Below are 109,754 nucleotides of genomic sequence, written 5' to 3' on the forward strand. Positions count from 1 at the left end.
ATGCCGGGCGACAACGTGTCGATCGAAGTCAAGCTGATCGCCCCGATCGCCATGGAAGAAGGCCTGCGCTTCGCCATCCGTGAAGGCGGCCGCACCGTCGGCGCCGGCGTGGTTGCCAAGATCATCGCTTAATCTTGTGTGACGGGACGGCCGCGAGGCCGTCCTTTCCCTGACCGCGGCTGAACGCGCGGCGTCATGCCGCCAGCCGCATCGCTCTTTACGAAGGAAAAGTCATGCAGAAGCAAAAGATCCGCATCCGCCTGAAGGCATTCGATTACAAGCTGATCGACCAGTCGGCCCTGGAAATCGTCGACACCGCCAAGCGCACTGGCGCGATCGTCAAGGGCCCGGTGCCCCTGCCGACCCGCATGCAGCGTTTCGACATCCTGCGTTCGCCGCACGTCAACAAGACCTCGCGCGACCAGTTCGAGATCCGCACCCACCAGCGCCTGATGGACATCGTCGATCCGACCGACAAGACGGTCGACGCGCTGATGAAGCTCGACCTGCCCGCCGGCGTCGACGTCGAGATCAAGCTGCAGTGATCGGGCCGATCCCCGGATCGTCCGCGCCGCGGATGACCGGGTGATGACGAGCACGACCAGAAAGCGACCTCCGGGTCGCTTTTTTCATGCCTGATCGCCCTGCCCGCCGTCACCGTGGCCGACCGCCTCGACCAGCAGCGCGCGCAGCCAGCGCAGCGCCGGATCGGCATGCTGGCGCGGATGCCAGGCCGCGTGCAGCGTGAACAGCGGGGACGCGAACGGCAGTTCGAAGCGCTCCAGCGTCGCCGCATGACGCTCGGCCAGCCGGCTCGGCAGGGTCGCGACATGGTCGGTGGCGCGCACGATCTCCGGCAGCAGCGTGAAGTGCTGCACCGACAGCGCCACCTCGCGGCGCCGGCCCAGCCCGGCCAGATGCGCGTCGAGCAGGCCGCTGTGGCTGCCGCCGGTCGAACTGACGACCACATGCGTCAGCGCGCAGTAGGCATCGAGATCGAGCGCGCCGGTGCCGCGCGGATGGCCGTGCCGCTGCACCAGCACGAAGCGCTCGGTCAGCAGCCGGCGCGAGCGCATCGCCGGCGGCACGCGGTCGCCGATGCCGATCAGCAGGTCGACGTCGCCACGCTCGAGCTGCGCGATCGCCTCCGGCGCATCCGGCGCACGCAGCGCCAGGCGCACGCCAGGCCCGGCCTCGCGCGCCAGCGCCTCGATCAGCGGCAGGCCGACGATCACCGAGGCATTGTCGGTCTCGGCGACCTGGAAGACCCGCTCGTCATGGCGCGGATCGAACTCCGGACGCTGGCGAACCAGCCGCTCCAGCCCGCGCAGCACCTCGTCCAGCGGATCCGCCAGCGCCTGCGCCCGCGGCGTCGGCGTCATGCCGCGGCCGCCGGGCGCCGGCACCAGCAGCGGATCGTCGAAGAGTCGGCGCAGGCGCGCGAGCTGCGCCGACAGCGCCGGCTGCCCCACATGCAGCCGCTCTGCAGCGCGAGTGACGTTGCATTCGTCGAGCAGCACCGCCAGCGACACCAGCAGGTTCAGGTCGACGCCCTTCAGATCGATCACATCGATACCTCGTAGACGAACAAACGATTTCCACTATAGGTCAGCCCGGCCGAGACTTGCCGGGATCATGGATCGCTCTCGCCCCCTTTCCTGCCCGCGCCGGCTGCTGCCCACTCTCGGCGCCAGCTATTTCCTGTTCGGCACATCCTCTCTGGCTCTCATCGGCCTGCTCGACGCGATGGCCGCGGCCTGGCAGGTCACGCCGGCGCGCATCGCCGAGCTGGTCGCGGTGCATTCGCTGACCTTCGCGCTGGCCGCGCCGCTGCTGCAGATGCTGTGCGGCCACCGGCCGCGTCGCGAGCTGATCTGCGGCGGCCTGATGCTGCTCGGGCTCGGTGCGCTGGCCACCGTGCTGGCGCCGGACTGGAGCGCCGGCCTGGCGGCGAGGGTGCTGATGGCGCTGGGGGCCGCGGCGATCGGACCGGCCGCGTCCGCGGAAGGCGCCGCCCGGGTGGAGCCGCAGCGGCAGGCCCGCGCGCTGGCCACCGTCTTCGCCGGCATGACGCTGGCGATCGTGCTGGGCACGCCGCTGGCCGCCTGGCTGGGCCAGACGCTGTCCTGGCGCGCGATCTTCGTGCTGCTGGCGGTGGCCGCACCGCTGCTGGGCGGTCTGCTGTGGCGCTCGCTCGGCAGTGCCTCGTCGGGTCAGCGCATCACCCGCGAGGGCTTCGCGCGCACGCTCGAGCGCCCGGCGACCGCCTGGGCACTGCTGATGATGATGCTGCTGATGGCGGGGCAGTTCTGCGGCTACACGCTGCTGGTGCCGCTGATGACGCGACGCTTCGGCCTGGGTGAGGCCGACATGACCGGGGTGCTGATGCTGTTCGGCCTCGGGGGCGTGGTCGGCAACCTGCTGGCCGGCCGGCTGGGCAGCCGGCTCGGCCCGGTGCGGCTGATCGGGCTGTCGATCGCCGGGCTGGTGCTGGCCTTCGGCGGCCTGGCGCTGGCGCCGCGCCTGCCGGCGCTCGGTCTCGCGCTGATGCTGCTGTGGTCGGTCACCGGACTGCTGTTCGCCGCGCCACAGCAGCAGCGCCTGATCCAGCTCGCGCCGGCCTCGCTGCGCAGCCTGGCGCTGGCGGCCAACGCCTCGGCGATGTACCTGGGCATGTCGCTGGGCGCCTGGACCGGCGCGAGGCTCTGCGGCCTGGCCGGCGTCGAGGCGCTGATGCCCGCCTCGCTGCTGCTGACGCTGCTCGGCGCCCTGGCGCTGCAGCGCTCTCTGCAGGCTCAGCGCGACGAGGACTCCGCCGGCTGCACCCGCAGGCTCAACGCCGGTGCCGGCACCGCATCGGCCGCGCTGGGCGGCGCCACCACGCCGAAGGTCTGGGTCCAGTAATGCCCGTAGGGGCTGCCGGGCAGGCTCACATGGGCAATCCCGGTCCCCCGCCACTCCGGCCGCAGGATGTTGGCCCGGTGCGCCTCGCTGCGCATCCAGGCCTCCACCGCGGCAGCGGCCTCCGCATGCCCGGCCGTGATGTTCTCGGCGATGCGGGCCGGGCGAGGATAGCTGGCGTAGATGCGTTCCGACCAGGCGCCGCCGCCATTGCAGTCGTCATGCTGGAAGCAGCGCGACACCGCCATGTCCGACGAGTGCAGGCGCGCCGCCTGCTGCAGCCGCGGGTCGATCTCGACGGGCTGCAGCCCGTGGTCGGCGCGGATGCGGTTGATGCGCAGCAGGACCTCCTGCTCGAGCGAGCTGTCCGGCTGCGCTGCCGCCACGCTCCCCGTCGCCACCGTGCCGGCACGCGCCTCGCGCACAGGCGCCCAGCCGGCCACCAGAACCATGCCCATCACGCAGATCCATCGATCTGCCCAGCGCCTCGCCCGCATGACCACCCCACGACGATCGGATTGCCCTGTCGTCGTGCCGGCAGCGGCCGGCATCCGGCCCGCTGCACGGGCCTCCCCGCGACAGGTGGCGCGACCTTATCGGGGTACTTTCCGGTCACCGCTCCCGCATCCGCGGGGCTCCCCCTGCCAGGGGGTGAAGTTCATGCGAGCTCGGTCACGCCGGCGCGCGCCAGCAGGCCATCGCCCCATCGCGCCAGAACATCACCTCGCCGTAGTAGTAGAGCCAGACGCAGTTGCTGCAGCCGCGGCCGCAGCAGCTGATCGGTGCCTCCGGAGCATCCTCGAGCCGCTCCTGCACGCCATGGTCGGCGGCGCGGCGCCGCACTTCGGCGATCAGCGCCTCGGCCTCGACCTTCAGCGCCGGCTGCAGCGCAGCCAGCGCCGCATCGGCGAGATCACGGTAGTCGGGCGGCGTCATCACGGGCCAGATCATCGTCAGGTCCTCGCGTTCACGGCGCCCAGCGCAGCAGCGCCTCGTCGCGCCAGTAGCCCAGATCGCCGTAGTAGCCCTCCCAGACGCAGCCGATGCAGCCGTTGCCGCAGCAGTTGCCGGGCTCGGCCGGAGGATCGGACAGCGTGACGCCTTCGGCGCGGGCGCGCTCGCTGACGGCGCGCACCAGCGCACGCGCCTCGCCAGGTTCGGACGGATTCCAGGACTGCAGGACAGGATCGCTCAGCATGATGGGGCCGCGTTCTATCACAGACCCCGCGCGACTGGCCCCCGGGAAGGGTACTTTTCCGGAGCTCGACGGCAGGCACATCGGTTTCAATACATAAAGAGAGCGCTGCGCGACGCACAATTGCCATCCTTCCCCATCGCGCCTTCGACATGAGCACGCCCACCCCCGACACGCCTCCGGTCTTCCTGCAGACGATCCTGTTCACCGACAGCGACGGCCGGGCCCGCTTTCGCGAGGACCGCATCGCGCTCGACCAGGGCAAGCCGGCCGCACGGCTGTCCGCCCCTCTGCCGGCGCGCGAGCTGCAGCTGCGCCAGAGCCCGCCGGGCTTCCGCAGCGAGTTCCACTGCACCGGCGAGCCGCAATGGGTCTTCATCCTGAGCGGCCGCATGGAGATCGGCCTGCAGGACGGCAGCTCGCGCATCTTCTCGGCCGGAGAGCATTTCTACTCCGCCGACGTGCTGCCCGAGGGCGCCACCTTCGATCCGGCCGTGCATGGGCACTGGAGCCGCCAGGTCGGCGACGAGCCGCTGCGCACGCTGTTCGTGCGCGACTGATCCCCACGCCTTTCAGGACATCGCCGCCGCATGTCGCACCTTGTCGAGCACATGGCTCAGCTGGCCGGCCAGCGGGACCCCGCGGCGCTCGACAGCTGCTTCATCGACCTGTTCGCCGAGCTGCTGGGGCCGCGGCGGCTGCGGGTGCTGCGCAGCCATGCCGCCGAGCAGCGCAAGTGGTACGTGACCCGGCATCACGGCGTGTTCGACGACATCTCGCCGGACCTGCCGCCCAGCGCGCAGGACGAGCCGCTGCTGCAGCATTGCATCTCGCTCGGCCAGCCGCTTGCCCTGCCGGGCGAGCCGGTGCGCACGCTGGTGCCGCTGACCACCGACAGCGACGAGATCGCGGTCGTCGAGATCGTCACCGAGCAGCCGATCGGCACCGACCTGCTGCGCACCGTCAACGCGATCCAGCGCTTCAGCATGCACCTGCATGCGCTGCTCGACGAGAACGAACGGGACTCGCTGACGCGCCTGCTGAACCGCAAGTCCTTCGACGAGACCTTCGTGCGCGCCGCGCTGAACCTGGATCCGGCAGGCGCCCCCACCAGCGACGCCCAGGAGCGTCGTCGCCCGAACATCGAGGGCTCGCACTGGCTCGGCGTCATCGACATCGACCACTTCAAGCGGGTCAACGACGTGCACGGTCACCTGATCGGCGACGAGGTGCTGATCCTGGTGGCGCAGCTGATGAAGAACACCTTCCGCGCCAGCGACCGGCTCTACCGCTTCGGCGGAGAGGAGTTCGTCGTGCTGCTGCGCTGCAGCGACGCACTCGGGGCCGAGGCGGCCTTCGAGCGGTTCCGTCGCCATGTCGAGCAGACCGACTTCCCGCGCGTCGAGCACCTGACCGTCAGCATCGGCTTCACCGCGATCGACGCCGGCGACACGCCGGGCAGCGCCTTCGAGCGCGCCGACCAGGCCGTCTACCACGCCAAGGAGAACGGCCGCAACATGGCGGTCTCGCACGAGGCCCTGACGGCCTGCGGGCTGCTTCAGGCCAAGGATCAGGACGGCGGCGTCGAGTTCTTCTGAAGCATCGAACCGGGATTCCGATCCGGAAAAGGAAAAAGCCGGCGCAAGGCCGGCTTTTCTGATTTGGTTGCGGGGGCCGGATTTGAACCGACGACCTTTGGGTTATGAGCCCAACGAGCTACCAGACTGCTCCACCCCGCGACTGAAATCTTTTCAAGAAACCCGGAAAACCTTGTTTCCGTCTTCTCTCGTCATCAGGTTCTGGTGAATGCCCTGATCACGACTGAATCTGGTTGCGGGGGCCGGATTTGAACCGACGACCTTTGGGTTATGAGCCCAACGAGCTACCAGACTGCTCCACCCCGCGACTGAAGAATCAGATTCTATCCTTTTTCATGCCCCTGCGGCAAGAGATTTCGGGAGAAATCTCCTGGAAGGACATCAGCCGATCACTCGGCAGCCTGCTCGGCCGGAGCGGCAGCGGTCTCTTCGCCGCGGTCGACCAGTTCGACGAAAGCCATCGGAGCGTTGTCGCCGACGCGGAAGCCCATCTTCAGGATGCGGGTGTAGCCGCCCGGACGGGTCTGGAAGCGCGGGCCCAGCACGTTGAAGAGCTTGACGACGTTGTCGCGGTCGCGCAGGCGGTCGAAGGCCAGGCGCTTGTTGGCCAGGGTCGGCTCCTTGGCCAGCGTGATCAGCGGCTCGACGACGCGGCGCAGTTCCTTGGCCTTCGGCACGGTGGTCTTGATGGCCTCGTGCTGGATCAGCGAGTTGGCCATGTTGCGCAGCATCGCCTGGCGGTGGGCGGAGGTGCGGTTGAGCTTGCGCAGGCCGTTGCGGTGACGCATGGTGAAAGTCCTTTCGTTGGATTAATGCCGGTGGCCGGATCAGGTACCACCGGGGGACCGGGCGGCCGACAGGACGGCTCGCCCGAGATCAGGCCGGATCAGCGCTTGTCCAGGCCTTGCGGCGGCCAGTTCTCCAGGCGTGCGCCGAGGGTCAGACCACGGGAAGCCAGGACTTCCTTGATCTCGTTGAGCGACTTGCGACCCAGGTTCGGGGTCTTCAGCAGCTCGGTCTCGGTGCGCTGGATCAGGTCGCCGATGTAATAGATGTTCTCGGCCTTCAGGCAGTTGGCCGAACGCACGGTGAGCTCGAGCTCGTCGACCGGACGCAGCAGGATCGGGTCGAAGTGCTGGGCACGCGGCGCCGGCTCGACGATGCCGGCCAGATCGTTGCCTTCGAGCTGCGCGAACACCGCCAGCTGCTCGACGAGGATCTTGGCCGAGGCACGCACGGCCTCTTCCGGGGAGATCGCACCGTTGGTCTCGATCTCCATCACCAGCTTGTCCAGATCGGTGCGCTGCTCGACGCGGGCGCTCTCGACCGTGTAGCTGACGCGCTTGACCGGCGAGAACGAGGCGTCCAGCACGATGCGGCCGATCGACTTGGTCGGCTCGTCAGCGTAGCGGCGCATCGTGCCCGGCACGTAGCCGCGGCCCTTCTCGACCTTGATCTGCATGTCGAGCTTGCCACCCTGGGCCAGGTGAGCGATCACCAGATCCGGGTTGATGATCTCGACGTCATGCGGCGTCTGGATGTCGCGCGCGGTGACCGGGCCTTCGCCTTCCTTGCGCAGGACCAGCGTGACCTCGTCACGGTTGTGCAGACGGAACACCACGCCCTTCAGGTTGAGCATGATGTGGACCACGTCTTCCTGAACGCCATCCACCGTCGAGTACTCGTGCAGCACGCCGGCGATCGTCACTTCGGTGGGCGCATAGCCGACCATCGACGACAGCAGCACGCGGCGCAGCGCGTTGCCCAGGGTGTGACCATAGCCACGCTCGAACGGCTCCAGCGTCACCTTCGCGCGGTGACCGCCCAGCGGTTCGACGTTGATGGCCTTGGGCTTCAGCAGATTGGTTTGCATTCAAAGTTCCTGTCAATACCCTCGGCTCGTTACACCGATAAGGCTGATGGACCCACCGGGCATTGCAAGGCCTCCGTGCGCCCGGGACGCAGGGAGGCCCACGACGCGGAGGCTTCATTCCCCCGCGTCAGCTCGCACATCAGCGCGAGTACAGTTCGACGATCAGCGATTCGTTGATCTCGGCGCCGAATTCGTCGCGGTCCGGCGACTTCTTGAAGGTGCCTTCCATCTTCGTGACGTCGACGGCGACCCAGCCCGGCAGGCCGATCGATTCGGCCAGCTTCAGCGAGTCGGCGATGCGCAGCTGCTTCTTGGCCTTCTCGCGCACGGCGACGACGTCACCGGCCTTGACCATGAACGACGGGATGTTCACGACTTCGCCGTTCACCACGATCGACTTGTGCGACACCAGCTGGCGGGCTTCCGCGCGGGTCGAGCCGAAGCCCATGCGATAGACGACGTTGTCCAGGCGCGATTCCAGCAGCGACAGCAGCGTCGCGCCGGTGTTGCCCTTGCGGCGCTCGGCCTCGGCGAAGTAGCGGCGGAACTGCTTTTCCAGCACGCCGTACATGCGCTTGACCTTCTGCTTCTCGCGCAGCTGCAGACCGAAGTCGGAGGTGCGGCTGCCCGAAGTGCGGCCGTGCTGACCCGGCTTGGTGTCGAACTTGGCCTTGTCGCTGATCGAGCGGCGGGCGCTCTTCAGGAACAGGTCGGTGCCTTCGCGGCGGGAAAGTTTGGCCTTCGGGCCGAGGTAACGTGCCACGGACGGTGTCCTTGTGAGAATGTCTGACGCACGCGGATCGTGCGCGAGTCATGTGCGCCGGGCGCCATGACGGTGGTCTTCGAAGATGAGAGGAGCCGCGTCGGCGGCTCTTCAACGAGATTGCCGGCGAGCACGCGGTGGTGCTCGCCGGCGAACCTGAGATTATAGTGCAACGCGCCGCCGCAGCTGCAAGAGCCGCGTGCAGCGTCGTGCAGGCAACAGCCTCAGATGCGGCGACGCTTCTGCGGGCGGCAGCCGTTGTGCGGGACCGGCGTCACGTCGGAGATCGACGAGATGCGGATGCCCAGCGAGGCCAGCGCACGAACCGAGGACTCGCGACCCGGGCCCGGGCCCTTGATCTTGACGTCCAGGTTCTTGATGCCCTGTTCCTGGGCAGCACGACCGGCGACTTCGGCTGCGACCTGGGCTGCGAACGGGGTCGACTTGCGCGAACCCTTGAAGCCCTGGCCACCGCTCGACGCCCACGACAGGGCGTTGCCCTGGCGATCGGTGATCGTGATGATGGTGTTGTTGAACGAGGCGTGCACGTGAGCGATGCCGTCCGCGACGTTCTTGCGGACCTTCTTGCTCACGCGACGGGCAGCGTTGTTGACGGGTGCTTTTGCCATGACTCGAATCTCTCCAGCGCGACGACGAGGCGCTTACTTCTTCAGCGCAGCAGCGCCCTTCTTCGGACCCTTGCGGGTACGGGCGTTGGTGCGGGTGCGCTGACCGCGCATCGGCAGACCGCGGCGATGACGGAAGCCACGGTAGCAGCCCAGGTCCATCAGGCGCTTGATGTTGATCGAGATCTCGCGGCGCAGATCGCCCTCGATCGTCATGCGACCCACTTCTTCGCGGATCTTTTCAAGATCGCCGTCCGTCAGGTCCTTGACCTTCTTGTCGAACGGGATGCCGCAGGTCGTGCAGATCTTCTGCGCGGTCGTGCGACCGATGCCATAGATCGCGGTCAGACCGATCTCGGCGTGCTTGTGCGGCGGAATATTGATACCAGCAATACGTGCCATGTGCGTCCTCTAAACGGTTGCAGCGGTCGTTGAGCCGGGGCTCAGCCCTGGCGCTGCTTGTGGCGCGGATCGGTGCAGATCACGCGGACCACACCCTTGCGACGGATGATCTTGCAGTTGCGGCAGATCTTCTTGACGGATGCCGAGACTTTCATGGTCTTCTCCTTGATCGGCTTGCGCTTCTCTTCCGGACAGTGTTGGTTTGATCGCTCACTTCGCCCGGAAAACGATGCGAGCACGACTCAGGTCGTAGGGGGTCAGTTCAACGGTCACCTTGTCACCAGGCAAGATCCGGATGTAGTGCATGCGCATCTTCCCTGAGATGTGCCCGAGCACCACGTGTCCGTTTTCCAGCTTGACCCGGAAGGTGGCGTTGGGGAGGTTTTCGATGACCTCCCCCTGCATCTGAATAACGTCGTCTTTTGCCATCTCGGTCGGCTCGCTACGGTTACTCTGTCGTCAGTTCCTGTCTGTGTCAGCCCTTGAAGCTCGCCTTCTTGAGAAGAGCTTCGTATTGCTGAGACATCACGTACGACTGCACCTGCGCCCAGAAGTCCATCGTGACGACGACGATGATCAGCAGCGACGTTCCACCGAAATAGAACGGCACGTTGTACTTCAGGACCAGGAACTCCGGCAGCAGGCAGACCAGCGTGATGTACACCGCGCCCCCCAGCGTCAGACGCGCCAGGATCTTGTCGATGTACCGCGCGGTCTGGTCGCCCGGGCGGATGCCGGGGATGAACGCTCCGCTCTTCTTCAGGTTGTCGGCGGTCTCGCGGCTGTTGAACACGAGCGCCGTGTAGAAGAAGCAGAAGAAGACGATCATCGCCGCATAGAGCAGCACGTAGATCGGCTGACCCGGCGACAGTGCCGCCGAGATGTCCTTGAGCCAGCGCAGATTCTCGCTGGTGGCGAACCAGCCCACCACCGTCGCCGGCAGCAGGATGATCGACGAGGCGAAGATCGGCGGGATCACGCCCGCCATGTTGATCTTCAGCGGCAGGTGCGAGGACTGGCCACCATAGACCTTGTTGCCGACCTGGCGCTTGGCGTAGTTCACCAGGATCTTGCGCTGCGCCCGTTCGACGAAGACCACGGCATAGGTCACCGCGACCACGATCACCAGGATCAGCAGCGAGACGATGATGCTCATCGCGCCGGTGTTGACCAGGTTGACCAGGCCGCCGATGGCGCCAGGCAGGCCCGCGGCGATGCCGGAGAAGATCAGGATCGAGATGCCGTTGCCCAGACCCCGCTCGGTGATCTGCTCGCCGAGCCACATCAGGAACATCGTGCCGGCCGTCAGGCTGACCATCGCGGTGATCCGGAACATCGGACCCGGATCGATGACCAGGCCCGGCGATCCTTCCAGCGCCACCGCGATGCCCATCGACTGGAACAGGGCCAGACCGAGGGCGCCGTAGCGGGTGTACTGGGTGATCTTGCGACGACCCGCCTCGCCTTCCTTCTTCAGCGCCTCCAGCGACGGCACCACGTAGCCCATGAGCTGCATGATGATCGACGCCGAGATGTAGGGCATGATGCCCAGCGCGAAGACGGTGAAGCGCGACAGCGCACCGCCCGAGAACATGTTGAACAGGTTCAGGATCCCGCCCTGCTGGCCCTTGAACAGCTGCGCGAGCTGGTCAGGGTTGATGCCCGGGACGGGAATGTGGGCGCCGATGCGATAGACCACCAGTGCAAGCAGCAGGAAGGTCAGACGGCGACGCAGGTCGCCGAACTTTCCGCTCTTGGCCAGTTGTGTTGCGTTGGTTGCCACTTGGAACCTGCTGCTCGAGCCGAGATGTATCCGACGTCGTGACCGGTCAGGCCGCGATCGAGCCGCCAGCCGCCTCGATGGCCGCCTTGGCGCCGGCGGTCGCGCCGATGCCCTTCAGGACAACCTTCTTGGACAGCTCGCCCGACTTGACGACCTTGACGTTCAGCGCGCGCACGTTCACCAGACCGGCGTTCTTCAGGACGGCCAGGTCGATTTCCTCGACCGACAGGTCCTGCAGCTGGGCCAGCGTGACTTCGTCGTTGAACTTCAGCAGGTGCGACTTGAAGCCGCGCTTGGGCAGACGGCGCTGCAGCGGCATCTGGCCGCCTTCGAAGCCGACCTTGTGGTAGCCACCGGCACGCGACTTCTGACCCTTGTGACCACGACCGGCGGTCTTGCCCAGACCGGAACCGATGCCGCGACCGACGCGGCGCTTGGCGTGCTTCGCACCCTCGGCCGGCTTGATCGAATTGAGTTCCATGATTAGAGCACCTTCACCAGGTACGAAATCTTGTTGATCATGCCGCGCACCGCGGGGGTGTCTTCCAGCACGGATTCGCTGTTGAGCTTGCGCAGGCCCAGGCCACGCACCGTCGCACGGTGCGAAGCGCGGGTGCCGATCGGGCTCTTGACCAGCTTGACCTTGACGGTCTTCTTGTCGGTGTTCTCAGACATGATGTCCTTCCTTGCCGATCGACGCTTCAGTTGAAGATCTCTTCGATCGTCTTGCCACGCTTGGCGGCCACCTCGGAGGCGGTCGTCATGCGCGACAGGGCGTCGAAGGTCGCGCGAACCATGTTGTACGGGTTCGACGAGCCCAGGCTCTTCGCGACGACATCGGTGATGCCCATGACCTCGAAGACCGCGCGCATCGGGCCGCCGGCGATGATGCCGGTACCGGCCGGCGCGGGCGCCAGCAGGACCTTCGCCGCGCCGTGCTCGCCGGTCGCGTTGTGCGGGACCGTGCCGTTGCGCAGCGGGACCTTGACCATGTTGCGGCGGGCCGATTCCATCGCCTTCTGGACCGAGACCGGCACTTCGCGCGCCTTGCCCTTGCCCATGCCGACGCGACCGTCGCCATCGCCGACCACCGTCAGCGCAGCAAACGCCATGATCCGGCCGCCCTTGACCACCTTGGTCACGCGGTTCACCTGGATCATCTTCTCGCGCATGCCGTCGTCGCGACCTTCGTCCGCAACCTTCGGTTGAAACTTAGCCATTTCGTGTTCCTTCGTGTGCGAGCGGGGGCGTCAGAACTGCAGGCCGGCTTCGCGGGCGGCCTCGGCCAGCGCCTTGACGCGGCCGTGATAGGCGAAGCCAGCGCGATCGAACGCGACCTTCTCGATGCCGGCGGCCTTGGCCTTCTCGGCAATGCGCTTGCCGATCAGGGTGGCTGCGTCGACATTGCCACCCTTGCCGGCGGCGCCCAGCTGCTCGCGCACTTCCTTCTCGGCGGTCGAGGCGCTGGCGAGCACCTTCGAGCCATCCTCGGAGATGACGCTGGCGTAGATGTGCAGATTCGAGCGGAAGACGGTCAGACGAGCCACGCGCTGCAGGGCAATGCGGGCACGGGTCTGACGGGAGCGGCGCAGGCGCTGTTCTTTCTTGTTCAACATGGTGCGGCTCCTTACTTCTTCTTCGTCTCTTTCAGGGTGACCTTCTCATCCGAGTAGCGGATGCCCTTGCCCTTGTAGGGCTCGGGGGGACGGAAGGCACGCACTTCAGCGGCGAGCTGGCCGACGACCTGACGGTCCGCACCCTTGATCAGGATCTCGGTCGGCGTCGGGCACTCGACCTTGATGCCTTCCGGCATGTCCTTGACCACCGGATGCGAGAAACCGATCTGCAGGTTCAGCTTCTGGCCCTGGGCCTGGGCACGGAAGCCCACGCCGACCAGGTTCAGCTTGCGCTCGAAGCCCTTGCTGACGCCTTCGACCATGTTGTTCACCAGCGCACGGATGGTGCCCGACATGGCGTTGGCCTCGGCCGATTCATCGGCCGGAACGAAGGTCAGCTTGCCAGACTCGTTGCTCACCTTGACCAGGCGATGCACCGGACGCACCAGCGTGCCCTTGGCACCCTTGACGCTGATCTGGTCTTCGGTGACCGCCACATCCACGCCTTGCGGGATGGCGATCGGCATTTTTCCAACGCGGGACATTGTGTGTGTCTCCTGCGGTTAGGCGACGTAGCAGAGCACTTCGCCGCCGATGCCGGCAGCGCGCGCCTTGCGGTCGGTCATCACGCCCTTCGGCGTGGTGACGATGGCCACACCCAGACCGTTCTGGACCTGGGGAATGTCGTGACGGCCCTTGTAGATGCGCAGGCCCGGGCGGCTCACGCGCTCGATGCGCTCGATGACCGGACGACCAGCGTAGTACTTCAGCGAGATCTCGAGCTGCGACTTGCCGCTCTCGGTCTTCACCTGGAAGCCATCGATGTAACCCTCGTCCTTCAGGACCTGCGCGATCGCGGTCTTCAGCTTGGACGACGGCATCGCCACGCTGGCCTTCTCGACCATCTGCGCGTTGCGGATGCGGGTCAGCATGTCGGCGATGGGATCACTCATGCTCATGGAATAACTCCTGTTCGTGCCCTGGGGCCGGCTTACCAGCTCGCCTTGACGACACCGGGGATGTCGCCACGGAAGGCCAGTTCACGAATCTTGTTGCGCGCCAGACCGAACTTGCGGAAGGTGCCACGCGGACGACCGGTGATCTCGCAACGATTGCGCAGACGGGTCGGATTGGCATTGCGCGGCAGCTTCTGCAGCGCCAGACGGGCCAGATAGCGCTCGTCTTCCGACTTGCTCTGGTCGTCGATGATGGCCTTCAGCTCCGCGTACTTCTTGGCGTACTTGGCGACCAGCTTCTCGCGCTTCTCTTCGCGCTGGATGAGGGCAACTTTTGCCATGGTGAGCCTCGGCCTCAGTTCTTGAACGGGAAGCGGAAGGCAGCCAGCAGCGCCTTGCACTCGTCATCGGACTTCGCGGTCGTCGTGATGCTGATGTTCAGACCACGCAGAGCATCCACCTTGTCGTACTCGATTTCCGGGAAGATGATCTGTTCCTTGACGCCGATGTTGTAGTTGCCGCGACCGTCGAACGAACGGCCCGAGATACCACGGAAGTCGCGAACGCGCGGCAGCGCGATCGTGACGAAGCGGTCCAGGAATTCGTACATGCGCACGCCGCGCAGCGTCACCATGCAGCCGATGGGCACGTTCTCGCGGATCTTGAAACCGGCGATGGCCTTGCGGGACTTGGTGACGACCGGCTTCTGGCCGGCGATCTTGGTCAGGTCGCCGACGGCGTGATCCATGACCTTCTTGTCGGAGACCGCTTCCGAGACACCCATGTTCAGGGTGATCTTCGTCAGGCGCGGCACTTCCATGACCGACTCGTAGCCGAACTTGGCCATCAGGTCGGCGACGACCTTCTCGCGGTAGAAGGTCTGCAGACGAGCTTGTGCTTGAGCTTGTTGAGCCATTTGTCTCTACCCCGCCTCAGGCCTTGATCTCTTCGCCGCTGGACTTGAAGACGCGCACTTTCTTGCCGTCAGCCAGCAGCTTGATGCCCACGCGGTCGGCCTTGCCGGTCGCGGGGTTGAAGATCGCCACATTGGATTGGTGGATCGGCATGGTCTTGTCGACGATGCCACCGTTCGTGCCCTTCAGCGGGTTCGGGCGCACGTGCTTCTTGACGACGTTGATGCCGTCGACCACCAGGTGGTCGGCATCGACGCGCACAGAAACCGTACCGCGCTTGCCCTTGTCGCGACCGGTCAGCACGATGACCTCGTCGCCCTTGCGAATCTTGTTCATGGCCAGTCCTTCGCGATCGGCTTAGAGCACTTCGGGAGCGAGCGACACGATCTTCATGAAGCGCTCGGTACGCAGTTCACGCGTGACCGGGCCGAAGATGCGGGTGCCGATCGGCTCCAACTTGGCATTGAGCAGCACTGCTGCATTGCCATCGAACTTGACGAGCGAGCCGTCCTGACGACGCACGCCCTTGGCGGTGCGCACGACGACGGCGTTGTAGACCTCGCCCTTCTTGACGCGACCACGCGGCGCAGCTTCCTTGATGCTGACCTTGATCACGTCGCCGATGCCGGCGTAACGACGCTTCGAGCCGCCGAGCACCTTGATGCACATGACGGACTTCGCACCGGTGTTGTCCGCGACGTCGAGTCGCGATTGCATTTGGATCATGTGGAATCCCCAACTTATCCCGCGCTAACAGCCCCACTCGGCCACCGTCCGCGGTCAGTCTTGGGCCCGTCACAACAACCCGACTTTCTGCCGGATCACTGCGTTTGGGGCGAAACCAGAATGCGCCACGTACGGCTAGGCACGCGCGCAAGCCAGAAGAGCCTTCGATTATCTTGGAAGAAGGCTCCCAGGTCAAGCCCTGTTCTGCGAGAAAGCCAGAACAGGGCGACAGGCCGTTCAGGCCTCAGTCATAGACCTCCGCATCCGGGTCGGTCGCCTCCAGCTCGTAGCTGGCCGCCAGCATCGCCAGGCGGCCGATGACGCCATACATGTAGAAGCGGTTGGGCGCGCTGGCGCCCGGCTTGGCACCGGCGCGCGGCAGGTGGGTCGACTCGGCGAAGGCCAGCGGCACGAACTGCGCGCCCGGCGAGTTCAGGTTCTCGTCGATGCCGCGGTCGGCATGCACCCGGTAGAAGCCGCCGACCACGTAGCGGTCGAGCATGTAGACCACCGGCTCGGCCACCGCCTCGTTGATGCGCTCGCAGGTCGGCACGCCCTCCTGGATGATCACCTCGGTGACCTCCTGGCCGTCCTTGATGACGCTCATCTTGTTGCGCGTGCGGCGGTTGATCTCCTCGAGCTGCTTGGCGTCGCGCACCGTCATGATGCCCATGCCGTAGGTGCCGTTGTCCGCCTTGACGATGACGAAGGGCTTCTCGTTGATGCCGTATTCCTTGTATTTCCGGCGGATCTTGCCCAGCAGCGCATCGACGTTGGTCTGCACGCACTCGATGCCGCTGCCCTCGCCGAAGTTGACCTCGCCGCAGCGGGTGTACATCGGATTGATCAGCCACGGGTCCATGCCCATCAGCTTGGAGAACTTCTTGGCCACCTCTTCATAGGCCTGGAAGTGGTGCGTCTTGCGCCGCACCGCCCAGCCCGCGTGCAGCGGCGGCAGCAGGTACTGCTCGTGCAGGCCCTCGAGCACCGGCGGGATGCCCGCCGACAGGTCGTTGTTGAGCAGGATGGTGCAGGGGTCGAAGTTCTTCAGGCCCAGGCGACGCTGCGTGCGGATCAGCGGCTCGACCGTCAGCGAGTCGCCGCCGGGCAGCGCCAGCTCGGTCGGCGCGGTCACCTCCGGGTCGAGCGTGCCCAGGCGCACGTTCAGGCCGGCCTGCGTGAAGATCTGCACCAGCCGCGCGACGTTGGTCAGATAGAAGGTGTTGCGGGTGTGCTTCTCGGGGATCAGCAGCAGGTTCTTGGCCTCGGGACAGATCTTCTCGATCGCCGCCATCGCCGCCTGCACCGCCAGCGGCAGCATCTCGGGCGTCAGGTTGTTCCAGCCGCCGGGAAAGAGGTTGGTGTCGACCGGCGCGAGCTTGAAGCCGGCGTTGCGCACGTCGACCGAGGTGTAGAAAGGCGGCGTGTGCTCCATCCACTCGAGGCGGAACCAGCGCTCGATCGCCGGGACCGAGTCGAGGATGCGCGCCTCCAGTTCGTTGATCGGGCCGTTCAGGGCAGTGACGAGATGCGGGACCATGGTGGACGACCTGCTCAGAAGATGGGAATGGATGGAATGTCGGTGATTCTAGGAAGGTCTGCAGATGCAGGCGGTCGACCAAAGCAAAAGGGGCCGCCCTTCGGCGGCCCCTTGCGGGAGCGGTCAGCGGACCGGCATCACTTCGAGTAGGCGGTCTCGCCGTGCGAGGTGATGTCCAGGCCTTCGCGCTCGTCGTCTTCCGGCACGCGCAGGCCGATGACCAGGTCGACGATCTTGTAGGAGATCACCGAGACCACCGCCGACCAAACGATCGTCAGACCGACGGCCTTGGCCTGCACCAGCACCTGCGAGGCGATCGAGTAGGCGTCCGGAGCGATCATGCCCGCGGTGACCCAGTCGCCGACGGCGCTCGGGCCGCCCAGGTTCGGCGAGTTGAACACGCCGGTCAGCAGCGCGCCCAGGATGCCGCCGACGCCGTGCACGCCGAACACGTCGAGCGAGTCGTCCGCGCCCAGGATGCGCTTGAGGCCATGCACGCCCCACAGGCAGACGAAGCCGGCGATGACGCCGATGACGATCGCGCCGACGATGCCGACGTTGCCGGCAGCCGGGGTGATCGCGACCAGACCGGCGACGGCACCCGAGGCGGCGCCCAGCATCGAGGCCTTGCCCTTCATCATCGCTTCACCCAGCGACCAGGCCAGCACGGCGGCGGCGGTGGCAGCGAAGGTATTGATGAAGGCCAGCGCGGCGAAGTTGTTGGCTTCCAGCGCCGAGCCGGCGTTGAAGCCGAACCAGCCCACCCACAGCAGCGAGGCACCGACCATCGTCAGCGTCAGCGAGTGCGGCATGAAGGCTTCGCGACCGTAGCCGATGCGCTTGCCGACCATGTACGAACCCACCAGACCGGCGACGGCGGCGTTGATGTGCACCACGGTGCCGCCGGCGAAGTCCAGCGCGCCCCATTGCCAGATCAGGCCGGCCTTGCCGTTCATCGCGTCGACGACATCCTTCGAGGCATACGCATCCGGGCCCATCCAGAACCAGACCATGTGCGCCACCGGCGTGTAGCTGAAGGTGAACCACAGCACCATGAACATCAGCACCGCCGAGAACTTGATGCGCTCGGCGAAGGCACCGACGATCAGGCAGCAGGTGATGCCGGCGAAGGTCGCCTGGAAGGCCGCGAAGACGATCTCGGGAATGTAGACGCCCTTGCTGAAGGTCGCGGCCGGCGAGAAGGTGCCGGCGACGTTGTCCCAGATGCCCTTCATGAACAGGCGATCGAAGCCGCCGATGAAGGAGTTGCCTTCGGTGAAGGCCAGGCTGTAGCCGTAGATGAACCACAGCACGACGATCAGCGAGAACGTCACCATCACCTGCATCAGGATGGAGAGCATGTTCTTGGCGCGCACCAGGCCGCCGTAGAACAGTGCCAGACCCGGCACGGTCATCAGGATGACCAGCAGCGTCGACAGCATCATCCAGGCGGTGTCGCCCTTGTCGAAGACCGGAGCGGAGGCGGCGACGGCCGCCGATGCGGCCTCGGCCACCTGGGCCACGGCGGAGGCGGCCTCGGCGGCGGCCGGCGCCGAAGCGGCGGCGTCCTGCGCGAGAGCGAGGTCACTCAGACCCAGAGCGGCCAGCCCCAGGGGGATGCCGGCGAGCAGTTTCTTGTGGATGGACATGGTCGTCTTGTCTCTTCTCGATGATCAGAGCGCGTCCTTGCCGGTCTCGCCGGTGCGGATGCGCAGGACCTGCTCCAGGGGCGTCACGAAGATCTTGCCGTCACCGATCTTGCCGGTGCGGGCCGCGCCCTCGATCGCCTCGATGACCCGGTCGACGATCGCGTCGTCGATGGCGGCCTCGATCTTGACCTTCGGGAGAAAGTCGACGACGTACTCGGCGCCACGGTACAGCTCCGTGTGGCCCTTCTGGCGTCCGAAGCCTTTCACCTCGGTGACGGTGATGCCCTGCACGCCGATGTTGCCGAGGGCCTCGCGGACCTCGTCGAGCTTGAAGGGCTTGATGATGGCAGTGACCATCTTCATGGCAGCTCCTGGTTGATCTGACTGGTTTTGGAAGGTGTCGGCCGCCTGCTGCATCTTCCGTGCCACATCCGGTCACACCGCGCACAGACCGTGACACGCCGCGGGACCATGCCCCGAACTGGTCCGCGATGCCCGTGATTCCTGCCGTGATGACCCATTTCGGTGCCATGGACATGCACCACACTGGTTCGACACCCTCTTCCGGGTGAGATCACCAACGTGATGCGCTTCGCACAATCCCGACAGCACCGCAGCGGGCGCACCGTCCGCGCACAGATTCCCCGCTGCCGCGCACCACCATGTCGCTTGCCATCGTCCACAGCCGCGCCCTGCTCGGGCTGCAGGCCCCCGAGGTGACCGTCGAGGTCCATCTGGCCAACGGCCTGCCCTCCTTCACGCTGGTGGGCCTGGCCGACACCGAGGTCAAGGAAGCACGCGAGCGGGTGCGCGCGGCGCTGCAGCACAGCGGGCTCGACTTCCCGCACAACCGGCGCATCACCGTCAATCTCGCGCCGGCCGATCTGCCCAAGGAGGGCGGCCGCTTCGACCTGCCGATCGCGCTGGGCATCCTCGCCGCGGCCGGCCACATCGATGCCGCGGCGCTCGACGGGCTGGAATTCGCCGGCGAGCTTTCTCTGGCGGGCGACCTGCGCCCGGTGCGCGGCGCGCTGCCGATGGCGCTGGCGCTGCAGCGCAGCGGGCGCGGCCGCACCCTGGTGCTGCCGCGGCGCAGCGCCGAGGAGGCCGCGCTGGTCCCCGGCCTGGCGCTGCGCTGCGCCGACCACCTCGACGAGATCGTCGAGGCGCTGCAGCCGGTCGAGCCCGGCGATCCGCCCACCCCGGTGCTGCCGCGGCCGCGCCCGGTCGAGGTGCGCGAGGGCGCCGGCCTGCCCGACCTGCAGGACGTGCGCGGCCAGGCCGCGGCCAAGCGGGCACTCGAGATCGCCGCGGCCGGGCGGCATTCGCTGCTGCTGGTCGGTCCGCCCGGCACCGGCAAGTCGATGCTGGCGCAGCGCCTGGCCGGGCTGCTGCCGCCGCTGTCCGAGGAGGAGGCGCTGGAATCGGCTGCGGTGCTGAGCCTGGCCGGGCGCTTCGAGCCGGCGGACTGGGCGCGGCGGGTGCTGCGCTCGCCGCACCACAGCGCCTCGTCGGTCGCGCTGGTGGGGGGCGGTTCGCCGCCGCGACCCGGCGAGATTTCCCTGGCCCATCACGGCATCCTGTTCCTGGACGAGCTGCCCGAATTCCCGCGCGGCGCGCTCGAGGCGCTGCGCGAGCCGCTCGAGAACGGCCGCATCACCATCTCGCGTGCGGCGCAGCAGGCCGAGTTCCCGGCGCGCTGCCAGCTCGTCGCCGCGATGAACCCCTGTCCCTGCGGCATGCTCGGCTCGACCGCCAAGCCGTGCCGCTGCACGCCCGAGGCGGTGCAACGCTACCAGAACAAGCTGTCCGGACCGCTGCTCGACCGCATCGACCTGCGCGTCGAGGTGCTGGCCATTCCGCCCGAGGAGCTGACCGGCGCACCCGACGGCGAGCCCAGCCGGGCGGTGGCCGAGCGGGTGGCCGAGGCGCGCCGGCGCCAGCAGGCCCGCCAGGGCGGCAGCAATGCCGAGCTGGACGCAGGCCAGCTCAACGAGCAGGTGCGCGCCGAGCCGGAGGCGACGCGCTTTCTCAACACCGCCGCCAGCCGGCTGGGCTGGTCGGGCCGCAGCCTGCACCGGGTGCTGCGGGTGGCGCGCACCATCGCCGACCTGGCCGAGGCCGACACGCTCGGCGTGGTCCATGTCGCCGAGGCCATCCAGCTGCGGCGCGCGCTGCCGGGCCGCTGACCCGTGCGCACGCCGGGCGCCCGAGCGGCGACAATCGCGCCCCATGACGCCGCCCGCCTTTCTCGACAAGCTCTGCCTGCGCCGCGACCTGCCGGCGCGGCTGGCCGCCCTGCCCCGCCCGATGGTCTTCACCAACGGGGTCTTCGACATCCTGCACCGCGGTCATGTGACCTATCTTGCGCAGGCGCGCGCGATGGGCGCCAGCCTGGTGCTCGGGCTCAACAGCGACGCCTCGGCGCGCCAGCTCGGCAAGGGGCCGGATCGCCCGCTCAATGCCGAAGCCGACCGAGCCTGCGTGCTGGCCGCGCTCGAGAGCGTCTCGCTGGTGGTGCTGTTCGACGAGCAGACGCCATGCGAGCTGCTGACCGAGATCCGTCCTGATCTCTATGTGAAGGGCGGCGACTACGACATCGAGACGCTCGAGGAGACCCGGCTGGTGCGCAGCTGGGGCGGCGACGCGCGCGCGATCTCCTTCGTCGACGGCTACTCGACCACCGCGCTGGTGCGGCGCATCCGCGCCTGAGCGCGCACCGACTCGTTTCTCCTCCTTCTCTTCACGCTGCCCCATGCCCGCACGCCTGCACATCGAGACCGACACCGCGCTGAGCACCGGCGCCGAGATCGCGCTGCCGCCCGGCCCGGCCCGCCATGTCCAGGTGCTGCGCATGCAGCCCGGCGAGACGATCACGCTGTTCGACGGCCGCGGCGGAGAATGGTCGGCGGAGATCCTGGCGATGGGCCGGCAGTCGGTCGAGGTGCGCATCGGCGCGCATGACCCGGTCGACCGCGAGCTGCCGCTCGACATCGTGCTGATGGCGGGCATGCCGGCCAACGACCGATTCGACTGGCTGGTCGAGAAGGCCACCGAGCTGGGCGTGGCGGCGATCGAGCCGCTGGTGTGCGAGCGCTCGGTGCTGCGGCTGTCGGGCGAGCGCGCCGAGCGCCGGCGCGAGCACTGGCAGGGCGTGGCCCGCGCCGCGGCCGAGCAGTGCGGCCGCACCCGCGTGCCGCTCGTCGCGCCGGTGCGCACGCTGGCGCAGGCGCTGGGCGAAGCCCGCGCGAACACCGAAGCCGACGCGCCGCTGTGGCTGCTCAGCCTGGGCGAGGCCCGGCCGCTGGCCGAGCGGGCCGCCGCGCTGCGCACAGGCGGTCGGCTGCGGGTGATCAGCGGGCCGGAGGGCGGGCTGTCGCCGGCCGAGGAGGCGGCCGCGCGCGCGGCCGGTGCGGTGGCGGTCAGTCTCGGCGCCCGGGTGCTGCGCTCGGAGACCGCGCCGCTGGCGGTGCTGGCCGCGCTCGGTCTGCAGGAGCGCCTCGGGGCCTGAGCCGGATCAGGTCAGCCAGGTCGTCGCCGGCACGATCGGCGTGGCGGCATGGATCGGCGCGGACAGCGCCCCGGCAGGCGGCTCGCCAGGCAGCAGCGTGTCGCGCCCGGTGTCCTGGGCCTCGAGGCGCTCGAGAATCTCGCGCACGAAGGTCCAGATCACCGGATCGAGCTCGACATAGCCCGGCTCGCCCGGCGCGCGCAGCCAGTCGTCCAGCCGACGGCGCGACGCACCGAGACGACGCGCGAACTGGTCGGCGTCCATTCCCATGCGCTGCATGGCTTCCAGCAGGAACGCCTGCTGGGTCTTCGGTTTCCTGTGCAAGGACATCGGATCCACCCTGATCTGGCAATTCAGTCTAGCGTCACGCCCGCAGTCCGACCCCGTTTGTCGATTCCTGTTGCAACTGCAGGCAACAGTTGTTGACGACCTTCGCCTGGAAACCTGCAAGTTCCAGATTTTCGCGCCGGATTCATGCGGCCGGAAGGTGCTCGCCGCCGAGCGCCTCGACCAGATCGGGCAGCAGCCGGCGCAGCTCGGCGGTGGCGATCGCCGCATCGGCGTCGAAGCGCTCCTCCTTGGACACGCTGGCGTCGTCCTCGAACACGCCGTCGAGGAACTCGATGCGGCGGATCTGCAGCAGATCGGTCAGCGTGAAGGAGATGCGGGCGTTCCAGGTGACCGCCAGCCGGGTCGGCACCTTGCCCTGGCGGATGTGCTCGCGCACCTCCTCGATGTCGAGCGGATGGCGGGCATAGCGCACCACCGACTTCATCTCGTCGGGCGTCTTGAGCTCGCACTCGCGGTCGACCGTGAAGCCGGCCGCCGGCTCGCCGCTCAGCAGCCAGTCGGACATCACCGCCGCCGGCGCCTCGTTCGTGTGCAGCGCCTGCACCGACAGGCCCGGCAGCGCCTTGACCAGCAGCGTGACCACCTCGTCGGCGCGGGTGGCGCTGCCGGTGTCGACGATCAGCCAGCGGTCGGTCGGCGACAGCCAGACATCGATGCTTGCGCGCTTGGTGAAGGCCTGCGGCAGCAGCTCCAGCAGCGCCTGCTCCTTGAGCTCCTTGGTCTGCTTGCGGCCCGGGCGGCGGCCGGTGGACTGCTCGAGCTGGTCGGCGATCTCCTCGGTTCGGCGCTTGACCACCGCGCCGGGCACCACACGCTGCTCGACCATCAGCCGCATCAGCCACTGGCCGGCGATCGACTCCAGCAGCGGCGCCTCGGCCGGGCCGCGCGGCGCCACCCAGCCGGCCGACTGCTGCTGCGTCGCGCCGCACTCGACGAAGCGGTCCTTGTCCAGCGCCGCCTCGGCCTGCAGCAGATCGGCGGCCCAGTCCGGGCCGATGCGGAACACCGTCAGGTTCTTGAACACTCGCGTCTTCCTTCCATGCAAAAGCCCTGATTGTCCTGCCCCCGCGGCTGCGGGTCGAAATTCACAAAGAGGGGCGTTTCCCGGTCTTCTAGGCTTTGGACAGCACAAGGTCATGCAAAAAACGCATGTAACCCGGCTGTAATGGCGAGACCCCCACCCCTACACTGCCCCGCGGGAGGCATCCCGAAAACCACGTAGGCCCGCACGCGCCTCGACCGGTTTTCGAGATGCCTTTTTCAACCTAGGAGCCCTTCCGATGAACCAACCGCTGATGGCCGGCGTCACTGTGAACGCACCCGCCTACGTCAAGAACGCCAAGCTGATCGCCTGGGTCGCCGAGATCGCCGCGCTGACCCAGCCGGACGCCATCTACTGGTGCGACGGCTCCCAGGAAGAGTACGACCGCCTGTGCGAACAGCTGGTCGAGGCCGGTTCCTTCAAGAAACTGAACCCGGCCAAGCGCGCCAACAGCTACCTGGCCTGGACCGATCCGTCGGACGTGGCGCGCGTCGAGGACCGCACCTACATCTGCTCGGCCACCAAGGAAGAAGCCGGCCCGACCAACAACTGGATGGCCCCGGCCGAGATGCGCAGCCTGCTGCAGACCGGCGAGAACGCGCTGTTCAAGGGCTGCATGAAGGGCCGCACGATGTACGTCGTGCCGTTCTCGATGGGCCCGCTGGGCTCGCCGATCGCCCACATCGGCATCGAGCTGTCGGACAGCGCCTATGTCGCGGTCAACATGAAGCTGATGACCCGCATGGGCAAGGCCGTCTATGACGTGCTGGGCACCGACGGCGCGTTCGTGCCGTGCGTGCACACCGTCGGTGCCCCGCTGGCCGAAGGCCAGAAGGACACGACCACCTGGCCGTGCAACCCGAAGACCAAGTACATCGTCCACTACCCCGAGAGCCAGGAGATCTGGTCCTACGGCTCGGGCTACGGCGGCAACGCGCTGCTGGGCAAGAAGTGCTTCGCGCTGCGCATCGCCTCGACCATGGGCCGCGACCAGGGCTGGCTGGCCGAGCACATGCTGATCCTGGGCGTGACCTCGCCGGAAGGCAAGAAGAGCCACGTCGCCGCCGCCTTCCCGTCGGCCTGCGGCAAGACCAACTTCGCGATGCTGATCCCGCCGGCGGCGCTGGGCGACTGGAAGGTCACCACGATCGGCGACGACATCGCCTGGATCAAGCCGGTCGACGGCAAGCTGCGCGCGATCAACCCGGAAGCCGGCTACTTCGGCGTCGCCCCGGGCACGAACTTCAAGACCAACCCGAACTGCATGGCGTCGCTGGACAAGGACGTCATCTTCACGAACGTCGCGCTGACCGATGACGGCGACGTGTGGTGGGAAGGCATGACCGACGAGCTGCCCTCGCACCTGGTCGACTGGCAGGGCAAGGACTGGACGCCCGAGACCGCCCGCCTGCCCGACGGCAAGCTGCGCCCGGCCGCTCACCCGAACGCCCGCTTCACCATCGCCGCGACCAACAACCCGGCGCTGGATCCGGCCTGGGACGATCCGGCCGGCGTGGCGATCGACGCCTTCATCTTCGGCGGCCGCCGCTCGACCACCGTGCCGCTGGCCACCGAGGCCCGCAGCTGGACCGAAGGCGTCTACATGGCCGCGACGATGGGCTCGGAGACCACCGCCGCCGCCTTCGGCGCGCAGGGCGTGGTGCGCCGCGATCCGTTCGCGATGCTGCCCTTCGCCGGCTACAACATGAGCGACTACTTCCAGCACTGGCTCGACATGGGCAAGAAGCTGGAGGCGCAGGGCGCCAAGCTGCCGTCGATCTACTGCGTCAACTGGTTCCGCAAGGGCGCCGACGGCAAGTTCGTCTGGCCGGGCTACGGCGACAACGCCCGCGTGTTGCAGTGGATGCTGGGCCGCATCGACGGCACCGCCGGCGCCGGCAGCGAGCACATCTTCGGCGTCAGCCCGAACTACGGCGACCTGAACTGGTCGGGCCTGGACTTCAGCGAAGCCCAGTTCCAGAGCGTCATCAGCATCGACCGCGACGCCTGGGTGCAGGAAATGAAGCTGCACGGCGAGCTGTTCGAGCAGCTGGCCTACCACCTGCCGGTCGAGCTGAAGGCCACCCGCGAGAAGATCCTCGCCCAGCTCGAGGCCTGATCGCCGCCGCCGCCTCCGACACACAAGAGAGAGGCGGAGGAGACAGACCGCCAGGAAGGGCCTGCCAGCAATGGCAGGCCCTTCCTTCTTGGCGGGTCGATCGACCCGGCCTCAGGCCGACCTGGCCAGCAGCTCGAAGTGCTCGACCTGCGGCGGCTGCGCGAAGAACGGGCCGACGATGCCGCGCCATTCCAGGAAGGCCGGCGACTCGCGGAAGTCGACCGTGTGGTTCTCCAGCGTCTCCCACCAGATCATCAGCAGGTAGCGCTCGGGCGACTCGATGCCCTTGTTGACCTTGAAGCCGGCGAAGCCCTTGGCCTGGCTGATGACGGTGTTCACGCCATGCTGGATCGCGGCGTCGAATTCGGCCTGGCGGCCCGGCTGGATGCGGATGTCGGCAACTTCGAGAATCATCGGAAGGATCTCCATCGGTGGGGATCCCGCATCGTAGCGGGTGGCGCGCCGGCCTGACCGCTGTCCTGCAGACCTAGAATCGACCGATGGCCATCCGCTCCACCGTCCACAAAGCCGACCTGTCGATCGCCGACATGGATCGTCACCACTATGCCGACCACAGCCTGACGCTGGCGCGGCACCCCTCCGAGACCGAGGAGCGCCTGATGGTGCGCCTGGTCGCCTTCGCGATGCACGCCGACGAGCGCCTGACCCCGGCCGGCGGCATCTCCACCGAGGACGAGCCCGACTTCTGGCATCTCGACGACACCGGCTCGATCCGGCTGTGGCTGCAGGTCGGCCTGCCCGACGAGCGCCTGCTGCGCAAGGCCAGCGGCCGCTCCGACGAGGTGGTGCTGTATGCCTACGGCGGCCGCAAGGCCGAGGCCTGGCGCCAGGACAACGCCACGGCGCTGGCCAGGCTGTCGAAGCTCACCATCTGGTACCTGCCCGAGGACGAGTGCGAGGCGCTGCTGCCGCTGGTCGAGCGCACGATGCGCCTGGGCGCGACGATCCAGGACGGCCACCTGCTGCTCGCCGGCGACAAGGCCAGCGCCGAGCTCACGCCACAGCTCTGGCAGCGCGGGCAGGCGGGCTGAGGGCGGCACCGGCCGCGCGCGGTATCGCCACACGCGCCCCGCAGGCGCAGCCCGCGCGACCGGCCCTGGCGCCGCTGCCCGGCGCGGCGGTCTCCCGCAAGATGACCCCATCTTCACCGGAGACCCGCAATGACTGACACCGACAGCACACACGCCTTCCTGTCCTCGGGCCCTGTTTCTCCGCAGACGCGCAAGGCTGCGCGCATCCTGCTGGCGGCCCTGCTCGGCCTGATCGTCTCGCTGCTGCTGGGCGGCAGCGTCGACGCCCTGTTCTGCTGGCTCGGCCTGGCCTCCCTGATCTTCGGCAGCACGGCGTTCCGCCACATGCCGCACCTGAGCAAGCGCTGGAAGGCCGTGCTGGTGCTGCTCTACGGCCTGGCGGGCACGGCGGCGTGGTTGATGATGAGCATGGCGGTGCTGCTCAGGAACATCCACTGAGCGAGCGATGCGCCTTGCGGCCCCGCCGCGGGCGGCCACAGGCGACAATCGCGGGTTCGCGCTTGCAGCGCCCCCGAACCGCGCCGTTCTTCCTCACCGCCATGTCCGACCTCACCCCCGAGATCCGCCGCCGTCGCACCTTCGCGATCATTTCCCACCCCGACGCGGGCAAGACCACGCTGACCGAGAAGCTGCTGCTGTTCTCGGGCGCGATCCAGATCGCCGGCTCGGTCAAGGCACGCAAGGCCAGCCGCCACGCCACCTCCGACTGGATGGAGATCGAGAAGCAGCGCGGCATCTCGGTCGCGTCGTCGGTCATGCAGATGGAATATGGCGACTGCGTCATCAACCTGCTCGACACGCCCGGCCACCAGGACTTCTCGGAAGACACCTACCGCGTGCTGACCGCCGTCGACGCCGCGCTGATGGTGATCGACGCCGCCAACGGCGTGGAGCCGCAGACCCGGCGCCTGCTGCAGGTCTGCCGCGCCCGCAACACGCCCATCCTCACCTTCATCAACAAGATGGACCGCGAGGTGAAGGATCCGCTGGCGCTGATGGACGAGATCGAGCAGGAGCTGGGCATGACCGTCGTGCCCTTCACCTGGCCGGTCGGCATGGCCAAGTTCTTCCACGGCGTGATGGACCTGCGCGCCGACCAGATGCGCCTGTTCGCGCCCGGCGAGGACCGCGCCGGCGGCGACGAGGAGGTGCTGCACGGCCTGGAGAACCCGGCCCATGTCGAGCGCTTCGGCGGTCCGTTCGAGCAGGCGCTCGGCGAGGTCGAGCTGCTGCGCGAGGCCGCGCCCGAGTTCGACCACGCCGCCTTCCTGGCGGGCCAGCAGACGCCGATGTTCTTCGGCTCGGCGATCAACAACTTCGGCGTGCGCGAGATCCTGGACGCGCTGGTCGAGCTGGCCCCGCCGCCGGGCAGCCGCCAGGCGCTGGAGCGCACCGTGCAGCCCGACGAGCCGAAGTTCTCCGGCGTCGTCTTCAAGGTGCAGGCCAACATGGACCCGGCGCACCGCGACCGCATCGCCTTCGTGCGGGTGTCCTCGGGCAAGTTCACCCGCGGCATGCGTCTGAAGGTGGTGCGCAACGGCAAGGAAATGCGCCCGCAGACGGTGGTGAGCTTCCTGTCGCAGCGCCGCGAGCTGGTGGACGAGGCGGTGGCCGGCGACATCATCGGCATCCCGAACCACGGCGTGCTGCAGCTCGGCGACACGCTGACCGAGGGCGAGGCGTTGCACTACACCGGCCTGCCCTTCTTCGCGCCGGAGAGCTTCCGCACCGTGGAGATCAAGGACCCGCTGCGCTCCAAGCAGCTGCGCCAGGGCCTGCAGCAGCTCGGCGAAGAAGGCGCGATCCAGGTCTTCAACCCGGTCTCGGGCGGCTCGCTGATGCTGGGCGCGATCGGCCAGCTGCAGTTCGAGGTGGTGCTGCACCGGCTGAAGAGCGAGTACGGCGTCGATGCGCGCCTGGACCCCTGCCGCTTCACCATCGCGCGCTGGATCACCTGCGACGACGAGGCCAAGCTGAAGAAGTTCATCGACTCCGAGCCGCTGCGCATCGCCTACGACGTGGTCGGCGCGCCGGCCTTCCTGGTCCAGTACAACTCGGATCTGCGCGTGGCGCAGGAGCGGGTGCCCGACATCCAGTTCCACGCGATGCGCGAGCACTCGGGCCGCGTGTTCGGCGCGGCGCCGACGCTCTGACGCGGCAGCGCCAGGGGTGGGTCCTCGCCTTCGTGAGGATGACGGGGGCGGGTAGCATGGTATGCGCGGCCACCGCATCCAACGCAGCGACAGTTCCCGTCCCCGCAGAGAGCAGACAAGGGGACCACAACCTGAAGACGGCGACGTGGCCGAGCCGTCGTCACCCCCGCGCAGGCGGAGGCCCACGATCAGCACACCGTCAGTTCAAGGCGGGAACAGAATCAAGGATCTGCCGGATTTCCGGGGCGACAGCCGCATCATCCAGATCCAGCGTGACGTTCTGCGCCACCAATCCAGCCTGCTCCTGCGTGGCCGCAGCAAGCTCCTCGAAAAGACGACTGATCAGACTCTCAAGCTCACCCAGGGCTTCGGTCAGGTCCTGCTGGATCGTCTGGAAGATGATCGGCGTGGTCTGCTTCGCTGCACTGGTCAGGTAGTCGAGAATCCGCCTCTTCATACCAAGCCCGGTCTCATGCGATGCCTGCATGTAGGCTGGTCGCATGTGCTCGCGAGCCACACCGGCCATTCCATAGGCCAGCTCGCGCCGACGTTCACCCACTTCAGCGGTCACTCGTCGAGCACTTTCGTGCTTCTCGAACTTCACCCTTTCACGGAAGGCATTCAGTTGCTGCTCGACAAGCGTGACCGACTTGCCACCAGAGCTCTCCGCAAGCTTGCCTGCTCGATAAGAAAATTCCTCTGCTGCCTGGGTCAGCCTCAGCGCCAGTTCGTCACGGATCGAACCCAGCTCGGTCGTGAAGTAATGCTCCCAGGCCACGGGCAGGTGATCAACCAGCGGATCCGTCAACTCACTGTTGAAGTCATGCAAACGCCCACTCGACGGACTTTTGTAGATGCCGTGGCCCTCCACGATGCCTCTCAGCGTTGCCCAATGAATCTGCTGCCAGCTCAAGCAGATGCGGTGAACCCCGCGCACACTGTCTCGAAAAAGTGGCTGCATGCGCCCGATGAAGGTATTTCGACGCTCGTCGAGCTGAGCCTGTGCCAGACCAAGTGCCTTCTGACTCAGATCGACCAGTCGGTCGACTTCCTGCTGCAGAGCCGCGCGGGCCAAGATCACCGCAGGAGACCCTTGCGCCGCGCGCGAGCGAAAAAAGAGTGCCATCTCATCGCGCAGATGCTCAACCCGCTTGTGCACTGTCCGGCCAGTCAGTCCTTGCCCCACCTCGTCTGACAAGGTGCGAAGCTGCTGCAGTACATCCGGAATGCCGGTTTCGTCGCTGTGCTCCAGCCCATAGTCCTTGCGTCCGGGCACGATCTTGTTGATCTTGTTGTAGGCGGCTGAGCTGACTGTGAAGATCGGAGCGTTTCGGGCAAGTGCATACATCTGCTGGGCGGTTTCGGCGTATTCGCCAACGCCGACGAGATCGGCAACCATGTCCTCGAGTTGCTTGCGCGCATTCGTGATGGCGTGCTGCTGATACGCCTGGATCAGTTCGGCCAGTTCGCAGTCTTCAGGCAGGCCGAACTGCTCAGCGACAGCCGTGTCGATGTCGTCAGCCTTGGTCCCGATCAACGACAGCGCCTGGTAGCTGCCACTGAGAACCAGCGTACGCAGCAGCTTCTCCTTATGAAGCAGTGTCTGGATATCTTGCGTCAGACCGCGAACCATCGGGAACATCAGCCACACGAACGGCGCGCTGCGCAGAAACTCTCGCGTCACCTCGACGCGAGCCTCGTTCGGATCATTGGTCCCTGGCAAGTCGACCAGCTCAATGCCACCTCGCAGACATTCGTAAGGGCCGACGATCGTGACCTGCCGCACCAGAGGCCACAGTGCTCCATCGCCTCGGATGAAGGTCTTGAGGTGCGCCTGCATCTCCTTAGGGTCATCAAAAGTCCGGACCTCACGGCCTGGTCCTGACAAGACCTGCTCGACCGCGGCAGGCAGCGTCAGACTCCGCAGATCTGGCCAAGGCTCGTCATCCGGCAAACGCAGACTCAGCACCGCCTCAATGCGCTTGCGCATGGCATTGAGCATGCGCTTCATCACGCCTTCGGCGTCACTCTCATCTTCTCCAGGCTCAGCAGCCCGGATGAACCTGTCGATGTCTTCCTCCCATTCGGCACGCGACGCGAACACGACCTCGATCCGATAGCTCGGTGCCTCGTGATACCGAACCAGCGTGACAAAAGCGGTGACAGGTGCCATGACGCCCACTGGCAGCACCTGCTGTCCCAGCAAGGCATTCAGAAAAGTCGACTTCCCCGCTCCGGTCGTTCCAACCATCGCGATGCGCACGGATTGCGGATGGTCAAGAGCCGCGCGCATCGACTGGAGTTCGGTCTGCCAGCGCTGCCATTCAGCCGGACACTGCTCAACCGCGACCGGTTGGACACGCACCTGCATCCAGGCTTCCAGAGACTGCAGAGAGGCTCGCGCCCGGCCGACGGGATCACACAAGGGAGAATTCATCGGGATACCTTGATAGACAAGCGCCAAATCAATGATGTGATTTCGAAGTGCGCAAATCGTACTTTTCCAAGCTCGGCGCGCTGGGAATGACGCATCAAATGACCGCTCATCGTGCTTTCAAGCACTGAAATCAGTATCCCGCTGGAGGGGGATCAGAGGCACATCGAGCGTGGATCCTCGCCTTCGCGAGGATGACGGGGGCCGGTGGCGTGGTCAGCACGACCACTGCATCCCGCGCCGCGACAGTGCCCGCAGCGCTGGTCGGCCCTCCCTTCAGCCCGCCTCCGGCGCGGCGCTCTTCCTGCGCGGGGTCGACGTGGCGCCCGCGGCGCCGGTGGCACGGCTGCGGGCCGGCGCACCCAGCAGCGCCTTGGCCGCCTCGATCCGCAGCCCCATCTCGACCCGCTCGTCGTTCATGACCTGCAGCAGGAAGGCGCGCGGGTCGGCGAAGGCGCCCGTGGTCGACGTGGCCGGGGCCGACGCGATCGCGGCGGACGACGGGACTGCCGCCGCCTCGGACCGCAGCACGGCGCCTTCGGCGGCGCTGATCGGGCGCAGCCGCGACAGCAGCTCCGCCTGCCCCTCGGCGCGCGGCGGAATGTCCAGCCACGGCGTCTCGGCGAAGACGGGCGCCAGGTCGGGCGCCACGTAGGCCGACCAGACCTCGCCGCCTCCGCCCTCGCGGTCCGGATACGGCGACGGCACGACCGGCGCCAGGCGCCGGCCGTCGGCCGAGGGCAGCAGCTCGACGCGGTGCGCCGGCACGTCGGCCAGATAGCGCAGGCGCAGGCGCTCCAGCAGCGCATGCGCCTCGGCCGGCGTCACCGGCTCGGCCAGCGAGAACCAGAGCTGGCAGGCGTCCGTGCCCGAGACGGCGATGCCGGGCGCCGGCCAGCCCAGCTCGGTCTGCACGCCCTGCCAGACCTGGCCGAGCACCGCCCAGTCCGCCGGCCGCGCCAGCGCCAGCACCAGCGCCCTCACCCCGCCCGGCGCGCCGGCGCCGTACAGGCGCTCGCGCTCGGCGACCAGACGCGCGCTGTCGATGCCGGAGGCTCGCATCAGGGCACCTCCACGCCGGCGCCGGCGCTCCAGATCTCGTGCCAGGTCTCGGCGTCGAGCGTCAGCGCCTGCGCGGCCAGCGCCTCGTCGAGCGCCTCGAGGCGGCGGCTGCCGACGATCGGCCGCGGGCCGCTCGGATGGCGCAGCAGCCAGGCGTAGGCCACGGTGGCGGGCGCGACGCCATGACGCTGCGCGACCGCCTCCAGCACCGCGCGCACCCGCAGCGCGTCGGGCTCCTGCCCCGAGAACAGCCGCCCGCCCGCCAGCGGCGACCAGATCATCGGCCGCAGGTCCAGCGCCAGCATCTGGTCGAGCGTGCCGTCATGCAGCGGCGCGCGGTGCAGCGGACTCAGCTCGATCTGGTTGGTGGCCAGCGGCACCCACTGGTTGAGCATCGCGAACTGCGACATCGTGAAGTTCGAGACGCCGAAGTCGAGGATCTTGCCGGCCGCCTTCAGCCGCGCCACCGCATCGGCGATCTCGCCCGGGCGCATCAGCGGGTCGGGGCGGTGGATCAGCAGCAGGTCGAGGTGATCGGTCCTCAGCGCCCGCAGGCTGCTGTCGACGCTGGCCACGATATGCGCCGCCGAGGTGTCGTAGGACTTGACGCGGTGCGCCGGCCGCGCCGCGTCGACCAGCCGGATGCCGCACTTGCTCACCAGCTGCAGGCGCGCGCGCAGGTGCGGCGCCAGCGCCAGCGCCTCGCCGAACAGCGCCTCGACGCGGTAGCCGCCGTAGATGTCGGCATGGTCGAAGGTGGTCACGCCGCGCTCGAGGCACTGCTCGATCCAGCGCAGCCGCTCGGGCGCGCTCCAGCCCCATTCGGCCAGGCGCCAGCAGCCGGCCACCACCGGCGACAGGGCCGGGCGCAGGGAATGTTCGCTCATCGGGAAGCTCGTCATGTCGGGTTGGCGATGCGCGGGATTCTAGGCAGGCCGGGGCCGCTGCGCCGGCCTTCAGTTTTTGCAGCTTCCGGTCGATACCCCAGGGAGATTGCGTCCCGAAACCCTGTCCCCCCGCGATGAGCACGCCCCCGATCCTCACCACCTCCGGCCGCGCCCTGACTCCTCAGGAAGCGGTGGTCGACACCGCGTTCTGGCAGATGCTGCGCCAGTTCAGCTGGGCGGGTGCCGCCGTGCATCTGCTCTACATCCCGCTCTTCCTCGCCTTCAACGTCAAGACGCTGGCCGCCGCCAGCGTCGGCTGCGTCGGGCTGCTGGCGGTGGCGACGCTGCTGCAGCGCTTCGGGCGCACGCAGGCCTCGTTCTGGGTGCTGCTCGGCGGCGTCAGCATCGACGCGATCTTCGGCACCTGGGCGCTGGGCTGGGACAGCGGGCTGTGGTGGCCGCTGGTCGGGCTGATGCCGGCCATCATCCTGCACACCCGGCTGACCGAGGAGATCCGCTGGCGTGCCGCGATCTGCGCCATCGCCGGCTGCGCGACGCTGCGGCTGGCCAGCCAGGTCGCCACGCCGCTCAACGAGCTGCCCGGCCCGATGCTCGAGTCGCTGATGCAGGCCAACCTGCTGATGGCGCTGGTGATGCTGACCCGGCTCGCGGGCGTGAGCCGTCGCCTGACCGACGAGACGACGACGCAGCTCACCGAGCTGCTGCAGCGCGACAGCCTGACCCGGCTCGACAACCGCCGCCACTGGACGCTGCAGGCCCAGCAGCGCGTCGACGCGCGCCCGCCGGTGCCAGCCGCGGCCGAAGGCGAGCCGGCCGAGGTGCCGCCCGAGGCGCTGCTGGTGGTCGCGGTGGCCGACCTGGACGGCTTCAGCGTCATCAACGAGCGCTGCGGTCACGAGGCCGCCGACCGCGCGCTGGCAGGCATCGCGCGGGTGATGAAGGACAAGCTGCGCACCACCGACCTGGTCGGCCGCTGGGGCGACGAGGAGTTCATCGTGATGATGGGCGGCCTTGAGATGCCCGACGCCTTCGAGCGGGTCGAGGCGCTGCGCCAGCGCGTCGCCCAGCTCGGCGTGCCGCATGCATACGGTCAGCTGCCGGTCACGGTGACGATCGGTCTGGCCGAGGTCGCGCCGGACGAGACGCTCGGCCAGGCCATCCGCCGCGCCGAGCGCGCGCTGGCCGAGGGCAAGGGCGGCGGCGGCAACCAGGTCGTCAGCGCTCAGCCGCCGGTGGTGGCCAGCAGCGCCCGCGGCACGGCCGGCGCCGAGGCCGCATCGGCCGCGCTGACCGACGCGGCCGACGCCTGAACCGGCCGGGGCGCCGGCTCCGGCGCCAGGCCGAACTGCACGGCGAAGACCGCATCGGCCGCGCCGTCGGACTCGACCACCACCGAGCCCGGGCCGCACAGCGCGATGTCCTCGCCGGCGGCGATGAAATGGTCGTCCGGATCGCCTTCCTGCGTCAGCCACAGCCGGCCGTGCTCGACCGCGATGCGCAGGATGCCGTCATGCGGACGGTTCAGGCAGGTCACATGGCCGCGGGGCAGCACCCGGCGGGGCGAAAGGGGTGAGAGGTCGCTGTCCATGGCCGAACCTTAGGCGAGCGGCCACGTACCGCACAGCGACACGCACCGACCAGCACAGCCGCGACAACAACGGTTCCAGCCTCGACTGTTCCGGTCGGGATACGCCGGATCTGTACTGGTCGCCGCAGCGCAGGTCCCGACAGAATGGGGCTCGAACGGGACTTCTCATGCCGCCGCAGCCTGCCCTCCTCCCCGCGCCTCTGCCCTCGCCGCGCCCTGCGCCCACGTCCGCCAACGACACGCTCTACCTGCAGATCGCCGAGCGCATCGCGCAGCCGATCCGCGCCGGCACGCTGGCGCGCGGCGAGCGCATTCCGTCGGTGCGCGAGCTGGCGCGCCAGCAGGGCGTGTCGCTGTCGACCGTCGTCCAGGCCTACCGCACGCTGGAGGACGCCCGGCTGATCGAGGCCCGCCCGCGCTCGGGCTACTTCGTGGCCGCGCGCGCGCCGCGCCTGCCCGAACCCGAGCCCTCGCTGCCGCCGCCCGACTCGCGCCCGGTCGATGTCAGCTCGCTGGGCGAGCAGGTGATGAGCCTGGCCACCGATCCGCGCTACATCTCCTTCGGCGCCGCCTGCCCGAGCGGCGAGCTGTTCGCGCAGGACCGGGTGCGCCGCGCGGTCAGCCGCGCCGCGCAGCGCCACCGCGCCTCGCTGTGCCGCTACCCGATCGGCCCGGGCCACGAGCTGCTGCGCCGCGCCGTCGCGCGCCACGCGCTCGGCCTGGGCTGCCAGCTCGACGCGCGCAACATCCTGGTCACCAACGGCTGCCAGGAGGCGATCAGCCTGTGCCTGCGCGCGGTCACCCAGCCCGGCGACGTGGTGGCGCTGGAGTCGCCGACCTCCTTCGGCTTCCTGGAGATCCTCGAGAGCATGCACCTGCGCGCGCTGGAGATCCCGACGCATCCGCGCACCGGGCTGTCGCTGGACGCGTTGCAGCTGGCCTTCGACACCCAGCCGGTCAAGGCGGTGCTGGCGGTGCCGACGCTCTCCAACCCGCTGGGCGCCTCGATGCCGCTGGCCGAGCGCCGCCGGCTGGCGCAGATGGTGGCCGAGCGCGGCATTCCGCTGATCGAGGACGTGCTCTACAACGACCTGGCCGAGCAGGACGACCGCCGCCGCGCGGTCAAGGCCTTCGACACCAGCGGCCACGTGATGATCTGCGGCTCCTTCTCGAAGACGGTGGCGCCGGGCATCCGCCTGGGCTGGGTCGAGGCCGGGCGCTGGGGCGCACAGGTGCGCCGGCTCAAGGCGGTGCATTCGGGCGGCCACACCGAGCTGCTCGAGCTGGCGATGGCCGATCTGCTGACCCAGCCCGGCCACGGCTCGGCCTACCGCCAGCTGCGCACCACCATCGCCGCGCGGGTCGACGAGGCGCGCGGCCTGATCGCCGAGAGCTTTCCGCGCGGCACCCGCGTGACCGATCCGGCCGGCGGCTTCATCCTGTGGATCGAGCTGCCCGGCGGCCTGGACTCGACGGCGCTGTTCGAGGCCTGCCTGGCCGAGCGCATCTGCATCGCGCCGGGCACGATGTTCAGCGCCACCGGCCGCTACCGCCACTGCATCCGCCTGGGCGTGGGCGGGCGCTGGGACGAGGCCCACCGCGCCGCGCTGCGCCGCATCGGCGAGATCGCCCGGACGATGGCCGAGCGCAGCGCCGGATGAACGTCGCCGTCCGCACGCTGTGCGCCTTCACCGCCAAGACGGGCGACCTGGACGTGCGCTTCACGCCCGCGCCGACCGCGCTCGAGGGGCAGGAAGGCCATGCGGCCGTCGTCGCCCGTCGCGGCGCGGGCTACCAGCGCGAGATCAGCCTGTCGGGGCAGCACGGCGAGCTGCGGGTGCGCGGCCGCGCCGACGGCTTCGACCCCGATCGCGGCCGGCTGGAGGAGATCAAGACCCACCGCGGCGCCGGCGCGCTGGCCCGCCAGCCGGCCAACCACCGCGCGCTGCACTGGGCGCAGGCGATGATCTACGGCTGGCTGCTGTGCGAGCGCGACGGACGGGCGCAGATCGAGCTGGCACTGGTCTACTTCGACATCGGCAGCCGCCGCGAGACGGTGTTCACCCGCACGCTCGACGCCGAGACGCTGCGCGAGCACTTCGTCCGATGCTGCGAGGCCTATCTCGCCTGGGCGCGCAGCGAGCAGGAGCACCGCAGCGCGCGCGACGCCGCGCTGGCGGCGCTGCGCTTTCCGCACGGCGACTTCCGCACCGGCCAGCGCCCGCTGGCGGAGGCGGTCTTCCGGGTCGCGCGCGCCGGCCGCACGCTGATGGCGCAGGCGCCCACCGGCATCGGCAAGACCATCGGCACCGTCTTCCCGCTGCTGCGCGCCCTGCCCGGCCAGCAGATCGACCGGGTGTTCTTCCTGACGGCCAAGACCTCCGGCCGCGCGCTGGCGCTCGACGCGGTGGCGGCATTGCGCCGGGCCGAGCCGGCGCTGCCGCTGCGCGCGCTGGAGCTGGTCGCCCGCGAGAAGGCCTGCGAGCATCCGGACAAGGCCTGCCACGGCGAGTCCTGCCCGCTGGCTCAGGGCTTCTACGACCGGCTGCCCGAAGCGCGCGCGGCGGCGCTGGCTGTGCCGGTCTGGGACCGCGCCGCGGTGCGCGCGCTGGCGCAGGCGCACCGTGTCTGCCCCTACTACCTCGGCCAGGAGCTGGCGCACTGGGCCGATCTGGTCATCGGCGACTACAACCACTTTCTCGATCCGAGCGCGATGCTGCACGCGCTGACCCAGCTGCATGGCTGGCGGGTGGCGCTGCTGCTCGACGAGGCGCACAACCTGGTGGACCGCGCCCGGCTGATGCACACCGGCGAGCTGGACCAGATCCGCATGCGCGGCCTGCGCCACACCGCGCCGAAGGCGCTGCGCAAGCCGCTCGACAAGCTCGAGCGCGCCTGGAAGGCCCTGAATGCCAGCGCCTCCGACGGGGGCGAGGACAAGCCCGGCGCGACAGGCGAAACAGGAGCGACGCCCGGCTACCGCGTGCTGCCCGCGCTGCCCGACGAGCTGATGGGCGCGCTGCAGCAGGCGGCCACCGCGGTGCTCGACCACCTCGCCGAGCATCCGACCACGGTGGACGCGGGCCTGCAGGGCTTCCTGTTCGACGCGCTGCACCTGACGAAGCTGGCCGAGAGCTTCGGGCCGCATTCGCTGTGCGACCTGAGCCGCTCGCGCGACGGGCGCACCTCGGTGCTGTGCCTGCGCAATGTGGTGCCGGCGCCCTTCCTGGGCCCGCGCTGGGCGGCCGCGCACACCGCGACGCTGTTCTCGGCGACGCTGCAGCCGCCGGCCTTCCACCGCGAGCTGCTCGGGCTGCCCGAGCGCACCGCCTGGATCGACGTGGACTCGCCCTTCGAGCGCTCGCAGCTCGACATCCACATCGCCCGCGACATCTCGACGCGCTGGCAGCACCGCGAGGCCTCGGTGGCGCCGATCGTCGCCCGCATCGGCGCGCAGCACGCCGAGCGGCCGGGCAACTACCTCGCCTTCTTCAGCAGCTTCGACTACCTCGACCGGGTGGCCGCCGCCTTCGAGGCCGCGCATCCCGAGGTGCCGGTCTGGCGCCAGGCCCGGCGCATGAGCGAGGCGGAGCAGGCCGACTTTCTGGCGCGCTTCGTCGCGGGCGGGCGCGGCGTGGGCTTCGCGGTGCTGGGCGGCGCCTTCTCGGAGGGCATCGACCTGCCCGGCGACCGGCTGATCGGCGCCTTCATCGCCACGCTGGGCCTGCCGCAGGTCAATCCGGTCAACGAGCAGATCCGCCAGCGCCTGGACACGCTGGTCAGCCAAGACACCGGCAGCGGCTTCGACTGCGCCTACCTCTACCCCGGCCTGCAGAAGGTGGTGCAGGCCGCCGGCCGGGTGATCCGCACGCCCGAGGACCGCGGCGTGGTCCACCTGATCGACGACCGCTTCGGACGGGCGGAGGTGCGGGCGCTGCTGCCGCGCTGGTGGTTCATCCCGCCGACGGCCCCCGGTGGATCGGCAGACCGGCCCGGTCCAGCGTGATGCGCAGGATCGAGCCCGACACCGATTCGGTGCAGTACAGCGTGCGCCGGTCCGCGCCGCCGAAGGCCAGGTTGGTGAGCGAGCGCCCCGCCGGGCTGAGCAGCACCTGCGCGGGCTCGGCCAGCGCGTCGAGCACCCAGACCCGGCCCAGCCCCGGATTGGCCACCAGCACGCGGCCCGCCTCGTCCACCGCCAGCCCGTCCGGGCCGCTGGGCCCGTGCGAGGTGAAGAAGGCGCTGACCTTGGCCACGCTGCCGTCGTCCATCAGCGGCACCCGCCAGACCTGGTTGGCGCGGGTCACCGCCAGGTAGAGCACCCGCTCGTCGGGCGACAGCGCCACGCCGTTCGGGCTGGGCACGTTGGCCAGCAGCAGGTCGAGCTGGCCGCTCGGGCGCAGGCGGTAGAGCCGGCCGCTCGGGTCGTGCAGGCCGGTCTGGCCCTGGTCGGTGAAGTACAGGTTGCCGCGGCTGTCGAAGATCAGGTCGTTGACGCCCTTGAAGCGCTCGCTGTTGCGCCGCTCCAGGTACGGCCGCACGGCGCCCGTCATCACGTCCACCGCCGTCAGGCCGTGGCGGTAGTCGGTGACCAGCAGTTCGCGTGCGTTCAGGAACTTGGCGCCGTTGGGCTCGCCGTCCCACTCGGCCACCAGCGACCACTGGCCCTGCGGGTCGATGCGGAAGATGCGACCGAAGGGAATGTCGGTCACGTAGAGGTGGCCGTCGGCGTCGAACACCGGCCCTTCGAGGAAGGAGTCGGTGGGGGCACCGCCCCGGTTGGCCTCGGCCCAGGCCGTGCGCACGCCGGTGCGCCGGAAGCGCTCGGGCAGGCGGGTGAAGACCTCGCAGCCGCGGATTTCAGGGGCTTGCAGCAGGAACATGGCGCGCCCCCCGCTCACTCTTTCTTGATGCCGGCGGCCTTGACCGTGGCCCCCCAGCGCGCCTCTTCCTTGGCCAGGAACTGCCGGAAGTCCTCGGGCGGCGACGCGACGACCCGCGCACCCAGTGCATAGATGCGCGCCTTGACCGCGGTGGCCCCCAGCACCTCGCGCAGCGCGGTGTTCAGGCGCTGCACGATCTCGCGCGGTGTGGCAGCCGGCGCGAAGATGCCGTTCCACTCGTACACCTCGTAGCCCTTGACGCCGGTCTCGGCCACGGTGGGCACGTCGGCGTAGTTGGGGTTGCGCGCGGCCGAGGTGATGGCCAGCGGCCGCACCAGGCCGCTCTTGGCGTGGCCCGCCAGCGCCGACACGTTGCCGAAGCCGAAATCCACCTCGCCAGCCATGATGGCCTGCAGCGCCGGGCCGCCGCTCTTGTAGGGCACATGCGTGGCCTTCATGCCCACGGCCTGCATCAGCAGCTCGGCGCCCATGTACTGCACCGTGCCCTGGCCGCCCGAGCTGAAGTTCAGCCGGCCCGGCGCCTGCTTGCCGGCCTTGATCAGATCGGGCAGCGTCTTGTACGGCGAGGCCCGGCCCACCGCCAGGAACATCGGTGCCTCGGCCACCTGGGTCACCGGCTGCAGATCCCTGGGGTCGTAGGGCAGCTTCTGCAGGTGCGGGTTGATCGAGTACGGCGTGGCCGTGTAGAGCACGGTGTAGCCGTCGCCCGCGGCGCGGGCCGCATCGGCCTCGCCCAGCGTGCCGCTGGCGCCGGCCTTGTTCATCACCATCACCGTGGTGCCCAGCTTGGGGCCCAGGTTCTCGGCCACCAGGCGGGCCAGGGCATCGGCCGTGCCGCCCGGCGCGTAGGGCACGATGATCTGGATAGGCTTGTCGGTGGGCCAGGCCGCCTGGGCGGTGCCGGCGAGGGCCAGGCCAAGCGCCAGAGCGGCGGCGCGGTGAAGGGTTCGGCGGTTCATTTGCGGGTCTCCAGATCGATGTCGTTGTGTGGGCTCACACCGTGGCAATCGGCGTGGCCGGCGAGCCCACCGCGCCCGGCAGGCGCAGCGGCGGCGCGGTGAGCAGGAAGCGGCTGCGGCCGTGCGCGCGCAGCCAGGCGGCCAGCTCGGTGAGGTACCAGAGCTCGCCCAGGTGGATGCCGTTCTTGAACAGGCAGTGCTCGTGCAGCGGCAGGCGCGGCTGGCGCAGCGATCCCCCCGTCGCACGGGGCTGCATCAGCTTGGGCACCACCAGCTCCACGGCCGGGTTGTCGGCGATCAGGCAGGCCAGGCGGCTGTCGACGATCCAGTTCAGCAGCCGGCCGTCCCAGCCGTCCAGGCCCGAGCCGGTGGCGTGCAGGCGCGCCACGTCGGGCTGGCGATTCATGGCCAGCAGCGTGTCGGCAAAGCCGGTGTGGAGGCAGACCATGTCGCCCTCTTCCACCGTGATGCCGTCGGCGTCCAGGATGCGCATCAGCTGCTCGTAGCCCACGGCCTGGCGCGTGCGGCCCAGGTGGTGCTCCAGGTCGATCAGCACGCCGCGGCCCTGCGCGCCGTGCTCGGCCAGGCGCTCGATGCCCAGCGCGGCGGCCTCGGGATGGCGGTAGCGTGCATGCGGCTCGCCGCGGGCCTCGGCGGTAGGATCTTCCACGCCGGGGCGGATCTCCTCGCCCGCGCGAAAGCCGTTGTAGAACACCGCCTCGGCCACGCCGTCGCCATCGGCGTCGAAGCGGCTGCCCACATGGGCCAGGCTGTCCCACTGGGTGGAGTACTGCAGACCGAGCAGCACCACGTCGTCGTTGACCACATCGGTGAGGTCGGGATCCTCGTCTTGGTACGACCAGCAGAAGCCCTGCTGGCCGGCGCTCTTTCCGTCGCGGATCACGGCGTAGCGCTGCGGCGGGATGCGGCGCGGGTTCATGGCCCGGCCGCCCGGCACGTCCAGCGGCAGGCTCAGCACGAAGCTGCGGCCTTCGCGCACCTCGGCCACGCCCTGCAGCACCCTGGCCGGCGTGACCAGGTTCATGCGGCCGCGCTGGTCGTCGGGGCCGAACTCGCCCCAGTGGCTGCCTTCGGGTGCGTGCTTCCAGCGTCGGGCCATGGTCGCCTCTCCGGGGTCAGCCGTTCAGCACGGCCAGTGCATTGCGCGCGGCACCCACGCCCATCTTCACGTAGGCATCCGCCGTCACGCCGCCGATGTGCGGGCTGAGCGTGATGCGCGGCTCGCCGTGGAAGGGGTGCGGCGCCGTCATCGGCTCGACCGCGAAGCTGTCGAGCCCGGCACTGCCGACCTGGCCGCTGCGCAGGGCGGCCAGCAGCGCGGCCTCGTCGATCAGGCCGCCGCGTGCGGTGTTGACGATGATCACGCCTGGACGGCAGGCGGCCAGGGTCTGCGCATTGAGCAGGCCGCGGTTGTCGTCGGTCAGCGGGCAGTGCAGGCTGATGGCATCGCTCTCGCGCCAGATCGTGGCCAGGTCGACCGGCTGCACATGGGCGGGCAGATCCTTGGCGTACGGGTCGAAGCCCAGCACGCGCATGCCCATCGCATCGGCCATGCGGGCAAAGCGCAGGCCGATGGCGCCCAGGCCCACCAGGCCCACGGTGCGACCTTCCAGCTCCACGCTCTTGTGCGTGGCCTTGTCCCAGTGGCCGGCGTGCATGCGCGCGTTCATCGCCACCACCGACTTGGCGCAGGCCAGCAGCAGGGCCAGCGCATGCTCGGCCACGGCCGCGGCGTTGGCGCCGGCGGCCGCCACCACCTGGATGCCGCGGGCGGCGGCAGCGCTCTTGTCGATCGTGTCGGTGCCGCTGCCGTGCTTGGAAATCACCCGGAGGGCAGGCGCGGCGTCCATCACGGCCGCATTGACCGCACCGTAGCGGACGATCATGGCCACCGGGTCGTGGCGCCGGCACAGCGCCACCAGATCGGCCTCCGTGGGCTTGACGCCGGCATAAACCACGTCGTAGCGGCCCAGCAGCGCCAGCGCGTCGGCGGCCAGGTCGGCGCCGGTCACCAGAAACACGGGCTTGCTCACAGCGACTCTCCATCCTTCAGCACGCCGGCGGCGCGCAGCGAAGCGTCCAGCCAGCCCGGGCGCAGCTGCCTGCCGCTCTTGATGTCGGCAATGCGCTTGGTCTCGGCGGCCACCTTCTCCACGGCCAGCGGCAGCAGGCTGGCGGCCTTGCTGCGCTCGACCACGGTGATGCCGTCGGCGTCACCCACGATCAGGTCGCCGGGGTTCACGGTCACGCCGCCGATCGAGACGGGATGGTTCACGCGGCCGGCCACCGACTTGGTGGGGCCGTTGGGGTTCAGGCCCGCGGCCCACATCGGGAAGCCCAGCTCGCGGATGGCTTCGCTGTCGCGCACCGCGCCGTCGATCACCACGCCGGCGATGCCCAGCGCCTTGGCCTGCTGGCTCATGATCTCGCCCATCAGCGCGCTGCTGAGGTCGCCCTTGCCATCGACCACGATCACGTCGCCCGGCTGGGCGATGGCCAGCGCCACATGGATCATCAGGTTGTCGCCGGGGCGCACTTCCACGGTGAGGGCGCTGCCGGCCACACGCATGCCGGGCGCCAGCGGCGCGATGCGGCCGCTGAGCGCGCCGCGCCGGCCCGCCACGTCGGCCAGGATGGACGACGGGAACGCACCCGCCTGCTCGACCACGGCGGGGTCCACGCGCTCGATGGTCTTGATCACGTCGGGCAGCCATGCAGCGGCTTGACTCATGCGAATCTCCAGGAAAAGACGAAGAGGGAAAGGGATGCCGGACGGGCCGGCGGTGCGGCAGGCGGGGATCAGTCCACCCGCGCACCCGACTCCTTGACGACCTTGCTCCAGCGCGGGATGTCGTCCTTGATCAGCGCAGCGAACTGCTCGGGCGTGCCGCCCACCGCGTCGGCACCCTCATCGCCCAGACGCTTGGCCAGCTCGGGGGATTTCAGCGCCTTGTTGAACTCGGCGTTCAGGCGGGCGACCACGTCCCTGGGCGTGCCGGCCGGGGCCAGCAGGCCGAACCAGGTCACGGCGTCGAAGCCCTTGTAGCCCGACTCGTTGAGGGTGGGCACGTTGGGCAGGTCGTCCACGCGCTTGGCCGAGGTGACGGCCAGGGCGCGCAGCTTGCCGTTGCGGATGTGCTGCAGCAGCGTGGGCACCGACGACATGTACAGCTCGACATTGCCGCTGATCACGTCGGTGAGCGCCTGGTTGGCCCCCTTGTACGGCACATGCTGCAGATGCACGCCGGCGGCCTTCTGCCACAGCTCGGTGGTGAGGTGCGCCACCGTGCCGTTGCCCGACGACGCGAAGTTCACCTGTCCCGGCCTGGCCTTGGCCGCGGCGGCCAGGTCGGCCACGCTCTTGAAGGACGCGTTGCTGGCCGCCAGGACCAAGGCCGCATCGGCCAGGTGCACCACCGGCACCAGATCCTTCTGCGGGTCATACGGCAGCTTGCTGTACAGCGTGGGGTTGATCGCGATGTTGCTGGTCTGGCCGATCACCAGGGTGTAGCCATCGGCGGCGGACTTGGCCACGCTGTCCACGCCCAGGTTGCCGCCGGCGCCAGGCTTGTTGTCGATCACGAAGATCCAGCCGGTCGCCTTGGCCACGCGCTGGCTGGTCTCGCGGGCGATGATGTCGGTCCCGCCGCCGGGCGGGAACGGCACGACGATGCGGATCGGCTTGGCGGGCCAGGCCTGGGCGGCGGCGGCGCCGCACACGGTGGCCATGGCCAGGCTCAGGGCAAGGCGGGGGATGAACTTCATGGTGTCTCCTGGGGCGAGGTGGCCAGGCTCGGACGAGGCGCGCGGCTGGCTTCTTGGGGAGCCAGTATTGGCGGCCCGCCATTCATCGGTCCAATCGATAATTCATTGCGAAACATTGACAGGACTTTTGCAATGGACCTGCGCGACCTCCGCTACTTCGAGACCATCGCCGAGCTGCAGCATGTGGGCAAGGCCGCGGACCGCCTGCACCGCTCGCAGCCGGCGCTGACCAGCAGCATCCGCCGCCTGGAGGAAGCCTGCGGCGCGGCGCTGTTCGAGCGGGCCGGTCGGGGCATCCGGCTGACTCCGGCCGGCGAGCTGCTGCGGAAGTGGGCGCGGCGCCTGCGTTTCGACGTGGAGGACGCGCAGCGCGAACTGGCCACGCTGGGCGCGGGGCTGAGCGGCCATGTGCGCATCGGCATCGTGCCGACGGCCGCGCAGTTCCTGCTCCCCGAGGTGGCCGGCCAGCTGCTGCAGGAGGCGCCCGAGGTGACGCTGCGCACCGTGGTGGGCCTGGTGGACGCGCTCAAGCCCCTGCTGCGCACAGGCGAGATCGACCTGATGGTGGGCACCCAGACGCCGGAGGAGCCCGGCCTGGTCTCGCAGGTGCTGTCGGAGGACACCATCGTGGTGGCCGCCTCCGCCGAGCACGAGGTGTTCGAGTCCCAGCCCTCGCTCCAGGACCTCGGGCGCTACCGCTGGGCGCTGCAGCCGCCCGGTGCCCCGACCCGCGACTGGCTCGACCACACCTTCGACCGCCAGGGCATGCCCCGCCCGAAGGTCCAGGTCGAGTCCACGATGCTCCTGGTGCTGCCGGCGCTGATCGCGCGCACCCGGCTGCTGAGCTTCATCTCGCGCCACCACCTGCAGGGACCGAACCGGGTGCCCGGCCTGAAGGAGGTGCCGGTGCTCGAGGCGCAGATGAGCCGCCGCCTGGTGGTGACCTGCCGCGAAGGTGCGTTCATGTCGCCGGCGGCGCAGCGCCTGCTCGACCTGTTCGTCAGCTCGGCGCAACCCGCCTGAGACAATTTCCCCACCATGCTGCGCTACCACACCCTCCCCGTCACCGCCTTCGCCCAGAACTGCTCCCTCGTCTGGGACGACCAGACGAAGCAGGCCGCCGTCATCGACCCCGGCGGCGACCTGCCCGAGCTGCTGGCCACCGTCGATCGCCTGGGCCTGAAGCTCGAGCAGATCTGGCTCACCCACGCCCACATCGACCACGCCGGCGGCACCGGCGAGCTCTCGCGCACCCGCGGCCTGCCGATCATCGGCCCGCACCGCGGCGACCAGTTCTGGATCGACGGCCTGCCGCAGCAGAGCAGGATGTTCGGCTTCCCCGCGGCCGAGCCCTTCACGCCGACGCGCTGGCTCGAGGACGGCGACACCGTCACGCTGGGCGCGCACACGCTGGACGTGCGCCACTGCCCCGGCCACACGCCCGGCCATGTCGTCTTCCACAGCCCGGAGATGAAGCGCGCCTTCGTCGGCGACGTGCTGTTCGCCGGCAGCATCGGCCGTACCGACTTTCCCGGCGGCCACCACCAGACGCTGATCGACTCGATCACCCAGCGCCTGTGGCCGATGGGCGACGACACCGTCTTCATTCCCGGCCACGGCCCGGAGAGCAGCTTCGGCGAGGAGCGCCTGGGCAATCCCTATGTGCGCGGCACCTGAGCTGCCGGAGCGTGTAACACTCCACCTGGCAATAATTCACACGACATCCGTGAATAATCGGTGACGCACCGACCCGTGGGATTGATAAATTCCCCCCCGGGGTGTTCTGGGGTCCGGGGGGATCCGGAAACCCGGGGAGTGGCGGATGCTGTCCGATCCGAGCGCGACCGATCTTCATCCGGCGGGCGACCTCGCCAGCCTGATCCGGCCCGACAGTGCCGAGCGGCTCGCGCTGCTGGCCACCGTCGTCGACGAGCTCGACTACGGCCTGCTGGTCGTGCGACACGACGGCCGGCTCGTCCATGCCAACCATGCCGGCCGCCAGCACTGCGCCGACCCGAACGGCGCGCTGGCGCTGCAGCCGCCGCAGAGGGTGCAGGCCCGTCGACCCGACGACCAGCCCGAGCTGGCTCGCGCGCTGGACCAGGCCGCGCGGCTGCGGTTGCGCCGCATGCTGCGGCTCGGCGGCAAGACCGGTCCGGAAACGGTCGCGATCGTGCCGCTGAGCGGACAGGACGACGCGGTGCTGGTCGTCTTCGGCCGCCGCCAGGTCTGCGAGATGCTGAGCATCGAGCATTTCTCCCACGCGCATGGCCTGACCCATGCCGAGAGCATGGTGCTGGCCGCGCTGTGCGACGGCGACGATCCGGCCGACGTGGCGCGGCGCTACGGCGTGGCGCTGTCGACGGTGCGCACCCAGATCGCCAGCATCCGCCAGAAGACCGGCGCGACCAGCCTGCGCGCGCTGGTGCATCAGGTCGCGCTGCTGCCGCCGATCGTGTCGGCTCTGAGCCACGTCTGCCCGCACTGAGGGCGCCTCGGGCGCACTGAAGGGGTGCCATCGCGACCATGACACGCGCAATCGTGTCGCATCCCCTGCAGACGGCTTGCACGGCGCTGCCGGCTGCCCTATCGTCGGAAGCGATGGCTCTCGACAACGCCCCCCCCTTTTCCCCGAACGACACCCTGCTCGAGACGCTGCCGCTGTCGCCGGCACTGAAGGCGCTGGCTCGGCGCGCGGTCCTGCGACGCTACCGCAAAGGCGTCGTGCTGATCCAGGAAGGCGAGAGCGGCGACACGCTCTACATCCTGGTCTCCGGCCGGGTCAAGGTCTACTCGATCGGCACGAACGATCGCGAGATCACCTTCGGCCTGTACGGCCCGGGCGAACTGATCGGCGAGATGAGCCTGGACGGCGGCCCGCGCTCGGCCAGCGTCATCACCGTCGAGCCGACGATGGCGGCGGTCGTCAACCGCCAGATGCTGCTCGAGCACATCGGCGAGTACCCGGAATTCGCGCTGGAGCTGCTCGCCAAGGTCATCGCCCGGGCCCGGGCCGCCACCCGCGACGCGCGCAACATGGCGCTGGTCGACAGCTACGGCCGCCTGTCGGTGCTGCTGCAGGAGCTCTCGCTCGAGCAGGCCGACGGCACGCGCCGGATCGCGACGCGGCTGACGCATTCCGAGATCGCCAGCCGCATCGGCTGCTCGCGCGAGATGGTCAGCCGGCTGCTCAAGGACCTCGAGCGCGGCGGCTACATCGACCAGACCGACCAGCGCCTGACGCTGCTCAAGCCGCTGCCGGCGCGCTGGTAGCGCCGGGATCGCGGGCGGATCGCGCCGGGCGGCCTCAGCCGGCCGAGCTGCGCAGCGGCGGCGGGCCGAACTGGCGCTCGGGCCGGGCCGCACGCGCGTACAGCGGCTCGACCTTCGGCAGGTTGGCCTCGATGTCGCGGATGCGCGTCGCGCCGGCCGGGTGGGTCGACAGGAACTCCGGCGGCGCGCCCTTGCTGGCCTCCATCATCTTCTGCCACAGCGTCACGCCGGCGCGCGGATCGTAGCCGGCGCGTGCCGCCAGTTCCATGCCGACCAGATCGGCCTCGGACTCGTCGTCGCGGCCGAACTTCAGCGTCAGCAGCTGGCCGCCCATGTTCGCCACCGAGCGGCCCACGTCGCCCAGGCCGAGCAGCGCCGCGCCGAGGCCGATCATGCCCTGGGTGGCCATCTGCTTGCCCATGCGCTCGCGGGCATGCTCGCGCAGCGCGTGCGCCATCTCGTGGCCCATGATCATCGCGACCTCGCTGTCGCTGAGCTGCAGCAGCTGCAGGATGCCGTAGTAGAAGGCGATCTTGCCGCCAGGCATGCAGAAGGCATTGAGCTCCTTCGAGCCGATCAGGCTGACCTCCCACTTCCAGTCCCGGGCGCGCGGGTTCCAGTCGTAGGTGAACGGGATCAGCCGGTCGGCGATGGCCTGAAGGCGCTGCTGCTGCGGATGGTTGGCCGGCGCGAGCGCACGCTTGCCGGCGGCCTCGGTGCGCATCTGCTGATACTGCATCGTCGCGGCTTCCTCGACCTGCTCGGCCGAGACCAGCTTCGTGAACTGCGAGGTGCGGCCGACCTCGACCCCCTCGCGCGCCAGCGCCGGCCAGGCCGTGCCGATGGCCGCACCGGCCAGCAGCCCGGTGAACAGCCGCCGTCCGTGCAGCGGGCAGCGGCAGTCGCTGCGGTGCAGGTCGATGCGGGTGGTGATCGTCGCGTCGTGGACGAACTCCGGATTCGGTGGGGTCATGGTCGTCATCGCTCCTCGAGGCAGGGTCCGGTGGTCCTAGTCGTCGGCCGCGGCGGCCGCCGGATCGACGTCCAGCGCCTGCACGGTCGGGCGCAGCCCCCGCAGCATCCACAACGCCGGCACGGCGGCCAGCGTCGACACGATGAAGAAGCTCGGCCAGCCGATCGACTCGGCCAGCACGCCCGCCAGCGGTCCGACCCAGACCCGCCCCACCGACGCGAAGGCCGACAGCAGCGCATATTGTGTCGCGGTGAAGCGCTGGCTGGTCAGGCTCATCAGGAAGGCCACGAAGGCGGCCGTTCCCATGCCGCCGGAGAGGTTCTCGAAGGCGATGACCATCAGCAGCCCGCCGTCGACCGGCGTGGCCTGGGCCAGGCGCAGCAGGCCCCAGTCGAAGGCCGGCACCGTCAGGCCCGGCAGCGCGCCCTTGCCGTGGACCGCCAGCCACCAGAAACCGAGGTTGCTGAGCATCTGCAGCAGCCCGAACAGCATCAGCGCGCGCCACAGCCCGATGCGCATCATCAGCGCCCCGCCCAGCAGCGCGCCGCCGATCGTCAGCCACAGGCCGATGACCTTGTTGACCACGCCGACCTCGGCCGAGCCGAAGGCCATCGCCTTCAGCAGGAAGGGCGTCATCAGGCTGCCCGCAAAGGCGTCGCCCAGCTTGTAGAGCACGATGAAGCCCAGGAAGGCCCAGGCGCCGGGCTGGGCGAAGTAGCTCGACAGGCCGCCCAGCAGCGTCTCGAAGCGCGCGGCCCGCGCCGCCCAGGCGCCCAGCGGCAGCGTCACCGCGATGCCCAGCAGCAGCGCCAGCAGGTCGGCCCAGCGCTGGCGCAGCGCCGGGGCCAGCGCGGTGTGCTCCAGCAGCGGCCCGAGCAGCGCGCTCGACAGCGGGCCCAGCACCCGGTCCGTCAGCAGGTAGCCGGCCGCGGCGGCCGCCAGCACCGCGACGAAGCCGATCAGGTCGTTGCGCGCGACGCTCTCGGGCCGCGGCATCGCCGGCAGCCGCGGCAGCAGCAGCGCCGAGACGGCCGCCGCGATCACCATCAGCAGCGCCATCAGCCGGTAGACCTCCGGCCAGGTCCAGCCCGCCGGCCCGCCGGCATTGACCGGATCGGTCCAGATCAGCGCGATGCCGCCCGACAGGATCATCGCCAGCCGGTAGCCCAGCACCGACAGCGAGGAGCCCAGGCCGCGCTCGGCCGGCGGCAGCAGGTCGGTGCGGTAGGCATCGATCACCACGTCCTGCGAGGCCGACAGGAAGGCGATCGCCACGGCCAGCAGCGCGTACAGCCGCATCGAGTCCTTCGGCGAGGTGCCGGCCATCAGCATCAGCAGCGCCGCCAGCGCCAGCTGCGTCAGCACCAGCCAGCCCCGGCGCCGGCCTGCGCCCGGCGGATCGAAGCGGTCCATCAGCGGCGCCCACAGGAACTTGAAGGTGTAGGGCAGCCCGACCAGGCTCAGGAAGCCGATGGTCGCGACATCGATGCCCTCCAGGCTCAGCCAGGCCTGCATCGCCTGCCCGGTCAGCGCCAGCGGCAGCCCGGAGGCGAAGCCCAGCACCAGCACCGCCGCGAGCCGCCACGGCCGCCAGTCCGGCCCGGAAGGCGCCACGGCGGACGGAACAGGCGGGATCGGAGCGGCGGCAGGGGCGGTCATGCGCCGATTCTAGGAGGCAGGGATCGCATCGATCGCCGACAATCCCGCCCATGCAAGCCGCCCCGTTCACCCGGCAGGACTTCCGAGCCGCGCTCGGCCTGTTCGCCACCGGCGTCACCATCGTCACCGCGCGCGCGGCCGACGGCACGCCGGTCGGCCTGACCGCCAACTCCTTCAATTCGGTGTCGATGGCACCGCCCCTGGTGCTGTGGAGCCTGTCGCTGCAGGCCGGCTCGATGCCGGTCTTCCGCGGCGGCTCGCACTACGCGATCCACATCCTGGCCGCCGAGCAGCGCGAACTCGCCGAGCGCTTCGCCACCCGCGGCATCGACCGCTTCGACGGCCTCGACTGGAGCGAGGGCACCGGCGGCATCCCGCTGCTCGAGGGCGCCGCGGCGGTGCTGGAATGCCACAACCGCAGCCGCCACGAGGAAGGCGACCACGTCATCTTCGTCGGCGAGGTCGAGCAGTGCCGCTACCGGCCCGGCGCCTCGCCGCTGATCTTCCACGGCGGACGCTTCTACACCGAGCTGCCGCTCTGACCGGGGCCGGGCCCGGCATGCGTCGACGCGACACCCTGCTCGGCCTGCTGCCGGCGCTGCTGCTGCCGGGCGGCTGCGCCCTGCCCGGCCCGGCCGGGCGCGATCCGGCGCTGCAGCCCTTCTCGGTCGACAGCCCGTGGAACACCGCGATCGGCACGCAGGCGCGCTTCGTGCCGATCGACAGTCCGGCCTTCGACCCGGCCCGCGGCGCGCGCATCAACAGCCGGCTCTGGAGCCATCCGGTCTTCGTGGCCTCGCCGGAGGATCCGGTGGTGGCGATCCACCGCCGCGGCGACGCCGACGCGCTGCGCCGCCTGCCGGTGCCGCCCGAGGCCCGACCGGATGCCAGCAGCGACGGCGCCCTGCACCTGATCACGCCGGATCACCGCGAGGTGATCGAGATGTGGCAGGCCCGGCGCATCGGCGCGGACCGCATCGAGGCCCGCGTCGTCGTCGTCAACGACCTGACCGGCCCGGGCATCGCGCCCTTCTGGCATGGGGCCCGCGCCTACGGCGGCTCGGCCATCGGCGGCCTGATCCGGCGCGGCGAACTGGCCGCGGGCGAGCTGCCGCATGCGCTGGCCGCGGCGGTGCGCCCCGAGGCGCTGAACCGCCACGGTCCGGACGACCGGGCCTGGGTCTGGCCGGCCTCCTCGGCCGACGACGGCGACGGCCGGCGCTATGGCGAGCGCGGCAACCTGCACATGGGCAGCCTGCTGGCGATCCCGCCCGAGGTCCGGCTCGACACGATCGACCTGCAGCCCGGACCGGAGACCGCGCTGGCGCGCGCGTTGCAGGACCGCGGCGTGCTGATCACCGACTGCGCCGCCGGCAACCTGGTGCTGTATGCCGAGCCGGCCGCGGCCGACGAGGTGGCGCGGATCCGGCCCGGCACGATCGCCGCGCTGGTCGCGCGGCTGCAGATCGTCGCGAACAACCATCCGGCATCGGTCGGCGGGGGCGGCCGCCCGCGCCGGCCACCGGTGGCGCCGCTGCGCCCCTGGACACGCGCTTGAAAACGCACCCGGGCGACGCCATCTCGCCTGATGCCCCCCGAGGCATCCTGCCCCACCCGGAGACCCGTCGATGGAAAGCGTTCTCGTCACCTGCCCCCACTGCCATGCCGTCAACCGGATTCCCCAGGTCCGCCTGGGCGACCACCCCGACTGCGGCCGCTGCCACCGGCCGCTGTTCGACGGCCTCCCGATCGAGCTCGACGACCACAACATCGACGCGGTGCTGGCGCGCACGCCGCTGCCGGTCATCGTCGACTTCTGGGCCGCCTGGTGCGGGCCGTGCCGCCAGATGGCGCCGCAGTTCCAGGCCGCAGCCCAGCAGATGAAGGGCAGCGCGCTCTTCGCCAAGGTCGACAGCGACGCCTGCCCGGAAGCCAGCGCCCGCCATGCGATCCGCAGCATCCCGACGATGGTCGCCTTCCAGGGCGGCCGCGAAGTCGGCCGCCTCAGCGGCGCGATGCCTGCGGCGCAGATCGTGCGCTGGGTCGAGGACCTCACGCGCGGCTGAGCCGCAGCCCCGGCCGCACCGGGCGTGCATATGCCACGAGACATGCCGCCACAGTGACGGAATCGACGCAGAACACAGCCGTTTCAGTACCGATCGCATCAATGATCTGACAGTTATTTCAATTTCGGCTGTTTGCGTGCGGTCCGTTGCGGACGCGACGGTGGGTCCCGTCCTAGCATCGGATCCATCTCCACAACAACATGGCGATCGAGATGAACACCCAGTTCGGCGACCTTCCCGACTTCACCCACCCGACCATCATCGATGCGGTCCTGCGTGAACTCGACCACCCGCCACGCACCCAGCGCACCTCGCCGGTGCAGCAGAACACCCTGGGCAGCGCCCGCCCGCGCTCGGTCAGCTGCAGCGTCTGCAGCCGCCGCGTGCTGCCGGCCCAGCTGCTGACGCACATGCAGAACGAGCACGGCGGAGAGGTCTTCAACCGCACCTCCAGCGGCCTGCCGCGCGGCATCTGGTTCAGCTCGCCCTCGCCGGTGCGGCGCACGCGCTGATCCGGGGCGGATCCGGCCGTCCGCCGGATCACGGTGCGCCCGCGCACCGCGACTTTCTTGCCTGTTTGCCATGGACATATGCTCGACATTCCTGTCGAGACGGTCCTTCGGCATCAAGGTGCCGTCTTCATCGTCGATCCGAGCCGATGCGGCCGGAGCAAGCCCGCTCCGGTGCCGCGGTCACCACACAAGGATTGGCGATGAAAAGCGTGCTGCTCGTGGACGACTCGGCCACGATGCTGATGAGCCTGAAGGGATCGCTGGAGATCAGCGGCTTCCGGGTGGAGACCGCGCCGGACGGCGCCGCCGCGCTGCGCAGGCTGAACTCCGGCCTGCGCCCGGACCTGATCATCACGGACATCAACATGCCGCACATGGACGGCCTGTCGCTGATCCGCGAGGCCCGCAAGCTGCTGCGCTTCACGCCGATCCTGGCGCTGACGACCGAAAGCCAGCGCGACAAGCGCGACGAGGCCAAGCGGCATGGCGCCACCGGCTGGCTGGTCAAGCCGGTGGGCGGCAGCGACCTGCTGAAGGTGGTCAACCAGGTCCTGACACGCTGATGCGCCGCCTCTGGGATCGCCTGCGGCCGCAGCGCCGGCCCGACGCGGGCAGCCTGGCCGAACTCGACACGCTGCGCCAGGGCCTCGACATCCTGCGCGGCCAGCTCGCGGCGGCCGAGCGCTCGTCGTCCGAGGCAGTGCTCGACATGACCGACCGCCTGGTGCGGGTGCAGCAGCGCTGCGACGCGCTGCAGCGCGAGATGGACCGGCTGCTGCAGACCTCGCGCACGCTGTCGAGCGAGGCGCTCGAGCAGGCCGGCCGGCAGACGCTCGCGCTGGAGGCGATCGGCCGCCATCGCGAGGCAGGCCGGTCGGCCGACGAGCGCCATCAGAGCGAGATCCGCTCGCTGCTGCTGCAGGTCGAGTCGCTCGGCCCCTGGGCCGACCGCATCGCCGAGATCGCCCGCCACACCAACCTGCTGGCGCTGAACGCCGCGATCGAGGCCGCACGCGCCGGCGAGGCCGGCAGCGGCTTCAAGATCGTCGCCGGCGAGGTGCGCAATCTCTCGGGCATGACGGCCGAGGCGGCCGGCGAGATCAGCAGCGGCATCCGACTGGCGATCGAGACGCGCAGCCGGGTCCGGCTCGGCGGGCAGGCCCGAGATCACGGCGCCGACGAGCTCGGCCTGATCAGCGAGGAGATCGACCTGCTCGCGCGCACGCCCGGCGCGGTGGCGCGGCAGGTCGACGAACTGTCGCGCGAGATGGAGCAGACCACCCGCGAGGTCCGCGACGACATTCTCGAGGCGCTGGGGCGGATGCAGTTCCAGGACATCAACCGGCAGCTGCTCGAGCAGGTGCAGAAGGGGCTGGAGCATCTGGCGCGCCACTGCGAGGCTGCCGGCCAGGGCCCCGACCTGCAGCGCCAGCAGGCGCTGAGCCGCACGATCGGCACCTGGCGCGAAGGCTACGTGATGCACAGCCAGCGCAAGGCCCACGCCGCGGCCACCGGCGATGCCAGTGCAGCCCGAACGCCGGACGAGCCGCCGATCGAGCTGTTCTGATCTGCGCTGATCCGCCGGCTCAGCCGCAGGCGCCGACGAAGCCGCAGGCGGTGCAGAACTCGCAGCCGTCCTTGTGGATCATCGCGGCGTTGCCGCATTCCGGGCACGGCTTGCCGGCCATCACGCGACCGGCCACCGGCGCGCCGGCGTCCTTGGGAGCGGCCGCCGGCGCCGAGGCGGCTGCGGCCTCCTCGCCGGCGCTGCCCGGCTGGGCCAGCACGCCCATCTCGCTGACCGGATGGCCCTCCTCGTCGAGGATGCCCAGCATCGCGTAGCGGTGAATGATCAGCCGCGCCACATAGGCCACCGTGCTCGGCCAGACCTGCTGGCGCCGCTGGCCCGGCGGCAGGCCCGGCACCGGCGCCATGAAGTGGCCCAGCGGCTCGCCGATGCTCAGCATCTTGCGCAGCTTCATGCCGATCCAGCCCGGATCGATGACGCGCATGTCCAGCGACAGCAGCCGCGCCAGCCCGTCGAAGGCGCGCGGATAGTTGCCGGCGAAGCCGATCGCGCACGGCCGCGTGACATGGCCGCCCTCGGGCGTCGGCAGCGAGACTTCCTTGAGCGTCAGCGTGAAGGCCTCGCCGCTGGCCGGGTTGTCGATGTCGACCGCCCAGGCCAGCGTGCCGTCGACGCCGGTGCGCGGCTCCTCGCGGCTGAACATCGCGTCGAGCACCGGCGTCGGGCCGCCTTCCTGCAGCGCGCCGAGCTGCTCGCAGCGCCAGCGGATCACCGCGGCGGTGGCGGCGACCACGCCGGGAAAGCGCCGACGCTCGCCGGTCGGCGGGAAGGGCATGTCGAAGGCGCGCTCCTCGGCCACCGTCGCCAGCGCGTCGAGCTTGAGCTTGAGCCAGCTCGGGTCGTTGGCGCGCATGTCCATCGACAGCGTCTTGGCCAGCGCCGCCAGGCCGCGCGGCTGCTCGGCGCCGTTGAACCAGACCTCGAAGGGCAGCGTCTGGCCGAACAGGCCCGCGTCCGGCCCGGCCTCGGCCGGCAGCTCGCCGACGAAGAGCGCGAAGTCGCCGTGCGGATGCTGGATCAGGTAGCTCCAGGCCGGATTGCCCGCGGACAGCTCCGGCCGGCCCGGCCAGCGCAGGCTGGCGAGCACCGGCTGCGGCAGGCGGTCCAGGCGCAGCCGGCGGTTGGTGCCGTCGTCGTCGGCCCCTGCGGCCACCGTCAGCGGCTGGGGCTGGGGCGCAGCCGGAAGCGCCGGCGCCGTGGCGGCCGGTGCGGCGGCCGGGGCGGGAGCCGCCGCCGGCGGATCGACGCTGAGCACCGCGCCGAGCACGCTGTTGGGCCGGTAGGTCGCCAGCCCCTTCAGCCCGGACTTCCAGGCGATGAAGTACAGGTCCTGGAAGTCCTCGTACGGGTAGTCGGCCGGCACGTTGACCGTCTTGCTGATCGAGGTGTCGATGAAGGGCGCCACCGCCGCGACCATCGCCTCGTGCGCCTCGGCGCTCATCTCGAGCGCGGTGACGAAGGCCTCGGTCAGCGGCGCGTCCTTGCCCTTCAGGTGGCGATGCAGCCGCCAGGCGTGATCCTCGACTGCATACTCGCGGAAGCTGCCGTCGGCCTCGCGCTTGCGCCGGGTGTAGGTCCAGCTGAACGGCGGCTCGATGCCGTTGCTGGCGTTGTCGGCGAAGGCCAGGCTGATCGTGCCGGTCGGCGCGATGGAGAGCAGGTGCGAGTTGCGCAGGCCGTGGGTGCGGATGCGCTCCTTCAGGTCGGCCGGCAGCCGCGACGCGAAGCTGCCGCGGCTCAGGTACAGGTCGGCATTGAACAGCGGGAAGGCGCCGCGCTCCTTCGCCAGCTCGACCGAGGCGCCGTAGGCGGCGTCGCGCATCACCTCGGAGATGCGCCGCGCCATCGCACGCGCCGCCGGCGTGTCGTAGCGCAGGCCCAGCATGATCAGCGCATCGCCCAGCCCGGTGAAGCCCAGGCCGATGCGGCGCTTGTTCGAGGCCTCCTGCTGCTGCTGAGGCAGCGGCCAGACCGTCTCGTCGAGCACGTTGTCGAGCATGCGCACCGCCACCGCGCAGACCTCGGAGAACGCGGTCTCGTCGAAGGAGGCGGTCGAGGCGAACGGATCGCGCACGAAGCGCGTCAGGTCCACCGACCCCAGGCAGCAGCAGCCGTAGGACGGAAGAGGTTGCTCAGCGCACGGATTTGTAGCGGTAATCGTCTCGCAATAGCCGAGATTGTTGTCCTCGTTGATGCGATCGATGAACAGGATGCCCGGCTCGGCGTGGTCGTAGGTCGAGCGCATGATCTGGTCCCACAGCACGCGGGCACGCACCCGGCGGTAGACCCACTGGCCGTCGTCGCGGCGCCAGGCTCCGGCGGCCTTGATCTTGCGGCCCGGCTCGGCCTTGTGGACCAGCTCGATGTCGTCGTCGGCCTCGACCGCGCGCATGAACTCGTTCGTGACGCCGACCGAGATGTTGAAGTTGCGCAGGTCGCCCTGGTCCTTGGCGTGGATGAACTCCTCGATGTCGGGATGGTCGCAGCGCAGCACGCCCATCTGCGCGCCGCGCCGGCTGCCGGCCGACTCGACCGTCTCGCAGCTGCGGTCGAACACGCGCATGTAGCTCACCGGGCCGGAGGCGTGGCTGTCGGTCGAGCCGACCCAGGCGCCCTTGGGCCGGATGCGCGAGAAGTCGTAGCCGACGCCGCCGCCGCGGCGCATGGTCTCGGCCGCCTCGGTCAGCGCGGTGTAGATGCCGGGAAAACCCTCTTCGGGTTCGGCGATCGAGTCGCCCACCGGCTGCACGAAGCAGTTGATCAGCGTCGCGCCCAGCGGCGTGCCCGCCGCCGAAGCGATGCGCCCGGCCGGCACGAAGCCGCGCTCCTGGGCCTCGACGAAGCGGGCTTCCCAGTGCGCACGCGATTCCGGCGCCTCGCCGGCCGCCAGCGCATGCGCGACGCGCCGGCGCACATCGGCGGCGCTGCGTTCGCCGCCCTTGGCGTATTTCTCGACCAGCACCTCGGCGCTGATGGGCTGCTCGGGCAGCGTGGTCTCGTCCTGGGTCCGTTCGTCTCGGGTCACGTCCGTCGTCATTCCGCTCTCTCCTGGGAGGAACGCACTCTGCGCCGGGCCGGCGGCGCGCGCAAGGGCAATTCCATGTGCGGCGCATCAGCATCGAGTGAAGAACTTGACGAACCCGGAATGCGAAATCGATCGGCGTTGACCCGACGCAATTCCCTGCCGCGCGGGGCTGTGGATAGTGGGTTTCCACCCCGGCATCACGCGCTGGAACGAAAGGTGCTGCCATGAACCCCTCCACCGCTTCCGCACCGCCCGAGCTGCTGCTGGCCGGACCGGCCGACGCCCTGCTGCGCAGCCTCGACGCACTGCGTCGCGTGCGCGATCCCGGCGTCGGGGCCAGCATCCTCGAGCTCGGCATGATCGAGTCGCTGCGCCTGCGCGACGGCGAGGCCGAGCTGTGCCTGGTCACGCCGGGCGCCAGCTGCCCGTGCAGCGACCTGACCGCCGACGCGGCCTTCCGCGCCATCCAGCAGGCCCTGCCCGACACCGACATCTACCTGACGCAGGACCACGCGGTCGAATGGACGCCGCGGCGCGCCAGTGCCGCGCTGCGTCATCGGCTGGGCTGGAGCAGCGAGTTCCGGCCGGAAACCGAGCGGGGCTTGCCGCTGCTCAAGCCCGGACATCCTGAAGATTGAGTCGCATCAAGACTGTTACCGAAGCGGGGCTGGCATGATGGATTCATGGCTGTCGTTCGTCGCCCCATCTGGATGCGTACCGCCCCGGCGGATCTCTCGCTGCAGCAGGCCCCCGAGCCGCCCCGGCTGAGCGGCGACCTGCCCGCCGCCACGCGCGTGCTGCAGGCCCTGCGCGCGGTGCGCGAGCAGGGAGAAGGTCCGGACATCGTCAGCAGCGGCCGGGTGCGCGCGATCGAGGTCGGACCGGACGAGGCGGTGCTGACCCTCAGGCTCGGCGGCGGGCGCTGCGGCAGCGCGCAGGTGCTGGCCGAGCTGGCCTTCGACGTGATGCGCGAGCAGCTGCCCGACCTGGATCTCTACCTGCACCACGAGCACTCGGGCGGCTGCCCGAACCACTGACGCGCCGGCCTCAGCCGCGGCCGACGAAGGGCATCGCGCTGGCCATCACCGTCATCTGCAGCACGTTGGCCGACAGCGGCAGCGCCGCCATCTGCAGCACCGCGTCGGCGGCATGCTGCACGTCCATCACCGGCTCGACCTTCAGCGAGCCGTCGGCCTGGCGGATGCCGGCGGTCATCGCCGCGGTCATGTCGGAGGCGGCGTTGCCGATGTCGATCTGCCCGACGGCGATGTTCCAGGCGCGGCCGTCCAGCGCCGCAGTCCGGGTCAGGCCGGTGATCGCGTGCTTGGTCGCGGCATAGGCGACCGAGCCGGGGCGCGGCACCTGCGCCGAGATCGAGCCGTTGTGGATGATGCGGCCGCCCTGCGGCACCTGCGCCTTCATCGTGCGGAAGGCCTCGCGGGTGCACAGGAACATGCCGGTCAGGTTGGTGTCGACCGAGCGCTGCCAGTCGGCCAGCGTCACGTCCTCGATCGAGACGCCCTGCGTGAAGATGCCGGCGTTGTTGAACAGCACGTCGACCCGGCCGAAGCGCGCGCGCGCGGCAGCGAACAGCGCGGCGACCGCGGCCTCGTCGGTCACGTCGGCGGGCACGGCGAGCGTGCGTGCGGCGATCTCGCCGCCCGGCTGCGCCGCCGCGGCCTCGTCGATGACCGCCTGCAGACGCTCCAGGCGCCGCCCGGCAAGCACCACCGACCAGCCCGCGCGCAGGAAGGTCAGCGTGCAGGCGCGGCCGATGCCGCTGCCCGCGCCGGTGATCAGCACGGTGCGGACACCGGTGGCAGTCGAAGGAGCGGCCGAAGAAGCGGCTGAATGGACGGTCGCGGAGGCCGGGAGGTCGGCGCGGGCGCCGGAAGGCGCGGACAGGTCGGCGGTCATGGGCGGATGCGGGGGCAGTTCGGGGTTCTGGGGCCCCGATGATGCGCGATCCGCCGCCCCAAATAAGAACCCCGCCACATGTGGCGGGGCCTCCCTGGATGCATAGTCGACCTGGGGTCAGGTCGATTCCATGGTGCAGAAGCGCGGGGACGGAAACCCCGCATACACGAATGGAACGAGTTCGATAAGTGAAAAAAACGATATGGGTGCAACCATATCCGACGATCCCCCCCTGGGGAAACCCCTCGTTCTGGTGCTCCCGCGCTGCAGCGTGATGAAAGTCAGGTCAGCACGCAATCGATCGGCTTGTGCGGCGCCGGCAGGTCGCGGTCGCCGAGCAGTTCGCGCACCGAGGCCTCGATGTTGACGCTCATCGCGTCCAGCGCCAGATCGTTGGGCGCGGTGCCGAAGGGCTCCTCGATCTCGTCGCCGAGCGCCTCGATCGCGAAGAAGGTGTAGGCGACGAAGGTCACCATCAGCGGCGTCATGACCCCGATCGAGTCCAGCAGCCCGAAGGGCAGCATCAGGCAGTAGAGGTAGACGGTGCGGTGCAGGATCACCGAGTAGGTGAAGGGCAGCGGCGTGTAGGCGATGCGCTCGCAGCCACCGTAGGCGTCGTTCAGGCCGGTCAGGCTCTGGTCGATCTGCATCGCCAGCACCGAGTCGAGCCGGCCGGCGTCGCGCTGCTCGCGCACCCAGCGCGACAGCCACAGCAGCACCGCCATCGCGACGAAGCGCCGCGACAGCACCTCGTCGGCGACATCGGCCGGCAGCAGCCGGCGCAGGTCCTCCTCGCCGCTGCGGCCGCGGAACTGGTGCCGCGCGGCGTGAACGAAGGCGGCCAGCCCGCGCACGAACGGGCGCGCGCACGCCTCGTCGGTCATCGTGACCGCGAGCCGGGCGGCGCTGCGGGCGTCCGTCAGCATCCGGCCCCAGAGCTTGCGCGCCTCCCAGTAGCGGTCGTAGCTGGCGCTGTTGCGAAAGCCCAGGAAGATCGCCAGCGCGACGCCGACCAGCGAGAACGGCACCGCCGTCAGCGTGATCTTGTGGTGCAGCAGCTGGCCGTGAAAGGACACGACCAGCACCGACAGCAGCAGGATGCACAGCAGCTGCGGCGCGATGCGGTTCAGGATCGAGCCGCGCACGACGAAGAGCATGCGCAGCCAGTGGGGACGGGGACGGACGATCATGCGGTCGCAGTATCAGGCAAGGCGCGAGAGTCTACCGAGGCGGCCCCGGCCGCGGCGCCGATGACACCGCATCGCGCGGGGTCGCGCCGCGCACCTCGAAGCGCACCGATTCGATGCGCCCGCCCGGCAGCCGCAGCTCCAGCTGGTGCCGCCCCGGCCACGGCGCCCAGGCCAGCCGCGCGCCCTGCCCGAGCCGGCGGCCGTCGAGCCACCAGGTGCCCGGCTCGCCCTGGAAGACGATGCGCTGCACCTTCGGCGGCATGTCCGGATCGAGCGCGTAGAGCGCACCCGGCTTCGGGCTGGCGATGCCGCGCAGGCCGGCGCCGCCGCGGGTGTGCTCGCCGCGCCGGATCTCGGCCTGCTCGGTGCCGGCGATGAAGAATTCGTCGCGCGCCGGCCGGGCGTCGCCGGCGACGAGCTGGCGCACCAGGCCCGGCGGCAGCGGCGGCGGGCGTGACGGCCGACCGTCGCGCTCGTGCAGGGCCTGCACCAGCGCGCGCCAGACCGGCGCGGCGCCGGTCGTGCCGCTGACGGCCTGCATCGGCTCGCCGCTGGCGTTGCCGACCCAGACGCCGACCGTGTAGCGGTCGGTCCAGCCGACGCACCAGTTGTCGCGCAGATCCTTGCTGGTTCCGGTCTTGACCGCCGCGAAGCCGCGCGTCACCAGGGGACTGTCCAGCCCGAAGGTGACCGCGCGCGCCGCGTTGTCCGACAGGATGTCGCCGACCAGCCAGGCCGCCGCGGCGCTGCCGACCTGCCGCCCCGGCCCGAGGCGGCCGCCGTTGGCCAGCCCGCGATAGGCGTTCGTCAGCGCCGCCAGCGTCGTCTCGGCGCTGCCGAGCGCCAGCGCCGCGCCGTGGAAGCCGCCGCTGTGGCTCAGGCCCAGCCCCCAGGCGTTGAGCCGCTCGAACAGGTCGTCGGGCGTCAGCATCACGCCCAGGCGCACGGCCGGGATGTTCAGGCTCGACGCCAGCGCCACGCGCGCGCTGACCCAGCCGTGGAAGTCGCGGTCGTAGTTCTGCGGCGCGTAGACGCCGCTGCCGGCCATCAGCTGCGTCGGTGCGTCCTCGATCAGGCTGGCCGGGGTGATCAGGCGGCGCTCGAAGGCCATCGCGTAGACGAAGGGCTTGAGCGTCGAACCCGGCTGGCGCCGCGCCAGCGCCATGTCCACCGCCGCCGCGTCCGACAGCGCCGTGCCTGACGAGCCGACCCAGGCGATCACCTCGCCGGTGGCGTTGTCGAGCACGACGACGGCACCATCCTCGACATGGCGCAGGCTCAGCTCGGCGAGCTGGCGCCGCAGCGCGTGCACCGCCAGGCGCTGGATCGGTGCGTCCAGCGTCGTGCGCCAGGTGGCCGGGCGCGGCGCCGGCAGCGCCTGCCAGGCCCGCAGCGCCTGCCGGGCGTGGTGCGGCGCGTCGTTCGGTGGCGCGGGCAGCGGCGCGCGGGCAGCGGCGCCGGCCCCCAGCGCACGGGCCGCAGCCGGCCCCAGCGTCGCGCAGTCGAGCCGCTGCACCGTCAGCAGCGCGCACGCTCGCCGCTCCACCACCGCGCGCGGCGCGTTCGGCCCGCGCACCAGCGCCGCCAGGATCGCCGCCTCGGCCGCGTCCAGCCCGCTGGGCAGCTTGCCCAGCAGCACCTGCGACGCCGCCGGCACGCCGACCAGCTCGCCGCGCATCGGCACGCGATTCAGATAGGCCTCCAGGATCTGCGCCTTCGACCAGCGCGCCTCGATCTGCCGCGCCGCGGCGATCTGCCCGAGCTTGCCGGCGACGCTGCGCCCGCCGGCCGGGCGCGTCAGGTCGCCATCGACCAGGGCGGCCAGCTGCATCGTGATCGTGGAGGCGCCCTGCGTGGCGCCGCTGCCCGACAGATTGGCCCAGGTGCTGCGCGCCAGACCCGCCCAGTCGACGCCGGTGTGGGCGTGGAAACGATGGTCCTCGGCCAGCACGATGGCGGTGCGCAGCGCAGGCGAGAAGTCGGACAGCGCGACCCAGGGCTGGCGACGGGCGGTCGGGTCGACGCGGATCGTCTGGATCGGCTCGCCGTGGCGATCGAGCAGGATCAGGTCGGAGGGGCGGTGCGCGGCGCGGACTTCCGGATACGTCGGCAGCGGCAGCGCCAGCGCCACCGAACTCGCCCCCCACACCGTCATCCCCGCGAAGGCGGGGAGCCACGCACGCCACCGCCTTCGTCGCCAGCCTTGCGAGACCACCATGGTTTCCTGCCGATCAGGGCGTGACCACCTCGAACGCCCCGACCGGGGCCTCGCCGAAGTTCTCCGGCGCGTACATCGCCTCGACCCGCGCCGGCGGCAGCTGGAAGCGGCCGGCGGTGTTGAGCCGCAGCGTGTACTCGACCGTGTGCGTGCCGCGCGGCAGCCAGTCGTAGTAGGCCCGCCAGGCCGACGGCAGCCGCTCCTCGTGCACCTTCCAGGCGGCGCCCTCCTGCCGCTCGTCGCGCGTGGCGATCTGCGAATCACGGCCCAGCCCGCCGCCGAGCACCACCGCGCCGGGCGGCACCGGGTCGCTGACGACGACCCAGCCCAGGTCGGTCATCGCGCTGATCTGCAGCTGCACGCGCAGCACGTCGCCGCGGCTCCAGCGCCCGGCGGTCTTCTGCTCGACCGCCTTGACGGTGCGCTCGATGCGATAGCCGGCCGCCAGCGGCGCCTTCAGCGGCACCGCGGCCAGGCTCTGCAGCGCCACCCACGGCCGCCCGCTGCCCTGCTGCGTCACCGACAGCGCCGCCGGCGACGCGGCCACGGCCGGCACCGGTGCCGCCCACGGCAGCGCCAGCACGCCGCCGTCGCCCTGGCGTGACCAGTCGAGTTCGCGTGTCGTCGCGCCGAGCGTCGCGCGCGCCCGCCCGGTCACCGGCACCGACTCGTGCACCGCCGAGAAGCGCTGCAGCGCCAGCACGGTCCAGACGTTGGCGGTCGTCGTCGCGAAGGCGCCGCCGCGCTGCGCGTCGAGCCGCGCCATCAGCCCGGTGACGAAGCGCGGCAGGTCGTCGCGCCACGGCGCGCCGTCCTCCACCGCCGTCAGCAGCAGCCGCGCCGCGTTGGCGTCGGCCCCGGCCATCAGCCACCACCAGCCGTCGCCGGCCTCGTCGGCGAAGCGCAGCGTCGTGCCGCCGGCCACCAGCCGCGCCTGCAGCAGCCGGCGCGCCTCGTCGAGCCGCTCGGCGCGGTTGGGCACGCCGTCGACGCGGCGCAGGATCGCCAGCCAGTCCAGCAGCGCCGCGGTCGGCCACTGCTGCGGCGCGATCTCCAGCGAGCCGAGCAGCCGGGCGTCGGCACGGCCGTGGCGCGACAGCGCCTCGATCGCGGCGAGCTTGCGCACGTCGCGCTCCAGGCTGTCGCCGCCGCGCGGCGACGGGATGCGCCGCGTCAGCCGGCCCTCGACGAAGGCGGTCAGCCCGCCGAGCATGGCCTCGCGCGGGCCGTCGGGAATCGTCCAGCCCGCCGCCTGCGACGCCGCCAGCACATAGGCGGTCAGCACGTCGCTGCCGCCGCCGGCCTCGGCGTCGCGCGGCGGGAAGTAGTGCGCCAGGCCGTCGCGGTCGAGGTAGGTCGGCAGCTCGTTCATCAGCGCGCTCCAGCGCGCCGCGTCGCCCAGGCCGATCGCGCGCGACGTGCGCTGCTCCAGGCAGCTGTACGGGTAGACCTCGAACCAGCGCCGGATGCCCGGCAGCGCGCCGGCCAGCGTCGGCTTGAGCGTGACCTGCACGCCGCCGACGCCGGGCAGCGCGTCGGCCGGCGGCGCCACCGGCCAGGCGAGCGTGCCGGCGGCGTCCATCTGCCGGATCGTCGCCTGCATCACGCGCACCGGCACGGCCGGCTCGACCTGCTGCGTGACCTGGATGCGGTCACGCGCGCCCTGTCCGGCCGCGGCGCCGAGCTCCTCGGCCGCACCGGTCCAGGCCAGCGTCGTCACGCCCGCCGGCACCGTGACCGGCCAGCGCAGCTCGGCCGCGCCGCCGGCCGGTATCGCCACCTGCTGCGCCGGCAGCGTCAGCGGCCCGCCCAGCGTCGCCTTGACCGTCATCGCGCGCGCCGTCGTGTTGCGCAGCGTCCAGAGCGCCTCGAAGCGGTCGCCCTCGCGCACCAGCGCCGGCAGCCCCGACAGCATCTGCAGATCCTGCGTGACGCGGATCGTCGCCGCGCCGCTGCCGAAGCGGTCGAGCTGCGCGCCGCCGCCGGCGGCCACCGCGACGAGGCGGAAGGCGCTCAGCGAGTCGTTCAGCGGCACCTCCAGCGTCGCGCGGCCCTGCGCGTCGAGCTGCACGTCCGGGCGCCACAGCAGCAGCGTGTCGAACAGCTCGCGCGTCGGGTTGCGCCCGCCGCTGCCGCCCGGCGCCAGCGCCTTGCGGCCGTAGTGGCGCCGACCGACGATCTCGTTCTGCGCCGTCGACGTCTCGACGCCCCAGGCGCGCGGCGGGAACATCGCGCCGAGCAGATCCCACGAGCCGTTGTCCATCAGCGCCAGCAGCCCCTCGTCGACCGCCGCGAACGACACCGTGCCGCCGGCCAGCGGCCGGCCGTCGGGCAGCAGCACCTGCACGCCGGTGCGCGCGGTCTGGCGCACGCCGTACTGGGATTTTTCCGGCGTGACCTTCACGGTCAGCCGGTGGTCGTCCAGGCCGATGCGCACGGCCGCCACGCCGAGCTTGAAGGCCGGCTTGGCCAGATCGACCAGCGCGGTCGGCGCGCTCCACTCCGGCCCCTCCTGGCGCCAGGCGTTCCACCACAGCCGCGGCGAGCGCCAGCCCCAGTCGAAGAACGAGTACCACGGCACCTGCCGCACCCGCCCGCGCAGCACCAGCGCGCTGATGTAGACGTTGGGCGCCCAGCTCGCCGCCTCGGCCGCATCGGCGCCGGCGGCACGCTTCGGGATCGGCACCTCGATGACCGGATCGCTGCCGCGCAGCGTGACGACGCGGGCATCGAGAATGCCCTCGCGCTCGACCGTCACCAGCACGGTGGCCTCGCGGAACGGCATGCGCACCTGCAGCCGCGCCGTCTCGCCGGGGCGCAGGTCGCGCCGCTCGGGCAGCAGGTCGATGCGGTCGTCGTTGTCCTGGTCGAACCAGAGTTCGCCGCCGCGGCTGACCCACACCGAGCTGCTGGCGGTGCTGCGCCGGCCGCCGCCGTCGGTGGTCTGCGCGATCAGGCGCACCTCGCCGGACTCCGCCAGGTCGAGGTCGCAGGTCAGCAGGCCGCGCGCGTCGGTCCTGCCGCTGCACAGCCGGCCGAGGTCGCGGACCTGCTCCTGCGCGTCATAGGCGTAGAAGCCGCCGACGATCTTCTGGCGCGTCGCCGTCTGCGTGCGCTGCTCGCCGCGCAGCTCCACCGCCTGGCCGGCCTGCGGCTTGCCGGCGGTGTCGAGCACGACCATCTGCACCGGCACCCGGCCGCCCTGCGCCAGCCAGCTGCGCGCGCGGATGCCGACCACCACCGCCGACGGCCACAGCGTCACGCTGCGGCCGACCGTCTGGCGCTCGCCGTTCGGGTCGTCGAAGCTGAGCTCGGCGACGAGCTCGGCCGGCACCTTCAGCGCCCGCACCGCGTCGGGCAGCGCCACCTTGGCGGTTGCCGCGCCCTGCGCGTCGGTGCGCAGCGCCTGGCGGTCGGCCAGCAGCTGCTCGCGCACGCGGTCGGGCGACTCGCCTCCGGCGGCACCCGCGTCCGCGCCGAGCTCGGACGGCGGCGTGAAGCTGTAGTCCTCGTAGTCCGGAAACCGCACCCAGGCCGGGCGCAGCAGCGCGTTGAGCGACGCCGCCGTCGCCAGCCCGCCGCCCGACAGGTGGCTGAGCTGCACGCCGAAGCTCAGCTCGCGCGGCGCGACCTGCGGCCCGGCCGGCGCCTGCAGCCGCGCGTCGACCAGCGGCACCTTGAACGCCTCGACGCGGAACTGCCCCGACGACCACGCCGCGCCGCTGCGGTGCTTGAGCGTCACGTCATAGACGCCCTGCCTGGCGTTCGGCGGAATCGTCCAGGCCATCGCCGCGCGATACGGCAGCGTGGTCACGTCGCCGCTGGCCTGGTGGGTGATGTCGACCTCGTCGGGCTGCGCCGCCACGGCCAGCGCCGCCAGGCCCCGGGCACTCTCGCGGCGCAGGTGATGGCGCATCGACACCGTCTCGCCGACGCGCAGCAGCGTGCGGTCGAACACCGTGTGCGCGCGCACCGTGTCGGCATCGCCGAGCGAGCCGCGCGCGGTCGGCTGGCCGAAGCGCCACGACTCGATGCCGCGGCTCCAGTCGCCGAAGACGAAGGCCAGGTCGCGGCTGCCGTCGGCGCGCGCCGGGCCGCGTGCGGTGACGAACAGGCCGTCGTGGCTGATGCAGTCGCTGCGCGAACCGCTCTCGTCCAGGCCGCGCGGAATGCGCGCCAGCCCCTGCGCGTCGGTGCGGCCCGACCACAGCGTCACGCCGCGGCAGTCGTTGACGGCGACATCGGCGCCGGCCACCGGCTGCGCGCGGTCCAGCGTCGTGACCCAGACCAGGCTGTCGCTGCGGCCGCGCTTGAAGTGCACGCCGATCGGCGTCACCAGCACGCCGGTGCGCACGTACATCGGCGCCTCGCGGTCGAGCAGCGCGCGGCCGAGCACGCGCGACGACACCTCGACGACGTGGTAGCCCGAGCGTTTGAGCGGCAGGCCGATCACCTCGGTCGCGCCGGGCGTCCTGGCCGTCTCGGGCGACGGCGCCGGCAGGTCGGCGCGCTCGACGCCCTCCTCCCTGGCCAGCAGCGACAGCTCGCGCGTGCCGACGACGCGCTCGCGCGTGACGCGGCGCGGCCGGCCGTCGTCGCCGGTGACCGTCTCGGTGACGGTCCAGTCCTTCGGCGGCAGGCCGGCTTCCCTGGCGGTGAAGCTGCTCTCGTGGTAGCGGTTGACCCGGGTGTACCACTGCAGCAGCTCGCGGTCCGGCGTCGCGGCGCCGAGCCACTTGACGCTGACGCGCGCACGCGGCGGCGGCCCGCCACCGTCCTGCACATGGCGCAAGGTGATCGGCAGCAGCCCCGGCTCGTCCGGCCCCGGGCCCTGCTCCAGCACGCCGAACGGCGCCGCGGCGAACTTGGCCAGCGGCGGCATGCCGCCGGTCGCCACCGCGAGCGGAAACACCGACGCATTCGCCAGCGTCCGCCCCGACTCGTCGCGCAGATCCCTGGGCAGCACGATCGTGTAGCGCGCGTTCTCGGCCAGAGGCACCGGGAAGGCCAGTTCCGACAGCGCCGGTTCGGTGTTGCCGGCCGCGAACTTCGGCGCCACCGCGCTGCCGCCACCGACCGGCTGCAGGCGGATCTGCGCCAGCTGCGCACGCGGCACCGCGGCGCTGAAGCGCAGCGTCAGGGGCCGCAGCGGAATGCACGGCGCCTCGGCGCGCTCGCGCTCGCAGGTGAATTCGGCGGTGAAGCGCTCGCGCACCTCCCAGGCGAAGCGCTGCGGCTGGCGCGTCAGCACCGCCGGGTTGTTCGCCGCCGCGATGCCCGGCCCCCAGACCAGCCGCACGCCGGCGGCCGGCGGCAGCGGGCGCTGGCAGGTCAGCACCAGCACCCGCGCGGCGTCGGCCGCGGCGATCTCGTGCAGCTTCAGCAGCGCCGCCCGCGGCGCACCCTCGACGAGGCTGACCGGCACGCGCTCGCCGATGCCCTGCACCTCGCACCAGGCGTTGCGCTGCACCGTGTCGGGCACCGCCGGGCCGTTCAGGCGCAGCAGCCAGTGCTGGTCCTCCTCGATCGACGCCCCTTCATACGGCTCGACCGACTCGACCGCCGGCCCGCCGGACGCGAAGCGGAACTCGCGCGGCCCGTCGAGCGTGCCGTTCAGCGGCTTCCAGCCCGGCGAGATCGCGAGGCGGCAGGCCACGCCCGGCGGCAGCGTGCGGTCCAGGTCCCAGGCCCACTCGCGGTCGCTGATCCAGCGCCGGCTGCCGGCCGGCGCCTTGCCGCCCAGCCCCTCGCAGGCCAGCACCGCCGGGTCCGGCAGCGCCGGCGCCCCGAACGGCACCACCGCCGTGTCGAAGCGCAGGCGGATCTGCACCGCCCCCGACACCTCGCCGCTCGGCACCGCCGACACCACCCGCGCGCCCCAGGCCGACCCGGCGGCCGCGGCCAGCGCCGCCATCAGCACGCCACCGAGCCGCCCGAGCCACCGCCGGCCGCCGGGACGCTGCGCATCCTGTCGTTGTCCGCTCACCTGATTCCTCCTGCGCGCCGGGTCGTCGACCCGTGTCGTGCAGTCTAGGTCCAGAGGCCGCCGGACAGCATGAAGGTGCGCCGCAGCGCCACGGCGCCGGAACCCCGCGAACCTCAGTGCAGCACCAGCAGCGGCACCTTGGTGCGCGACATCACGCTCTTGGTGTGCGAGCCGAACAGCATCTCGCCGAACAGGCCGCGGCCATGCGTGACCATCAGGATCAGGTCGGCCTGCACGGTGTCGGCGACCTCGGCGATCACCATGTCGATCTGGTCGGAGCGGCGGTACTCGCTCTCGAAGGCGACGCCGCAGCTGCGGGCGCGCTCGGCGAAGCGGGCCAGCACCGCGTTGGCATGGGCCTCGGTGCGGGCCTCGTGGTCCTCGATCTTGCGGGCGAAGGTGGTCGGGCTGGCGTTGACGGCCGACAGCGGAATGTCGGGCTCGCAGACGAAGCCGGTCACGCGGGCGCCGAGCTTCATCGCCAGCTCCAGGCTGGCATCCATGGCGCGGGACGAGAGCTCGGAGCCGTCGACGGGAACGAAGATGTGCTTGAACATGATGGGCGCGATCCAGGGTTGTAACGGTTCCACTCTAGGCAGACCGACCGCTTCCTGACTTGAGCTCACTCAAGCTCCGTTGTCGCCGCCTTTGTGCCAGATCAGGATGGGTCAGCTTCGCGTCAGCGAACCCGAAGGTACCAATCGGCAAGACAGCACGCGGAATTCCTCGGTCATGGCGACACCGCTCGAAGCGGGCCGCCCGGTTCAGTTAATCTTTTGCAGATTTGCTGCAAATGCGGCCTTTCGCACCGTTTCGCGCCCTGCCCTGCCGTGCCCACGCCACTCCCGCCGATGTCCGAGCCCGCCTTCAGCCGACGGCTGGCCGCCGGCGTGGGGCTGGCCGGACTGCAGGCGCTGCTGACCGCGCTGTCCGGCCGCTGGCTGCATGAGGTGCCGGGCGATCCCGGCATGTCGCCCTGGATCTGGCTGTCGTCCGGCCTGATGCTGGCGCATCTGCTCGGCCGGCCGGACGCGATCGGCCGGCTGGCGCTGCTGGCCGGGCTGGCGGCCGGGCTGGCCAGCTGGCCGGCGCCGGCCCGCGCCGGCCTGGAGCCGATGGCGCTGCTGGCGCAGCTGCTCGTGCTCGAGGTCGCGGCCGGGATCGGGCGGCGGCTGCGCATCACCCCGGTGCGCGATGGCGTGGCCGCACTGCTGCGCTTCGTCGCGCTGGCCGGCGCTGCGGCCGCGCTGATCGGTCTGGCCGAGGGCGGCAGCCCGGGCCGGCAGGGCGCCGGAATGCTGGCCCAGGCCTGCGGCCTGCTGATGGTCACGCCGATGGCGATGCTGCTGGCGCGGCACCCGCGGCTGGCACCGGCCCGCCAGGCGGGCGCGGTGCAGTGCGCCGGTCTCGGCCTGACGCTGCTGCTGGGCGCCGTCACCGCCGACACGCAGCGCCAGACCCGCCTCGCCGACTTCGAGGGCGAGGCGCGCCTGCTGGCCACGACGCTGCAGAACCATCTCGATCTGGCGCAGCGCGACATCGAGCGCCTGCGCGACCTGCACTACCGCATCGAGCTCGACCGCGAGGAGTTCGAGCGCGGCAGCGACGAGATCCTGCGCCAGAGCCCGTGGATCCGGCTGTTCTCGCTGCTGCCGCGGGTGCCGGCGGCGCAGCGCCCGGCCTTCGAGGACGCCTCCGACGGGCTGGAGGGCCAGTCGGTGCGCGAGATCGCGCCGGACGGCACGGTGCAGCGGGCCGGCCGCCGCGCCGAGTTCTATCCGGTGCTGCGCACCGTGCCGCTCGAGGGCCAGGAGGCGCTGATCGGCATCGACGAGGCGGCCGATCCGCTGCGCGGCCCGGCGCTGCGGGCGGCGGTCGACAGCGGCGGCACCCGCGCGAGCAGCTCCTTCTCCTCGCTGGCACGCACCGCCAGCGAGGCCTGCGTGACGGTGCTGTACAGCCCGGTGCCGGAGCAGAGCTGGCGGCTGGGCGAAGCGCTGACGCCGCAGCGGGTGCGTGCGGTCGTCGGCGCGACCGTCGACCTCGGCTGGATGCTCGGCCAGGTGCGCCGGCAGACGGGCGGCTCGCCCATCTCGCTGCTGCTGCACGAGCCCGACCGGCCCGCGGCCAGCGGCGTGCAGCTCGATGCCGAGGGCCGCGTGCAGCCCTGGAGCGGCAGCGGCGACGCCGCGGCGCACCAGGCGCTGCTGCGCGGCGTGCATGCCCGCCATGCGGTCACGGTCGGCGGCCGGCGCTGGGAACTGCTGGCCCGGCCGGACTGGGCCGGCCAGCCGGTGCCGATCGACATGACGCTGGCGGCGGTGCTGGCCAGCGGGCTGGGCGGCACGCTGCTGGTCGGCGCGATGCTGCGCGCGCGCCAGCGCCACCTGCAGGCGCTGCAGATCGCGCACGACAGCCTCGAGCGCACCGTCGCGCAGCGCACCGCCGCCCTGGAGACCAGCAACCGCCAGCTCGGCGCCGAGATCGACGAGCGCCGCCGCCTCGAGGACGACCTGCGTCACGCCAGCCTGCAGGCCCAGCAGGCCAGCCAGGCCAAGACGATGTTCCTGGCCAACATGAGCCACGAGATCCGCACGCCGCTGAACGCGGTGATCGGCTACACGCAGATCCTGCTGGAGGACCGCGCGCTGCCGGCGCCGGCGCATGGACGGCTGCGCATCATCCTGCAGGCCGGGCAGCGGCTGCTGCGGCTGATCAACGACGTGCTCGACCTCTCGAAGATCGAGGCCGGCGGCCTGCAGCTGCACGCCGCGCCCTTCGACCTGCGTCAGGAGCTCGACGAGATCGCGCGGCTGTTCGAGGAGCGCGCCGGCGCACGCGGGCTGACGCTGCGCTGCGACATCGCGCTGCCGGCACGCGAGCCGGTGCACGGCGACCGCACCAAGATCGGCCAGATCGTCATGAACCTGCTGAGCAACGCGGTCAAGTTCACCGACCGCGGCGAGGTCGCCCTCGAGGTGCGGCGCAGCGGCGAGCTGGTCGTGATCGAGGTGCGCGACACCGGGCCGGGCATCGGCGCCGACGAGCTGGCGCAGCTGTTCGCGCCCTTCCGCCAGGGCCACGCCGGCCTGGACAAGGGCGGCACCGGCCTCGGGCTGGTGCTGGCGCGCCACATGGCTCGCGCGATGGGCGGCGAGCTGGCGATCGACAGCACGCCCGGGTGCGGCACCTGCGCCTGCCTGCGCCTGCCGCTGCCGCCGGGCGACGACGAGGTCGCAGCCTCGCCGGTGCCGGCCGGCGCACTGCCGGGCACCGAGCGGCTCGACGCGGCCACGCCGGTGCACGCGGTCGTCGTCGAGGACGACACGCACAGCCGCGACATCCTCGTCCACCTGCTCGAGCGCCTGGGCTGCCGCGTCGCGGCGGCCTCCGACGGGCTGCAGGGCCTGCGGCTGATCGGCCGCGCCCGGCCCGACATCGTCTTCACCGACATCCGCATGCCGGTGCTCGACGGCCTGCGCATGCTCGCGCAGCTGAAATCCGCGGCGGACGCGGACCGCCGGCCGCTGCCGCCGGTCGTCGCCGTCTCCGCCTCCAGCCTCGAGCACGAGCGGCGCCACTACATCGCGCAGGGCTTCAGCGACTTCGTCGGCAAGCCCTACGCCTTCGAGGACATCCTGCGCATGCTGGCGCTGCACGCCGGCGCCCGTTTCGTCGCGCCCCCGGCCGACGGACCGGCCGACGCACCGCCCCGGGACGCGCCGGGCCCCCTTCCCCCGGCGCCCGCGCCCGGCCTGGATGACGCCGACCGGACCGCGCTCGAGACGATGCGCCAGGCCGCGGCCGACGGCCAGACACGCGTGCTGCGCCGCCAGCTCGAGCGGCTCGACCAGAGCGCGCGCCTCGCCCCCGCCCACCGCGAGGCGCTGCACCGCGCCGTGCAGGACTACGCCTTCGACGATCTGGCCCGCCAGGTCGAGGCGCTGCTCGCCAGCGCCCCCTCGCCCCAGGACATGCCGACGCCATGACGACCGCCCTCCCGAAGATTCTCCTCGTCGACGACACGCCGCAGAACATCGGTCTGCTCGAGGACACGCTCGAGCATGTCGAGGCCGAGCTGCTGGCCGCCACCAGCGGCGAGCGTGCGCTCGAGCTGGCCGGCCGCATGAAGCCCGACCTGATCCTGCTCGACGTGATGATGCCGCCGGGCATCGACGGCTTCGAGACCTGCCGCCGGCTCAAGGCCGATGCGGCCACCGCGGACATCCCGGTCATCTTCGTGACCGCGCGCAGCGACGATGTCGCCGCCGGCTTCGCGGCCGGCGGGGCCGACTACATCACCAAGCCGATCCAGGCCGACGAGGTGCGCGCCCGGGTGGACCACCAGCTCGAGCGCCGCGCGCTGCTCGGCTCGCTGCGCGAACTCAACCGCGAGCTCGAGCAGCGGGTGCGCGAGCGCACCGCGGAGCTGACGCGCGCGAACCTGCAGCTGCGCCAGGAGGTGCGCGAGCGCCGCTACATGCAGGACCGGCTCGGCTACCTCGCCAGCCACGACTTCGTCACCCGGCTGCACAACCGCCAGGCGCTGGACGCCGAGGTCTCCGAGCGGCTGGCGCGGCTGCAGGGCGAGCCGATGCCACCCGGACGCGGCGGCACGGTGCTGATGCTGATCGACATCGACCAGTTCCGGCTGGTCAACGACAGCTGCGGCTGCATCGCCGGCGACGAGCTGCTGCGCCAGTTCGCCGACCTGCTCGCCGGGCTGGTCGGGCGCGAGGACTTCCTGGCCCGGCTCGGCGCCGACCAGTTCGCGCTGCTGACCGAGGAGCGTGGCGGCGACGCCGGCGCCGGACTGGCACGGCAGATCCTCGCGGCGATCGGCCGCTTCGTGTTCTCGTGGAACGGCCAGGACTTCCGGCTGCAGGCCACGCTGGCGATCGTGCCGCTGGAGCCGGCGCTGCCCTCCTTCGACGCGCTGATGCAACGCGCCGACGAGACCGCGCTGCGGGTGCGCCGCGAGGGCGGCGAGCGGGGCGTGCCGCACTGGTACCGTGCCGGCGGCCTGGCCCGGGGCGGCCCGCACGAGGACGCCGGCTGGGCGCTGACGCTGATGGACGCGCTGCGCCATGACCGGCTGTGCATCCATTTCCAGCGCCTGCAGCCGCTGGCGCCGGGCGAGCGCACGCTGCGCATCGAGGCGCTGGTGCGGCTGATCGACGCCACCAGCGGCGCACTGATCGAGCCCGGGCGCTTCATCGCGCCTGCCGAGCGCTTTCAGCTGGTCGGCCAGATCGACCGCTGGATGCTGCGCCATGTGCTGGCGCTGCTCGGCGCCGAGCCGGCGCTGCGCCAGCGCATCGACCAGGTGACGCTGAACCTGTCGGCGGTCACGCTGCGCGAGCCCGGCCTGGCCGAGGAGGTCATCGCGCTGCTCGCACGCCATCAGGTCCGCCCCGAACAGCTCTGCTTCGAGATCACCGAAACCGCCTCGATCGCCAGCCTGGCGCAGGCGCGCCAGTTCATGCAGCAGCTGCGCGCGCACGGCTGCCGCTTCTCGCTCGACGACTTCGGCTCCGGCTACGCCTCGTTCGCGCACCTGCGCGAGCTGCCCTTCGACACGCTGAAGATCGACGGCCTGTTCGTGCGCCACATGGACCAGGACGCCGACAGCCGCGCGATGGTGCGCTCGATGGTCGAGATGGCGCGCCAGCTCGACAAGCCGGTGGTGGCCGAGTTTGTCGAGTCCGAGCCGGTGGCGCGGCTGCTGGCCGAGCTGGGCGTGCAGTGGGCGCAGGGCTACCACTTCCACCGGCCGGAGCCGCTCACCGTCGAGGCGCTGGCGGAGGCCTGAGCCCCTCCGGCCGCGGACGCCGGTTCAGCCGATCAGCGTCCTCGACGCCTTGGGATCGCGGAACACCAGCGGCCGCACCGGCACCTCGCCCGCATCGGCCGCGGCCACCGCCGCCTGCACCACGCCGTGGCGCTCGCTCTTCGGACAGACCGGATCGGTCGCGGCCGGGTCGCCCGCCAGCAGGAAGGCCTGGCAGCGGCAGCCGCCCAGGTCCTTCTCCTTGTCCGGGCAGGTGACGCAGGCGCCCTTCATCCAGCCGGTGCCGCGGTAGCGGTTGAAGCCCTCGCTGTCGAACCAGATGTGGCGCACGTCGTGCTCGCGCACGTTCGGGAAGGCCAGCCCCGGCAGCATCTTCGCGGTATGGCAGGGCAGCGCGGTGCCGTCCGGCGTGATGGTCAGGAAGACGTTGCCCCAGCCGTTCATGCACTTCTTCGGCTTGCCCTCGTGGTAGTCCGGGGCGACGAAGAAGAGCTTCATCCGGTCGGCGACCTTGGCGCGCCATTCGTCCGTGATGGCTTCGGCGCGGCGGATCTGCTCGCTCGTGGGCAGCAGGTGGTCGCGGTTCAGGTGCGCCCAGGAGTAGTACTGCGAGTTGGCCAGCTCCAGGTACTCGGCGCCCAGCGCGTCGGCCATCGCGATGATGCGGTCGATGTGGTCGATGTTGAGGCGGTGGATCACCACGTTCATCACCATCGGCCAGCCCAGCGACTTGATGGTCTCGCCGACCTCCTGCTTGAGCTGGAAGGTCTTGGTGTGGCTGAGGAAGTCGTTGAGCTCGCGGGTCGAGTCCTGGAAGCTGAGCTGGACGTGGTCGAGGCCGGCGGCCTTCAGGGCCGCGGCGCGCTCCTTCGTCAGACCGACGCCGGAGGTGAGCAGGTTGGTGTAGTAGCCCAGCCGGTGCGCCTCGGCGATCAGCTCCTCCAGATCGTCGCGCATCAGCGGCTCGCCGCCGGAGAAGCCGCACTGCACCGCGCCGAGCGCGCGCGCCTCGCGCAGCACGCGCAGCCATTCCCGGGTGGAGAGCTCGTCCGCACGCTCGGTCTTCGCGAAGTCGAGCGGGTTGTAGCAGAACACGCAGTGCAGCGGGCAGCGGTAGGTCACCTCCGCCAGCAGCCACAGCGGCGGGCCCGGCGGGGCGATCGCCGAGACGCTCACGCCAGTTCCACCCAGCGCTGCTCGCGCGCCATCGCCAGGAAGCGCGCGACGTCGCCGGACAGGTTCTGCGCGTCGAACGCGGTCTCCAGCGCCGTGACGATCCCGGCGACGGTGGCCGCGCCGTCGCAGCGCGCGAGGATCTCGCCGGCGCTGCGGTTGAGCCTGACCATGCCTTCCGGGTAGAGCAGCACATGGCAGCCCTGCGCCTCTTCCCACTGCAGCCGGAAGCCCCGACCGATGCGCGGCACCGCCTCCATGCCGACCGGCAGCGCCTCGCTCATGCGTTCACCCCGTAGCGCTGCGCCATCGCGTCGTTCATCGCCCAGAGGATGTCGAGCTTGAAGCGCAGGATCTCCAGCGCGCGCTCCTGCTGGTCGCGGCTGCGGAAATGGTCGAGCGTGACCGCCAGGCCCTGCTCGACGTCGCGGCGCGCCTGGCTGACCCGGTTACGGAAATACTGCAGGCCGGTCGTCTCGATCCAGCCGTAGTGCTCCGGCCAGGTCGCCAGGCGCTGCTTGTGGATCTCCGGCGCGAACAGCTCGGTCAGCGACGAGCAGACCGCCTCCTGCCACGGCGCATGGCGCGCGAAGTTGACATAGGCGTCGACCGCGAAGCGCACCGCCGGGATGACATGGCGCAGGTCGGTGATCTCCTCGCGCGTCAGGCCGACCGCCAGGCCCAGGCGGATCCAGGCCTCGATGCCGCCCGCGTCCTTGACGCCACCGATCTCGAAGCCGTCATGGTCGAGGATGCGCTGGATCCACTCGCGGCGCACCTCGCGGTCCGGGCAGTTCGCCAGCACCGCCGCGTCCTTCACCGGAATGGCGATCTGGTAGTAGAAGCGGTTGGCCACCCAGCCGCGGATCTGCTCCGGGCTCGCCTTGCCCGTGTTGAGCATGACGTTGAACGGGTGGTGGATGTGGTAGCTCCTGCCCTGCTCGCGCAAGTGCGCCTCGAAGGCGACGCGGTCCCAGGCCGGGGCGTCGGGGTCGCGCGGGCGGAAGGTGGCCGGCGCGTTGAAGGGCGTGCCGAAGCGGTTGCCGGTGGCGGTGCTCATGGGGAAGTCCTCAGAACGCGATCTCCAGCCCGTCGAACGTCACCTCGACGCCGGCGGCCTCGACCGCGCGCCGCTCCGGCGAGGCCTCGTCGAGGATCGGGTTCGTGTTGTTGATGTGGATGAGCAGCTTGCGCGTCGTGGCCGGCAGCCGGCCGAGCCAGTCGAGCATGCCGCCCTCGCCCGACTGCGGCAGGTGGCCGATGCTGCGGCCGGTCTTGGTCGAGAAGCCCAGGCGGATCATCTCGTCGTCGGTCCAGAAGGTGCCGTCGACCAGCACCGCGTCGGCCCGGCTCATCGCCTCCCAGACCGGCGGCGTGATCTCGCCCAGACCCGGCGCGTAGAAGACCCGCCCGCCGGTGGCGGTGTTCTCGAAGGTGAGGCCGATGTTGTCGCCCGGCACCGGGCAGTCGCGGTGCGGCGAATAGGGCGCGGGCTTGCTCTCCAGCGGCAGCGCGGTGACCTTCAGACCGGCGACGCCGGGAATCTCGAAGGACTGGCCGTCCAGCCCGATCTCGTGCCAGTCGACGCCGCAGTAGTGGCCGAGCACGCGCAGGATCGGGTTGCCCTGGCTCAGGTCCTCGAAGGCGGGACGTGTCGTCCACAGCGGCAGCTTCGCGCCGCGCTCGCGCAGCATGTAGAGACCGGTGCTGTGATCGATCTGGCCGTCGCACAGCAGCACCGCGGCGATGCCGGTGTCGCGTGCGCCGCGCGCCGGCTGCAGCGCCGGGCTGCTCTGCAGCTGCGTCAGGATGTCGGGCGAGGCATTGACCAGCAGCCAGTCGTCCGGGCCGCCGACGGCGACGGACGACTGGGTGCGGGCGCGGTGGTTCGGCGAGCCCGACCGGACGGCCGAGCATTGCGCGCAGTTGCAGTTCCACTGGGGAAAGCCGCCGCCGGCGGCCGAGCCGAGCACCCGCAGTTTCATCGGCGCGTCCTCAGCGGGCGGCCACGTACATCGTGATCTCGAAGCCGAAGCGGAAGTCGCAGGCGGAAGGGGTTTCCCAGGTCATCGCAGTCTCCTCGAACAAGGGTGGGGGTGAATGGAGAGGCCAGTGTCGCGGCTGCCCGCCCGGCTGTCGTCGCCAGACTGTTGAATCGATCCTCATGATTTTCATGAATGCCACGCCTGGAACCAACAGTCACCAAGCGAGAGCCCCGAAGGCTTGCCACGCCGGAGACGATGTTCACAATCCGGGCATGACTCCACCGACCCCTCCGAGCCTGTCGGCCTTCGTGGCCCCGCCCGAAGGCGACGAGATCGGCGTGCAGCCGGTCGCCGTGCGCACCCGCCCGCCCCGCGGCCTGGGCCTGCGCTGGCAGATCCACCTGATCGTCGCGGCGCTGATGGGCCTGTTCGTCGCCGTGCTGATCGCGCTGCAGATCGACGCGACGCGGCGCAGCGTGCGCGAGGAGATCGTCGCCGGCAACCGGGTCGCCGGACAGCTGCTGCAGCGTGTGGGCTGGATCTACACCCGCGCCGGTCCCGGCGCGCTGGTCGAGTTCCTGCAGCAGCTCGGCCGCGTGCGCGCCAACGACATCCGGCTGGAAAGCGACAGCGGCGAGGTGCTGTTCATGTCGCCGCCGGCCACCTACAAGCAGGGCCGCAACGCGCCGGCCTGGTATGCCGACCTGGTCACGCCGACGCTGCAGCCGCAGGTGATCCGGCTGCCGGGCGGGCAGATGACGGTCTCGGCCGAGCCCTCGCGTGCGGTGCTCGACGGCTGGGACGACTTCGTGCGGCTGGCCGGCGGCGGCGCGGCGCTGCTGGTCGCGCTCAACATCGGCGTGTTCTGGCTGCTCGGCCGGGCGCTCAGGCCGCTGCCGACCATCGTTTCCGGCCTGAGCCGGCTGGAAAAGGGCGACTACGCCGCGCGGCTGCCGGCGCTGCCCGGGCGCGACGTCGGCGTGATCGGCCAGGCGGTCAACCAGCTCGCCGAGGCGATCGAGGCCGAGATCCAGGCGCGGCTGCGCGCCTACGAAGCCGAGCGCACGCTCGAGGAGAGCCGCGAGTTCTCGCGCCGGCTCGAGGCCCACACCGAGGCCGAGCGCCGTGCCATCGCCCGCGAGCTGCATGACGAGTTCGCGCAGTCGGTCACCGCGATCCGCACGCTGGCACGCACCATCCAGACCCGGCTGGGCGAGCGCGACGCCACCGCCACCCAGGCCGCCGGCATGATCGCCGACGAGGCCGCGCGGCTCTACGAGGCGATGCACGGCCTGATCCCGCGGCTGGCGCCGCCTGCGCTCGACGACCTCGGCCTGGCCGACGCGCTGACCGAGCTGGTCGACGCCTCGCGCAGCCGCTTCGGCGATGTCGGCATCGAGCTGGCGCTCAGCGGCCTGGAGCAGAGCCGCTCGCTGCCGACCGAGCCGGCGCGCGCGGCCTACCGCGTCGTGCAGGAGGCGCTGACCAACGCGCTGCGCCACAGCGGCGGCACGCACGTCGTCGTGCGCGCCGAGGCCGACCCGCAGTCGCTGCGACTGACGATCGACGACAATGGCCGCGGCCTGCCCGAGGACTGGGCACGGCGCGGCCACTACGGCCTGCGCGGCCTGCGCGAGCGGGTCGCCACGCTCGAGGGCCGGATGACGCTGGGCGCGCGCCCGGAGGGCGGCGGCACCCGCGTCGAGGCCTGGCTGCCGCTGGAGCGCGACTGGTCGAGCCGCCCGCCGGGCAGCCGCGCCGACACCGACGACGACACTGCTGCAGGACGGGAAACATCGAGATGATCCGGGTGATGCTGGTCGACGACCACGCGCTGGTGCGCATGGGCTTCCGGATGCTGCTGGCCGAGAGCGGCGACATCGAGGTCGTCGGCGAGGCCGACAGCGGCGAGCAGGCGCTGGCGCGCGCCGCCGAGCTGCGCCCGGAGGTGGTCGTGCTCGACATCTCGATGCCGGGCATGGGCGGGCTGGAGGTGCTGCGCCGGCTGCATGCGCGCGGCGGGATGCGGCTGCTGATGCTGTCGGCGCATGACGACAGCGCGCATGCGCGCCGGGCGCTCGACGCCGGCGCGACCGGCTTCCTGTCCAAGCGCAGCGCGCCGGAGACCCTGCCCGAGGCGATCCGGGCGGTCGCGGCCGGGCGGCGCTGGCTCGACGCCGACATCGCGCGCCAGCTCGCGCTGGCGGCGATCGACGGCAGCGGCGCGCATCCGGCCGAGCGGCTGTCCTCGCGCGAGTTCGAGGTCTTCGTGCAGCTCGCGCGCGGCCGCTCGGTGCAGGACATCGCGGCCGACCTGAAGCTGTCGGCCAGCACGATCGGCACCCACCTCTACCACGTCAAGCAGAAGCTCGAGGCCGCCAACCAGGCCGAGCTGACGCTGCTGGCGCTGCGCTGGGGCCTGATCGAGGCCTGAGACCGAGGCGCGGCCCGGCGCCTTCAGTGCGAGGCCGCCGAGGCGGCGCCGGGTGCCGGCTCGTGCGTCTCGATGCCGTGCTTCTCGCCGCCCATGTCGACGTTGCCGCCCTTGCTGAGCATGAACAGCGCCGCCGCGGCGAAGACGATGAAGCCGAGAATCAGTTTCCACATGGTCCGCTGCTCCCCGGGCGTTCAGTCGCCGGCGTAGATGTCGACGTCCTTGGTCTCGCGCACGAACAGCAGGCCGATCACGAAGGTGATCGCCGCGATCGTGACCGGGTACCACAGGCCGTGATAGATGTTGCCGTTCTGGGCGACCATCGCGAAGGCGATCGTCGGCATCAGGCCGCCGAACCAGCCGTTGCCGATGTGATACGGCAGCGACATCGAGGTGTAGCGGATCCGGGTCGGGAACATCTCGACCAGCATCGCGGCGATCGGGCCGTAGACCATGGTCACGTACAGCACCAGCACCGCCAGGATGACGACGATCTTGACCTTGTCGATCTTGGCCGGATCGGCCTTGGCCGGGTAGCCGGCCTCCTTCAGCGCCGCGGCGACGTCCTTCTTGAACTGCGCGATGGCCTTGCCGGAGGCCTCGTCGAACTTGTGGCCGCCGGCGGTCAGCACGCCGGTCGGGGGCACGATCTCCTTGTCGCCGATGCGGATGACCGCGCCGGAGCCGGTCGCGGCCGCCTCGTTGCTGTAGCTGGCCGAGTTCTGCGCCAGCGCACGCTTGGCGATGTCGCAGGGGTTGGTGAAGTCGACCTCGCGGGCCACCGGGCTGCCCTGGAAGGAGCAGGTCGCCGGATCGGCCTTGACCGAGATCGGCACGGTCGCCTGCGCGCGGGCCAGGTCCGGGTTGGCCGCCTCGGTCAGCGCCTTGAACAGCGGGAAGAAGGTCACCACCGCCAGCAGCAGGCCGGCGAGGATGATCGGCTTGCGGCCGACCTTGTCCGACAGCGTGCCGAAGACGACGAAGAACGGCGTGCCGATGATCAGCGAGGCCGCCACCAGCATGTTCGCGGTGGCGCCGTCGACCTTGAGCACGCTGGTCAGGAAGAACAGCGCGTAGAACTGGCCGGTGTACCAGACCACCGCCTGGCCGGCGACCAGGCCGAACAGCGCCAGCAGCACGATCTTCAGGTTCTTCCACTGGCCGAAGGACTCCGACAGCGGCGCCTTCGAGGTCTTGCCCTCCTCCTTCATCTTGCGGAAGGCGGGCGACTCGTTCATCGACAGGCGGATCCACACCGAGATGCCCAGCAGCAGGATCGAGACGACGAAGGGCACGCGCCAGCCCCAGTCGGTGAAGGCCTCCTCGCCGATGGCGGTGCGGGTGCCCAGGATCACCATCAGCGACAGGAACAGGCCCAGCGTCGCGGTGGTCTGGATCCAGGCGGTGTAGGCGCCGCGGCGGCCATGCGGCGCATGCTCGGCGACGTAGGTCGCCGCACCGCCGTATTCACCGCCCAGGGCCAGGCCCTGCAGCATGCGCAGCGTGATCAGGATGACCGGCGCGGCCACGCCGATCGAGGCGTAGTTGGGCAGCACGCCGACGATGAAGGTCGACAGGCCCATGATCAGGATGGTGACCAGGAAGGTGTACTTGCGTCCGATCATGTCGCCGAGCCGGCCGAAGACCAGCGCGCCGAACGGCCGCACGATGAAGCCGGCGGCGAAGGCCAGCAGCGCGAAGATGAAGGCGGCCGACGGATCCAGGCCGCTGAAGAACTGCTTGGCGATGATCGCGGCGAGCGATCCGTAGAGGTAGAAGTCGTACCACTCGAAGACGGTGCCGAGCGACGAGGCGAAGATGACCTTCTTCTCCTCGGACGTCATCGGTGAGTTCGCCGCCCTTGCGTTCACGGGAATGCTGGACATGTCGTGTCTCCTCGACCAGAAGCGGACGCCGCGACCCCACGGCGTACCGGGCGCACTCTCGGAGCCGCTTCTGACCGATTCCTGACACGATTCCAACGGAAGCTGACAGGATCGAGACCAACCCGGAGCCCGGATTCCACGATGCGGCAAATCGCCGCCCTGCCCGGCCCGTCCCCGGGAAAGTCCCGAGAATTGATTTATGCCAACTCCGGCGTCAGGCCGGCCGCGCCGGCCTCGTGCGGCCCGGCAGCCTGAGCCAGACCGCCTCGCGCTCGCCGGCCGACAGCCGCGACCAGGCGGCGATCTCGTCGATCGTGCGCCGGCAGCCCTCGCACCAGCCGGTGGCCGCGTCCATGCGGCAGATGTTGACGCAGGGGCTGGCCGGGCGGACAGGCACTGCCGTCGGCGCCGTCGGCACCAGTTCGTCCGGCACGACATCGAGCACCGGCGCATTGCCGGTCAGACGCACCAGATCGGCCGGAGCCAGCCGGAAGACCGCGTTCGGGTGGCCGGCCGCGGCCCAGATCTCGCCGAAGCGGAACAGCTCGCGGTCGATCAGCACCACCGGCGCCTCCAGATGCGCCAGCGGCGAGACGCCGCCGATCGAGAAGCCGGTGCGCGCCTTGACGAACTCGGCATCGGCGCGGCCGACCGGGCCGGCCTGCGCGGCGACCTTGCGCTCGTCGACGCGGCGGTCGCCCGAGGTCACCACCAGCACCGCGCGCGCATCGGCGCGGCGGCGGAAGATCACGCTCTTGGCGATCTGGCCGAGCTCGACGCCCAGCGCGTCGGCGGCCTCCTGCGCGGTGCGCGCGGCCACCTCGAGCCAGCGCGGCGCATGCGGATGGGCGGCGGCCTGCAGGGCCTGCGCGACACGCTGCACGCCTTCGGGAAGACTGTCTGTGCTCATCGACGGATGGGAAAGAGATTCCGGAATCCGGGCATCTTCGCACACGCCCCGCGGCCCGCCCCCCGGAACAGGGCAGCCCCGCGGGTTGGCCCTGTTGCGATCATCGGCGCATGAGCCACCCCACCTCCTTCGCCATGGATTCCGACCTCGCCACCGCGACCGGACCCCGTCCGCCGCGGGTCGTGATCGACACCGCCGTCGTCGTCTCGGCGCTGGTGTTCGGCGGCAGCCAGTCGGCGCGCCTGCGCCGCGCCTGGCGCCTGGGCTACTGCCGGCCGCTGCTCGGCCGACCGACGCTGCTGGACCTGACGCGGTCGCTGGCCCGGCCCGAGTTCGGCTTCACGCCACACGAGCAGCAGCAGATGCTGGGCGAATACCTGCCGCATGCGCTGAAGGTGCGGGTGCCGGTGGAGGACGCGCGCGACGACACCTCGCCGGCGATGCTGCCCTTCGTGCAGCTCGCGCTGGTCGGGCGCGCGCATGTGCTGGTGACGGCCGATGCGCTGATGCTGACCGCGCGGCCGACCTCGCTGCCCTTTCGCGTGATGGCGCTCGAGCCCTTCCTGCTGATGCTGCGCGACACCGGCATCAGCCCGCAGCCGCTGCGCGCGCCCCCTGCTGCCAGAGCGCCAGCAGCGCCAGCCACAGCGGCGCGGTGAGCATGAAGCCGGCGGTCGACAGCACGATCACCGTGCTGGCCTCGCCCTCGCGGACCTGGTAGCGCTGCGCGAACAGCATCGCGTTGCTGCCGGTGGGCAGGGCCGCGGCCAGCACCAGCACCGACAGCGCCAGCCCGTCGAGCCGGAACACCAGCACCGCCGAGGCCGCCACCAGCGCCGGCAGCAGCAGCAGCTTCATCGCCGCGATCGCGGCCGAGCGGCGCCAGCCCTCGCCCAGGCCGTACTGCGCCAGCGACACCCCGATCAGCGCCAGGCACAGCGGCACGCCCGCCTGCGCCAGCAGGCCGCTGACCTCGTCGAGCAGCCGCGGCAGCGGCAGGCCCAGCGCGTTCCAGCCCAGGCCGGCGAGCACCGGCAGCGTGACCGGATGGATCAGCGACTGGCGCAGGATGGTCAGCAGCATCGCGCCGAGCGGCGGGCGGGCCGCACCGGCCGCCCGAGCCGCGGCCCGCGCCAGCGCGATCTCGGCCAGCACCGTCTGCGCGCTCAGCAGCACCAGCGCGTGCAGGCTGACGATGGCGATGTGCAGCTGCAGCCCGGCCTCGCCGAACATCGCCGCGGCGAAAGGCAGGCCGACCTGCACCGTGTTGCCGAAGCTGGCGGTCACCGCGCTGACCGCCGACGCGGCCGGACCGTCCTGCCGCGCACGCGGATCATCGCGGTCGCGCCGGGCGAAGCTCCACCGCGCCAGCAGGCTCCAGAGCAGCAGCGGCGCGAAGAAGGCCAGCAGCAGCGTCCACGGCAGATGCGCCAGATCCACCTTCGCCATCGACCGGAACAGCAGCGCCGGCACGAAGACCAGGAAGGCCAGGTTGGACAGCGCACGCAGGCCGACGGCGCCGCCGGTCAGCCCGGCACGGGCCGCGCCGAAGCCGATGCCGCCGACGATGAACAGCGCCAGCAGCCGCAGGAAGAGATCGAGCGTCATGCCCGCGCCCCCGTCATGCCGGCCCCCTCCCCGTCATGCCCGCGAAGGCGGGCACCCACGATGAGCAGAAGGCGGCGGCAGGCGTGGGTCCTCGCCTTCGCGAGGATGACGGTGGCGAAAGACGACCGTGGATCGTCGGGAACACTAGGCCGGCGTCTTCTTCGCCGCCACCTTGCCCGCCGCCTTCTTGGCCGGGAACTTCGCCGCGCGCGGCTCGAACTCGAACACCACCTTGCCCTCCTTGCGGTCGTAGGTCAGGAAGGCCTTGAAGGCGCGGCGGGTCTTGTTCGAGATGAAGCCCTCGAGCAGGTCGGTCTTGCCGCTGGCCAGCAGCTTGGTCACCTGCGCCGGCTCGATGGTCTGCTGCAGGATGACCTTGCCGGTCTTGAAGTCGCAGGTCGCGGCGGTGCCGACCGAGCGCTCGCAGACATAGTTGCTGCCGTGCTCGTGCACCGGGCTGCCGCACTTCGGGCAGGCGCCCAGCGAGGGCTGGCCGGACAGGTCGACCGGCTCGGCCGCCTCCTCGGCCTCCTTGCGCGCGTCGTCGCCGAAGTCGAACTCCAGCTTCCAGCGGCCGGGCACGGTGTCGTCGTTCACCAGCTTGAGCTCGGCGGTGAAGGGCCAGCCAGCCTTGGAGCGGAAGCCCTCGAGCGGGCCGAGGTGGTGATCGCGCAGGAAGGCCTCGGCCTCGTGCAGCTCGAAGCTGCGCCCGCCGGGAATCTTGCCGATCGAGAAGCCGCAGCCGCTGCCCTGGCCGTCGGCGCCGGTGCAGGCGAAGCGGCGGTAGTTCTCCTTGATCACGCCGCCGCAGTTCGGGCAGGGCGCCGCCAGCGTCGCGTAGTCGCCCGGAATGGTGTCGCGGTCGTATTCCTTGGCCTTGACGACGATGCGCCGCGCCATGTCGGCGATGCCGTGCATGAACTGCTCGCGGCTGAGCTGGCCGCGCTCCATCTGCGCGAGCTGCTGCTCCCACTGGCCGGTCAGCTCGGGCTTGGTCAGGTCCTCGACCGCCAGACCGCGCAGCAGCGTCATCAGCTGGAAGGCCTTGGCGGTCGGCACCAGGTCGCGACCGTCGCGCAGCAGGTATTTCTCGGTGATCAGGCCTTCGATGATGGCCGCGCGGGTGGCCGGCGTGCCCAGGCCCTTTTCCTGCATCGCCGCCTTCAGCTCCTCGTCCTCGATCAGCTTGCCGGCACCTTCCATCGCGCTCAGCAGCGTCGATTCGTTGTAGCGCGCCGGCGGCTTGGTGCGCAGCGCCGACAGCGCCACCTCCTCGGCCACCACCGTCTCGCCCGGACGCACCGCGACCAGATTGGCGTCCTCGCCGGCGGCCTCCTTGCCATAGACCGCCATCCAGCCCGGATTGACCAGCACCTTGCCATTGGTCTGGAAATGGTGCGTCTGGCCGCCCGCCTCGACCTGCGTCACGCGGGTGGTGACCATGAACTCGGCCGTGGGATAGAACACCGCGATGAAGCGCTTGACCACCAGGTCGTAGAGCTTGGCCTCGATCTCGGTCAGCGCCTTCGGCGTCTGCAGCGTCGGGATGATCGCGAAGTGGTCCGAGATCTTGCTGTTGTCGAAGACGCGCTTGGTCGGCTTGACGTAGCCGGCGCTCAGCGCCTTGGCCGCGTGGCGCGAGAGTTCCTGCAGCGGCCCCGGCATCGACTCGGCGGCGATCATCTCCAGCGTCTGCTTCGCCACGCCGACGTAGTCCTCCGGCAGCGCACGCGCGTCGGTCCGCGGGTAGGTCAGCACCTTGTGCTTCTCGTAGAGCGCCTGCGCGATCGACAGCGTCGTCTTGGCCGAGAAGCCGAAGCGCGAGTTGGCCTCGCGCTGCAGCGTCGTCAGGTCATAGAGCAGCGGGCTGGCCTGGGTGCTGGGCTTGGCCTCCTCGCGCACGCTGGCGCTGCGCCCGCGCACCGCCTCCTGGATGGCCTGCGCCTCGGCCAGCGTCCACAGCCGGTCGGCGCGACGCTCCAGGTCGTCGTCCTTCCTGAACTTCGGGTCGAACCACTTGCCCTCGTAGACCCCGGCCTCGGCGCCGAACTCGGCTCGCACTTCCCAGTAGTCGCGCGCGACGTGCTTGCGGATCTTCTCCTCGCGCTCGACCATGATCGAGAGCGTCGGCGTCTGCACCCGCCCGACCGTGGTCAGGAAGAAGCCGCCGTCGCGCGAGTTGAACGCGGTCATCGCGCGCGTGCCGTTGATGCCCACCAGCCAGTCGGCCTCGGAGCGGCTGCGCGCGGCGTCCGCCAGGCCGCGCATGTCGGCGTCCGAGCGCAGCCGGTCGAAGCCGTCGCGGATGGCCTGCGGCGTCATGCTCTGCAGCCACAGCCGGCTCACCGGCTTCGAGCCCACCTTCGCGCCCAGCGCGTACTGCTCGATCAGCCGGAAGATCAGCTCGCCCTCGCGGCCCGCGTCGCAGGCGTTGATCAGCGCGGTGACGTCCTTGCGCTTGACCAGCTTGACCACCGCGCTCAGGCGGCTCTTGGTCTTGTCGATCGGCGCCAGCTCGAAGTGCGGCGGCAGCACCGGCAGGTGCGCGAAGCTCCACTTGCCGCGCTTGACGTCGAACTCCTCGGGCGCCTTGATCTCGACCAGATGGCCGACGGCCGAGGTCACGACGTACTGGTCGTTCTCGAAATGGTCGTCGTGCTTCTCGAACTTTCCGCACACCGGCGTGAGCGCGCGCACGATGTCCTGGGCGACCGACGGCTTCTCGGCGATGACGAGTGACTTGCTCATGATGAGTTTTGATGCTGATCGAAACCTGGCGAAACCTGCTGCAGCGACCGACCCCGCGTCAGGCTGCTTCATACAATCGGCGCTATACGCGCACGCATGCACGCACATGCACCCATGCACACGCACACACATGCACGCGCCCACACATCCAATCTAACCAGAACTCGCGCCGCCATGCCGCCGAAGAAGACGCAACCGACCGTGACGGTCGGATCGGGACCCGGTCCGGCGGCGGCGCCCGTGGCGCGGTCGCGCCGGCGCATCCAGGTGCGACGCTCCGGCGTGCACGGCCGCGGCGTCTTCGCCGAGGTGGCGATCGCGCAGGGCGAGATCATCCTCGAATACGCCGGCGAGGTGATCGACTGGGAGGAAGCCCTGCGGCGCCACCCGCGCGATCCGTCCGACCCGAACCATACCTTCTACTTCCACCTCGAGGACGGCCGGGTCATCGACGGCGGCGTGCGCGGCAACTCCGCGCGCTGGATCAACCACGCCTGCGATCCCAACTGCGAGAGCGAGGAGAGCGACGGGCGCATCTTCATCCGCGCGCTGCGCGACATCGCCGCCGGCGAGGAGCTGTCCTTCGACTACCGGCTCGTGATCGATGCCCGCCACACCCCGAAACTGAAGAAAGCCTACGCCTGCCGCTGCGGATCGCCGAAGTGCCGCGGTACGATGCTCGGCCCGAAGCGCTGAGCCGCTTGCCCCCGATCCCTCCCGACATCCTCATGAACCGACCGCTGCACTGGGACCCCGAGACGCTGTGGCAGACGCTGGAGCCGCTGGCCCCGGGGCTGAGCATCGAGATCGTGCCGGAGACCGGCTCGACCAGCACCACGCTGCTCGAGCGCAGCCGGCGCGGGCTGACCGAGCCGGCGCTGCTGGTGGCCGAGCGCCAGACGGCCGGGCGCGGCCGGCTCGGCCGCTCCTGGTGGTCGGACGCGGCGCCCGGCAGCGCGCTGACCTTCTCGCTGGGCCTGCGGCTGGCGCCGGCCGACTGGAGCGGCCTGTCGCTGGTGGTCGGCCTGGCGCTGGCCGAGGCGCTGGATCCGGCGGGCGGGCACCTCGGCCTGAAATGGCCCAACGACCTGTGGCTGCGCGGCCAGGACCGCAAGCTCGGCGGCGTGCTGATCGAGGTCGCGCCGCTGGCCGACGCCGCCAGCGCGCACGAGCGCTGGCTGGTCATCGGCGCCGGCCTGAACATCGCGCCGCTGCCGGCGGACGCGGCCGACCCGGCGCTGTTCCGCACCGGACACGCCAGCCTGCAGGAGCTCGATCCGGCGCTGGACGCGCCGGCGGCGCTGCACCGCGTCGCCGCGCCGCTGCTGCGCGCGGTGCTGGACTTCGGCCTGCAGGGCGGCGCGGCCGCGCTGGCGCGCTTCGCCGCGCGCGACGTGCTGGCCGGGCGCCGGGTGCAGGTCGGCGAGCTGGCCGGCATCGCCAGCGGCATCGCCCACGACGGCGCGCTGCTGCTGCGCGACGAGGCCGGCCGTCTGCAGATGGTCCACAGCGGCGAAGCGAGCGTGCGGCCATGCTGAGACCGCTGGTGGTGATGCTCGCGGCGGCCAACATCGGCTTCTGGGCCTGGTCGCAGGGCTGGCTCGACGGCGTGACCGGGCTGCCGCGCGACGGCGACCGCGAGCCGCAGCGGCTGGCCGCTCAGATCGAGCCCGGCCACCTGCAGGTGGTGCTGCCGCCCTCGGCGGCCGGCACGGCCTCCGCCGCAGCGCCCGCCGCCGAGGCCGCCTCCGCAGCCGCCTCCGGCCCGGCGCCGACGGCCGCCCTGCCCGACGATGCCGCCGGAACGTCCTCCGCGCCGCCGCCCCCGGAGGCGGCCTCGGCGCCGCTGCCGGCGCCCGCTCCCGGGCCGGCGCTCGCGGCCGCCCCGGCGGCGTCCGTCGCCGCCGCGCCCCCCGCCGAGCCGCCGCCGGTCTGTCTGGAGGCCGGCCCCTTCAATCCGGCCGAATGGCGCTCGGCGCAGACCGCGCTGCGCCGCGTGCTCGACGACAACCGCTGGACGCTGACCAGCCGCGAGAAGCCCGGCAGCTGGATCGTCTACATCGGCCCGTACAAGAACCGCGACCTGATGGAGCGGCGCGCCGACCAGCTGCGCCAGATGCAGGTCGCCTTCGAGGAAGCCCGCAACCTGCCCGACGAGTACCTGCCCGGCCTGCTGTTCGGCCGCCACGGCAGCGAGTCCGACGCACGCGAGCAGCAGGCGCGGCTGACGGCGCAGAAGATCCGCTACGTGCGCGTCGTGCCGCTGGTGCGCCCGACCGTCACCCACACCGTGCGCATCCCCAAGGCCGACGCCGACATGCGCCGGCAGCTCGCCGCGCTCAAGCCGCGCCTGAGCGGCCACGCCTTCGAGCCCTGCGGGCGCTGAAGGCATGTGAAGGCATGAAAAAGGGCTCCCGAGGGAGCCCTTCGTTCATCAGCAGCGGCAGCGGATCGCCGCCGCGCCCGGCGATCAGCCGGCGATGACGCGCGCCATTTCCAGGCACTTGTTCGAGTAGCCCCACTCGTTGTCGTACCAGGACACGACCTTCACGAAGGTCTTGTCCAGCGCGATGCCGGCTTCGGCGTCGAACACCGAGGTGCAGCTCTCGCCGCGGAAGTCGGTCGCGACGACCTTGTCTTCCGTGTAGCCCAGCACGCCCTTCATCGCGCCTTCCGACGCGGCCTTCATGGCGGCGCAGATGTCGGCGTAGGAGGCTTCCTTGTCCAGCTCGACGGTCAGGTCGACGACCGAGACGTCCGAGGTCGGCACGCGGAAGGCCATGCCCGTCAGCTTGCCCTTGAGCACCGGCAGCACGACGCCGACGGCCTTGGCGGCACCGGTCGACGACGGGATGATGTTCTCGAGGATGCCGCGGCCGCCGCGCCAGTCCTTGTTCGACGGGCCGTCGACGGTCTTCTGGGTCGCGGTGGCGGCGTGAACGGTGGTCATCAGGCCGCGCTTGATGCCGAAGCTGTCGTTCAGCACCTTGGCGACCGGCGCCAGGCAGTTGGTCGTGCACGAGGCGTTCGAGATGATCGCCTGGCCGTCGTAGGTCTCGTGGTTGACGCCGTAGACGAACATCGGGGTGTCGTCCTTCGACGGGGCCGACAGGATGACCTTCTTCGCGCCGGCCTTCAGGTGGGCCTCGGCGGTTTCCTTGGTCAGGAACAGGCCGGTCGACTCGATGACGATGTCGGCGCCGACTTCGTCCCACTTCAGCTCGGCCGGGTTCTTCACCGCGGTCAGGCGGATCGGCTTGCCGTTGACGACCAGGGTGTTGCCCTCGACGGCGACGTCACCCTTGAAGCGGCCGTGCACCGAGTCGTACTTGAGCATGTACGCCAGGTAGTCCGGCTCCAGCAGGTCGTTGATGCCGACGATCTCGATGTCGTTGGCGAAGTTCTGCACCGCAGCGCGGAACACCATGCGGCCGATGCGGCCAAAACCGTTGATACCGATCTTGATGGTCATGGAAGGACTCCTGGGTAAGAAAAACCGGAACTAGCCTGGAAAATCTGGACAAATCAGACGAGTGTCAGCCGAGATGGCATCACTTGCCGAGGACTTTCCGCACGGTGGCCACGACGTTGTCCGTCGTGAAGCCGAAGTGCTGGAAGAGCACGCCGGCCGGGGCCGACTCGCCGTAGGTGTCGATGCCGATCACCGCCGCGCAGCCGTACTTCCACCAGAAGTCGGTCACGCCGGCCTCGACGGCGATGCGCGGCACGCCCTCGGGCAGCACCTCGGACTTGTACTTGACGCTCTGGCGATCGAAGACGGTGGTCGAGGGCATCGAGACCACGCGCACCGCGATGCCGTCCTTGGCCAGCTCGGCCTGGGCGGCCACCGCCAGCTGCACTTCCGAGCCGGTGGCGACGATGACGGCGGCCGGAGCCTTGTCGTCCTTCTTCTTGAAGCCGATGTCCGACGGGTTGGACAGCACGTAGGCGCCCTTGGTGATCTCGTCGGCGCCGGTCTTGGCGGCGTAGGGCAGGTTCTGGCGGCTCAGCAGCAGCGCGCTGGGGCGGTTGCGGTTGGCCAGCGCCATCGTCCACGCCACCGCGGTCTCGCAGGTGTCGGCCGGACGCCAGACGTCCAGGCCGGGGATCAGGCGCAGGCTGGCGGCGTGCTCGACCGACTGGTGGGTCGGGCCGTCCTCGCCCAGACCGATCGAGTCGTGGGTGAAGACATGGACCACGCGCTGCTTCATCAGCGCGGCCATGCGGATGGCGTTGCGGCTGTAGTCGCTGAAGGTCAGGAAGGTGCCGCCGTAGGGGATGAAGCCGCCGTGCAGCGCGATGCCGTTCATGATCGCGGCCATGCCGAACTCGCGCACGCCGTAGTTGATGTGGCGGCCACCGACGCCGGCCTCGTTCTTCACGACCGCGCCGGTCTCGTCGAAGCGCAGGTTGGGCGTCGACTTGGTGTTGGTCAGGTTCGAGCCGGTCAGGTCGGCCGAGCCGCCCAGCAGCTCGGGCAGCTTCGCGGTGAAGTGCTCCAGCGCGATCTGGCTGGCCTTGCGGCTGGCGACCGTCTCGGCCTTCTCGTGCGCGGCGGCGACCGCCTCGACCGAGATGTCGGCGAAGTTGTCCGGCAGGTCGCCGGCCATGCGGCGCTCGAACTCGACCGCCAGCGCGGGGAAGTCGCGCACGTACAGCGAGTAGCGGTCTTCCCACTCGGCCTGGGCGGCGGCGCCGGCCTCGCGGCAGTCCCAGGCGGCGGCGACGTCGGCGGGAATGGTGAACGGCTCGGCCGACCAGCCGATGGCCTCGCGGGTCAGCGCGATCTCGGCGGCGCCCAGCGGCTCGCCGTGGGCCTTCGAGGTGTTGGCGCGGTTCGGCGAGCCCTTGCCGATGTGGGTCTTGCAGACGATCAGCGTCGGCTTGTCGGCACTCAGCTTGGCCTGGGCGATCGCGGCGTCGACCGCGTCGATGTCATGGCCGTCGACCGGGCCGACGACGTTCCAGCCGCAGGCGGCGAAGCGCTGCGGGGTGTTGTCGATGAACCAGGGCGCGACCTGGCCGTCGATCGAGATGCCGTTGTCGTCGTACAGCGCGATCAGCTTGTTCAGCTTCCAGGCGCCGGCCAGCGCGACCGCCTCGTGGCTGATGCCCTCCATCAGGCAGCCGTCGCCCAGGAAGGCGTAGGTGCGGTGGTCGACGATGACGTGACCTTCGCGGTTGAACTCCGACGCCAGCAGCTTCTCGGCCAGCGCCATGCCCACGGCGTTGGTGATGCCCTGGCCCAGCGGGCCGGTGGTGGTCTCCACGCCCGGGGTGATGCCGACTTCCGGGTGGCCCGGGGTCTTGCTGTGCATCTGGCGGAAGGCCTTGAGGTCGTCCATCGACAGCTCGTAGCCGGTCAGGTGCAGCAGCGCGTAGATCAGCATCGAGCCGTGGCCGTTCGACAGCACGAAGCGGTCGCGGTCCAGCCACATCGGATCGGCCGGGTTGTGCTTGAGGTGACGCTTCCACAGCGCGACCGCGATGTCGGCCATGCCCATCGGGGCGCCGGGGTGGCCGGAGTTGGCCTGCTGCACGGCGTCCATGGCCAGTGCGCGGATGGCGTTGGCCATCGAGGTGGAGAGAGAGACGGTGGTGGCGGCCATGGGCGCGATCTGCTGTGGGAGGAGGGATCGAAGGGAGGAATCCGCGATTTTACGGGGCGGCGCGAACGGGCTCCCTGACGTCCGCTTCGCAGGCACGGACATCGCGGGCGTGCATCGTGCCCGGGCGGTGCCGGCGACGTCAACGCGGATTGACCCCGGTCAAGGGCTCGCGGCCCGAGCCTGCGAATCTCGCGGGCATCCCGACGCCAGGAGACACCCGCATGACCACCACCCCCGCCTCGATCCGCATCATCCGTGACGAACACCAGGCGCTGCGCGCGATGCTCGACTCGCTGCGCCTGATGCTGCGCCGCCAGCGCGAGCAGGGCACGGCGCCGCGCTTCGACGTGATCCGCGCGATGCTGTTCTACATCGACGAATTTCCCGAGCGGCTGCACCACCGCAAGGAGAGCGAGCTGCTGTTCCCGCTGATCCGCCAGCACAGCGACACGGCCGCCGACATCCTCGACCGCCTCGACCGCGACCACGGCGCCGGCGAGCGCGCCATCCGCGACCTCGAGCGCGCGCTGCTGGCCTGGGAGATGCTCGGCGAGCACCGCCGCATCGACTTCGAGACCGCGCTGGACCGCTACCTCGCCTTCTACGCCGCGCACATGCGCCTGGAGGAAGAGGTGGTGCTGCCGCTGGCGCTGCAGGTGCTCGGCGAGGAGGAATGGCGCGAGCTCGACGCCGCCTTCGCCGAGAACCGCGACCCGCTGACCGGCCACGCCCCCTCGCGCGAGTACGAGCAGCTCTTCAGCCGCATCGTGCACACCGCGCCGGCGCCGATCGGGCTGGGGGAGGCGTGAGGGCGGGAGTCAGGAACACTCGCCCGGAGAGGTTTCCTGACTTCGCGGGGATGCCTTTGTAGCGATTTCAGCGGATGGCAAAGCCGTCCGCTGCAACGTAGGGTTGAGCAGCAGCGTTTCACTCATACGAGACCGAAACTCCGTTTGCGAGCCTTTCTTGCTTGAAGATCTTCGCGCCTTGAAATCCGGCGACCACAAGCTCGGACTCGGAAACCCAACGCACTTTGAGTGCGAGCGAGCCATCGGCCGTGAAAGCGTTCCCCCCTCCCTTGGGCACGGAGTCACCTTTCGCCAGAACCGACAGTTGCGTGTTGAAGCCAGTTGTTGCGCCGCAATTTCGGTTGAAGATCACTGCGACGTGACCGCCCCGCGGGGATTCGATGGTTGATGCGACCTCGTTGCCGCAGCCGGCGTCACAGCCGTTGAGCACGACCAGAATTCCGATACCGATGACGAATGTGCTAGCTGTATTGCTGCTCTTCAACGTTCGAGCTAGGCCACCCTCGGAGGCGGGTGTTGTGAGCCCGATCTTACAGCGCCTGCCGTAGCGGATCAGCTTGAGCGAGGGGTTAGGCCGCACCCGGCACCTGCAGCAGACGAACTGAGTAACGCTGAACTCCCCACCTCACGGCGAAGGTTTCGCTTACCTCGTACCAGCGTCCAGCTGGCCGTCCAGAACCGTGGCTTGCTCCCATACAGGAACACTCGCAATCTGCTCCAACTGCGTTCCAGCATGCTGGAGCACAAACCTCCTTTTCGCGGTACAATTGAATTACATAGCAAGCCCTGTAGCGATTGAATGACAACCTGATTACTCTTTCGAACCAAGCCTGTGGTACTTCCCAGGCACGGTGCTCCTTGCTCCATCTAGGTTTTTTTATCTCTTGGTTGCGAAGCCATACCTTGTTATCTGGGGCGAAGGGAAGGCGAACGAGAAGCGGTGCAGGACGCTCGCGCTTAAACAGGACGGGCACGCGCGTCTGATTCCAGAAGCGCTCAAAGTCTTGAATTGGCGGTTGGGCAACCATGGTGCTGCTGTGCGGCCTAATGTTTGACAGGAGAAGCCTGACCCAGCTTGCCGGAGCACGCACGTCCTATCCATGGAATGGTTGGGCATCGCGCGCTCCATCTAGCCTTTTGCTTGGCCAGCTTGCCTTGCCGGCGCAATCCTCGCCAACTGAGATTGCTTGACACCAATGAGATACGTGCGAAACGCTGGGTGAACTTCCCAGCGCGCACCCTGCATAGAATTCCAGTTCGCGAGCTTAACGAAATTAGAGTCATCATGGAACAGAATGTGGCGGAAACCGCGTGGCATTGTGTTATCGACGACGCGCGGATTCAGGAAGCCAGTTTCGTGCAAAAGCCTCAAGACTGAAACAGCGTCGTCATCGTTATCTGGACGGATCTGTGCTCCGCGAATCTGTATCGAGGCAATGCTTGGAACCGTAAGAAGGTGCCGTCGAAGTTTCTCAAAGTCGCACTCAAAGTCGACGTCGGCAAAGGTGTTAATAATTTCTCGAATGTTCTTGCAGTCAAGCGAGAACTCATTTACAACGTCGTCAAGCCGCTCGGACGAATAAACTTTCATCGCTTCACCCGCTTCGTCGCTGCCAATGAAAGCCGTTGGCTTTTTCTTAGCCGCATCAACCATATTCTTGATGAGCTGAATTGCATCCCTCGGACGTTCGCGAGCAGACTTTGCGATAAATGAATCCCAGGAGCGCGTCTCATCGCTGGTCGGCAGAGTCATGGTTGTGCCGTTGAAGAAAACGGTGTACGGATCGACGCGCGTTTGGCCGGCATCCTTCGCCGCATTTTCCAAGCGTTTCCGAATGATGCTTTGCATCAGTTTGTCGTCAGCCAAGAGAGGAATCATGAACCCGCGCATGTGATCCGTCTGGTCTCTTTGGCCTTGGCTCTCGCTGGTCAGTCGCGTCCAAACGCTTGAACGGAGGCTGACAATTGCCCTGACTGCGCTGCATTCACCGGTCAGTCGCCTTACCGCTAGCAGAAGGGCCCAAATTCTATTCAGGTGAGCCGGTTGATCGGGTGCCGCCAACTGGTCGGTGTCATCAATAAGCAGATAGAAAACATTGCCCGATGAAAGCAGTTGCGAATTGATGGCGCCAATCAACAAACTTGGCGAATTGGTTCCCGCCAATTCTTTAGCAAGCTGAACGCCATTAATCTTCGCGGCAGGTAGTGAGATAGCCGAAATAAGCTCCAGTGACTTCTGAATAAAATCTTCTTCTGCAAGTCCTTGCTGACGTGCCTCGTTGTGCAACTTCGCTGCGGCCCCCTTCAGCATTCCTTTGAGCTGTGATCCAATTTGCGCCCCCACCGTTCTCAGCAATACCTCGTAATAGAAGCGCTTCAATGACCCGATGTCAGGTGATGTTGGCGTGTCTTTGGACGATATGTTGTCTGGCCGAATGAGTACACAAGGCAGTTTTTTCGATTTGGCCACCTTGTCGATCCATTCGACGACCGCGCTCTTTCCGATGCCTTTGTTTCCAACGAGAACTCTCATACCACCGGGTTCGATAGCGCAGAGTTGTGTGAACTGAGTAGGCGCTATGAATATCTCACCCAGAAAAGAGCGGTCGCCTTCTGCGGTGCCGGTTCTCACGTACTTCATCAAATAATCGAGTGCACTCATCTAGTGTTCCCTGAAAGGTGTATAAACCTGTATCCGTGATACCCAACGCAATTCAGACTGCATGCCCTGCTGGCATAACATCCACTCGCAAGCTTTCACCCACCTCTTTGCTACACACAATTTCTTGTGGTGCAAGGAATTTTTCAATCTTCTGCATACTTGCCTCCCTATAGAAATCGACCAAAACCCTGCAGCAGGGTTTGCCGTTTACGCCATCGTTTCAACGACAGCCAGCATATCGATTACCATTTTTTCCGTCTACGGACGGCACACCCTACCCCTCGTGACAAAGGTCACGACGTGCGCCTTGCAGACACGAGGCGGGCCGAAGCACCCGCACGCTGAATACACTGCACCCTCGTGAACACCCCCCAACGCCCCACCCTGCCCCCGCGCGCGATCGTGCTCGCCGCGGGCCGCGGCGAGCGCATGCGCCCGCTGACCGACACCACCCCGAAGCCGCTGCTGCCGGTCTTCGGCCGGCCGCTGATCGAGTGGCATCTGCTCGCGCTGGCCGCCGGCGGCGTGCGCGAGGTGGTGATCAACACCGCCTGGCTGGAAGAGCGCTTCCCCGAGGTGCTGGGCGACGGCAGCCGCTTCGGGCTGTCGATCCGCTGGTCGCACGAGGGCCGCGACTTCGGCGGCGCGCTGGAGACGGGCGGCGGCATCGCAACCGTGCAGGACTGGCTCTGCGAGGACGGCCGCAAGGCCTTCTGGGTGGTCTCGGGTGACATCTGGGCGCCGGAGTTCCGCTTCGCGCCGGAGGCGGTGGCGCGCTTCGTCGACAGCGGCCATGACGCGCACCTGTGGGTCGTGCCCAACCCGCCCTATCACCCCGGCGGCGACTTCGACCACGAGGGCGGCCGCGCCACCTACGCCAACCTCGCGCTGATGCGCCCAAGCGTCTGCGCGGGGCTCACCAAGGGCCAGCGCGCCGCGCTCGGCCGGCTGCTGATCGACGGCGTGGCGGCGGGCCGCATCTCGCTGGAGACGTGGCCGGGACGCTGGGAGAACGTCGGCACGCCGGCGCAGCTCGCCGCGCTGCAGGGCGACAGCGCACCGGCCGCCTGACGCGCCGTCGACGATCGCGCACGCCGTCGGCACGCTCGCCTTGCGCCGCCGGCACCCTCGCCTTCCTCCACCGTCATCCTCGCCTGCCGCCGCCGTCATCCTCGCGAAGGCGAGGACCCACGCCTGCCACCGCGGTGGGCCCATCGTGGGTGCCCGCCTGCGCGGGCATGACGGGGCGGGGGGGTGCGTCATGGCGCGACACTAGAATCCGTGATCCTCATCGCGGGCCGAGCGTGCGATTCGCGCGGCCCGCGGCCTCCCGCCTCATCCGTCCGAGCCCGCCCTTGCCATGCTGACCTTCCAGCAAATCATTCTTCGCCTTCAGGAATACTGGGACGCCCAGGGCTGCGCGCTGCTGCAGCCCTACGACATGGAGGTCGGCGCCGGCACCAGCCACACCGCGACCTTCCTGCGCGCCCTCGGCCCCGAGCCGTGGAAGGCCGCGTATGTGCAGCCCAGCCGCCGCCCCAAGGACGGCCGCTACGGCGAGAACCCGAACCGCCTGCAGCACTACTACCAGTACCAGGTGGTCCTGAAGCCGGCGCCGGCCAACATCCTGGAGCTGTACCTGGGCTCGCTGGAGGCGCTGGGCTTCGACCTGAAGAAGAACGACATCCGCTTCGTCGAGGACGACTGGGAGAACCCGACGCTGGGCGCCTGGGGCCTGGGCTGGGAGGTCTGGCTCAACGGCATGGAGGTGACGCAGTTCACCTACTTCCAGCAGGTCGGCGGCATCGACTGCAAGCCCGCCACCGGCGAGATCACCTACGGCCTGGAGCGGCTGGCGATGTACCTGCAGGGCGTGGAGAACGTCTACGACCTGAAGTTCTCCGAAGGCCTGAGCTACGGCGACGTCTACCACCAGAACGAGGTGGAGCAGTCGACCTACAACTTCGAGCACAGCAACGTCGAGTTCCTGCTGACCGCCTTCACCGCGCACGAGGGCAACGCGCAGCACCTGATCGAGAAGCAGCTGGCGCTGCCGGCCTACGAGCAGGTGCTCAAGGCCGCGCACACCTTCAACCTGCTCGACGCCCGGGGCGCGATCAGCGTCACCGAGCGCGCCGCCTACATCGGCCGCATCCGCAACCTGGCGCGCAGCGTGGCCGCCGCCTACCTCGACAGCCGCAAGCGCCTGGGCTTCCCGATGGCCCCGAAGGCCTGGGCCGACGAGGTGATCGCCAAGCTGGACGCCGAAGCCGCCAAGAACGCCGAAAAGGCCGAGAAGGCCGCCAAGAACGACTCGAAGAAGGCTGACTGAACCATGAGCACCCCAAAGAACCTGCTCGTCGAACTCTTCGTCGAGGAACTGCCGCCGAAGGCGCTGAAGAAGCTGGGCGAATCCTTCGCCTCGACGCTGGCCGCCTCGCTGAAGGCCAGCGGCCTGGCCGCGGCGGACGCCGCCGTCACGCCCTTCGCCTCGCCGCGCCGCCTGGCGGTGCATGTCACCGGCGTGGCCGCAAGGGCAGCCGACAAGGCGGTGCAGCAGAAGCTGATGCCGGTCGCCGTGGCGCTGACCGCCGACGGCCAGCCCACGCCGGCGCTGCTGAAGAAGCTGGCCTCGGTCGGCGCCGACGCCTCGGTCGTGCCGAGCCTGAAGCGCCAGCCCGACGGCAAGGCCGAAGCGCTGTTCCTGGACTCGGTGGTCGCCGGCGCCTCGCTGCAGGAAGGCCTGCAGAAGGCCCTGGACGAGGCCCTGGCCAAGCTGCCGATCCCGAAGGTCATGAGCTACCAGCTCGCCGACGGCTGGACCTCGGTGAACTTCGTGCGCCCGGCGCACGGGCTGGTCGCGCTGCACGGCGCCGACGTGGTGTCGATCAGCACGCTGGGCCTGACCGCCGGCCGCACCACCACCGGCCACCGCTTCGAGGCCGCGAACCCGACCGTCACGCTGCGCGACGCCGACAGCTACGCCGACCAGCTCGTCGGCGAAGGCGCGGTGATTCCCGGCTTCGACGCCCGCCGCGCCGAGATCGTGCGCCAGCTCGCCGACGCGGCCGCTCGGCAAGGCCTCAAGCCCATCGACGACGAGGCGCTGCTCGACGAGGTCTGCGCGCTGGTCGAGCGCCCGAACGTGCTCACCTGCCAGTTCGAGCCGGAGTTCCTGGACGTGCCGCAGGAATGCCTCATCCTGACGATGAAGGCCAACCAGAAGTACTTCCCGCTGCTGGACGCCGCGGACAAGCTGACCAACAAGTTCCTGATCGTCTCGAACATCCGCCCGGAAGACCCGAGCGCGGTGATCGGCGGCAATGAGCGCGTGGTGCGCCCGCGCCTGGCCGACGCCAAGTTCTTCTTCGACCAGGACCGCAAGAAGACGCTGGAGAGCCGCGTGGCCGGTCTGGCCAAGGTGGTCTACCACGGCAAGCTCGGCACCCAGGGCGAGCGCACCGAGCGCGTGCGCGCGCTGACCCACCTGATCGTGCGCCAGCTCGGCGAGCACCAGGCCGCGTCGGTGCAGTCGCATGACGAGCTGCAGATGCTGGCGCACAAGGCCGACCAGGCCGCGCTGCTGGCCAAGACCGACCTGCTGACCGACATGGTCGGCGAGTTCCCCGAGCTGCAGGGCATCATGGGCGGCTACTACGCCCGCTTCGAGGGCCTGCGCGACGGCGTGGCCATCGCGATCGAGGACCACTACAAGCCGCGCTTCGCCGGCGATGCGCTGCCCCGCAACCACACCGGCACGGTGGTGGCGCTGGCCGACAAGCTGGAGACGCTGGTGGGCCTGTTCGGCATCGGCCAGCTGCCCACCGGCGACAAGGACCCGTTCGCGCTGCGCCGCCACGCGCTGGGCGTGATCCGCATCCTGGTCGAGAAGAACCTGCCGCTGGACCTGCCCGAGCTGCTGCGCTCGGCCGCGCCGGTCTTCGGCGGCCTGATCGAGGATCCGACCCCGAAGCTGCTGCCCTTCTTCGCCGACCGCCTGGCCGTCTCCCTGCGCGAGCAGGGCTACAGCGCGCAGGAAGTCGACGCGGTGCTGGCGCTCGCGCCCACCCGCCTGGGCGAGGTGCCGCGCCGTCTGGCGGCGGTGCGCGCCTTCGCCGGCCTGCCCGAGGCCGCCTCGCTGGCCGCAGCCAACAAGCGCATCGGCAACATCCTGAAGAAGGCCGAGGGCGAGGTGGAGGCGAAGGTGAACACCGCGCTGCTGCAGGAAGCCGCCGAGCAGGCGCTGTTCGAGGCGCTGGGCACGGTGCAGCCCGAGGCCGACCGCCTGTTCGTGCAGGGCGACCTCGCCGGCAGCCTGAAGGCGCTGGCCGCGCTGAAGACGCCGGTCGATGCCTTCTTCGACGACGTGATGGTCAACGCCGAGGACGCCCAGCTGCGCGCCAACCGCCTGGGCCTGCTCAAGACGCTGCATGAGGCGATGAACCGCGTCGCCGACCTGTCGCGCCTGGCGGCCTGACCGCGCACGCCGGGAGCACAGACCATGGGCGAGCGCAGCAACCCGATCAAGCTGGTCGTTCTCGACCGCGACGGCACGATCAACGAGGACCGCGACGACTATGTCAAGTCGGCCGACGAGTGGGTGCCGCTGCCGGGTGCGCTCGCCGCGATCGCCCGGCTCTACCAGGCCGGCTGGCATGTGGTGGTCGCCACCAACCAGTCGGGCCTGGGCCGCGGCCTGTTCGACGCGTACACGCTCAACGAGATGCACGCGAAGATGAACGCGCTGCTGACGCCGCTGGGCGGGCGGGTCGATGCGGTCTTCTTCTGCCCGCACGCGCCCGAGGACGACTGCCGCTGCCGCAAGCCGCGCCCGGGCCTGTTCGAGGATATCGGCCTGCGCTTCGGCATCGACATGGCGGGCGTGCCGGCGGTCGGCGACACGCTGCGCGACCTGCAGGCGGCCAGCACGGTCGGCTGCACGCCGCATCTGGTGCGCACCGGCAAGGCCGCCTCGCTCGACGAGGCCGGCGTGCAGGCGATGCGCGAGAAGGTGCCGGGCCTGACGGTCCATGCCGATCTGGGCGCCTTCGTCGACGCGCTGCTGGCCGCCGAGGGCCGCCGCGTGGCCGACGGTCGCCGCGCCTGACCGGCACACCCGCATCCGCCCCTTCGTTCACGACCCCGCACCCGCTCCGCGCCCCGCATGCTCGCCTATCCGCGCTCCGTCCTGTATTTCCTCTGGCTTCTGATCACGATCATCCCGTGGAGCCTGTTTGTCGTCGTCATCTCGCCGTTCATGCGCAGCACGCCGCTGTACTGGATCTGCGCGGGCTGGCTGAAGACCGCGATCCACGGCGCGAAATGGATCTGCGGCGTGAAGTGGCGCATCCAGGGCCTGGAGAACGTGCCCACCGCCGCCGACGGCACGGCCGCGGTCATCCTGGCGCCGAAGCACCAGTCGACCTGGGAGACCTTCGCCTTCCCGTCGGTCATGCCGCATCCGCTGGCCTATGTGTTCAAGCGCGAGCTGCTGATGATTCCCTTCTTCGGCTGGGCGATCGGCCGGCTCGACATGGTGCACATCGACCGCGGCCGCCGCTCCGAGGCCTGGCGCAAGGTGGCCGAGCAGGGCACGCGCATCATGCAGCAGGGCAACTGGATCATCATGTTCCCCGAGGGCACCCGCACCGAGCGCGGCAGCCAGGGCGAATACAAGAGCGGCGCGTCGCGGCTGGCGATCGCCGCGGGCGTGCCGATCGTGCCGATCGCGGTGACCTCGGCGCGCTGCTGGCCGCGCAAGAGCTTCCTGCTGCGCCCGGGCACGATCGACATCTCGATCGGCCGGCCGATCGCTCCTCAGGGCCGTCGCCCCGACGAGCTGATGAAGGAGGTCGAGGCCTGGATCGAGTCCGAGATGCGCCGCCTCGATCCCGAGGCCTACCCGCCCGCCGCATGAGCGCGCCGGCCGCCGCGCCCGACACCGCGGCACTGGCCGGCTGCGAGGCGCTGCTGCGCCCTGAGGGCATGCACCGCGAGATCGAGCTCAGCGGCATCCGCCTGGGCTACCGGCTGCGCCGTGCCAGCCGGCGCACCATCGGCTTTGTCGTCGGCCCGGCCGGACTGACGGTCAGCGTGCCGCGCTGGGTCGGGCAGGCGCAGATCGACGCGGCGCTGCGGCACAAGAGCGCCTGGATCCTGCGCCAGCTCGCCGCGCAGGGCCGGCGCCACCAGGCGCACCAGGACGCACGCGTCGACTGGCGCGACGGCACCGAGCTGCCGTGGCTGGGCGCGCCGCTGCGCATCCGGCTGGCGCCGCAGCTCTCGCGCACGCTGCTGCAGGCCGCACGCCCGCTGACCCAGGAACCCGCCACGCTGCTGCTGGCGCTGCCGGCCGATACCGCGCCCGAGGCGCTGCGCGCCGCAGTGCAGCGCTGGCTGCAGCGCCAGGCACGCACGCTGTTCGAGGCCCGCATCGCGCTGCACGCCGGCGCGATGGGCGTGCAGATCCGGCAGCTGCGCCTGAGCTCGGCGCGCACCCGCTGGGGCAGCGCCAGCAGCGACGGCTCGATCCGCCTGAACTGGCGCCTGATCCACTTTCCCGTCGAGACGATCGACTATGTCGTCGTGCACGAACTGGCCCACCTGCGCGAGATGAACCACAGCCCGGCCTTCTGGGCCATCGTGCAGGCGGCGATGCCCGACTACGAGCAGCGCCGGCGCCAGCTCAAGGATGGGGTGGTGCCGGTGTTCGAGTGAGGGCAGGCCGCCGCGCCAGCCAGGCCAGCGCCGCCCCCATCACCAGCAGCGCCGGCAGCGATCCCAGGTTCAGCACCGACCAGCCCTGCGTCGTCACCAGCGCGCCGGAGGCGAAGGAGGTCAGCGCCATCGTCGCGAAGACGCCGAAGTTGATCGCCGCCTGCGCACGGTCCTTTTCCTCGGGCCGGTAGGACTGCATCGCCAGCGTGGTGCTGCCGGTGAAGAGGAAGTTCCAGCCCACGCCGAGCAGGAAGAGCGCGACGACGAAGCGGTGCAGATCCTGGCCGGTCAGCGCCACCGCCACGCAGGCCAGGTTCAGCAGCACGCCGACGGCCATCACCCGCATCACCCCGAAGCGGCGGATCCAGCCGCCGGTCCAGAAGCCGGGCGCGAACATGCCGATCACATGCCACTCCAGCACCCAGGCCACATCGGAGAAGGGCATGCCGCAGACATCCATCGCCAGCGGGGTGGCCGCCATCAGCAGGTTCATCACGCCGTAGCCGATGGCTGCGGCCAGCGCCGCGACCAGGAAGACCGGCTCGCGCAGCAGCTCGGCCGTCGAGCGCCCTTGGGGCGCGCCGGCCGGCGTCGGCGGCACGGCGGGAAACCGGATCAGCGCCATCACCGCCATCGACAGCAGCGCCACCGCCGCCAGCGCCAGGTAGGCGCCGAGAAAGGGCACCGGCAGCAGATCGCGGGTGTGGCTGGCCAGATTGGGCCCGGCCACCGCGCCGATCAGCCCGCCGGCCAGCACCCGCGACACCGCACGCTCGCGCTCGGCCGGCGGCGCCAGCTCGGCGGCGGCAAAGCGGTAGAGCTGGCCGTTGGCGCTGTAGTAGCCGGCCACCACCGTGGCCGCCAGCAGCAGCCAGAAGCTGCCGATCCACGCCGCCAGCGCGCACAGCAGCGCCGAGCCCAGCGCCACCGCCAGACCGCTCTGGAAGGAAGCCTGCCGCCCCCAGCGCCGCTGCACCCGCGCCACCACGCCGGTGGCCAGCGCGCCGCCGACGACATAGCCCATGACCGGCAGCGTCGCCATCCACGGTCGCGGCGCCATCTTCATGCCGACCAGGCCGTTGATCGCGATGAAGACGATGTTGTTGGTCAGCAGCAGGCCCTGGGCCGTGGCGAGCAGGTGGACGTGGCGGTTCATGGGGGCGCATTGTCCGGCCCCGGCGGGCTGAGCCGGAAAACCGGGTCGGACCCGGCCCTGGTCCGACTCTTGCGCGCAGACGGTGCCCGCCAGAATCCGTCGTTCCCAGCCCCAGAGGAGACCTGTCTTGGCCAAGATCCCCCCCGGCGTCGGTCCGCGCTTCCCGCAGGTCGTCGTGCTGTTCGGTGCCACCGGCGACCTGGCACGGCGCAAGCTGCTGCCCGGCCTGTACCACCTGACCTCGGCCGGCTTCATTCCCGGCTACCGCATCATCGGCGTGTCGCTCGACGACATCGACGTCGAGGCCTTCCGCCGCCAGGCGCGCGGCGCGCTCGACGAGTTCTCGAGCCGGCGCGTGACCGAGCCGGACTGGCAGGCCTTCTCCGCCAGCCTCGACTACGTGCCGCTGTCGGCCGGGCCGGAGGCGCTGCGCGCGGCCGTCGAGGCCGCCGAGCAGAGCCTGGGCACCGAATGCCGCCGGCTGCACTACCTGAGCGTGCCGCCCAGCGCCGCGCTGCCGGCGGTGCGCATGCTGGGCGCCGCCGGCCTGGTCGAGCGCGCGCGCATCATCATGGAGAAGCCCTTCGGCGTGGACCTGCAGAGCGCCGTCACGCTCAACGCGCGGCTGCACGAGGTCTTCGCCGAGGAGCAGATCTACCGCATCGACCATTTCCTGGGCAAGGAGCCGGCGCAGAACATCCTGGCCTTCCGCTTCGCCAACGGCCTGTTCGAGCCGATCTGGAACCGCAACTTCATCGACCACGTCCAGATCGACGTGCCCGAGACGCTGGGCCTGGGCAAGCGCGCCGGCTTCTACGAGCAGACCGGCGCCTACCGCGACATGGTGGTGACGCACCTGTTCCAGATCCTGGCCTTCATGGCGATGGAGCCGCCGACCTCGCTGGAGCCGGTGCCCATCAGCGAGGAGAAGAACAAGGTCTTCCGCAGCATGCTGCCCATCCAGCCCGCCGACGTGGTGCGCGGCCAGTACAGCGGCTACCGCGACGAGGAAGGGATCGATCCGGACTCCGACACCGAGACCTTCATCGCGCTGAAGTGCCACATCGACAACTGGCGCTGGGCGGGCGTGCCCTTCTACCTGCGCACCGGCAAGCGCATGGCCGAGGGCCAGCGCATCATCTCGATCGCCTTCCGCGAGCCGCCCAAGAGCATGTTCCCGCCGAACTCGGGCGTGGGCTCGCAGGGGCCGGACCACCTGACCTTCGACCTGGCCGACGCCTCGAAGATGTCGCTGTCCTTCTACGGCAAGCGCCCGGGGCCGGGCATGCGGCTCGACAAGCTGAGCCTGCAGTTCGCGATGACCGACACCGGCCTGGCCGGCGAGGTGCTCGAAGCCTACGAGCGGCTGATCCTCGACGCGATGCGCGGCGACCGCACGCTCTTCACCACCGCCGAGGGCATCGAGCGGCTGTGGGAGGTGTCGCAGCCGCTGCTGGAGGCGCCGCCGCCGGTGCGGCTCTACCAGCCCGGCTCGTGGGGCCCGAAGGCGGTGCACCAGCTCATCGCACCGCACGCCTGGCGCCTGCCCTTCGAGCGGGCATGGCGCAAGCAGACGGTGCAGGGCGGCTGAGACGCACGCAGGCGAAACGCGAAACCGAAGCCAGCGGATCTCATGTCTTGCGCCGTGAAGCAGCTGAAGGCGAAAGTCGATCGAGTGCCGCGAGATCGCTGTCCAGCGTCCAGACCCAGACATGGCTGAGGGGATAGCGCGTGCAGCAGGTCTGCCACTCCTGCTGGATCGACAGGTCGCCCATGCCCATGCACCGGGTGGCCGCGTCCGGAAAACCCTCCAGCCAGCGCAGCACGTCCTGGTTCGAGGGAAAGTTGATCGGCTTCCAGGGCGCCTCGCCAGCCAGTGCGCTGCGGACCTCCCTCACAAAACGCTCGGCAGCATCGCGGCGCTGCACGCCATTGGCCACATGGGCAATGTGATTGCCGACCTCGACGATGGCCGCCATGGGGATGAACAGGTGATCCCCCGCCTCGATCCGTTCGCCCAACCGGTCCAGCACCTCCTCCCAATGCTGGTTGCGACCCGGCACATTCAGGATGTTCAGCAGCACCGAGCTGTCCACGATGACCACGGCGCTCATCCCTCGACTCCCGACCGGGTCGCACGCAAGGTTTCCAGCCAGGCCCGCGCTTTCTGCTGGCGCGCGGCAGGCCCCTGGTGCAGCTTGACGAACCGCTCCAGCGCTCCCGAGGTCATCAACTGCCCCAACGGTCCCTGAACCATCAGTTCGGGGACATCGGGAATGTCCTGCATGCGCACGAGACGGCTGCCGCCATCGGCCGGATCGCGGTAGCAGAACACCACGTCAGGCACCGCCTCGTCCGGCAGCGCATCGAGCAGGGCGGGGTTGTGGGTGGACAGCAGGACACGCAGTCGGCGTCGGTCGGCAATCGAGCGGATGGCATCCAACAGATGCCGCGCCCGGCTCGGATGCACGCCGTTGTCGATCTCCTCGATCACCACGAGGCTGCCTTCTGGAGCCGACAGCATGGCCGCGGCGATGGCGAGCACACGCAGGGTGCCATCGGACAGCAGCGACGCGTCATACGGGGCCGGCGTACCTCCGAAGGTTTCCAGCAGTTGCACCATCACTTCGCCACGAGGTCCTTCCAGAAAGGCCAGGCCTGCGATGTCCTGCTCGGGCAGGCTCTGGATGAAGCCCAGGATCGCCTGCCGCTGGGAGCGGAACGGCTCGGCATGCGCCTGCGCATCGCTCCCCCACAGACGGAACAGCACGCTGGACAGGTTCGTCCCATCTCCCAGCAGGCGCTTGTCGGCGGCGAAGCTGTACTCGCGCATCCGGGCAGGCACAGGATCCAGGAACAGCACATTCGACAGCAGCGACTGGTAGCGCAAGGCAATCGCGGGAATGGTCTCCTGCGCCTTGTGGTGTCCGGCTGCAAATCGTGCCGGACTCTCGAGCTGGACAAACGTCGCCATCTGGTCGCTGACCGTGACATGCGGCTTGTTTCGCCCGCGGGCGAAGTTGTTGTAGGCCACACCGGCATCCGTGCCGACGCCTGCGGAGGGCTGGTCCATGTCATACAGCGGAACGCCCCCCGAGGAATGCTCGATCTTCTCCGCACCGATGTGCAATTCACCGCCGCGCAGGCTGATCGCCATGGTCATTCGGCTCCATTCGGCATCGTCTGTGATGCAACCCAGCCCGAACTGCACCTGCCCCCGATAGCCAAGGTCCTCGACCCGTCCGCGCACGACACGGTCGGCACTGTTGACGGCGTACTGGATGGAGCTCAGCTTCTGTCCCTGGGCCAGCCAGCTGAGCAGGCGCAAGGCTTCGATGACATTGCTCTTGCCGGCTGCATTGGCACCGATCAGCACCGTCAGCGGTCCGAGCGGCAAGGCCGCCTCGCCCCGAAAGCTCTTGAAGTCACGACAGGTAAAGGTGGTCAGCATGGAGCGATCCTGTGCAATGCCCGCGCGATGAGGTAGCGCCGAGCCGGACAGGATTTTGCGCCGACCTGGCGACCTCACTTGTTCACGCTCACCAGCCCAGCGGTGCCGCCCAGCCGACGTACTGCTTGGGCAGCGGGCGCGCGTAGTCGCCCTGCTTGCTGGTGCGCAGGCCCAGGCCCACCAGCGCCTCGGCGAAGCGCACCGCCGCCGCCACCCCGTCGATGACCGGCACGCCCAGGCGCGCCGACAGCGTCGCGCACAGCCCGGCCATGCCGGCGCAGCCCAGCACGATCGCGCCGCTGCGGTCGCGCGCCAGCGCCTCGCGCGCGGCCGCCTCGATCAGGTCGACGCAGGCCGCGCCGCCGTCCTCCAGCGCCAGCACCGGGATGTCGGTGCCGTGCACGCCGCGGCAGCGCGAGGCCAGGCCGTAGCGCTGCAGCAGGTGCTCGGCGGTCACGCAGGTGCGCGTCATCGTCGTGACCACCGAGAAGCCGGTGGCGACGAAGCTCGCCGCATGGAAGGCCGCCTCGGCCACGCCGAGCACCGGCACCTCCAGCGCCTCACGCGCCGCATCCAGCCCCGGATCGCCGAAGCAGGCGATCACCACCGCATCAGCACCGGCGCCGTGCAGGCGCACCGTCTCGGCCACGCCGGCAGCGGCGATCGTCTCGTCGTAGTGGCCCTCGATCGAGCGCGGCCCGAAGGCGGGCTGCACCGCGGTGATCGTCGTGCCGCTGGAGGCCACGGCCCGCGCGGCCTGCGCGATCGAGGCGGTCATCGGCTCGGAAGTGTTCGGATTGAGGATCAGCAGGTTCATTTCGGTGCGCTTCCGGTTGGTGCATGACAGGCGGCTCCGCCACCTGTTTTGCATACAAAGCAAGAGCTGCGCCGCATGTCGGTGCATTCGCGCGCCGGCACCGGGTCCCGGCACGGCCCGCTGCGTGTGGCACAGCGATTGCATACAAAACCCGACATGAGCACCGCCCCCGCCGCACGCACCGATCTGGAACTGGTCCGCCTGGTCAAGGACTACGGCAACTCGCTGGCCGTGGCCGGCATCGACCTGAAGATTGCCGCCGGCAGCTACTGCTGCCTGCTCGGGCCCTCGGGCTGCGGCAAGACCTCGACGCTGCGCATGATCGCCGGCCACGAGGATCCGACCGACGGCGCGATCGTGCTGGGCGGGCGCGAGATCACGCACCTGTCGCCGGCCGAGCGCGGCACCGCGATGATGTTCCAGAGCTATGCGCTGTTCCCGCACCTGACGGTGCTGGACAACGTCGCCTTCAGTGCCCGCATGAAGGGCCGGCCCAAGCCCGAGCGCCATGCCCGCGCGATGGAGCTGCTCAAGCTGGTGCACATGGAGCCCTATGCCGCGCGCCTGCCCGCCGCGCTGTCGGGCGGCCAGCAGCAGCGCGTGGCGCTGGCGCGGGCGCTGATGCTGAGCCCCAAGGTGCTGCTGCTCGACGAGCCGCTGTCGGCGCTCGACCCCTTCCTGCGCGTGAAGATGCGCGCGGAGCTCAAGCGCTGGCACCGCGAGCTGGGCATGAGCTTCATCCACGTCACGCACTCGCAGGAAGAGGCGATGGCGCTGGCCGATCTGGTCGTCGTGATGAACCAGGGCCGCATCGAGCAGGCCGGCAGCGCGCGCGAGGTCTTCGAGCGCCCGCGCACCGAGTTCGTCGCCCGCTTCATCGGCGCGCACAACGTCATCGACACGCCGGCCGGCCGCATCGCGGTGCGCACCGACCGGCTGCGCCTGGCCGAGGCCGAGGCCACCGGCCCGGTCGCGCAGGTCGCCGCGGTCGAATACCAGGGCGCGCAGGTGCTGGTGCATCTGGCCGCGCCCGACGCCGGCGCGGACGACGCGCCCGCCTGGACCGCCGCGCTGCCGGACACCGATTTCCACGCCGCGCCGATCGAGCCCGGCCGGCGCGTCGCGCTGCGCTGGCAGCCCGCCGACGCCCATGCGCTCGCCGCCTGAACCACCCCGCCCC

The 109,754-nt window shown here is 70.1% G+C and carries 109 protein-coding genes and 2 tRNA genes; 45 read left to right on the top strand and 66 right to left on the bottom strand.

Features of this window, described 5'->3' with window-relative positions:
- Together HNQ01_RS12230 and rpsJ are read left to right on the top strand one after the other, a co-directional pair.
- Nucleotides 1-132, top strand: a 132-nt coding sequence (locus tag HNQ01_RS12230; protein WP_473964405.1) for an EF-Tu C-terminal domain-related protein, incomplete at its 5' end; no start/stop codon positions are given.
- A gap of 101 nt (nt 133-233) precedes the next feature.
- A complete protein-coding gene (gene rpsJ, locus HNQ01_RS12235; protein WP_019561663.1) occupies nt 234-545 on the top strand; it encodes a 30S ribosomal protein S10 in 312 nt (103 codons plus the stop codon).
- A gap of 84 nt (nt 546-629) precedes the next feature.
- Here the strand turns inward: rpsJ and HNQ01_RS12240 are convergent, their stop codons facing one another.
- Nucleotides 630-1,568, bottom strand: coding sequence for a LysR family transcriptional regulator (locus HNQ01_RS12240; RefSeq protein ID WP_353621694.1), 939 nt, complete (start codon nt 1,566-1,568; stop codon nt 630-632).
- Between the two features lie 67 nt (nt 1,569-1,635).
- Between HNQ01_RS12240 and HNQ01_RS12245 the strand changes: the two genes are divergently transcribed.
- Nucleotides 1,636-2,904, top strand: a complete 1,269-nt coding sequence (locus tag HNQ01_RS12245) for an MFS transporter (RefSeq protein WP_173805719.1) — start codon at nt 1,636-1,638, stop codon at nt 2,902-2,904.
- On the opposite strand, the gene HNQ01_RS12250 is transcribed toward HNQ01_RS12245, so the two are convergent.
- The 3 genes from HNQ01_RS12250 to HNQ01_RS12260 all read right to left on the bottom strand — a co-directional run bounded on the left by HNQ01_RS12250 (nt 2,796) and on the right by HNQ01_RS12260 (nt 4,099).
- Nucleotides 2,796-3,359 (bottom strand): CAP domain-containing protein, encoded by a 564-nt coding sequence (locus HNQ01_RS12250; protein WP_173805720.1) that lies wholly within the window; start codon nt 3,357-3,359, stop codon nt 2,796-2,798. The genes HNQ01_RS12245 and HNQ01_RS12250 overlap by 109 nt on opposite strands.
- 214 nt (nt 3,360-3,573) lie before the next feature.
- Nucleotides 3,574-3,852: an oxidoreductase-like domain-containing protein gene (locus tag HNQ01_RS12255; RefSeq protein WP_286180748.1), complete on the bottom strand. Its 279-nt coding sequence runs from the start codon at nt 3,850-3,852 to the stop codon at nt 3,574-3,576.
- A gap of 16 nt (nt 3,853-3,868) precedes the next feature.
- Nucleotides 3,869-4,099: an oxidoreductase-like domain-containing protein gene (locus HNQ01_RS12260; protein WP_173805721.1), complete on the bottom strand. Its 231-nt coding sequence runs from the start codon at nt 4,097-4,099 to the stop codon at nt 3,869-3,871.
- A gap of 149 nt (nt 4,100-4,248) precedes the next feature.
- On the opposite strand from HNQ01_RS12260, the gene HNQ01_RS12265 reads away from it, so the two are divergent.
- Together HNQ01_RS12265 and HNQ01_RS12270 are read left to right on the top strand one after the other, a co-directional pair.
- Nucleotides 4,249-4,656, top strand: coding sequence for a cupin domain-containing protein (locus HNQ01_RS12265; RefSeq protein ID WP_173805722.1), 408 nt, complete (start codon nt 4,249-4,251; stop codon nt 4,654-4,656).
- Between the two features lie 30 nt (nt 4,657-4,686).
- Nucleotides 4,687-5,694, top strand: a complete 1,008-nt coding sequence (locus HNQ01_RS12270) for a GGDEF domain-containing protein (RefSeq protein WP_173805723.1) — start codon at nt 4,687-4,689, stop codon at nt 5,692-5,694.
- A 64-nt stretch (nt 5,695-5,758) separates the two neighbouring features.
- On the opposite strand, the gene HNQ01_RS12275 is transcribed toward HNQ01_RS12270, so the two are convergent.
- The 23 genes from HNQ01_RS12275 to HNQ01_RS12385 form a co-directional block, all read right to left on the bottom strand.
- Nucleotides 5,759-5,835: transfer RNA gene (locus HNQ01_RS12275), tRNA-Met, on the bottom strand.
- Between the two features lie 89 nt (nt 5,836-5,924).
- Nucleotides 5,925-6,001: transfer RNA gene (locus tag HNQ01_RS12280), tRNA-Met, on the bottom strand.
- An 82-nt stretch (nt 6,002-6,083) separates the two neighbouring features.
- Nucleotides 6,084-6,482 (bottom strand): 50S ribosomal protein L17, encoded by a 399-nt coding sequence (rplQ, locus tag HNQ01_RS12285; RefSeq protein WP_173805724.1) that lies wholly within the window; start codon nt 6,480-6,482, stop codon nt 6,084-6,086.
- A gap of 98 nt (nt 6,483-6,580) precedes the next feature.
- Nucleotides 6,581-7,567: a DNA-directed RNA polymerase subunit alpha gene (locus tag HNQ01_RS12290; protein ID WP_037485052.1), complete on the bottom strand. Its 987-nt coding sequence runs from the start codon at nt 7,565-7,567 to the stop codon at nt 6,581-6,583.
- Between the two features lie 139 nt (nt 7,568-7,706).
- Nucleotides 7,707-8,330, bottom strand: a complete 624-nt coding sequence (rpsD, locus tag HNQ01_RS12295) for a 30S ribosomal protein S4 (RefSeq protein WP_173805725.1) — start codon at nt 8,328-8,330, stop codon at nt 7,707-7,709.
- Nucleotides 8,331-8,554: 224 nt separating this feature from the next.
- Nucleotides 8,555-8,959 carry a 30S ribosomal protein S11 gene (gene rpsK / locus HNQ01_RS12300; RefSeq protein ID WP_173805726.1) on the bottom strand — a complete coding sequence of 135 codons (405 nt, stop codon included), beginning with the start codon at nt 8,957-8,959 and terminating at the stop codon, nt 8,555-8,557.
- Nucleotides 8,960-8,992: 33 nt separating this feature from the next.
- Nucleotides 8,993-9,358 carry a 30S ribosomal protein S13 gene (rpsM, locus tag HNQ01_RS12305; protein WP_173805727.1) on the bottom strand — a complete coding sequence of 122 codons (366 nt, stop codon included), beginning with the start codon at nt 9,356-9,358 and terminating at the stop codon, nt 8,993-8,995.
- Between the two features lie 41 nt (nt 9,359-9,399).
- Entirely contained in the window at nt 9,400-9,513 is a 114-nt protein-coding gene (gene rpmJ / locus HNQ01_RS12310; protein WP_012348927.1) for a 50S ribosomal protein L36, read from the bottom strand.
- Nucleotides 9,514-9,568: 55 nt separating this feature from the next.
- Nucleotides 9,569-9,787, bottom strand: coding sequence for a translation initiation factor IF-1 (gene infA, locus HNQ01_RS12315; protein ID WP_004521905.1), 219 nt, complete (start codon nt 9,785-9,787; stop codon nt 9,569-9,571).
- 46 nt (nt 9,788-9,833) lie between these two features.
- Nucleotides 9,834-11,141, bottom strand: coding sequence for a preprotein translocase subunit SecY (gene secY, locus HNQ01_RS12320; RefSeq protein ID WP_173805728.1), 1,308 nt, complete (start codon nt 11,139-11,141; stop codon nt 9,834-9,836).
- Nucleotides 11,142-11,187: 46 nt separating this feature from the next.
- A complete protein-coding gene (rplO, locus tag HNQ01_RS12325) occupies nt 11,188-11,622 on the bottom strand; it encodes a 50S ribosomal protein L15 (RefSeq protein WP_173805729.1) in 435 nt (144 codons plus the stop codon).
- Between the two features lie 2 nt (nt 11,623-11,624).
- Complete coding sequence (gene rpmD / locus HNQ01_RS12330) at nt 11,625-11,816, bottom strand: 50S ribosomal protein L30 (RefSeq protein WP_173805730.1); 192 nt, start codon at nt 11,814-11,816, stop codon at nt 11,625-11,627.
- A 26-nt stretch (nt 11,817-11,842) separates the two neighbouring features.
- Nucleotides 11,843-12,361, bottom strand: coding sequence for a 30S ribosomal protein S5 (gene rpsE / locus HNQ01_RS12335; protein WP_173805731.1), 519 nt, complete (start codon nt 12,359-12,361; stop codon nt 11,843-11,845).
- Nucleotides 12,362-12,391: 30 nt separating this feature from the next.
- Entirely contained in the window at nt 12,392-12,757 is a 366-nt protein-coding gene (gene rplR, locus HNQ01_RS12340) for a 50S ribosomal protein L18 (protein WP_173805732.1), read from the bottom strand.
- An 11-nt stretch (nt 12,758-12,768) separates the two neighbouring features.
- Nucleotides 12,769-13,302 (bottom strand): 50S ribosomal protein L6, encoded by a 534-nt coding sequence (gene rplF / locus HNQ01_RS12345; protein ID WP_173805733.1) that lies wholly within the window; start codon nt 13,300-13,302, stop codon nt 12,769-12,771.
- An 18-nt stretch (nt 13,303-13,320) separates the two neighbouring features.
- Nucleotides 13,321-13,716 carry a 30S ribosomal protein S8 gene (gene rpsH, locus HNQ01_RS12350; RefSeq protein ID WP_173805734.1) on the bottom strand — a complete coding sequence of 132 codons (396 nt, stop codon included), beginning with the start codon at nt 13,714-13,716 and terminating at the stop codon, nt 13,321-13,323.
- 32 nt (nt 13,717-13,748) lie between these two features.
- The gene (gene rpsN, locus HNQ01_RS12355) at nt 13,749-14,054 is read right to left on the bottom strand and encodes a 30S ribosomal protein S14 (RefSeq protein WP_173805735.1); all 306 of its coding nucleotides are present in this window, start codon (nt 14,052-14,054) and stop codon (nt 13,749-13,751) included.
- Nucleotides 14,055-14,068: 14 nt separating this feature from the next.
- Nucleotides 14,069-14,629, bottom strand: coding sequence for a 50S ribosomal protein L5 (gene rplE, locus HNQ01_RS12360; protein ID WP_173805736.1), 561 nt, complete (start codon nt 14,627-14,629; stop codon nt 14,069-14,071).
- A gap of 16 nt (nt 14,630-14,645) precedes the next feature.
- Complete coding sequence (gene rplX / locus HNQ01_RS12365; RefSeq protein WP_173805737.1) at nt 14,646-14,963, bottom strand: 50S ribosomal protein L24; 318 nt, start codon at nt 14,961-14,963, stop codon at nt 14,646-14,648.
- Between the two features lie 21 nt (nt 14,964-14,984).
- Nucleotides 14,985-15,353, bottom strand: coding sequence for a 50S ribosomal protein L14 (rplN, locus tag HNQ01_RS12370; protein WP_173805738.1), 369 nt, complete (start codon nt 15,351-15,353; stop codon nt 14,985-14,987).
- A gap of 244 nt (nt 15,354-15,597) precedes the next feature.
- Complete coding sequence (gene gshA / locus HNQ01_RS12375; protein WP_173805739.1) at nt 15,598-16,893, bottom strand: glutamate--cysteine ligase; 1,296 nt, start codon at nt 16,891-16,893, stop codon at nt 15,598-15,600.
- A gap of 137 nt (nt 16,894-17,030) precedes the next feature.
- Nucleotides 17,031-18,542 (bottom strand): ammonium transporter, encoded by a 1,512-nt coding sequence (locus tag HNQ01_RS12380; protein WP_173805740.1) that lies wholly within the window; start codon nt 18,540-18,542, stop codon nt 17,031-17,033.
- Nucleotides 18,543-18,566: 24 nt separating this feature from the next.
- Nucleotides 18,567-18,905 carry a P-II family nitrogen regulator gene (locus HNQ01_RS12385; protein ID WP_173805741.1) on the bottom strand — a complete coding sequence of 113 codons (339 nt, stop codon included), beginning with the start codon at nt 18,903-18,905 and terminating at the stop codon, nt 18,567-18,569.
- Between the two features lie 299 nt (nt 18,906-19,204).
- On the opposite strand from HNQ01_RS12385, the gene HNQ01_RS12390 reads away from it, so the two are divergent.
- Genes HNQ01_RS12390 through HNQ01_RS12400 form a run of 3 tightly spaced genes read left to right on the top strand, consistent with a single transcriptional unit; the run spans nt 19,205 to nt 22,053 of the window.
- Entirely contained in the window at nt 19,205-20,731 is a 1,527-nt protein-coding gene (locus HNQ01_RS12390; RefSeq protein WP_173805742.1) for a YifB family Mg chelatase-like AAA ATPase, read from the top strand.
- A 43-nt stretch (nt 20,732-20,774) separates the two neighbouring features.
- The gene (gene rfaE2, locus HNQ01_RS12395) at nt 20,775-21,254 is read left to right on the top strand and encodes a D-glycero-beta-D-manno-heptose 1-phosphate adenylyltransferase (protein WP_173805744.1); all 480 of its coding nucleotides are present in this window, start codon (nt 20,775-20,777) and stop codon (nt 21,252-21,254) included.
- Between the two features lie 43 nt (nt 21,255-21,297).
- Nucleotides 21,298-22,053: a 16S rRNA (uracil(1498)-N(3))-methyltransferase gene (locus HNQ01_RS12400; protein WP_173805746.1), complete on the top strand. Its 756-nt coding sequence runs from the start codon at nt 21,298-21,300 to the stop codon at nt 22,051-22,053.
- Nucleotides 22,054-22,059: 6 nt separating this feature from the next.
- Here HNQ01_RS12400 and HNQ01_RS12405 read toward each other — a convergent pair whose 3' ends face one another.
- Nucleotides 22,060-22,377 (bottom strand): hypothetical protein, encoded by a 318-nt coding sequence (locus tag HNQ01_RS12405; RefSeq protein ID WP_173805747.1) that lies wholly within the window; start codon nt 22,375-22,377, stop codon nt 22,060-22,062.
- A 148-nt stretch (nt 22,378-22,525) separates the two neighbouring features.
- The gene (locus HNQ01_RS12410; protein WP_173805749.1) at nt 22,526-23,428 is read right to left on the bottom strand and encodes a recombination-associated protein RdgC; all 903 of its coding nucleotides are present in this window, start codon (nt 23,426-23,428) and stop codon (nt 22,526-22,528) included.
- 256 nt (nt 23,429-23,684) lie between these two features.
- On the opposite strand from HNQ01_RS12410, the gene HNQ01_RS12415 reads away from it, so the two are divergent.
- Nucleotides 23,685-25,565, top strand: coding sequence for a phosphoenolpyruvate carboxykinase (GTP) (locus tag HNQ01_RS12415; protein WP_173805750.1), 1,881 nt, complete (start codon nt 23,685-23,687; stop codon nt 25,563-25,565).
- A 111-nt stretch (nt 25,566-25,676) separates the two neighbouring features.
- On the opposite strand, the gene HNQ01_RS12420 is transcribed toward HNQ01_RS12415, so the two are convergent.
- Nucleotides 25,677-25,979 carry an antibiotic biosynthesis monooxygenase family protein gene (locus HNQ01_RS12420; RefSeq protein WP_149504678.1) on the bottom strand — a complete coding sequence of 101 codons (303 nt, stop codon included), beginning with the start codon at nt 25,977-25,979 and terminating at the stop codon, nt 25,677-25,679.
- A gap of 86 nt (nt 25,980-26,065) precedes the next feature.
- Here HNQ01_RS12420 and HNQ01_RS12425 point away from each other — a divergent pair, with 86 nt between their 5' ends.
- From HNQ01_RS12425 to HNQ01_RS12435, 3 genes are all read left to right on the top strand, one after another.
- Complete coding sequence (locus tag HNQ01_RS12425) at nt 26,066-26,617, top strand: YaeQ family protein (protein WP_173805751.1); 552 nt, start codon at nt 26,066-26,068, stop codon at nt 26,615-26,617.
- A 129-nt stretch (nt 26,618-26,746) separates the two neighbouring features.
- On the top strand, nt 26,747-27,055 hold the full coding sequence (locus HNQ01_RS12430) for a hypothetical protein (protein ID WP_173805752.1): 309 nt from the start codon (nt 26,747-26,749) through the stop codon (nt 27,053-27,055).
- A gap of 101 nt (nt 27,056-27,156) precedes the next feature.
- Nucleotides 27,157-28,770, top strand: coding sequence for a peptide chain release factor 3 (locus HNQ01_RS12435; RefSeq protein ID WP_173805753.1), 1,614 nt, complete (start codon nt 27,157-27,159; stop codon nt 28,768-28,770).
- Between the two features lie 199 nt (nt 28,771-28,969).
- Here the strand turns inward: HNQ01_RS12435 and HNQ01_RS12440 are convergent, their stop codons facing one another.
- From HNQ01_RS12440 to HNQ01_RS12450, 3 genes are all read right to left on the bottom strand, one after another.
- Nucleotides 28,970-31,207 (bottom strand): dynamin family protein, encoded by a 2,238-nt coding sequence (locus HNQ01_RS12440; RefSeq protein WP_173805755.1) that lies wholly within the window; start codon nt 31,205-31,207, stop codon nt 28,970-28,972.
- Between the two features lie 273 nt (nt 31,208-31,480).
- Nucleotides 31,481-32,266, bottom strand: a complete 786-nt coding sequence (locus HNQ01_RS12445) for a hypothetical protein (protein WP_173805756.1) — start codon at nt 32,264-32,266, stop codon at nt 31,481-31,483.
- Complete coding sequence (locus HNQ01_RS12450) at nt 32,266-33,153, bottom strand: aldo/keto reductase (protein WP_173805757.1); 888 nt, start codon at nt 33,151-33,153, stop codon at nt 32,266-32,268. Before HNQ01_RS12450 ends, HNQ01_RS12445 begins: the two co-directional genes overlap by 1 nt.
- 134 nt (nt 33,154-33,287) lie before the next feature.
- Here HNQ01_RS12450 and HNQ01_RS12455 point away from each other — a divergent pair, with 134 nt between their 5' ends.
- Nucleotides 33,288-34,484 (top strand): GGDEF domain-containing protein, encoded by a 1,197-nt coding sequence (locus HNQ01_RS12455; RefSeq protein ID WP_173805758.1) that lies wholly within the window; start codon nt 33,288-33,290, stop codon nt 34,482-34,484.
- Here HNQ01_RS12455 and HNQ01_RS12460 read toward each other — a convergent pair.
- Nucleotides 34,397-34,762: a DUF2917 domain-containing protein gene (locus tag HNQ01_RS12460; RefSeq protein WP_173805760.1), complete on the bottom strand. Its 366-nt coding sequence runs from the start codon at nt 34,760-34,762 to the stop codon at nt 34,397-34,399. The two genes, HNQ01_RS12455 and HNQ01_RS12460, sit on opposite strands and share 88 nt — an antisense overlap.
- 167 nt (nt 34,763-34,929) lie before the next feature.
- On the opposite strand from HNQ01_RS12460, the gene HNQ01_RS12465 reads away from it, so the two are divergent.
- Nucleotides 34,930-36,423 carry an aminotransferase-like domain-containing protein gene (locus HNQ01_RS12465; protein ID WP_173805761.1) on the top strand — a complete coding sequence of 498 codons (1,494 nt, stop codon included), beginning with the start codon at nt 34,930-34,932 and terminating at the stop codon, nt 36,421-36,423.
- Nucleotides 36,420-38,768 (top strand): helicase C-terminal domain-containing protein, encoded by a 2,349-nt coding sequence (locus HNQ01_RS12470; protein ID WP_173805763.1) that lies wholly within the window; start codon nt 36,420-36,422, stop codon nt 38,766-38,768. Before HNQ01_RS12465 ends, HNQ01_RS12470 begins: the two co-directional genes overlap by 4 nt.
- Here HNQ01_RS12470 and HNQ01_RS12475 read toward each other — a convergent pair.
- The 6 genes from HNQ01_RS12475 to HNQ01_RS12500 all read right to left on the bottom strand — a co-directional run bounded on the left by HNQ01_RS12475 (nt 38,716) and on the right by HNQ01_RS12500 (nt 44,411).
- Entirely contained in the window at nt 38,716-39,645 is a 930-nt protein-coding gene (locus tag HNQ01_RS12475; RefSeq protein WP_173805765.1) for an SMP-30/gluconolactonase/LRE family protein, read from the bottom strand. The two genes, HNQ01_RS12470 and HNQ01_RS12475, sit on opposite strands and share 53 nt — an antisense overlap.
- 14 nt (nt 39,646-39,659) lie before the next feature.
- Complete coding sequence (locus HNQ01_RS12480; RefSeq protein WP_173805767.1) at nt 39,660-40,625, bottom strand: Bug family tripartite tricarboxylate transporter substrate binding protein; 966 nt, start codon at nt 40,623-40,625, stop codon at nt 39,660-39,662.
- A gap of 34 nt (nt 40,626-40,659) precedes the next feature.
- Complete coding sequence (locus HNQ01_RS12485) at nt 40,660-41,745, bottom strand: cyclase family protein (RefSeq protein WP_173805769.1); 1,086 nt, start codon at nt 41,743-41,745, stop codon at nt 40,660-40,662.
- Nucleotides 41,746-41,761: 16 nt separating this feature from the next.
- Nucleotides 41,762-42,679, bottom strand: a complete 918-nt coding sequence (locus HNQ01_RS12490) for an NAD(P)-dependent oxidoreductase (RefSeq protein ID WP_173805771.1) — start codon at nt 42,677-42,679, stop codon at nt 41,762-41,764.
- Entirely contained in the window at nt 42,676-43,377 is a 702-nt protein-coding gene (locus HNQ01_RS12495) for an RraA family protein (RefSeq protein WP_173805773.1), read from the bottom strand. Before HNQ01_RS12495 ends, HNQ01_RS12490 begins: the two co-directional genes overlap by 4 nt.
- Before the next feature lie 68 nt (nt 43,378-43,445).
- Nucleotides 43,446-44,411, bottom strand: a complete 966-nt coding sequence (locus tag HNQ01_RS12500; RefSeq protein ID WP_173805774.1) for a Bug family tripartite tricarboxylate transporter substrate binding protein — start codon at nt 44,409-44,411, stop codon at nt 43,446-43,448.
- Between the two features lie 132 nt (nt 44,412-44,543).
- Between HNQ01_RS12500 and HNQ01_RS12505 the strand changes: the two genes are divergently transcribed.
- The 4 genes from HNQ01_RS12505 (at nt 44,544) to HNQ01_RS12520 (ending at nt 47,684) form a co-directional block, all read left to right on the top strand.
- Nucleotides 44,544-45,434: a LysR family transcriptional regulator gene (locus HNQ01_RS12505; protein ID WP_173805776.1), complete on the top strand. Its 891-nt coding sequence runs from the start codon at nt 44,544-44,546 to the stop codon at nt 45,432-45,434.
- 15 nt (nt 45,435-45,449) lie between these two features.
- The gene (locus HNQ01_RS12510) at nt 45,450-46,088 is read left to right on the top strand and encodes an MBL fold metallo-hydrolase (protein ID WP_173805778.1); all 639 of its coding nucleotides are present in this window, start codon (nt 45,450-45,452) and stop codon (nt 46,086-46,088) included.
- Nucleotides 46,089-46,233: 145 nt separating this feature from the next.
- The gene (locus HNQ01_RS12515) at nt 46,234-46,899 is read left to right on the top strand and encodes a helix-turn-helix transcriptional regulator (RefSeq protein WP_173805779.1); all 666 of its coding nucleotides are present in this window, start codon (nt 46,234-46,236) and stop codon (nt 46,897-46,899) included.
- Between the two features lie 113 nt (nt 46,900-47,012).
- Nucleotides 47,013-47,684 (top strand): Crp/Fnr family transcriptional regulator, encoded by a 672-nt coding sequence (locus tag HNQ01_RS12520; RefSeq protein ID WP_173805781.1) that lies wholly within the window; start codon nt 47,013-47,015, stop codon nt 47,682-47,684.
- Nucleotides 47,685-47,718: 34 nt separating this feature from the next.
- Here the strand turns inward: HNQ01_RS12520 and HNQ01_RS12525 are convergent, their stop codons facing one another.
- Together HNQ01_RS12525 and HNQ01_RS12530 are read right to left on the bottom strand one after the other, a co-directional pair.
- Nucleotides 47,719-48,657 (bottom strand): M48 family metallopeptidase, encoded by a 939-nt coding sequence (locus HNQ01_RS12525; protein WP_173805783.1) that lies wholly within the window; start codon nt 48,655-48,657, stop codon nt 47,719-47,721.
- A 36-nt stretch (nt 48,658-48,693) separates the two neighbouring features.
- Nucleotides 48,694-50,316, bottom strand: a complete 1,623-nt coding sequence (locus HNQ01_RS12530; RefSeq protein ID WP_173805785.1) for an AmpG family muropeptide MFS transporter — start codon at nt 50,314-50,316, stop codon at nt 48,694-48,696.
- 50 nt (nt 50,317-50,366) lie between these two features.
- Between HNQ01_RS12530 and HNQ01_RS12535 the strand changes: the two genes are divergently transcribed.
- The 6 genes from HNQ01_RS12535 to HNQ01_RS12560 all read left to right on the top strand — a co-directional run bounded on the left by HNQ01_RS12535 (nt 50,367) and on the right by HNQ01_RS12560 (nt 54,461).
- On the top strand, nt 50,367-50,858 hold the full coding sequence (locus tag HNQ01_RS12535) for a flavin reductase family protein (protein ID WP_173805786.1): 492 nt from the start codon (nt 50,367-50,369) through the stop codon (nt 50,856-50,858).
- A 17-nt stretch (nt 50,859-50,875) separates the two neighbouring features.
- Nucleotides 50,876-51,874, top strand: coding sequence for a hypothetical protein (locus tag HNQ01_RS12540; protein ID WP_173805787.1), 999 nt, complete (start codon nt 50,876-50,878; stop codon nt 51,872-51,874).
- Nucleotides 51,875-51,944: 70 nt separating this feature from the next.
- Nucleotides 51,945-52,382, top strand: a complete 438-nt coding sequence (trxC, locus tag HNQ01_RS12545; protein ID WP_173805788.1) for a thioredoxin TrxC — start codon at nt 51,945-51,947, stop codon at nt 52,380-52,382.
- 200 nt (nt 52,383-52,582) lie between these two features.
- Nucleotides 52,583-52,894: a hypothetical protein gene (locus tag HNQ01_RS12550; protein ID WP_173805789.1), complete on the top strand. Its 312-nt coding sequence runs from the start codon at nt 52,583-52,585 to the stop codon at nt 52,892-52,894.
- A gap of 200 nt (nt 52,895-53,094) precedes the next feature.
- Entirely contained in the window at nt 53,095-53,457 is a 363-nt protein-coding gene (locus tag HNQ01_RS12555) for a response regulator (protein WP_173805790.1), read from the top strand.
- Entirely contained in the window at nt 53,457-54,461 is a 1,005-nt protein-coding gene (locus HNQ01_RS12560; protein WP_173805791.1) for a methyl-accepting chemotaxis protein, read from the top strand. The genes HNQ01_RS12555 and HNQ01_RS12560 overlap by 1 nt, the downstream gene beginning before the upstream one ends.
- 19 nt (nt 54,462-54,480) lie before the next feature.
- Here the strand turns inward: HNQ01_RS12560 and HNQ01_RS12565 are convergent, their stop codons facing one another.
- Entirely contained in the window at nt 54,481-57,519 is a 3,039-nt protein-coding gene (locus HNQ01_RS12565; protein ID WP_173805792.1) for an adenosylcobalamin-dependent ribonucleoside-diphosphate reductase, read from the bottom strand.
- Nucleotides 57,520-57,731: 212 nt separating this feature from the next.
- On the opposite strand from HNQ01_RS12565, the gene HNQ01_RS12570 reads away from it, so the two are divergent.
- A complete protein-coding gene (locus HNQ01_RS12570) occupies nt 57,732-58,145 on the top strand; it encodes an iron-sulfur cluster assembly protein (protein WP_173805793.1) in 414 nt (137 codons plus the stop codon).
- 45 nt (nt 58,146-58,190) lie between these two features.
- Complete coding sequence (locus HNQ01_RS12575; RefSeq protein WP_173805794.1) at nt 58,191-58,544, top strand: iron-sulfur cluster assembly protein; 354 nt, start codon at nt 58,191-58,193, stop codon at nt 58,542-58,544.
- 10 nt (nt 58,545-58,554) lie between these two features.
- On the opposite strand, the gene HNQ01_RS12580 is transcribed toward HNQ01_RS12575, so the two are convergent.
- The 5 genes from HNQ01_RS12580 to HNQ01_RS12600 form a co-directional block, all read right to left on the bottom strand.
- A complete protein-coding gene (locus tag HNQ01_RS12580; RefSeq protein WP_353621695.1) occupies nt 58,555-59,310 on the bottom strand; it encodes an SDR family oxidoreductase in 756 nt (251 codons plus the stop codon).
- 395 nt (nt 59,311-59,705) lie between these two features.
- On the bottom strand, nt 59,706-60,614 hold the full coding sequence (locus tag HNQ01_RS12585; RefSeq protein WP_173805796.1) for a bestrophin family protein: 909 nt from the start codon (nt 60,612-60,614) through the stop codon (nt 59,706-59,708).
- Between the two features lie 31 nt (nt 60,615-60,645).
- A complete protein-coding gene (pbpC, locus tag HNQ01_RS12590) occupies nt 60,646-62,769 on the bottom strand; it encodes a penicillin-binding protein 1C (protein ID WP_173805797.1) in 2,124 nt (707 codons plus the stop codon).
- Nucleotides 62,770-62,845: 76 nt separating this feature from the next.
- On the bottom strand, nt 62,846-68,746 hold the full coding sequence (locus HNQ01_RS12595) for an alpha-2-macroglobulin family protein (protein WP_173805869.1): 5,901 nt from the start codon (nt 68,744-68,746) through the stop codon (nt 62,846-62,848).
- Nucleotides 68,747-68,931: 185 nt separating this feature from the next.
- Nucleotides 68,932-69,375 (bottom strand): universal stress protein, encoded by a 444-nt coding sequence (locus tag HNQ01_RS12600; protein ID WP_173805798.1) that lies wholly within the window; start codon nt 69,373-69,375, stop codon nt 68,932-68,934.
- Between the two features lie 294 nt (nt 69,376-69,669).
- Between HNQ01_RS12600 and HNQ01_RS12605 the strand changes: the two genes are divergently transcribed.
- The gene (locus tag HNQ01_RS12605; protein WP_173805799.1) at nt 69,670-72,807 is read left to right on the top strand and encodes an ATP-binding protein; all 3,138 of its coding nucleotides are present in this window, start codon (nt 69,670-69,672) and stop codon (nt 72,805-72,807) included.
- Nucleotides 72,804-74,630 carry a putative bifunctional diguanylate cyclase/phosphodiesterase gene (locus tag HNQ01_RS12610; RefSeq protein ID WP_173805800.1) on the top strand — a complete coding sequence of 609 codons (1,827 nt, stop codon included), beginning with the start codon at nt 72,804-72,806 and terminating at the stop codon, nt 74,628-74,630. Before HNQ01_RS12605 ends, HNQ01_RS12610 begins: the two co-directional genes overlap by 4 nt.
- Nucleotides 74,631-74,654: 24 nt before the next feature.
- Here the strand turns inward: HNQ01_RS12610 and pqqE are convergent, their stop codons facing one another.
- From pqqE to pqqA, 5 genes are read right to left on the bottom strand one after another with little or no spacing between them, the layout of a single operon-like run.
- Complete coding sequence (gene pqqE / locus HNQ01_RS12615) at nt 74,655-75,785, bottom strand: pyrroloquinoline quinone biosynthesis protein PqqE (RefSeq protein WP_173805801.1); 1,131 nt, start codon at nt 75,783-75,785, stop codon at nt 74,655-74,657.
- Complete coding sequence (gene pqqD / locus HNQ01_RS12620; RefSeq protein ID WP_173805802.1) at nt 75,782-76,066, bottom strand: pyrroloquinoline quinone biosynthesis peptide chaperone PqqD; 285 nt, start codon at nt 76,064-76,066, stop codon at nt 75,782-75,784. The genes pqqE and pqqD overlap by 4 nt, the downstream gene beginning before the upstream one ends.
- Nucleotides 76,063-76,842 carry a pyrroloquinoline-quinone synthase PqqC gene (gene pqqC, locus HNQ01_RS12625; RefSeq protein WP_173805803.1) on the bottom strand — a complete coding sequence of 260 codons (780 nt, stop codon included), beginning with the start codon at nt 76,840-76,842 and terminating at the stop codon, nt 76,063-76,065. The genes pqqD and pqqC overlap by 4 nt, the downstream gene beginning before the upstream one ends.
- A gap of 10 nt (nt 76,843-76,852) precedes the next feature.
- On the bottom strand, nt 76,853-77,767 hold the full coding sequence (gene pqqB / locus HNQ01_RS12630; RefSeq protein ID WP_173805804.1) for a pyrroloquinoline quinone biosynthesis protein PqqB: 915 nt from the start codon (nt 77,765-77,767) through the stop codon (nt 76,853-76,855).
- A gap of 10 nt (nt 77,768-77,777) precedes the next feature.
- Nucleotides 77,778-77,870 carry a pyrroloquinoline quinone precursor peptide PqqA gene (gene pqqA, locus HNQ01_RS12635; protein ID WP_037476920.1) on the bottom strand — a complete coding sequence of 31 codons (93 nt, stop codon included), beginning with the start codon at nt 77,868-77,870 and terminating at the stop codon, nt 77,778-77,780.
- A 169-nt stretch (nt 77,871-78,039) separates the two neighbouring features.
- Between pqqA and HNQ01_RS12640 the strand changes: the two genes are divergently transcribed.
- Nucleotides 78,040-79,572, top strand: a complete 1,533-nt coding sequence (locus HNQ01_RS12640) for a HAMP domain-containing sensor histidine kinase (RefSeq protein ID WP_173805805.1) — start codon at nt 78,040-78,042, stop codon at nt 79,570-79,572.
- Entirely contained in the window at nt 79,569-80,201 is a 633-nt protein-coding gene (locus tag HNQ01_RS12645) for a response regulator (protein WP_173805806.1), read from the top strand. The genes HNQ01_RS12640 and HNQ01_RS12645 overlap by 4 nt, the downstream gene beginning before the upstream one ends.
- A gap of 23 nt (nt 80,202-80,224) precedes the next feature.
- On the opposite strand, the gene HNQ01_RS12650 is transcribed toward HNQ01_RS12645, so the two are convergent.
- Together HNQ01_RS12650 and HNQ01_RS12655 are read right to left on the bottom strand one after the other, a co-directional pair.
- A complete protein-coding gene (locus HNQ01_RS12650) occupies nt 80,225-80,374 on the bottom strand; it encodes a hypothetical protein (protein ID WP_173805807.1) in 150 nt (49 codons plus the stop codon).
- A gap of 21 nt (nt 80,375-80,395) precedes the next feature.
- Nucleotides 80,396-82,087 carry an MFS transporter gene (locus tag HNQ01_RS12655; RefSeq protein ID WP_217427526.1) on the bottom strand — a complete coding sequence of 564 codons (1,692 nt, stop codon included), beginning with the start codon at nt 82,085-82,087 and terminating at the stop codon, nt 80,396-80,398.
- Here HNQ01_RS12655 and HNQ01_RS12660 point away from each other — a divergent pair.
- Entirely contained in the window at nt 82,020-82,172 is a 153-nt protein-coding gene (locus tag HNQ01_RS12660) for a hypothetical protein (protein ID WP_173805809.1), read from the top strand. The genes HNQ01_RS12655 and HNQ01_RS12660 overlap by 68 nt on opposite strands.
- Nucleotides 82,173-82,301: 129 nt before the next feature.
- Here HNQ01_RS12660 and HNQ01_RS12665 read toward each other — a convergent pair whose 3' ends face one another.
- A complete protein-coding gene (locus tag HNQ01_RS12665; RefSeq protein ID WP_173805810.1) occupies nt 82,302-82,997 on the bottom strand; it encodes a YbaK/EbsC family protein in 696 nt (231 codons plus the stop codon).
- Nucleotides 82,998-83,131: 134 nt separating this feature from the next.
- Between HNQ01_RS12665 and HNQ01_RS12670 the strand changes: the two genes are divergently transcribed.
- The gene (locus HNQ01_RS12670) at nt 83,132-83,656 is read left to right on the top strand and encodes a PIN domain-containing protein (protein ID WP_173805811.1); all 525 of its coding nucleotides are present in this window, start codon (nt 83,132-83,134) and stop codon (nt 83,654-83,656) included.
- On the opposite strand, the gene HNQ01_RS12675 is transcribed toward HNQ01_RS12670, so the two are convergent.
- Together HNQ01_RS12675 and HNQ01_RS12680 are read right to left on the bottom strand one after the other, a co-directional pair.
- Nucleotides 83,586-84,605, bottom strand: a complete 1,020-nt coding sequence (locus tag HNQ01_RS12675; RefSeq protein ID WP_173805812.1) for an AEC family transporter — start codon at nt 84,603-84,605, stop codon at nt 83,586-83,588. The two genes, HNQ01_RS12670 and HNQ01_RS12675, sit on opposite strands and share 71 nt — an antisense overlap.
- A gap of 144 nt (nt 84,606-84,749) precedes the next feature.
- Nucleotides 84,750-87,353, bottom strand: coding sequence for a DNA topoisomerase III (locus tag HNQ01_RS12680; protein ID WP_173805813.1), 2,604 nt, complete (start codon nt 87,351-87,353; stop codon nt 84,750-84,752).
- Nucleotides 87,354-87,527: 174 nt separating this feature from the next.
- Between HNQ01_RS12680 and HNQ01_RS12685 the strand changes: the two genes are divergently transcribed.
- Genes HNQ01_RS12685 through HNQ01_RS12695 form a run of 3 tightly spaced genes read left to right on the top strand, consistent with a single transcriptional unit; the run spans nt 87,528 to nt 89,739 of the window.
- The gene (locus HNQ01_RS12685; RefSeq protein ID WP_173805814.1) at nt 87,528-88,049 is read left to right on the top strand and encodes an SET domain-containing protein; all 522 of its coding nucleotides are present in this window, start codon (nt 87,528-87,530) and stop codon (nt 88,047-88,049) included.
- Between the two features lie 32 nt (nt 88,050-88,081).
- Nucleotides 88,082-88,891, top strand: a complete 810-nt coding sequence (locus HNQ01_RS12690) for a biotin--[acetyl-CoA-carboxylase] ligase (protein WP_173805815.1) — start codon at nt 88,082-88,084, stop codon at nt 88,889-88,891.
- On the top strand, nt 88,885-89,739 hold the full coding sequence (locus HNQ01_RS12695; protein WP_173805816.1) for an SPOR domain-containing protein: 855 nt from the start codon (nt 88,885-88,887) through the stop codon (nt 89,737-89,739). The genes HNQ01_RS12690 and HNQ01_RS12695 overlap by 7 nt, the downstream gene beginning before the upstream one ends.
- An 84-nt stretch (nt 89,740-89,823) precedes the next feature.
- On the opposite strand, the gene gap is transcribed toward HNQ01_RS12695, so the two are convergent.
- Together gap and tkt are read right to left on the bottom strand one after the other, a co-directional pair.
- Nucleotides 89,824-90,825 (bottom strand): type I glyceraldehyde-3-phosphate dehydrogenase, encoded by a 1,002-nt coding sequence (gene gap, locus HNQ01_RS12700; protein WP_149504728.1) that lies wholly within the window; start codon nt 90,823-90,825, stop codon nt 89,824-89,826.
- Between the two features lie 79 nt (nt 90,826-90,904).
- Nucleotides 90,905-92,962, bottom strand: coding sequence for a transketolase (gene tkt, locus HNQ01_RS12705; protein ID WP_173805817.1), 2,058 nt, complete (start codon nt 92,960-92,962; stop codon nt 90,905-90,907).
- 221 nt (nt 92,963-93,183) lie between these two features.
- Between tkt and HNQ01_RS12710 the strand changes: the two genes are divergently transcribed.
- A complete protein-coding gene (locus HNQ01_RS12710) occupies nt 93,184-93,771 on the top strand; it encodes a hemerythrin domain-containing protein (RefSeq protein ID WP_173805818.1) in 588 nt (195 codons plus the stop codon).
- Nucleotides 93,772-93,889: 118 nt separating this feature from the next.
- Here HNQ01_RS12710 and HNQ01_RS12715 read toward each other — a convergent pair whose 3' ends face one another.
- On the bottom strand, nt 93,890-94,255 hold the full coding sequence (locus HNQ01_RS12715; RefSeq protein WP_173805819.1) for a hypothetical protein: 366 nt from the start codon (nt 94,253-94,255) through the stop codon (nt 93,890-93,892).
- 645 nt (nt 94,256-94,900) lie between these two features.
- The gene (locus HNQ01_RS12720; RefSeq protein WP_173805820.1) at nt 94,901-96,433 is read right to left on the bottom strand and encodes a P-loop ATPase, Sll1717 family; all 1,533 of its coding nucleotides are present in this window, start codon (nt 96,431-96,433) and stop codon (nt 94,901-94,903) included.
- A 360-nt stretch (nt 96,434-96,793) separates the two neighbouring features.
- Here HNQ01_RS12720 and HNQ01_RS12725 point away from each other — a divergent pair, with 360 nt between their 5' ends.
- From HNQ01_RS12725 to HNQ01_RS12750, 6 genes are all read left to right on the top strand, one after another.
- Nucleotides 96,794-97,504 (top strand): nucleotidyltransferase family protein, encoded by a 711-nt coding sequence (locus tag HNQ01_RS12725; protein WP_353621698.1) that lies wholly within the window; start codon nt 96,794-96,796, stop codon nt 97,502-97,504.
- A gap of 289 nt (nt 97,505-97,793) precedes the next feature.
- Nucleotides 97,794-98,765, top strand: coding sequence for a glycine--tRNA ligase subunit alpha (gene glyQ, locus HNQ01_RS12730; protein ID WP_149504736.1), 972 nt, complete (start codon nt 97,794-97,796; stop codon nt 98,763-98,765).
- 3 nt (nt 98,766-98,768) lie between these two features.
- Nucleotides 98,769-100,910 (top strand): glycine--tRNA ligase subunit beta, encoded by a 2,142-nt coding sequence (gene glyS, locus HNQ01_RS12735; protein WP_173805821.1) that lies wholly within the window; start codon nt 98,769-98,771, stop codon nt 100,908-100,910.
- 24 nt (nt 100,911-100,934) lie between these two features.
- Nucleotides 100,935-101,540 carry a D-glycero-beta-D-manno-heptose 1,7-bisphosphate 7-phosphatase gene (gmhB, locus tag HNQ01_RS12740; protein ID WP_173805822.1) on the top strand — a complete coding sequence of 202 codons (606 nt, stop codon included), beginning with the start codon at nt 100,935-100,937 and terminating at the stop codon, nt 101,538-101,540.
- Between the two features lie 57 nt (nt 101,541-101,597).
- Nucleotides 101,598-102,350, top strand: a complete 753-nt coding sequence (locus HNQ01_RS12745; RefSeq protein ID WP_173805823.1) for a lysophospholipid acyltransferase family protein — start codon at nt 101,598-101,600, stop codon at nt 102,348-102,350.
- The gene (locus HNQ01_RS12750) at nt 102,347-103,150 is read left to right on the top strand and encodes a M48 family metallopeptidase (RefSeq protein ID WP_173805824.1); all 804 of its coding nucleotides are present in this window, start codon (nt 102,347-102,349) and stop codon (nt 103,148-103,150) included. Before HNQ01_RS12745 ends, HNQ01_RS12750 begins: the two co-directional genes overlap by 4 nt.
- Here HNQ01_RS12750 and HNQ01_RS12755 read toward each other — a convergent pair.
- Nucleotides 103,119-104,306 (bottom strand): MFS transporter, encoded by a 1,188-nt coding sequence (locus HNQ01_RS12755; protein WP_173805825.1) that lies wholly within the window; start codon nt 104,304-104,306, stop codon nt 103,119-103,121. The genes HNQ01_RS12750 and HNQ01_RS12755 overlap by 32 nt on opposite strands.
- 127 nt (nt 104,307-104,433) lie before the next feature.
- On the opposite strand from HNQ01_RS12755, the gene zwf reads away from it, so the two are divergent.
- Complete coding sequence (gene zwf, locus HNQ01_RS12760) at nt 104,434-105,897, top strand: glucose-6-phosphate dehydrogenase (RefSeq protein ID WP_173805826.1); 1,464 nt, start codon at nt 104,434-104,436, stop codon at nt 105,895-105,897.
- Nucleotides 105,898-105,937: 40 nt separating this feature from the next.
- On the opposite strand, the gene HNQ01_RS12765 is transcribed toward zwf, so the two are convergent.
- The 3 genes from HNQ01_RS12765 to HNQ01_RS12775 form a co-directional block, all read right to left on the bottom strand.
- On the bottom strand, nt 105,938-106,420 hold the full coding sequence (locus HNQ01_RS12765) for a PIN domain-containing protein (RefSeq protein ID WP_173805827.1): 483 nt from the start codon (nt 106,418-106,420) through the stop codon (nt 105,938-105,940).
- The gene (locus tag HNQ01_RS12770) at nt 106,417-107,757 is read right to left on the bottom strand and encodes an AAA family ATPase (protein ID WP_173805828.1); all 1,341 of its coding nucleotides are present in this window, start codon (nt 107,755-107,757) and stop codon (nt 106,417-106,419) included. Before HNQ01_RS12770 ends, HNQ01_RS12765 begins: the two co-directional genes overlap by 4 nt.
- Before the next feature lie 88 nt (nt 107,758-107,845).
- Nucleotides 107,846-108,574 carry an aspartate/glutamate racemase family protein gene (locus HNQ01_RS12775; protein WP_173805829.1) on the bottom strand — a complete coding sequence of 243 codons (729 nt, stop codon included), beginning with the start codon at nt 108,572-108,574 and terminating at the stop codon, nt 107,846-107,848.
- Nucleotides 108,575-108,730: 156 nt separating this feature from the next.
- Between HNQ01_RS12775 and HNQ01_RS12780 the strand changes: the two genes are divergently transcribed.
- Nucleotides 108,731-109,741: an ABC transporter ATP-binding protein gene (locus tag HNQ01_RS12780; RefSeq protein ID WP_173805830.1), complete on the top strand. Its 1,011-nt coding sequence runs from the start codon at nt 108,731-108,733 to the stop codon at nt 109,739-109,741.
- Nucleotides 109,742-109,754 lie beyond the last annotated feature (13 nt).

Origin of the sequence: Sphaerotilus uruguayifluvii, assembly GCF_013294065.1 — a bacterium.
Lineage (GTDB): Bacteria > Pseudomonadota > Gammaproteobacteria > Burkholderiales > Burkholderiaceae_C > Sphaerotilus > Sphaerotilus uruguayifluvii.

Excerpts from the sequence above, each read along its gene's own strand:
- HNQ01_RS12535 (WP_173805786.1), top strand. The coding sequence starts at position 50,367 with ATGCAAGCCGCCCCGTTCACCCGGCAGGACTTCCGAGCCGCGCTCGGC.
- HNQ01_RS12550 (WP_173805789.1), top strand. The coding sequence starts at position 52,583 with ATGGCGATCGAGATGAACACCCAGTTCGGCGACCTTCCCGACTTCACC.
- HNQ01_RS12560 (WP_173805791.1), top strand. The coding sequence starts at position 53,457 with ATGCGCCGCCTCTGGGATCGCCTGCGGCCGCAGCGCCGGCCCGACGCG.
- HNQ01_RS12385 (WP_173805741.1), bottom strand. The coding sequence starts at position 18,905 with ATGAAGATGGTCACTGCCATCATCAAGCCCTTCAAGCTCGACGAGGTC.
- HNQ01_RS12450 (WP_173805757.1), bottom strand. The coding sequence starts at position 33,153 with ATGAGCGAACATTCCCTGCGCCCGGCCCTGTCGCCGGTGGTGGCCGGC.
- HNQ01_RS12465 (WP_173805761.1), top strand. The coding sequence starts at position 34,930 with ATGCCGCCGCAGCCTGCCCTCCTCCCCGCGCCTCTGCCCTCGCCGCGC.
- rpsN (WP_173805735.1), bottom strand. The coding sequence starts at position 14,054 with ATGGCAAAAGTTGCCCTCATCCAGCGCGAAGAGAAGCGCGAGAAGCTG.
- HNQ01_RS12435 (WP_173805753.1), top strand. The coding sequence starts at position 27,157 with ATGTCCGACCTCACCCCCGAGATCCGCCGCCGTCGCACCTTCGCGATC.
- HNQ01_RS12640 (WP_173805805.1), top strand. The coding sequence starts at position 78,040 with ATGACTCCACCGACCCCTCCGAGCCTGTCGGCCTTCGTGGCCCCGCCC.
- pbpC (WP_173805797.1), bottom strand. The coding sequence starts at position 62,769 with ATGACGGTGTGGGGGGCGAGTTCGGTGGCGCTGGCGCTGCCGCTGCCG.
- gmhB (WP_173805822.1), top strand. The coding sequence starts at position 100,935 with ATGGGCGAGCGCAGCAACCCGATCAAGCTGGTCGTTCTCGACCGCGAC.
- HNQ01_RS12605 (WP_173805799.1), top strand. The coding sequence starts at position 69,670 with ATGTCCGAGCCCGCCTTCAGCCGACGGCTGGCCGCCGGCGTGGGGCTG.
- HNQ01_RS12720 (WP_173805820.1), bottom strand. The coding sequence starts at position 96,433 with ATGAGTGCACTCGATTATTTGATGAAGTACGTGAGAACCGGCACCGCA.
- HNQ01_RS12290 (WP_037485052.1), bottom strand. The coding sequence starts at position 7,567 with ATGCAAACCAATCTGCTGAAGCCCAAGGCCATCAACGTCGAACCGCTG.
- rpsH (WP_173805734.1), bottom strand. The coding sequence starts at position 13,716 with ATGAGCATGAGTGATCCCATCGCCGACATGCTGACCCGCATCCGCAAC.
- HNQ01_RS12565 (WP_173805792.1), bottom strand. The coding sequence starts at position 57,519 with ATGACGACGGACGTGACCCGAGACGAACGGACCCAGGACGAGACCACG.
- HNQ01_RS12655 (WP_217427526.1), bottom strand. The coding sequence starts at position 82,087 with ATGTCCAGCATTCCCGTGAACGCAAGGGCGGCGAACTCACCGATGACG.
- HNQ01_RS12755 (WP_173805825.1), bottom strand. The coding sequence starts at position 104,306 with ATGAACCGCCACGTCCACCTGCTCGCCACGGCCCAGGGCCTGCTGCTG.
- HNQ01_RS12500 (WP_173805774.1), bottom strand. The coding sequence starts at position 44,411 with ATGAAGTTCATCCCCCGCCTTGCCCTGAGCCTGGCCATGGCCACCGTG.
- rplN (WP_173805738.1), bottom strand. The coding sequence starts at position 15,353 with ATGATCCAAATGCAATCGCGACTCGACGTCGCGGACAACACCGGTGCG.
- HNQ01_RS12245 (WP_173805719.1), top strand. The coding sequence starts at position 1,636 with ATGGATCGCTCTCGCCCCCTTTCCTGCCCGCGCCGGCTGCTGCCCACT.
- HNQ01_RS12505 (WP_173805776.1), top strand. The coding sequence starts at position 44,544 with ATGGACCTGCGCGACCTCCGCTACTTCGAGACCATCGCCGAGCTGCAG.
- HNQ01_RS12770 (WP_173805828.1), bottom strand. The coding sequence starts at position 107,757 with ATGCTGACCACCTTTACCTGTCGTGACTTCAAGAGCTTTCGGGGCGAG.
- HNQ01_RS12680 (WP_173805813.1), bottom strand. The coding sequence starts at position 87,353 with ATGAGCAAGTCACTCGTCATCGCCGAGAAGCCGTCGGTCGCCCAGGAC.
- rpsJ (WP_019561663.1), top strand. The coding sequence starts at position 234 with ATGCAGAAGCAAAAGATCCGCATCCGCCTGAAGGCATTCGATTACAAG.
- rpmD (WP_173805730.1), bottom strand. The coding sequence starts at position 11,816 with ATGTCTGAGAACACCGACAAGAAGACCGTCAAGGTCAAGCTGGTCAAG.
- HNQ01_RS12430 (WP_173805752.1), top strand. The coding sequence starts at position 26,747 with ATGACTGACACCGACAGCACACACGCCTTCCTGTCCTCGGGCCCTGTT.
- HNQ01_RS12645 (WP_173805806.1), top strand. The coding sequence starts at position 79,569 with ATGATCCGGGTGATGCTGGTCGACGACCACGCGCTGGTGCGCATGGGC.
- HNQ01_RS12260 (WP_173805721.1), bottom strand. The coding sequence starts at position 4,099 with ATGCTGAGCGATCCTGTCCTGCAGTCCTGGAATCCGTCCGAACCTGGC.
- trxC (WP_173805788.1), top strand. The coding sequence starts at position 51,945 with ATGGAAAGCGTTCTCGTCACCTGCCCCCACTGCCATGCCGTCAACCGG.
- HNQ01_RS12265 (WP_173805722.1), top strand. The coding sequence starts at position 4,249 with ATGAGCACGCCCACCCCCGACACGCCTCCGGTCTTCCTGCAGACGATC.
- HNQ01_RS12420 (WP_149504678.1), bottom strand. The coding sequence starts at position 25,979 with ATGATTCTCGAAGTTGCCGACATCCGCATCCAGCCGGGCCGCCAGGCC.
- HNQ01_RS12425 (WP_173805751.1), top strand. The coding sequence starts at position 26,066 with ATGGCCATCCGCTCCACCGTCCACAAAGCCGACCTGTCGATCGCCGAC.
- HNQ01_RS12510 (WP_173805778.1), top strand. The coding sequence starts at position 45,450 with ATGCTGCGCTACCACACCCTCCCCGTCACCGCCTTCGCCCAGAACTGC.
- rplR (WP_173805732.1), bottom strand. The coding sequence starts at position 12,757 with ATGTTGAACAAGAAAGAACAGCGCCTGCGCCGCTCCCGTCAGACCCGT.
- HNQ01_RS12460 (WP_173805760.1), bottom strand. The coding sequence starts at position 34,762 with ATGGACAGCGACCTCTCACCCCTTTCGCCCCGCCGGGTGCTGCCCCGC.
- HNQ01_RS12650 (WP_173805807.1), bottom strand. The coding sequence starts at position 80,374 with ATGTGGAAACTGATTCTCGGCTTCATCGTCTTCGCCGCGGCGGCGCTG.
- HNQ01_RS12530 (WP_173805785.1), bottom strand. The coding sequence starts at position 50,316 with ATGACCGCCCCTGCCGCCGCTCCGATCCCGCCTGTTCCGTCCGCCGTG.
- HNQ01_RS12515 (WP_173805779.1), top strand. The coding sequence starts at position 46,234 with ATGCTGTCCGATCCGAGCGCGACCGATCTTCATCCGGCGGGCGACCTC.
- HNQ01_RS12595 (WP_173805869.1), bottom strand. The coding sequence starts at position 68,746 with ATGGCGGCGCTGGCCGCGGCCGCCGGGTCGGCCTGGGGCGCGCGGGTG.
- HNQ01_RS12695 (WP_173805816.1), top strand. The coding sequence starts at position 88,885 with ATGCTGAGACCGCTGGTGGTGATGCTCGCGGCGGCCAACATCGGCTTC.
- HNQ01_RS12470 (WP_173805763.1), top strand. The coding sequence starts at position 36,420 with ATGAACGTCGCCGTCCGCACGCTGTGCGCCTTCACCGCCAAGACGGGC.
- HNQ01_RS12660 (WP_173805809.1), top strand. The coding sequence starts at position 82,020 with ATGACCTTCTTCTCCTCGGACGTCATCGGTGAGTTCGCCGCCCTTGCG.
- rplX (WP_173805737.1), bottom strand. The coding sequence starts at position 14,963 with ATGAACAAGATTCGCAAGGGCGACGAGGTCATCGTGCTGACCGGTCGC.
- tkt (WP_173805817.1), bottom strand. The coding sequence starts at position 92,962 with ATGGCCGCCACCACCGTCTCTCTCTCCACCTCGATGGCCAACGCCATC.
- HNQ01_RS12690 (WP_173805815.1), top strand. The coding sequence starts at position 88,082 with ATGAACCGACCGCTGCACTGGGACCCCGAGACGCTGTGGCAGACGCTG.
- HNQ01_RS12455 (WP_173805758.1), top strand. The coding sequence starts at position 33,288 with ATGAGCACGCCCCCGATCCTCACCACCTCCGGCCGCGCCCTGACTCCT.
- HNQ01_RS12520 (WP_173805781.1), top strand. The coding sequence starts at position 47,013 with ATGGCTCTCGACAACGCCCCCCCCTTTTCCCCGAACGACACCCTGCTC.
- HNQ01_RS12570 (WP_173805793.1), top strand. The coding sequence starts at position 57,732 with ATGAACCCCTCCACCGCTTCCGCACCGCCCGAGCTGCTGCTGGCCGGA.
- HNQ01_RS12765 (WP_173805827.1), bottom strand. The coding sequence starts at position 106,420 with ATGAGCGCCGTGGTCATCGTGGACAGCTCGGTGCTGCTGAACATCCTG.
- HNQ01_RS12485 (WP_173805769.1), bottom strand. The coding sequence starts at position 41,745 with ATGGCCCGACGCTGGAAGCACGCACCCGAAGGCAGCCACTGGGGCGAG.
- HNQ01_RS12665 (WP_173805810.1), bottom strand. The coding sequence starts at position 82,997 with ATGAGCACAGACAGTCTTCCCGAAGGCGTGCAGCGTGTCGCGCAGGCC.
- rpsE (WP_173805731.1), bottom strand. The coding sequence starts at position 12,361 with ATGGCTAAGTTTCAACCGAAGGTTGCGGACGAAGGTCGCGACGACGGC.
- rplF (WP_173805733.1), bottom strand. The coding sequence starts at position 13,302 with ATGTCCCGCGTTGGAAAAATGCCGATCGCCATCCCGCAAGGCGTGGAT.
- HNQ01_RS12480 (WP_173805767.1), bottom strand. The coding sequence starts at position 40,625 with ATGAACCGCCGAACCCTTCACCGCGCCGCCGCTCTGGCGCTTGGCCTG.
- rplO (WP_173805729.1), bottom strand. The coding sequence starts at position 11,622 with ATGGAACTCAATTCGATCAAGCCGGCCGAGGGTGCGAAGCACGCCAAG.
- gshA (WP_173805739.1), bottom strand. The coding sequence starts at position 16,893 with ATGGTCCCGCATCTCGTCACTGCCCTGAACGGCCCGATCAACGAACTG.
- HNQ01_RS12400 (WP_173805746.1), top strand. The coding sequence starts at position 21,298 with ATGCCCGCACGCCTGCACATCGAGACCGACACCGCGCTGAGCACCGGC.
- HNQ01_RS12610 (WP_173805800.1), top strand. The coding sequence starts at position 72,804 with ATGACGACCGCCCTCCCGAAGATTCTCCTCGTCGACGACACGCCGCAG.
- HNQ01_RS12440 (WP_173805755.1), bottom strand. The coding sequence starts at position 31,207 with ATGAATTCTCCCTTGTGTGATCCCGTCGGCCGGGCGCGAGCCTCTCTG.
- HNQ01_RS12475 (WP_173805765.1), bottom strand. The coding sequence starts at position 39,645 with ATGTTCCTGCTGCAAGCCCCTGAAATCCGCGGCTGCGAGGTCTTCACC.
- HNQ01_RS12525 (WP_173805783.1), bottom strand. The coding sequence starts at position 48,657 with ATGACCCCACCGAATCCGGAGTTCGTCCACGACGCGACGATCACCACC.
- rpmJ (WP_012348927.1), bottom strand. The coding sequence starts at position 9,513 with ATGAAAGTCTCGGCATCCGTCAAGAAGATCTGCCGCAACTGCAAGATC.
- glyS (WP_173805821.1), top strand. The coding sequence starts at position 98,769 with ATGAGCACCCCAAAGAACCTGCTCGTCGAACTCTTCGTCGAGGAACTG.
- HNQ01_RS12415 (WP_173805750.1), top strand. The coding sequence starts at position 23,685 with ATGAACCAACCGCTGATGGCCGGCGTCACTGTGAACGCACCCGCCTAC.
- HNQ01_RS12585 (WP_173805796.1), bottom strand. The coding sequence starts at position 60,614 with ATGATCGTCCGTCCCCGTCCCCACTGGCTGCGCATGCTCTTCGTCGTG.
- HNQ01_RS12390 (WP_173805742.1), top strand. The coding sequence starts at position 19,205 with ATGTCGCTTGCCATCGTCCACAGCCGCGCCCTGCTCGGGCTGCAGGCC.
- HNQ01_RS12445 (WP_173805756.1), bottom strand. The coding sequence starts at position 32,266 with ATGCGAGCCTCCGGCATCGACAGCGCGCGTCTGGTCGCCGAGCGCGAG.
- HNQ01_RS12710 (WP_173805818.1), top strand. The coding sequence starts at position 93,184 with ATGACCACCACCCCCGCCTCGATCCGCATCATCCGTGACGAACACCAG.
- HNQ01_RS12495 (WP_173805773.1), bottom strand. The coding sequence starts at position 43,377 with ATGAGTCAAGCCGCTGCATGGCTGCCCGACGTGATCAAGACCATCGAG.
- HNQ01_RS12380 (WP_173805740.1), bottom strand. The coding sequence starts at position 18,542 with ATGTCCATCCACAAGAAACTGCTCGCCGGCATCCCCCTGGGGCTGGCC.
- pqqD (WP_173805802.1), bottom strand. The coding sequence starts at position 76,066 with ATGAGCGAGGCGCTGCCGGTCGGCATGGAGGCGGTGCCGCGCATCGGT.
- rplE (WP_173805736.1), bottom strand. The coding sequence starts at position 14,629 with ATGGCTCAACAAGCTCAAGCACAAGCTCGTCTGCAGACCTTCTACCGC.
- rplQ (WP_173805724.1), bottom strand. The coding sequence starts at position 6,482 with ATGCGTCACCGCAACGGCCTGCGCAAGCTCAACCGCACCTCCGCCCAC.
- HNQ01_RS12750 (WP_173805824.1), top strand. The coding sequence starts at position 102,347 with ATGAGCGCGCCGGCCGCCGCGCCCGACACCGCGGCACTGGCCGGCTGC.
- HNQ01_RS12540 (WP_173805787.1), top strand. The coding sequence starts at position 50,876 with ATGCGTCGACGCGACACCCTGCTCGGCCTGCTGCCGGCGCTGCTGCTG.
- HNQ01_RS12745 (WP_173805823.1), top strand. The coding sequence starts at position 101,598 with ATGCTCGCCTATCCGCGCTCCGTCCTGTATTTCCTCTGGCTTCTGATC.
- HNQ01_RS12600 (WP_173805798.1), bottom strand. The coding sequence starts at position 69,375 with ATGTTCAAGCACATCTTCGTTCCCGTCGACGGCTCCGAGCTCTCGTCC.
- rpsK (WP_173805726.1), bottom strand. The coding sequence starts at position 8,959 with ATGGCAAAAGCACCCGTCAACAACGCTGCCCGTCGCGTGAGCAAGAAG.
- rfaE2 (WP_173805744.1), top strand. The coding sequence starts at position 20,775 with ATGACGCCGCCCGCCTTTCTCGACAAGCTCTGCCTGCGCCGCGACCTG.
- glyQ (WP_149504736.1), top strand. The coding sequence starts at position 97,794 with ATGCTGACCTTCCAGCAAATCATTCTTCGCCTTCAGGAATACTGGGAC.
- HNQ01_RS12555 (WP_173805790.1), top strand. The coding sequence starts at position 53,095 with ATGAAAAGCGTGCTGCTCGTGGACGACTCGGCCACGATGCTGATGAGC.
- HNQ01_RS12780 (WP_173805830.1), top strand. The coding sequence starts at position 108,731 with ATGAGCACCGCCCCCGCCGCACGCACCGATCTGGAACTGGTCCGCCTG.
- HNQ01_RS12270 (WP_173805723.1), top strand. The coding sequence starts at position 4,687 with ATGTCGCACCTTGTCGAGCACATGGCTCAGCTGGCCGGCCAGCGGGAC.
- HNQ01_RS12250 (WP_173805720.1), bottom strand. The coding sequence starts at position 3,359 with ATGGGCATGGTTCTGGTGGCCGGCTGGGCGCCTGTGCGCGAGGCGCGT.
- HNQ01_RS12775 (WP_173805829.1), bottom strand. The coding sequence starts at position 108,574 with ATGAACCTGCTGATCCTCAATCCGAACACTTCCGAGCCGATGACCGCC.
- HNQ01_RS12255 (WP_286180748.1), bottom strand. The coding sequence starts at position 3,852 with ATGATCTGGCCCGTGATGACGCCGCCCGACTACCGTGATCTCGCCGAT.
- infA (WP_004521905.1), bottom strand. The coding sequence starts at position 9,787 with ATGGCAAAAGACGACGTTATTCAGATGCAGGGGGAGGTCATCGAAAAC.
- HNQ01_RS12670 (WP_173805811.1), top strand. The coding sequence starts at position 83,132 with ATGGATTCCGACCTCGCCACCGCGACCGGACCCCGTCCGCCGCGGGTC.
- gap (WP_149504728.1), bottom strand. The coding sequence starts at position 90,825 with ATGACCATCAAGATCGGTATCAACGGTTTTGGCCGCATCGGCCGCATG.
- pqqB (WP_173805804.1), bottom strand. The coding sequence starts at position 77,767 with ATGAAACTGCGGGTGCTCGGCTCGGCCGCCGGCGGCGGCTTTCCCCAG.
- HNQ01_RS12675 (WP_173805812.1), bottom strand. The coding sequence starts at position 84,605 with ATGACGCTCGATCTCTTCCTGCGGCTGCTGGCGCTGTTCATCGTCGGC.
- pqqC (WP_173805803.1), bottom strand. The coding sequence starts at position 76,842 with ATGAGCACCGCCACCGGCAACCGCTTCGGCACGCCCTTCAACGCGCCG.
- rpsM (WP_173805727.1), bottom strand. The coding sequence starts at position 9,358 with ATGGCACGTATTGCTGGTATCAATATTCCGCCGCACAAGCACGCCGAG.
- HNQ01_RS12575 (WP_173805794.1), top strand. The coding sequence starts at position 58,191 with ATGGCTGTCGTTCGTCGCCCCATCTGGATGCGTACCGCCCCGGCGGAT.
- HNQ01_RS12685 (WP_173805814.1), top strand. The coding sequence starts at position 87,528 with ATGCCGCCGAAGAAGACGCAACCGACCGTGACGGTCGGATCGGGACCC.